Origin of the sequence: Paraburkholderia kirstenboschensis (assembly GCF_904848585.1) — a bacterium.
Lineage (GTDB): Bacteria > Pseudomonadota > Gammaproteobacteria > Burkholderiales > Burkholderiaceae > Paraburkholderia > Paraburkholderia kirstenboschensis.
Map to the genome: position 1 here is coordinate 57,672 of NZ_CAJHCR010000002.1, position 115,343 is coordinate 173,014.

At 63.0% G+C, this 115,343-nt stretch carries 90 protein-coding genes and 1 pseudogene (2 of these 91 cut by a window edge); 43 read left to right on the plus strand and 48 right to left on the minus strand.

Features of this window, described 5'->3' with window-relative positions:
• The 3 genes from JMY24_RS06985 to JMY24_RS06995 all read right to left on the minus strand — a co-directional run.
• Nucleotides 1–2,020, minus strand: the 5' portion of a protein-coding gene (locus tag JMY24_RS06985) for a two-partner secretion domain-containing protein (protein ID WP_201701662.1). The gene continues 1,781 nt to the left of window position 1, outside the view; only the first 2,020 of its 3,801 coding nucleotides appear in the window; it begins with the start codon at nucleotides 2,018–2,020; its stop codon lies off the left edge, out of view.
• A gap of 122 nt (nucleotides 2,021–2,142) precedes the next feature.
• A complete protein-coding gene (locus JMY24_RS06990) occupies nucleotides 2,143–3,819 on the minus strand; it encodes a ShlB/FhaC/HecB family hemolysin secretion/activation protein (RefSeq protein ID WP_201701664.1) in 1,677 nt (558 codons plus the stop codon).
• A gap of 6 nt (nucleotides 3,820–3,825) precedes the next feature.
• The gene (locus tag JMY24_RS06995) at nucleotides 3,826–6,072 is read right to left on the minus strand and encodes a CHAT domain-containing protein (RefSeq protein WP_328809176.1); all 2,247 of its coding nucleotides are present in this window, start codon (nucleotides 6,070–6,072) and stop codon (nucleotides 3,826–3,828) included.
• A gap of 280 nt (nucleotides 6,073–6,352) precedes the next feature.
• Between JMY24_RS06995 and JMY24_RS07000 the strand changes: the two genes are divergently transcribed.
• Nucleotides 6,353–8,311 carry a serine/threonine-protein kinase gene (locus JMY24_RS07000; RefSeq protein WP_128597926.1) on the plus strand — a complete coding sequence of 653 codons (1,959 nt, stop codon included), beginning with the start codon at nucleotides 6,353–6,355 and terminating at the stop codon, nucleotides 8,309–8,311.
• A 248-nt stretch (nucleotides 8,312–8,559) separates the two neighbouring features.
• On the opposite strand, the gene JMY24_RS07005 is transcribed toward JMY24_RS07000, so the two are convergent.
• Nucleotides 8,560–8,865, minus strand: coding sequence for a DUF995 domain-containing protein (locus JMY24_RS07005; protein ID WP_201701666.1), 306 nt, complete (start codon nucleotides 8,863–8,865; stop codon nucleotides 8,560–8,562).
• Nucleotides 8,866–9,886: 1,021 nt separating this feature from the next.
• Between JMY24_RS07005 and JMY24_RS07010 the strand changes: the two genes are divergently transcribed.
• The 6 genes from JMY24_RS07010 (at nucleotide 9,887) to JMY24_RS07035 (ending at nucleotide 14,066) form a co-directional block, all read left to right on the plus strand.
• On the plus strand, nucleotides 9,887–10,324 hold the full coding sequence (locus JMY24_RS07010) for a peptidoglycan-binding domain-containing protein (protein WP_201701668.1): 438 nt from the start codon (nucleotides 9,887–9,889) through the stop codon (nucleotides 10,322–10,324).
• An 18-nt stretch (nucleotides 10,325–10,342) separates the two neighbouring features.
• Entirely contained in the window at nucleotides 10,343–10,966 is a 624-nt protein-coding gene (locus tag JMY24_RS07015; RefSeq protein WP_128597924.1) for a hypothetical protein, read from the plus strand.
• A gap of 688 nt (nucleotides 10,967–11,654) precedes the next feature.
• The gene (locus JMY24_RS07020) at nucleotides 11,655–12,161 is read left to right on the plus strand and encodes a phasin family protein (protein WP_128597923.1); all 507 of its coding nucleotides are present in this window, start codon (nucleotides 11,655–11,657) and stop codon (nucleotides 12,159–12,161) included.
• Nucleotides 12,162–12,260: 99 nt separating this feature from the next.
• Entirely contained in the window at nucleotides 12,261–12,458 is a 198-nt protein-coding gene (locus JMY24_RS07025) for a hypothetical protein (protein WP_128597922.1), read from the plus strand.
• Between the two features lie 160 nt (nucleotides 12,459–12,618).
• Complete coding sequence (locus tag JMY24_RS07030) at nucleotides 12,619–12,846, plus strand: hypothetical protein (RefSeq protein WP_128597921.1); 228 nt, start codon at nucleotides 12,619–12,621, stop codon at nucleotides 12,844–12,846.
• Nucleotides 12,847–13,694: 848 nt separating this feature from the next.
• Complete coding sequence (locus JMY24_RS07035) at nucleotides 13,695–14,066, plus strand: YciI family protein (protein WP_128584278.1); 372 nt, start codon at nucleotides 13,695–13,697, stop codon at nucleotides 14,064–14,066.
• 43 nt (nucleotides 14,067–14,109) lie between these two features.
• Here the strand turns inward: JMY24_RS07035 and JMY24_RS07040 are convergent, their stop codons facing one another.
• Nucleotides 14,110–16,344, minus strand: coding sequence for a SulP family inorganic anion transporter (locus JMY24_RS07040; protein ID WP_128597920.1), 2,235 nt, complete (start codon nucleotides 16,342–16,344; stop codon nucleotides 14,110–14,112).
• A gap of 501 nt (nucleotides 16,345–16,845) precedes the next feature.
• Between JMY24_RS07040 and JMY24_RS07045 the strand changes: the two genes are divergently transcribed.
• A complete protein-coding gene (locus JMY24_RS07045) occupies nucleotides 16,846–20,124 on the plus strand; it encodes an adenylate/guanylate cyclase domain-containing protein (protein WP_201701669.1) in 3,279 nt (1,092 codons plus the stop codon).
• 101 nt (nucleotides 20,125–20,225) lie between these two features.
• Here the strand turns inward: JMY24_RS07045 and JMY24_RS07050 are convergent, their stop codons facing one another.
• From JMY24_RS07050 to JMY24_RS07070, 5 genes are all read right to left on the minus strand, one after another.
• Nucleotides 20,226–20,483 (minus strand): DUF4242 domain-containing protein, encoded by a 258-nt coding sequence (locus JMY24_RS07050; protein ID WP_027798033.1) that lies wholly within the window; start codon nucleotides 20,481–20,483, stop codon nucleotides 20,226–20,228.
• Nucleotides 20,484–20,540: 57 nt separating this feature from the next.
• Nucleotides 20,541–24,164, minus strand: coding sequence for an AAA family ATPase (locus JMY24_RS07055; RefSeq protein ID WP_128597722.1), 3,624 nt, complete (start codon nucleotides 24,162–24,164; stop codon nucleotides 20,541–20,543).
• 199 nt (nucleotides 24,165–24,363) lie between these two features.
• Nucleotides 24,364–24,642, minus strand: coding sequence for a muconolactone Delta-isomerase (gene catC, locus JMY24_RS07060; protein ID WP_128597723.1), 279 nt, complete (start codon nucleotides 24,640–24,642; stop codon nucleotides 24,364–24,366).
• A 74-nt stretch (nucleotides 24,643–24,716) separates the two neighbouring features.
• Nucleotides 24,717–25,844: a muconate/chloromuconate family cycloisomerase gene (locus JMY24_RS07065; RefSeq protein WP_128597724.1), complete on the minus strand. Its 1,128-nt coding sequence runs from the start codon at nucleotides 25,842–25,844 to the stop codon at nucleotides 24,717–24,719.
• 103 nt (nucleotides 25,845–25,947) lie between these two features.
• Complete coding sequence (locus JMY24_RS07070; protein WP_201701671.1) at nucleotides 25,948–26,871, minus strand: LysR family transcriptional regulator; 924 nt, start codon at nucleotides 26,869–26,871, stop codon at nucleotides 25,948–25,950.
• Between the two features lie 176 nt (nucleotides 26,872–27,047).
• On the opposite strand from JMY24_RS07070, the gene catA reads away from it, so the two are divergent.
• The 12 genes from catA to JMY24_RS07125 all read left to right on the plus strand — a co-directional run bounded on the left by catA (nucleotide 27,048) and on the right by JMY24_RS07125 (nucleotide 38,444).
• The gene (catA, locus tag JMY24_RS07075; RefSeq protein ID WP_128597725.1) at nucleotides 27,048–27,983 is read left to right on the plus strand and encodes a catechol 1,2-dioxygenase; all 936 of its coding nucleotides are present in this window, start codon (nucleotides 27,048–27,050) and stop codon (nucleotides 27,981–27,983) included.
• A 106-nt stretch (nucleotides 27,984–28,089) separates the two neighbouring features.
• Nucleotides 28,090–29,448, plus strand: a complete 1,359-nt coding sequence (locus JMY24_RS07080; RefSeq protein ID WP_128597726.1) for a Rieske 2Fe-2S domain-containing protein — start codon at nucleotides 28,090–28,092, stop codon at nucleotides 29,446–29,448.
• Complete coding sequence (gene benB, locus JMY24_RS07085; protein WP_128597727.1) at nucleotides 29,445–29,933, plus strand: benzoate 1,2-dioxygenase small subunit; 489 nt, start codon at nucleotides 29,445–29,447, stop codon at nucleotides 29,931–29,933. The genes JMY24_RS07080 and benB overlap by 4 nt, the downstream gene beginning before the upstream one ends.
• Nucleotides 29,934–29,972: 39 nt before the next feature.
• The gene (gene benC, locus JMY24_RS07090) at nucleotides 29,973–30,995 is read left to right on the plus strand and encodes a benzoate 1,2-dioxygenase electron transfer component BenC (protein WP_128597728.1); all 1,023 of its coding nucleotides are present in this window, start codon (nucleotides 29,973–29,975) and stop codon (nucleotides 30,993–30,995) included.
• The gene (gene benD, locus JMY24_RS07095; protein WP_128597729.1) at nucleotides 30,992–31,768 is read left to right on the plus strand and encodes a benzoate diol dehydrogenase BenD; all 777 of its coding nucleotides are present in this window, start codon (nucleotides 30,992–30,994) and stop codon (nucleotides 31,766–31,768) included. The genes benC and benD overlap by 4 nt, the downstream gene beginning before the upstream one ends.
• A gap of 34 nt (nucleotides 31,769–31,802) precedes the next feature.
• Entirely contained in the window at nucleotides 31,803–32,201 is a 399-nt protein-coding gene (locus tag JMY24_RS07100; RefSeq protein ID WP_128584284.1) for a RidA family protein, read from the plus strand.
• A 387-nt stretch (nucleotides 32,202–32,588) separates the two neighbouring features.
• Nucleotides 32,589–33,083 (plus strand): phasin family protein, encoded by a 495-nt coding sequence (phaP, locus tag JMY24_RS07105; protein WP_128584285.1) that lies wholly within the window; start codon nucleotides 32,589–32,591, stop codon nucleotides 33,081–33,083.
• Nucleotides 33,084–33,241: 158 nt separating this feature from the next.
• Nucleotides 33,242–33,763, plus strand: a complete 522-nt coding sequence (locus JMY24_RS07110; protein ID WP_128597730.1) for a hypothetical protein — start codon at nucleotides 33,242–33,244, stop codon at nucleotides 33,761–33,763.
• Between the two features lie 494 nt (nucleotides 33,764–34,257).
• Entirely contained in the window at nucleotides 34,258–34,479 is a 222-nt protein-coding gene (locus JMY24_RS38290; protein WP_236597343.1) for a hypothetical protein, read from the plus strand.
• 321 nt (nucleotides 34,480–34,800) lie between these two features.
• Nucleotides 34,801–35,571 carry a gamma-glutamyl-gamma-aminobutyrate hydrolase family protein gene (locus tag JMY24_RS07115; RefSeq protein WP_128597731.1) on the plus strand — a complete coding sequence of 257 codons (771 nt, stop codon included), beginning with the start codon at nucleotides 34,801–34,803 and terminating at the stop codon, nucleotides 35,569–35,571.
• A gap of 61 nt (nucleotides 35,572–35,632) precedes the next feature.
• The gene (locus tag JMY24_RS07120) at nucleotides 35,633–36,967 is read left to right on the plus strand and encodes a glutamine synthetase family protein (protein ID WP_201701673.1); all 1,335 of its coding nucleotides are present in this window, start codon (nucleotides 35,633–35,635) and stop codon (nucleotides 36,965–36,967) included.
• Nucleotides 36,968–37,007: 40 nt separating this feature from the next.
• The gene (locus JMY24_RS07125) at nucleotides 37,008–38,444 is read left to right on the plus strand and encodes an aspartate aminotransferase family protein (protein ID WP_201701674.1); all 1,437 of its coding nucleotides are present in this window, start codon (nucleotides 37,008–37,010) and stop codon (nucleotides 38,442–38,444) included.
• A 93-nt stretch (nucleotides 38,445–38,537) separates the two neighbouring features.
• Here JMY24_RS07125 and JMY24_RS07130 read toward each other — a convergent pair.
• Nucleotides 38,538–40,640 (minus strand): annotated as a pseudogene (locus JMY24_RS07130) (Tn3 family transposase); the annotation flags it as partial.
• Between the two features lie 110 nt (nucleotides 40,641–40,750).
• Here JMY24_RS07130 and JMY24_RS07135 point away from each other — a divergent pair.
• The 3 genes from JMY24_RS07135 to JMY24_RS07145 all read left to right on the plus strand — a co-directional run bounded on the left by JMY24_RS07135 (nucleotide 40,751) and on the right by JMY24_RS07145 (nucleotide 43,611).
• Nucleotides 40,751–41,413: a DUF2239 family protein gene (locus JMY24_RS07135; protein WP_128597732.1), complete on the plus strand. Its 663-nt coding sequence runs from the start codon at nucleotides 40,751–40,753 to the stop codon at nucleotides 41,411–41,413.
• 16 nt (nucleotides 41,414–41,429) lie between these two features.
• Nucleotides 41,430–42,761, plus strand: coding sequence for a carotenoid oxygenase family protein (locus tag JMY24_RS07140; protein WP_128597733.1), 1,332 nt, complete (start codon nucleotides 41,430–41,432; stop codon nucleotides 42,759–42,761).
• A gap of 388 nt (nucleotides 42,762–43,149) precedes the next feature.
• On the plus strand, nucleotides 43,150–43,611 hold the full coding sequence (locus JMY24_RS07145) for a tellurite resistance TerB family protein (RefSeq protein WP_128597734.1): 462 nt from the start codon (nucleotides 43,150–43,152) through the stop codon (nucleotides 43,609–43,611).
• Here the strand turns inward: JMY24_RS07145 and JMY24_RS07150 are convergent.
• A complete protein-coding gene (locus JMY24_RS07150; RefSeq protein WP_128597735.1) occupies nucleotides 43,584–44,465 on the minus strand; it encodes a LysR family transcriptional regulator in 882 nt (293 codons plus the stop codon). The two genes, JMY24_RS07145 and JMY24_RS07150, sit on opposite strands and share 28 nt — an antisense overlap.
• A gap of 132 nt (nucleotides 44,466–44,597) precedes the next feature.
• Between JMY24_RS07150 and JMY24_RS07155 the strand changes: the two genes are divergently transcribed.
• The gene (locus tag JMY24_RS07155) at nucleotides 44,598–45,350 is read left to right on the plus strand and encodes a TerC family protein (RefSeq protein ID WP_128597736.1); all 753 of its coding nucleotides are present in this window, start codon (nucleotides 44,598–44,600) and stop codon (nucleotides 45,348–45,350) included.
• Nucleotides 45,351–45,418: 68 nt separating this feature from the next.
• Nucleotides 45,419–45,712 carry a TFIIB-type zinc ribbon-containing protein gene (locus JMY24_RS07160; RefSeq protein WP_128597737.1) on the plus strand — a complete coding sequence of 98 codons (294 nt, stop codon included), beginning with the start codon at nucleotides 45,419–45,421 and terminating at the stop codon, nucleotides 45,710–45,712.
• Between the two features lie 103 nt (nucleotides 45,713–45,815).
• Here the strand turns inward: JMY24_RS07160 and JMY24_RS07165 are convergent, their stop codons facing one another.
• The gene (locus JMY24_RS07165) at nucleotides 45,816–47,213 is read right to left on the minus strand and encodes an MFS transporter (RefSeq protein ID WP_201701676.1); all 1,398 of its coding nucleotides are present in this window, start codon (nucleotides 47,211–47,213) and stop codon (nucleotides 45,816–45,818) included.
• 384 nt (nucleotides 47,214–47,597) lie between these two features.
• Here JMY24_RS07165 and JMY24_RS07170 point away from each other — a divergent pair, with 384 nt between their 5' ends.
• Together JMY24_RS07170 and JMY24_RS07175 are read left to right on the plus strand one after the other, a co-directional pair.
• Entirely contained in the window at nucleotides 47,598–48,551 is a 954-nt protein-coding gene (locus tag JMY24_RS07170; protein ID WP_128597743.1) for a 2-hydroxyacid dehydrogenase, read from the plus strand.
• An 88-nt stretch (nucleotides 48,552–48,639) separates the two neighbouring features.
• Nucleotides 48,640–49,539 (plus strand): LysR family transcriptional regulator, encoded by a 900-nt coding sequence (locus tag JMY24_RS07175; RefSeq protein WP_201701934.1) that lies wholly within the window; start codon nucleotides 48,640–48,642, stop codon nucleotides 49,537–49,539.
• A 122-nt stretch (nucleotides 49,540–49,661) separates the two neighbouring features.
• Here JMY24_RS07175 and JMY24_RS07180 read toward each other — a convergent pair whose 3' ends face one another.
• A complete protein-coding gene (locus JMY24_RS07180; protein WP_128597738.1) occupies nucleotides 49,662–50,453 on the minus strand; it encodes a phytanoyl-CoA dioxygenase family protein in 792 nt (263 codons plus the stop codon).
• Between the two features lie 262 nt (nucleotides 50,454–50,715).
• Here JMY24_RS07180 and JMY24_RS07185 point away from each other — a divergent pair, with 262 nt between their 5' ends.
• Nucleotides 50,716–51,648 carry a LysR family transcriptional regulator gene (locus JMY24_RS07185; RefSeq protein WP_128597739.1) on the plus strand — a complete coding sequence of 311 codons (933 nt, stop codon included), beginning with the start codon at nucleotides 50,716–50,718 and terminating at the stop codon, nucleotides 51,646–51,648.
• A 51-nt stretch (nucleotides 51,649–51,699) separates the two neighbouring features.
• Here JMY24_RS07185 and JMY24_RS07190 read toward each other — a convergent pair whose 3' ends face one another.
• From JMY24_RS07190 to JMY24_RS07240, 11 genes are all read right to left on the minus strand, one after another.
• Nucleotides 51,700–54,690, minus strand: a complete 2,991-nt coding sequence (locus tag JMY24_RS07190) for a winged helix-turn-helix domain-containing protein (RefSeq protein WP_128597740.1) — start codon at nucleotides 54,688–54,690, stop codon at nucleotides 51,700–51,702.
• A gap of 113 nt (nucleotides 54,691–54,803) precedes the next feature.
• On the minus strand, nucleotides 54,804–55,319 hold the full coding sequence (locus JMY24_RS07195) for a DUF3331 domain-containing protein (RefSeq protein WP_201701678.1): 516 nt from the start codon (nucleotides 55,317–55,319) through the stop codon (nucleotides 54,804–54,806).
• A gap of 72 nt (nucleotides 55,320–55,391) precedes the next feature.
• On the minus strand, nucleotides 55,392–56,381 hold the full coding sequence (locus tag JMY24_RS07200; protein WP_128597741.1) for an MBL fold metallo-hydrolase: 990 nt from the start codon (nucleotides 56,379–56,381) through the stop codon (nucleotides 55,392–55,394).
• A gap of 11 nt (nucleotides 56,382–56,392) precedes the next feature.
• Nucleotides 56,393–58,120: an FAD-dependent oxidoreductase gene (locus tag JMY24_RS07205; RefSeq protein ID WP_128597742.1), complete on the minus strand. Its 1,728-nt coding sequence runs from the start codon at nucleotides 58,118–58,120 to the stop codon at nucleotides 56,393–56,395.
• A gap of 82 nt (nucleotides 58,121–58,202) precedes the next feature.
• Nucleotides 58,203–59,588: an alginate export family protein gene (locus JMY24_RS07210; RefSeq protein ID WP_201701936.1), complete on the minus strand. Its 1,386-nt coding sequence runs from the start codon at nucleotides 59,586–59,588 to the stop codon at nucleotides 58,203–58,205.
• A gap of 205 nt (nucleotides 59,589–59,793) precedes the next feature.
• Nucleotides 59,794–60,744, minus strand: a complete 951-nt coding sequence (locus JMY24_RS07215; RefSeq protein ID WP_128597745.1) for a VOC family protein — start codon at nucleotides 60,742–60,744, stop codon at nucleotides 59,794–59,796.
• 38 nt (nucleotides 60,745–60,782) lie between these two features.
• The gene (locus JMY24_RS07220; RefSeq protein ID WP_128597746.1) at nucleotides 60,783–61,061 is read right to left on the minus strand and encodes a DUF1427 family protein; all 279 of its coding nucleotides are present in this window, start codon (nucleotides 61,059–61,061) and stop codon (nucleotides 60,783–60,785) included.
• 23 nt (nucleotides 61,062–61,084) lie between these two features.
• Nucleotides 61,085–61,726, minus strand: a complete 642-nt coding sequence (locus JMY24_RS07225; protein WP_128597747.1) for a phosphohydrolase — start codon at nucleotides 61,724–61,726, stop codon at nucleotides 61,085–61,087.
• Between the two features lie 78 nt (nucleotides 61,727–61,804).
• Nucleotides 61,805–61,948: an alpha/beta fold hydrolase gene (locus JMY24_RS07230; protein ID WP_201701680.1), complete on the minus strand. Its 144-nt coding sequence runs from the start codon at nucleotides 61,946–61,948 to the stop codon at nucleotides 61,805–61,807.
• A gap of 83 nt (nucleotides 61,949–62,031) precedes the next feature.
• Nucleotides 62,032–63,501: a mechanosensitive ion channel family protein gene (locus JMY24_RS07235; protein WP_128597748.1), complete on the minus strand. Its 1,470-nt coding sequence runs from the start codon at nucleotides 63,499–63,501 to the stop codon at nucleotides 62,032–62,034.
• A gap of 64 nt (nucleotides 63,502–63,565) precedes the next feature.
• On the minus strand, nucleotides 63,566–65,437 hold the full coding sequence (locus JMY24_RS07240; RefSeq protein WP_128597749.1) for an amidohydrolase: 1,872 nt from the start codon (nucleotides 65,435–65,437) through the stop codon (nucleotides 63,566–63,568).
• Nucleotides 65,438–65,833: 396 nt separating this feature from the next.
• Between JMY24_RS07240 and JMY24_RS07245 the strand changes: the two genes are divergently transcribed.
• The 4 genes from JMY24_RS07245 (at nucleotide 65,834) to JMY24_RS07260 (ending at nucleotide 72,026) form a co-directional block, all read left to right on the plus strand.
• Nucleotides 65,834–66,352, plus strand: a complete 519-nt coding sequence (locus JMY24_RS07245) for a Dps family protein (RefSeq protein ID WP_128597750.1) — start codon at nucleotides 65,834–65,836, stop codon at nucleotides 66,350–66,352.
• Nucleotides 66,353–66,703: 351 nt separating this feature from the next.
• Nucleotides 66,704–67,525, plus strand: coding sequence for an alpha/beta fold hydrolase (locus tag JMY24_RS07250; RefSeq protein ID WP_128597751.1), 822 nt, complete (start codon nucleotides 66,704–66,706; stop codon nucleotides 67,523–67,525).
• A 441-nt stretch (nucleotides 67,526–67,966) separates the two neighbouring features.
• Complete coding sequence (locus JMY24_RS07255) at nucleotides 67,967–68,881, plus strand: helix-turn-helix transcriptional regulator (protein ID WP_128597752.1); 915 nt, start codon at nucleotides 67,967–67,969, stop codon at nucleotides 68,879–68,881.
• A gap of 175 nt (nucleotides 68,882–69,056) precedes the next feature.
• Complete coding sequence (locus tag JMY24_RS07260) at nucleotides 69,057–72,026, plus strand: ATP-binding protein (RefSeq protein ID WP_201701684.1); 2,970 nt, start codon at nucleotides 69,057–69,059, stop codon at nucleotides 72,024–72,026.
• A 49-nt stretch (nucleotides 72,027–72,075) separates the two neighbouring features.
• Here JMY24_RS07260 and JMY24_RS07265 read toward each other — a convergent pair whose 3' ends face one another.
• From JMY24_RS07265 to JMY24_RS07280, 4 genes are all read right to left on the minus strand, one after another.
• Entirely contained in the window at nucleotides 72,076–73,938 is a 1,863-nt protein-coding gene (locus JMY24_RS07265) for an HAD hydrolase family protein (RefSeq protein ID WP_236597344.1), read from the minus strand.
• Between the two features lie 38 nt (nucleotides 73,939–73,976).
• Nucleotides 73,977–75,032 (minus strand): glycosyltransferase family 4 protein, encoded by a 1,056-nt coding sequence (locus tag JMY24_RS07270; protein ID WP_128598752.1) that lies wholly within the window; start codon nucleotides 75,030–75,032, stop codon nucleotides 73,977–73,979.
• Nucleotides 75,033–75,177: 145 nt separating this feature from the next.
• The gene (locus tag JMY24_RS07275; RefSeq protein ID WP_128591008.1) at nucleotides 75,178–75,444 is read right to left on the minus strand and encodes a hypothetical protein; all 267 of its coding nucleotides are present in this window, start codon (nucleotides 75,442–75,444) and stop codon (nucleotides 75,178–75,180) included.
• A gap of 34 nt (nucleotides 75,445–75,478) precedes the next feature.
• Complete coding sequence (locus tag JMY24_RS07280; RefSeq protein WP_201701686.1) at nucleotides 75,479–75,778, minus strand: DUF2934 domain-containing protein; 300 nt, start codon at nucleotides 75,776–75,778, stop codon at nucleotides 75,479–75,481.
• A gap of 277 nt (nucleotides 75,779–76,055) precedes the next feature.
• Between JMY24_RS07280 and JMY24_RS07285 the strand changes: the two genes are divergently transcribed.
• Nucleotides 76,056–76,781 carry a DeoR/GlpR family DNA-binding transcription regulator gene (locus JMY24_RS07285; RefSeq protein ID WP_128596809.1) on the plus strand — a complete coding sequence of 242 codons (726 nt, stop codon included), beginning with the start codon at nucleotides 76,056–76,058 and terminating at the stop codon, nucleotides 76,779–76,781.
• A gap of 47 nt (nucleotides 76,782–76,828) precedes the next feature.
• Here the strand turns inward: JMY24_RS07285 and JMY24_RS07290 are convergent, their stop codons facing one another.
• From JMY24_RS07290 to deoC, 7 genes are all read right to left on the minus strand, one after another.
• Nucleotides 76,829–77,899, minus strand: a complete 1,071-nt coding sequence (locus tag JMY24_RS07290; RefSeq protein WP_128596810.1) for an ABC transporter permease — start codon at nucleotides 77,897–77,899, stop codon at nucleotides 76,829–76,831.
• A 15-nt stretch (nucleotides 77,900–77,914) separates the two neighbouring features.
• A complete protein-coding gene (locus JMY24_RS07295; protein ID WP_201701687.1) occupies nucleotides 77,915–79,462 on the minus strand; it encodes a sugar ABC transporter ATP-binding protein in 1,548 nt (515 codons plus the stop codon).
• 60 nt (nucleotides 79,463–79,522) lie between these two features.
• Nucleotides 79,523–80,527, minus strand: a complete 1,005-nt coding sequence (locus tag JMY24_RS07300; RefSeq protein ID WP_128589423.1) for an autoinducer 2 ABC transporter substrate-binding protein — start codon at nucleotides 80,525–80,527, stop codon at nucleotides 79,523–79,525.
• Between the two features lie 101 nt (nucleotides 80,528–80,628).
• On the minus strand, nucleotides 80,629–81,702 hold the full coding sequence (locus JMY24_RS07305) for an ABC transporter permease (protein WP_128596811.1): 1,074 nt from the start codon (nucleotides 81,700–81,702) through the stop codon (nucleotides 80,629–80,631).
• Nucleotides 81,703–81,736: 34 nt separating this feature from the next.
• Nucleotides 81,737–82,699, minus strand: a complete 963-nt coding sequence (gene rbsK / locus JMY24_RS07310) for a ribokinase (RefSeq protein ID WP_201701688.1) — start codon at nucleotides 82,697–82,699, stop codon at nucleotides 81,737–81,739.
• Nucleotides 82,700–82,837: 138 nt separating this feature from the next.
• Complete coding sequence (locus tag JMY24_RS07315) at nucleotides 82,838–85,225, minus strand: aldehyde dehydrogenase family protein (RefSeq protein WP_201701689.1); 2,388 nt, start codon at nucleotides 85,223–85,225, stop codon at nucleotides 82,838–82,840.
• A 12-nt stretch (nucleotides 85,226–85,237) separates the two neighbouring features.
• Nucleotides 85,238–86,248 carry a deoxyribose-phosphate aldolase gene (gene deoC / locus JMY24_RS07320; RefSeq protein ID WP_128590645.1) on the minus strand — a complete coding sequence of 337 codons (1,011 nt, stop codon included), beginning with the start codon at nucleotides 86,246–86,248 and terminating at the stop codon, nucleotides 85,238–85,240.
• A gap of 249 nt (nucleotides 86,249–86,497) precedes the next feature.
• Here deoC and JMY24_RS07325 point away from each other — a divergent pair, with 249 nt between their 5' ends.
• From JMY24_RS07325 to JMY24_RS07335, 3 genes are all read left to right on the plus strand, one after another.
• Nucleotides 86,498–88,141, plus strand: coding sequence for a sugar ABC transporter ATP-binding protein (locus tag JMY24_RS07325; RefSeq protein WP_128596813.1), 1,644 nt, complete (start codon nucleotides 86,498–86,500; stop codon nucleotides 88,139–88,141).
• A complete protein-coding gene (locus JMY24_RS07330; protein ID WP_128590641.1) occupies nucleotides 88,138–89,139 on the plus strand; it encodes an ABC transporter permease in 1,002 nt (333 codons plus the stop codon). The genes JMY24_RS07325 and JMY24_RS07330 overlap by 4 nt, the downstream gene beginning before the upstream one ends.
• A 119-nt stretch (nucleotides 89,140–89,258) precedes the next feature.
• Entirely contained in the window at nucleotides 89,259–90,434 is a 1,176-nt protein-coding gene (locus tag JMY24_RS07335; protein WP_128590639.1) for a substrate-binding domain-containing protein, read from the plus strand.
• 121 nt (nucleotides 90,435–90,555) lie between these two features.
• Here the strand turns inward: JMY24_RS07335 and JMY24_RS07340 are convergent, their stop codons facing one another.
• The gene (locus JMY24_RS07340) at nucleotides 90,556–91,266 is read right to left on the minus strand and encodes an NADPH-dependent F420 reductase (RefSeq protein WP_328809177.1); all 711 of its coding nucleotides are present in this window, start codon (nucleotides 91,264–91,266) and stop codon (nucleotides 90,556–90,558) included.
• A gap of 85 nt (nucleotides 91,267–91,351) precedes the next feature.
• Between JMY24_RS07340 and JMY24_RS07345 the strand changes: the two genes are divergently transcribed.
• The 4 genes from JMY24_RS07345 to JMY24_RS07360 all read left to right on the plus strand — a co-directional run bounded on the left by JMY24_RS07345 (nucleotide 91,352) and on the right by JMY24_RS07360 (nucleotide 98,222).
• Nucleotides 91,352–92,251, plus strand: a complete 900-nt coding sequence (locus JMY24_RS07345; protein WP_201701690.1) for a LysR family transcriptional regulator — start codon at nucleotides 91,352–91,354, stop codon at nucleotides 92,249–92,251.
• Nucleotides 92,252–92,665: 414 nt separating this feature from the next.
• Nucleotides 92,666–93,229 carry a DUF2760 domain-containing protein gene (locus JMY24_RS07350; protein ID WP_201701691.1) on the plus strand — a complete coding sequence of 188 codons (564 nt, stop codon included), beginning with the start codon at nucleotides 92,666–92,668 and terminating at the stop codon, nucleotides 93,227–93,229.
• Nucleotides 93,226–95,085 carry an Hsp70 family protein gene (locus JMY24_RS07355; RefSeq protein ID WP_201701692.1) on the plus strand — a complete coding sequence of 620 codons (1,860 nt, stop codon included), beginning with the start codon at nucleotides 93,226–93,228 and terminating at the stop codon, nucleotides 95,083–95,085. Before JMY24_RS07350 ends, JMY24_RS07355 begins: the two co-directional genes overlap by 4 nt.
• Entirely contained in the window at nucleotides 95,082–98,222 is a 3,141-nt protein-coding gene (locus JMY24_RS07360) for an Hsp70 family protein (RefSeq protein WP_201701693.1), read from the plus strand. The genes JMY24_RS07355 and JMY24_RS07360 overlap by 4 nt, the downstream gene beginning before the upstream one ends.
• 6 nt (nucleotides 98,223–98,228) lie before the next feature.
• On the opposite strand, the gene phnX is transcribed toward JMY24_RS07360, so the two are convergent.
• Nucleotides 98,229–99,032, minus strand: a complete 804-nt coding sequence (gene phnX, locus JMY24_RS07365) for a phosphonoacetaldehyde hydrolase (protein WP_128596817.1) — start codon at nucleotides 99,030–99,032, stop codon at nucleotides 98,229–98,231.
• Nucleotides 99,033–99,074: 42 nt separating this feature from the next.
• Nucleotides 99,075–100,328, minus strand: a complete 1,254-nt coding sequence (locus JMY24_RS07370; protein ID WP_128596818.1) for a 2-aminoethylphosphonate--pyruvate transaminase — start codon at nucleotides 100,326–100,328, stop codon at nucleotides 99,075–99,077.
• 133 nt (nucleotides 100,329–100,461) lie between these two features.
• Here JMY24_RS07370 and JMY24_RS07375 point away from each other — a divergent pair, with 133 nt between their 5' ends.
• Complete coding sequence (locus JMY24_RS07375; RefSeq protein WP_128590870.1) at nucleotides 100,462–101,340, plus strand: LysR substrate-binding domain-containing protein; 879 nt, start codon at nucleotides 100,462–100,464, stop codon at nucleotides 101,338–101,340.
• Nucleotides 101,341–101,477: 137 nt separating this feature from the next.
• Here the strand turns inward: JMY24_RS07375 and JMY24_RS07380 are convergent, their stop codons facing one another.
• On the minus strand, nucleotides 101,478–102,224 hold the full coding sequence (locus tag JMY24_RS07380) for a glucose 1-dehydrogenase (RefSeq protein WP_128596819.1): 747 nt from the start codon (nucleotides 102,222–102,224) through the stop codon (nucleotides 101,478–101,480).
• A 555-nt stretch (nucleotides 102,225–102,779) separates the two neighbouring features.
• Between JMY24_RS07380 and JMY24_RS07385 the strand changes: the two genes are divergently transcribed.
• Nucleotides 102,780–104,123, plus strand: coding sequence for a TAXI family TRAP transporter solute-binding subunit (locus JMY24_RS07385; RefSeq protein WP_201701694.1), 1,344 nt, complete (start codon nucleotides 102,780–102,782; stop codon nucleotides 104,121–104,123).
• Nucleotides 104,124–104,162: 39 nt separating this feature from the next.
• Here the strand turns inward: JMY24_RS07385 and JMY24_RS07390 are convergent, their stop codons facing one another.
• The gene (locus JMY24_RS07390; protein WP_201701696.1) at nucleotides 104,163–105,008 is read right to left on the minus strand and encodes a ProQ/FinO family protein; all 846 of its coding nucleotides are present in this window, start codon (nucleotides 105,006–105,008) and stop codon (nucleotides 104,163–104,165) included.
• A gap of 155 nt (nucleotides 105,009–105,163) precedes the next feature.
• On the opposite strand from JMY24_RS07390, the gene JMY24_RS07395 reads away from it, so the two are divergent.
• Nucleotides 105,164–106,075: a LysR family transcriptional regulator gene (locus tag JMY24_RS07395; protein WP_128595159.1), complete on the plus strand. Its 912-nt coding sequence runs from the start codon at nucleotides 105,164–105,166 to the stop codon at nucleotides 106,073–106,075.
• Nucleotides 106,076–106,123: 48 nt separating this feature from the next.
• Here JMY24_RS07395 and JMY24_RS07400 read toward each other — a convergent pair whose 3' ends face one another.
• The 7 genes from JMY24_RS07400 to JMY24_RS07430 form a co-directional block, all read right to left on the minus strand.
• On the minus strand, nucleotides 106,124–107,509 hold the full coding sequence (locus tag JMY24_RS07400; RefSeq protein WP_128595160.1) for an MFS transporter: 1,386 nt from the start codon (nucleotides 107,507–107,509) through the stop codon (nucleotides 106,124–106,126).
• A 78-nt stretch (nucleotides 107,510–107,587) separates the two neighbouring features.
• Nucleotides 107,588–109,336, minus strand: a complete 1,749-nt coding sequence (locus tag JMY24_RS07405; protein ID WP_128595161.1) for a GMC family oxidoreductase — start codon at nucleotides 109,334–109,336, stop codon at nucleotides 107,588–107,590.
• Nucleotides 109,337–109,405: 69 nt separating this feature from the next.
• A complete protein-coding gene (locus tag JMY24_RS07410; RefSeq protein ID WP_128595162.1) occupies nucleotides 109,406–110,212 on the minus strand; it encodes an enoyl-CoA hydratase/isomerase family protein in 807 nt (268 codons plus the stop codon).
• A gap of 5 nt (nucleotides 110,213–110,217) precedes the next feature.
• Nucleotides 110,218–111,810, minus strand: coding sequence for an AMP-binding protein (locus JMY24_RS07415; RefSeq protein ID WP_201701698.1), 1,593 nt, complete (start codon nucleotides 111,808–111,810; stop codon nucleotides 110,218–110,220).
• Nucleotides 111,803–112,324 (minus strand): (2Fe-2S)-binding protein, encoded by a 522-nt coding sequence (locus JMY24_RS07420; RefSeq protein WP_413231236.1) that lies wholly within the window; start codon nucleotides 112,322–112,324, stop codon nucleotides 111,803–111,805. Before JMY24_RS07420 ends, JMY24_RS07415 begins: the two co-directional genes overlap by 8 nt.
• A gap of 44 nt (nucleotides 112,325–112,368) precedes the next feature.
• Nucleotides 112,369–113,190: an FAD binding domain-containing protein gene (locus tag JMY24_RS07425; RefSeq protein WP_128595164.1), complete on the minus strand. Its 822-nt coding sequence runs from the start codon at nucleotides 113,188–113,190 to the stop codon at nucleotides 112,369–112,371.
• Nucleotides 113,187–115,343, minus strand: partial view of a xanthine dehydrogenase family protein molybdopterin-binding subunit gene (locus JMY24_RS07430; RefSeq protein ID WP_128595165.1) — the 3' portion only. The gene runs 909 nt beyond the window's last position; 2,157 of the gene's 3,066 nt are visible here — the last part of the coding sequence; its start codon lies off the right edge, out of view — the gene reads right to left on this strand; the stop codon is at nucleotides 113,187–113,189. The genes JMY24_RS07425 and JMY24_RS07430 overlap by 4 nt, the downstream gene beginning before the upstream one ends.

Below are 115,343 nucleotides of genomic sequence, written 5' to 3' on the forward strand. Positions count from 1 at the left end.
CGGTCAGCAGAACCCCGTATGCGTTGAACCCCGTCGCGCTGCCGAACACGGATACCACGCCCGTGTCCGTGGAAATTTGCGAGGGTTGCCCTTCCGTGCCGGCACTATTTTCGATACGGACGCCGTCAACCGAAGCGCCGGACGAAACCGCTGCCCGGCTCGTTCCGATCAACGTAATGTTCCCGCTCGTTGTCGTAATTGAGGAACCGTCAATTACCGCGGCGGGCCCCTGGTTGGCGGCGGCTGAAATTGAGACGGCCCCATTCAATGTCGTGATGCTGCTGTTGGTGAGATTAACCGGACCGTTGTTGGCAATCGAAAAGTTTCCTCCGCCGGTGGCTACATTCGCGTTGGTCAGACTGACGGTACCGGTGCCGACCGTGGACGCATTGACATTTGCCTCCAGAACCACGTTGAGCGGGCCTGACAACGAGGTGATGTCTTGCCCGGAATCCGTGATGGAACCGAGTGCGCTGAGCGTGAGCGTCGGTGTCGCACTGGCGTTTGCGGCGGTCGCCGTCTTCTGGATTGGCGTCAGGATGAGGATGTCGCCGGGTTGCGCCCCAACGCCTGCTGAGCCGGCCGTCGAAATCGTCACCGAAGTTCCGGCGTTCAGTTCGGTGGTGATCAGCGAGCTGACCACCTCGCTATCCGCGCCCGCGGGTTCGAACATCGTGGGCGTTGTGCTATTGCCGGGCGTCTCGGTCGCGGGAGTGCCGGACGCAGCCTGGACGATATCGATATTCTGCGGGTCGAGCTTCCACGTGCCACCCTTGCCTTTAGGCGCAGAGGCGTCGATCTTCGCCCCAGTGGTGTCCAGATAGTGCCCGGACGTCTCTATCAGTCCGCCGTCGCCGCCCTGCGGGCCGCCGGTCGCAGACAGCATGCCATAGATGCGGCTGACGATATTGCTGAACGCCACCACATTTCCACCATTGCCGTTCGCCAGCGCATCGGCACGAACGTCCGCCGTCGGCGCCATCCAGACACCGTTCGCATTGCGGATGTCGGGGTCCGCGGCGCCTGCGCCGCCACCCAAACGAATCTTGCCACCACCCGCCGCACCGCTCGCGTCGACATGCGCGCCGTCCAGAAGCGCGACGTTGAAGCCCGTGGCATCGATGTGACCGCCCGTCAACCCGGCGCCGCCGGTTGCATCGAGCGTGCCGCTCAACTGCGTCACGCCGCTCCTGCCGCCATCCAGCACGATGTGGCCGTTGCGTTCGGTCAGACTGTGCGCACGTACGATGCCTTGCTGGTTGATCACGGTCCCCGCAAGGGCATCGGCCGACTGCGCGCTCATCACAACCACGCCGCCATCCGCAGCCAGGCTGCCGGTGTTTCCGAGCAACGCGTTCGCGGCGCCCTGATTGATCTTGAGGGTCGTCAAGCCATCGCCAGCGAAGTCGAGCGTGATATCGCTGCCCGCGCCGAGCGCAACGGTGCCGAGCCGCGCGGCCACGGTCCCGGCGTTGCTGACCGTGCCGCCGAGCAACGCAATGGTCCCTCCGGCCTGCGCAGTGAGCGAACCCCGATTGACAACAGCGCCCGGAGACGCTCCTACGAAATGGAAATTGCCGGCAAGGAAATCCGCGTCCCCGATATTCAGCGTCGAGGCGATCATCGACCCAACATTGACCACCGACCCCTGCGCGAAGATCACACCCGAGGGATTCACCAGAAACACCTTGCCGTTCGCCTGCAAGCGCCCGGCGATGACACTCGGGTCGTTGCCGGTCACACGATTGAGTAGCGCTGAACTCGCCGACGGCTGCGCGATCACGACCGATTCTTTCGGGCCGATAGAAAACGAATTCCAGTTGACGATCGCGTTGGGCGTCTTCTGCCCGATGTTCATCTGCCCCCCGCTCGGCGAGGTGACGCTGACCGAACCGGAAACCACCTGAGCGCCGGTCGGATTCGCGAGCAACGATGGCGGGCAGGACGCGGCGAGCAGCAGCGCCACCGCCCCGGCGGTAATCGAGGCACGCCTCCATAGCACACTGCACGGCTTTTTCATGGCAGACCTCCGCGCCGGACGGACCCGGCTACACGCGTTGGAACAAGCCCTTTCCTGTTGCTCCGCTTCGTCCGTCAGCAGCGCTGCCCGGAAAAGAGGAAGTCCGATGGTTCGTCCCGGGCTTAAAACGCCTTGGACAACTGCACGTAAATCCGCGGCACGCGATCGTTATTGGTCGTGTCGGGTCCGGTCGTGCGCCACGCAATCGTGCCTTGCACGGAGAACCCGGCCGGGGCGGCCCAGAATGCGCCGATGCCTACTCCACTGCGCGTGATGCTGTTGGCGCCCTCGGCCGGTCGCGGGTTCGCGTTGTAGCGGCCCGCGCCGAAGTCGAAGAAACCGAGGAGCGTGAGCCGCGACGTCACCGCGTAACGCCCCTCCAAGGTCGCGACGAAGCCCTCGTCGACGAGCGCCTCGGAAGGCGAATATGCGCGCACCGCATGCGGTCCGCCGAGCAGGAAGCGCGACGAGTTGTCCAGCGTCGTCGCAGCATACTGACCGGATACGCCCACGAAAATACTCGCCTTGTCGGTCAGCGCATTGAGCCGGTTGGCAAAGAACGTCACGCGCATTTCCGTGCCGGCTGTATTCCGTCCAAGAGCCGATTGGTCGAGCGCCTGGTCCGCCTCCGACTTGAAGTGGAGCGAGCCGACCAGCAACGCCAGATCGGCACTGTTGAAGCCGCCGCCGAGCAAACCGTCACGGCTCTCGTAACTGAGCCCGACGCTGCCTTCGATCATCGACCTGTGAATGTGCTGGGAAACAAGGCCGATGTTGTCGATCAGGTCGCGGTACTCGATGTTCGCTCGTCCGAGCAGATTGACATTGCGGGCGCGCACGAGCGGATGCGTCACCGTCAGATCGACGACGGTGGCTTCGCCCTGCGCATCGAGCGACGAAAACTCCTTGCCGAGCGCGTAGTTCAGCCGCGCCGCCGCGACGCCGACTCGTGTGCCGTACGGATTGACGGGCGCTTCATAGCCGACGCGTCCGTATGCGGTGTCGAGCCGCTCGCTGCCGAGCAGGCGCAGATCCAGGTTGTCACCAATCATGAATGGCGAGTTCAACCTCGCCAGCGCGCCGAGCCGCCAGGTGCCGCTCGACGGCACGCCGAAGTTGTCGATATCGGCGGCGAAGCTCCAGCGTTTGGCGGGCGCGACGTTGATCGTCAGATCGGCCGTGCCGACCTCGCTGCCGGCCTCGATCGCCGACGACACCACGATGCCCGGTAAATCCGAGAGCAGCAGCATCGTACGTTCGAGGTCGTGCTGCTGGAGCGGCGCGCCGACGGGAATCGCAGCCACTCGCTCACGCAGCAGCGACTCGCGCACCGGCGTGCCCGCCGCCACGTTCAGATTAATGTGCCCGACGCGTCCTTCGAGCACGCTCAGTTGGAGATTGCCGTCGCTGACGTCCTGTGGCGGGATCACCACCTGCGCGAGTACATAGCCGCGCTCGCGATAAATGCGCGTCATGCGCGCGGCAATTGTCTCGATGTCCGCGAAACCAATTGCCGTGCCGATCCGGTCGCGCACCGGCGCGAGCAACTGGTCAGCCAGAATCGTATCGTTGCCGCTGATCGAGATGCTCTTGAGCACGAACGTCGGCCCGGGCGCAGTCACGCCGGGCGGCGCGGAGGGTGGCACGGCCGGCAGTGCGGCCGCTCCACCGGGCGGCGCGGGACGAGTGTCGCGCGGCTGCGTCTGGTTGAGCAGGCTGCCGGCGTTGGGCAAGGTCTGCCCCCACGCCAATGCGCTGGTGCAGGACACAGCGGCGGCAATCAGTCGGATTCGGATCATCGCCATTCAGCGCGCAATCGTCACGCGCCAGCCTCCCATCAGATCGAACGGTGCCCAGAAAAACGGATGCGAGAAACGCGGGTTTTTGAGTACGGTCAATTGCGCGGTTCGCATCGCGTCGATGGCCTCACGCCCTTCGGTCAGTTGTGCGTAGAAAGTGCGCATGGTCAGCGCGCTCGATTCGTCCGCGACCGGCCACATCGACACGATCAGGCTGGTGGCGCCCGCATAGAAGAACGCGCGCGTGAAGCCGAGTATTTCGTCGCCGCGCGCGATCCGGCCAAGCCCGGTTTCACACGCGGACAAGGTCACGAGCGCGACGTCCTTGAGCTCAAGGTTGTAGATGTCCCGCGCGAGCAGCACGTCGGGGCCGTCGGCGGGCTGTCCAGGAGGTGCCAGCAAGATACTCGAATGCAATGGATCGAGCGTGTCCGCCTGGGCGTGTGTCGCGACGTGCAGTACTCGGCCAGCGGGCGCGTTGTCGCGAAAGCTCACGCGTGTCGCCGCGCTATGCAGGAACACCTCGTTGCGCGCGAAGAGCGGCGCGACGCCCTTCACTTCCGCTTCGGCGCCGGGCAATGCGAACGCGGGCGTGATGGTCGGATTGCCGAACGCGACCAGGTTGCTCGCGATCCTCTGCTGTCGTTGCTCGAGTTGCACCGCGATACTCGCCGACGGTTCGAGCGCAATGGCATGACGTTCTATCAGAAAGCCGCTGGCGTCGTGAAACGCCTGAAACGGCAAATAGTGAAGCGCGTCGTGCGGCACGATGATGAGTCGCTCGTTCGGGCGCAGGCCGAGCGGTCCGATCAGCAATGCGTTGAACTTGTCGCCATAGGTCAGCGCGGCCGTACTTCGGCGCACGATGGCATTGCGCAGGTCGGTGACGGCGGCGCTCAGCTCCGCGCGCGAGATCGGCAGCGTGTGTCCGGTCAGGCCGTCGCGACGCACGACCCAGACAACCAGCGATTTTTCGAGGCTATGAAATTCGACAATCGCCTCGTCCGGCTTCAGCGCGCTGCGCGTCGCGGCGAGACTCGGCACCTGACCGTTCAATTGCAGGTTGTCCACACCGGCATCGACGCGGTTGCGCACCACGTCGAGCAACGCGCGCGCGCGGCTGCGTTCGGACAGATTCCAGGCGCTCTCGTAATCGCCGGTTTCGAGCGTCAACGCGATCGCCTGTTCGAACACCGTCTGCGTGTCGCCGAAAAGGCCGGTCTTGAATTCATCGCTGTGAAAGCGCGCGCGGATCTTCTCCGCTTCCCCGACCGCCGTGAGGTATGCCTCGCGGGCCGCGGGTCGATTGCCGAGCGCGAGGTTCGCGCGGCCGATTCCTTCATAGGCCCATAACGCGTCGTAGCCGGCGTCGCTCGATGCGCCGCTTTGCTTTAGCAGCGCTTCAAAGGCGCGTTTCGCGTCATCGGGCTTGCCTTCGGCGAGCAGAAGGTTGCCCTCGATTCGCTGATAGGCCGGCGCGAACTCCGCGGTTGCGGGCGGCCCAGCGGCGTCGAACGTCGTGCGCGCGGTGCTCGTGTCGCCCGCTGCGATCCGGGCGTTGGTCATCGACAGCAGAACCAGTGGCTTATAGCGCGGCGACGCGGTGGCGAGCGCGTCGTTGTATGCGGCGAGCGCCTCCTGCGGATTGCCACGGCGCAACGCGACGTCGCCGAGCACCTTGTTGGCCGGCGCATAGACCTGCTCGGGCGCCTTGGGCGTGGAGGCGAGCGCGTCGCGTGCATAGCGCACTGCGTTGTCGAGGTCGCCCGCGTAGCTGTAGGCGATCGCCAGATCGCGCTTGGAGAGCGCCGCGAGGTCGGCGTTATTGGTCTGGCCTGCGATTACCAGCGCGCGCGCCGCGGCGTTGACGCTGTCGCGGAAGTCACCGCGCTCCGCAGCCGCGACCGACATGCTGCAATAGTCGTAGGCAGGCAATTTGACGCGATCGCGCGACAACAGAAGCCGCCCTTCCGCGGTCAGCGTATTGAGCGTTTCGGCGTCGCGTTCGCGTTCGAGGGCCTGGCGAAAAGCGGGAGATTCGGGCGCGAGCCCAGTGTTGCTGGAACGTTCTGCTACGGGAACGGACACGTCAGCCGCGAGCGCGCCGCCTGCTGCAAGCAGCACGGCCGAACCGAAGGCGAGCGACGCGGCTAGCAGCGTCGCGTCGCAACGCAGGCTCAACGCCGCACGGCGGCACAGCGTCCTGAGGGCAATGCGCACCATCCCGCTCGGCAGACCTTCGCGCGCGTTCACGTCTAACATCCTGCAAGACGGTAAAAGGAAACGGCTGGCGGACGGAATGCGCACACGGCCTGCGGCTGCATGCGAAGTTCGACTACATGGTTGTAAACGATTTGGCCCCACGGATTTTGAAATCCCGGCGTGCGCGCTGAACGAATGGATTCGCCTGCTTGCGCGCCGTTTTTCAAAAATCGTCGCGCTGATCGTCTTAAAGATGCACGCGTCTCACGCGTGGCGGTGACGCTTGCGTGCGCGGTGCTTCGTCATGGAATACTCCAGGGAGCCAAAGCCGATGAGCAGCCCCGACGACAAAACGGTGATCGTGCAGCGGCAGCCCGCGCCAGATGCTCAGCAAGGCGGCGCGGATGCAGCGGATCCGGACCGCACCGTCGTCACCCGGCCACCCACGCCCGCTGGCAATGCACAACACGCACTGCCCGCCGGCACGCGGCTCGGCGAGTTCGAGATCGTGAGCGTGATCGGCGAAGGCGGTTTCGGCATCGTGTACCTCGCCCACGATACGCAGCTCGGGCGAAACGTCGCAATCAAGGAATACATTCCGGCCGCGCTCGCCTCGCGCGTCGGCACAGCCGAAGTGTCGGTCAGGTCGCAGCGTCATGAAGACACCTTCCGCGCGGGACTCAAGAGCTTCATCAATGAGGCGCGACTGCTCGCGCGCTTCGATCACCATTCCCTCGTCAAGGTGTACCGGTTCTGGGAAGCGAACGGCACGGCATACATGGTCATGCCGTACTACGAGGGCATGACGCTGCGCGACGGTTTGCGCCTCATGCCCAAGCCTCCAGACGAAGCATGGCTGTTCGGCCTGCTCACTCCGTTGATAGACGCGCTCGCGGTGCTGCATGCGGCACAGTGCTATCACCGTGACATAGCGCCGGACAACATCATGTTGTTGAAAGGCGGCGGGCGCCCGCTTCTGCTCGACTTCGGCGCGGCGCGGCGCGTGATTGGCGACATGACGCAGGCGCTGACGGTCATTCTGAAGCCAGGCTATGCGCCGATCGAGCAATACGCCGAAGTAGCCGCGCTTAAGCAGGGGCCATGGACCGACGTCTACGCGCTCGCCGCAGTGGTGTATTTTGCGATTCTTGGTAAAACGCCACCGCCTTCGGTCGGCCGCATGATGAGCGACACTTATGTGCCGCTCGCCGATGCGGCGGCGGGCCGGTATTCGGAGCGTTTCCTGCGTGCGATCGACCACGCGCTCGCCGTGCGTCCGGAAAGCCGCCCACAGAGCGTGCATGTGCTCGCGAGAGAGCTGGGTATTTCGATGCCGGATCCCGCCGACATTGCGAGCGGCAGCGATGCATCTGGAGTGGGCGAGGTGCGCGGCTCATCGTCGAGCGCGACGTTGCGCAATCCCTCGAGCGCCGGCGGCGAATCCATGGGCGAACGTAACAGCACACAGCGCCGCCCACAACCGCCGGCAGCCGCCGTGCCGGACGCGAAGAATCGCAACAGAACCGGGTTGATCGCCGGCGCCGCCGTTTGTGTCGTTGCGCTTGCGGCCGTCGGTGCCTGGATGGCAACGCGTTCGTCGGCACCGGTCGCGACGGCACCCCGCTCTGCACCTCCATCTTCACTTACCAGTGCCGAGCCGTCGTCACACTCGGCCCGGATGGCTGCGGTCGCGCCATCCGTGAGCCCATCGCCGCCACCGGTGTCTCAGGCGGCACCAACGCCGCCTCCGGACACACTTGCGGCCTTCACACCCGGCAGCGAATTCGAGCGGATCGCGACGCTGGCTGATCCCGCTATTCATGTCACCGGAACACTGCGCAGCACGACGGCCCGCATCGGCAAGGATCATCTGCAATTCAAGGTGAGCAGCAACCGCGCCGGCTACGTGTATGTGTTCATGGTTGACCCGTCCAATCAGTACTTGATGCTGTTTCCGAACGGACTGGACCGCAACAACTCGATCACGGCCGGGCAGACACTCTCGCTGCCGCGTGCGAGTTGGCCGATGCTGGCGGGCGAGCCGCCAGGCCCCAACCGGTTTCTGGTGCTGGTGTCGCCAGAGCCGCGCGATTTCTCTGTGGCCGGCCTGAAACCCGGAGCCGTGTTCGCCGCCTTTCCGGAGGACGCCCAACGCGAGGCCGCGACGCGGCGCACATCCCAGTACTCGCCGTTTGCGGGCAAGCCGCTCTGTGCAGCGGGCGCGTCAGACTGCCCCAATGAATTCGGCGTGACCAGCTTCACCATCGACGCCGTCAAACCGGCGGGATAAACGCACGCGCAATGTTCGGCGGGACCATATGTTCTGCTCGCGTTGTCTGCTCGCGTTGTCTGCTTGCCTTGCCAGCCTTGTTGGCGGGGAGCGCGAACAACCCGTCCAGGAAACGTCTGTGAAAACGCGCCCGGTATGGGGCCGTCGGCATCAGATGCCGATTGCCTGGTCAGCGATCCGGTGCTTTGCGTGGACGACGCCCCATGACCTTTGTCTCCTAACCGTGGCCCGCCGCCGTGCCGGTTCCGCTAGTGATGAATCGTCAAAGGACGCCAACTGGTTTTGTCTGGCGGCGGTGTCCAGTTCGCATCGGCGATATCGGCGATCGGCTGGTAGTTGCCATTGGCTGTCGGCTCGAGGAAGCGGCACCAGTTTTCGGGGACATCCTCCCAGTCTATGTGCAGGCACAAGCGACCTTCCTCGGTGACGTTCCAGCGGCCGCTCGCGCTGTGCGCGCCGTTGCGGAAGCCCCCGCCGCCCCAGTAGACGGTGAGCGTACCGTCGGGCTTATTGACCCACTGCCTGAGAGCGCCTGCCGTATTGGTTCGTAGCATCGTCGAGCCCGGCAACAACGCCAGCAATTGGTCGCGAGTAAGTCGCGCAGGACGCCCCGCACCTGCCCCGTGCTGATCGTCGGGACCGGCAGAACCCGCCTGCGCTCGCGGACTTGTATTGGCTTGCGTCTGCTGCGGCTCTGATGCCGGCTGCGGTGTGTGCGCTGGTTGCGGCAACGCCGTTGCCGGCCTGGTTGCAGTCGGCTCGATTGCAGTTGGCTGGGACGCAGGTGGTGCGCCCGGGAGAGCCGCCGCGGAGACCGTCGACGCTGCCGTGGGCGCACTGGCCGCTTGCTGTGACCGGCTTGCTGCAGGAACCGCCGTTTCCGAAGCAGCCTTCGGGTGGAGCTTTGCCTTCGCCGCGGCGGCGCGTTGCTCCGCTTTGCGTTTTTTCTCCGACTCTTCAGCGCGCGGCTGGGACGCCTGATCGAGAACAAAATCTACGCGCTGGATGCGGGAGCCGGACTCCCGCATCAAAAGTTGGGCGGACCTCGATGCCGGCAAAACGGCGCCAGGCCGCGTAAATTGAGTTTCCTGCGCCCGCGCGGTATCGAGACAAAGCAGCGCAAGCGCCGCGGGGAAAACCATTGTCCCAATCGGGTGGCACAACGTGGTACCAGTCCACATCGTCGGTCTCAGCTTAGAAGAGACAAAATGTCCGGCTCAAGCTTCCAACAAAATAGTCTATCGGCGCAGCTCTTAGCAATCGGAAGTTTGCCCGACGGACGCCTTCCAGAAGTCCCGCAGTTGATGTGTAGGGCGAGTGATCTGGAAAGGTGAAATCCAGTAGGCACAGGCGCATGCATCCCCCCGAAGCGCGCCCTACAAATGAACTTTGTCATGGTGCGGCGGCGTTGACATAGACAAGCAGCGCCTGACTCACGTTCTACTCCTTTTTGTAGGACGGTTCGATGCCCCGCGCAGATTTCAAAACCACGCGTGCGAATTCGTCTACAGCGACAAGAGGGTCGGAGCTCGTCTTATCAGGACCCCGCCCGTCGTCCAAAGAGCTAGCGGCAAATTGCAAAAGATCCGCCTGAAACGAATTAGCAATCGGGTATGCAAAGGACGGAAAATGCATCTATTTTCACGGCTGTTTCGCAACGATCCGCGGCTTCAGGCGTGCCTCACGTCCGATCCGGCACACATCACGCCCGGTTGCGTCGGGGATTCGGTCGGCAAGATCCAGACGGCGCTTGCCTGTCTGGACGGCGCGCAGATCGTCGCGCTCGAGTTAGAGGCAAAGCGATACGGACCGTCTACCGCCGCGGCCGTGCTTGCTTATAAACAAAAACGCAACATCATCAACCGCGCCTATCAGACCAGAGCCGATAACATCGTCGGCAAGATGACTATCGCCGCCCTGGATAAGGAAATTGCACAGCGCGAGAGAAAGACGCGAATCATGATAGAAAGCGTCTGTTGTCGCTTCGATCAAAAGACCGGCGCGCCGGTCTGAAACTGGAAGGAGAGTCGCGTGGGTACCGCGTGGGACGATCCGGTCAAGAGCAAAAAGCAGTTGACTGTCTTCGCGGGCAGCAGCATAACAGGCGGCAAATGGTCCGGTGTGTTTTCCAACGCGATCAAGGAATTCAACCGACTCTCTACCGCTCACTCGCTCGGAGTCGTGCTGACTCAAACGACTCAGGCACCCGATTCAAACGGCCCGGGCGGGGCGGATGTACAGTTCGAAGCCGGCGCCGGCAGCGTGAATTTCACCGCATTCGGACAGGCATTTTCGGTATCTGTGGACGGTAAAGCTCTCGCAGGGCACACATCGCAGGTCAAGCTTTCCTTCAACGGCGTCGCGCGCATTGCGAAGGCCTTTATCGTAGTGCCGGCCACTCCTGAAATCGGTGATTTGGGCCGACGCGCAGCCGGCGATGGAGTAAAGCTGCTGATTGCGGTCCACGAATTGTTCCATGCCTGCGGGTTATCCTCCAACGATCATAACCCCGACGATCTTTTCAACGGCTTCCCCCAGGCTATCAAAGGAGGGACACCGGCGGAAGACAAAATCGAGGTCAACCATCACAAGCGACTCCCGCCGCTGTTTCTCAGTTCCATAACCATTGGTGCCGTTCAGGCGCTCTGGAAATGAGCGTCGTTTTCCAGGGCATTCTGAGTGCGCGTTCGTTTCGACTAAATATACGGGATACCTAACTATCTGTCTGTGGTCACTCACGGCACGACCGCGCACCGATCCATCAAGCTGCAACTCTCCAATGAAGGTGTCAATGTTGTCCGGTACTTCCCTACTCCATCGCTTGCAGCGGTGACGCGGCCGCCATGCATATCAACCGCGTTCTGGACGACAGACAGCTCGATGCCGAGACCCGATCGCCACCGGCCATTCGGGGATGGCTAGCTGAACGTACGCCTCAAACATACGGCCAAGTTGCGATACCGGGATGCCGATGCTTTTGTCGCTCACGACGATTTGCACCCGCATATCGCGAACTGTTGCGTTGATCGTTGTCTCGGTACTCGTTGTCCGAGCATTTGATTGGATTGTCTAGCCGATTGAAAACTTCCTGGGTCAGCCTTGTTTGTCACCAACTACCAGGACAGGTGCGCCGGGTACGCCGATGACATTCTGATGTCTTCGGAGGTAGGGGATTCCCCTACAGAAGTAGTATGCCAAATATTGCTTACACGACGTTAGAATGATTCCACTTATTGGGAAATGCATCCGCTCAGTCAGGTACAGCCTTGCGGCGCCGGTGATCCGGTGGCGTGCCGGGCCTTTCTCTGCCTGACGGCCATGACGATAATTAAGGAGAGCATGAATGAGCCTTTTCGAACCCGATCAATTCATCGCATCGCAGACCGACAACGCTGTCACCCTCTTCGCCTTGACGAATACGACATTCGAGAGCTTCCAGCGACTGACAGAACTGAATCTGCAAACTATTCATTCGGCACTTGCGACGAGCAAAGCTTACTGGCATGAAGCGCTGTCGGTTAAGACGCCCGAGGAATACCTCACGTGGCAAGCAGGTCTGATGCAGCCCGCAGCCGAACAGGCTCTTTCATACAGCCGCCAGCTATACGACATCGCGTCGAACACCAATGCGGAATTGACGAAGGTTGCCGAGGCTCATTACGAGCATGCGAATCACACTGCACCAACACATGCAGACAACCTTGTGAAGGACGCACCTGCAGGGACAGAAGCCGCGACCACCGTATTGAAATCGCCCTTCCCGACATCCCAAGATGCGAGAGAAACCGTCCGCAAAGCGGCCAAGCAGGCCATCGAAACTGCCAAGGGATCCGGCACGTCGATCAAATAGGTCAATGCAAAGATGTCCAGCCAGTAATCGCGACGCCGGACATCGGTTTCAGCACTCACCCGTCAGTTCGAAGACATACCGCTTCGTGAGGAGGCACGCATGTTGAGTCCGCATGAATTCACCACCTTGATGCTGGTGAACGCTGCACCCGATCAGATCAGACCCGACCGAGAGGAAATTCACACACTGCTGGCACGTCAACTCGTGAACATTGAACTACTGACGACCGGACAGCGGCAACTAAGCATCACCCCACAAGGCCATGCCGTCCTGAAAGCCGTCGGGCGGATGTGTTGAGCAACGTCCGTCGACTTGCGGCCTGTCGTTCGAACGAAGGTTCGAACGAAGGTTCAAACGAAGGTTCAAACGAACGTTCAACGCAAGGATAGAAGAAACGCCTGTAGTGCACCGTCAGCCGGTCCGTAATCGCAGACTGGACGTAACGAAGGAGACTGCAATGGGTGAATCCTGGCTTGGGGTTGTGATCGGTATGTTCGTACTGGTGATTGCGGCAACCGGCGTAATCGCTCACTACCGTCGTGAATATCGCCGTGCAGAGTTACTCAGGAACCTGGATCACCACGACTGGTGCCCCTGGTCTCGTCCCGGCGGTGACGGTCTCCTATGCGACAGCGCGATAAGTCGCGCGCAAAACGGTACGAACCTCACGACCTTCGAACACTGACGAACAATAAATCAGCGAAACATCAAGCGCTTATGTCAACGCAAACGCACGCGGAAAAAGACTTGACTCATATCCAGACGATGATCTCTGAATTGGAGTATCTGGATTGTGGCCACAATACCGCAAAGGCAAATGTCGTAATGCAACCAGACTACTGGCGAACGCGCATTCGCGCGGTGCTTGCACTACCCAACATATCTATCCACATCCAGAAGCAGGGTTCGGAACTTCTGGTGAGACTGGATCGGCTCCACGTAGGCTCGCGGGCTAATGCCAGACGCGCCCGGCAGCAAGCGTAACCGAAACAGCATCCGCCCTGCGATCAACCGCGATGAAATTCGTTCACCGGACGAGTGTGTCGTTTATGTCCCGTTGTCCGGCGCTGAACCCATTCAGCTTTGAGCCATTGCCCAGCATGCGCGAGCGGCCTGTAGAACGATCTTAGCCTTGGTCAGGCTGCGGGGCGCTGAAAAGATCTAAGCGGCGGCTCGATCAACGACATCCAATAGAACGGTCATGCCATGCCGTCGGGTCATGCGCACGATCGCGGGACGGCCAGTCCGCTAGTACCGAGGCCGAACACTACGACCCGATTAGGGGCTCCGAAAGCGACGTATCGCCGTCGCGAGCGGATTCTATGTTTGAATGACGCACAATACATTCGTAAGTCGTCCAGCCGGTTTCGGCGCGGACCGGCCGTGGAATGACAGCTTCCGTGTGCGAGTAACTGACCGTTTCTGAACCCAAAGCGGACAGGCTGGCGAGACCTGCTAAAAACTTTCCTGGAAGATTGTCGATTTTCGATCATCAGCTTCGTCGTCAGGGTATCCCCACCCAAAGGATCTCCCATGAAATACCTCGGCTTGGCCTACTTCACACCCGAAAAATTCGCCGCGATGGCGCCAGGCGACGTCAAGGCATTGGTAAGCCAATGCCCCGCATTGGACGAAAAGATGCGGGCTACCGGCAAGGTTCTGATTTCCGCGTCGCTTGGCGATCTGGACAAATGGACGACGCTCCGCCCGCGCGGTGGCAAGACGCACATCACCGATGGGCCCTACACCGAGTCGAAGGAAGTCGTGGGCGGCCTGTTCGTCATCGAGGCGGATACCCGTGACGAGGCGTTGCGCATCGCCTCCATGCACCCCGCGGCCACGCTGGGCGAAGAAGGCGGATGGGCCGTCGAGCTTATCCCCCTGGATTTCTACCTGGCCCGATGAGGGCTGGGACGCGTGCCTCAAGAATGCGTTGGCGCCGCGCACTCTACCCGCTCGGCACGGAGTGAGCGGCGCGCAAGGCCTCGTCTGCGACAGCCAGACGGGACGCCATGACCTTGACGACATAGCGATGAATTTGCTGCACGGTCACAGGGTCGTCGCGCTCGAGCGCATGCAACGACTCGAGCGTCAAACGCAGCACGCGTGCGGGACCCTCCGCGAGCACGTCCGCACTGCGCGCCTGCTGCGTATACACCGCCATTTCGCCGACGATCGTACCCGGCCCGAACGAGCGCAACCTGAGGTTGCGCCCGTCGGCAAGCGGCAGTGAGACAGTGACACGGCCGCTCTCGACAAAGTACATGGCGTCCCCCGGCTCGCCGCGACGGAACACCGGCTGCCCCGCCCTAAGCTCGCGCACTTCCAGAAGGGCCAGCAGCCTTGTGAGCGCGCATGGCGTGAAATACTGCGCGAGCATCGTGTGGAAATCTTCTTCGGCGCGGGGCAACGCGCGTGAATCCGAGGCGAGAAGCGTATCTTCGATCCATTCCAATCCCGCATCGAGCGTAGAGAACTCGTGGATCCGAAGATTCAGCGTGCCGGTCTTCATGAGTAGATCACGCGAGCGTATCGGCAACCCCGTCAGCACCAGGTCCGCATTAGCCGTTGCGCACATCTGCCAAAGCTTGACGAAGCTAACCGATACCGATGCGTCCATGCCGTTGGTCGACGCGAAATCGAGCACGACAAAGCGAACGGACAAGGGCCCGCGCGTGGCCAGCCGTTGGCGCACGCGCTGCAAGATCGAATTGGCCGTACCAAAGAAAAGAAACCCCTGCAGACATGTTCCGCACACTTGTGCACCGAGTTCGTGAAGGCGTTCGGTGGCCTCGATACTGCGTTCGACAGTCGATGTGCGCGTGCTGCCGTCGAACTCCATACGAACGCAGCTGACGCGGCCGTACAGCAACGCGAACATCACACATGCGGCAACCACTCCGGCCACCACCCCCGTGACGACGCCGTAAAACGCAATCGCTCCCAGAATAAGCGGTACAAGCAGGTACTCATGCCAGTTGAGCTTGCCAAAAGCACCCACCAGCCACTGGATCAACAGACGCACTCCCATGAAGAGCTGCAGCCCGACCAGCACCGGCACCGGGAATAGCGCCACCAGATCCGGTGAGACGGCCAGCACGAACAGGCAAGCAAGGGCGGCGAACACACCGGCCAGACGAGTTGTCGCGCCAGCGCGTGCATTGAGCATCGATCGGTTGAACGACTGGTAGCCGACCATTCCGCCTAACATTCCGCTTGCGATATTGGCGATGCCGGCCGCACGCATCTCGCGGTTCAGATCGATGTCTTCACCCGTGGCTGCGCCTATCGCAGTCGAGTTCATCAGGATCGAAATTGCCGAAATCGACGTAACGACGAGGGTCTCCGGCAAATGCGCACCGATTGCCGCCCAGTCGACCCCGCCGTGCATGAGCGATGCCGGCAAATGCAACTCGGGAATTCGTATGGCGTGCGGCGCCACGCGCGGAAGCAACAATCGCGTGTCGCGGGCGTCGTCGATCGACAGGCCGGCCGCAAAGAGGAGCACGTAAAACAGGGCGACGCCGAGTGCAAGCGTGATGGGCAGTGCTGCAGCGTGTTTCCAGGTGCGCGACAGAAGCGTGGCTGACGCGCACACGAGTAAAGCCGGTGTCCAGACCAGCCAGTTCAGGTGCATCACCAGCGCCAAGGTGTGCCAGTTCAAGGGCTCGCCGGTCACGACCCGAAACGCGCCGGCCAGCAGGAGGTAGCCAGTCCCGGCAAGGAAGCCGCCTACAACCGGGTAAGGCAGGAATTGCAGGGAACGGCCGCGCCTGGACGACCCGAGCGCATACAGAATGACGCCCGTCACCACCGAACACAACGCGATGGCGATCAGCACCGTCAGCAGGATTGTTTGCGGTGTTCCGCCGTCAGCCCGCACGCTGCTTGCGACGCCGGCCGCCACACCGGCAAGAAACGCCGTGGCGTTGCCGTCGGGTCCGGCGATGTTCACGCGCATCGAACTCATCAAGGCGATCACGAGCGCCGTCACTACGCAACTGATGAGAGCGGTGGGCACCCCAAGCCCGGCGTAACGGGCGAGATCCGCGCTAAAGATCATGGTACCGAGGCTCATTGCATAGCAGAGCATGACCAGCATCGACACCATGCCGGCCGTCAGATCTCCGGCCAGGCCCCGAATGCGTAGCCCGGAGCGGAGGCCGGATGAGGAACCTGACATGGCTGGCTTCACAGTATTTCCCCGTGAGAGCGGATGCAATCTTGCCTGGGCTGTGCGGTTCGCGCGGCGCGCCGCGGCTGTGGCGCGTTCGAACATCAACTATCGTTTCGGATGACGAACGACCGCAGATCACGCTCGCCTCTTCGCAGGACAACGTGCCTGGCCCGTCGTGCAGTATCCGTCGTGGCCGCAGCCAGTGTCAAACACACTGCGGCACTGCAGCATCGAGCACGGCGGCACCCGGCGGGCGGCATCTGCCCTCCCCGCGTCGCTCATGCACGGTATCCGTCTCCCTCGCGCTGGACGTACACTGTATTTTGATCGGCAATACCTTCAACGAGCGTATCTGACCATTGCGCCCGTCGCAGCGCGGCAACGGACGAGGCGTCGATTCGTCTGATCCGTGCGTCCAACACGGCCCGGTCCGGGCCAAGCGTTCGATGAACTGTGCGGCAATGAGCGGCGCGGAGTAGATTCGAGAGCATCGGATTGGTGGCGGCGATGGATATCGATCAGTGGCTGCATGCATTGGGACTTGGGCAATATGCACCCGCGTTTGCCGGGAACGACATCGATCTCACGATGCTTGAGCAGCTCGACGACGCGGACCTCAAAGAACTGGGCGTCCTCTCGCTCGGCCACCGCAAGCGCCTACTCGCGGCAATTGCCGATCAGCGCGTCGCCATGGGCGCAGCGCCGCCCGCCGTGGATGCGCCCGCGAGCGAGCGCCGGCAAGTCACCATTCTCTTCGCCGATCTGTGTGGCTTCACAGCGCTGTCGCAAACACTCGATCCTGAAGAGTTGCGCGAGTTGACCGGTCGTTACACCGCGCTTGTCGACGGGATCGTGCTCGGCTACGGCGGTACGATCGACAAGCACATCGGCGATGCCGTGATGGCCATTTTCGGCGCACCGCGCGCGCACGACACCGATCCGCTTCGCGCGGCGCGTGCCGCGCTGGAAATTCATGAGGCACTTAACGGACTAGCCGAGCAAGTGTCGCTTCCGCTGAGGGCGCATGTGGGCATTGCCAGCGGCGAGGTAGTCGCGGGTCCGTTCGAGCGCGCGGACGCACAGGACTACACCGTGCTTGGCGAGTCCGTGAACCTGGCGGCCCGGCTGGTTGCCGCCGCCGGCCCTGGAGAAACACTGCTCTCCGATGGCGCGCATCGCGCACTCGGTCAATGCGTGATAAGCGACGCCGGCGGCGCGATGCGCTTCAAGGGGATCGATTCGCCGGTGCACGTGTGGCGTCTGCGCTGTCTAGCCGGTGAAACAGTCACCGCAAGCCGAAGTGTTTTTGTCGGCCGCAAGGCTGAACTCGAGCAGTTCAAGGGCCTCGCCCGCGCGTGCCTCGAGCAGCGGGCCGGCCACGTCGTCTATGTCCGCGGCGAGGCGGGCATCGGCAAGACGCGGCTCGTCGACGAAATGCGCCGCTTCGTCGAAACGCTGGGCTTTGCCGGCCACCGCGGTCTCGTGCTTGATTTCGGCGTGGGCAAAGGCCAGGATCCCATCCGCGCCATTGTCGGCAGCATGGTGGGCCTCGCGCCGGCGGCCGGCGTCGATGAAAGGCGGGCTGCCGCCGCACGGGTTGCTGCCTCCGGGGCCGTCGGCCCCGAGCAGCTTATGTTTCTCCACGACATCCTCGACCTTACCCAAACCGGTGAAGGCCGCACGCTTTACGATGCGATGGACAGTGCTGCACGCGCGCGCGGCAAGCGCACGGTCGCGGCAGCGATCACGGAGGATGTCTGCCGGCATGGGCCAACCCTGATTGTCGTGGAAGACCTTCATTGGGCCGACCCGCAGGTGCTCGGTTACCTGGCAGCCTTCGCCGCGGCGATCGCGAACGGTCCGGGCCTGCTTGTCATGACTTCGCGCGTGGACGGCGATCCGCTCGACGCGGCATGGCGAGCCGGTTGCCGCGGCACGCCCTTTGCCACGATCGACCTTGGCCCGCTGCGCAGCGAGGAGGCGCTCAATCTTGCCGGCAGCTTTATCGATGCAACCGGGCGTGTCGCGCGTGCCTGCATCGAACGAGCCGGCGGCAATCCGCTGTTCCTCGAACAACTCCTGCGTAACGCCGAGGAAGGCAGCGAGGAAGCCGTCCCCGCAACCATCCAGAGCCTCGTGCTGGCGCGCATGGACCGGCTGACCACGCGCGACCGCGAGGCACTCCAGGCCGGCGCAGTCATCGGACAGCGCTTTGGCCTCGCCTTGCTGCGGCGGCTGATCGATACACCGGACTACGTCTGTCACGGGCTCGTCCGCAACGCGCTCGTCTTGCCGGAAGGCGAAGATTTCCTGTTTGCCCATGCGCTCATCCAGGAGAGCATCTACTCGACGCTGCTGCGGGCACGCCGGCGCGAGTTGCACCGCCTCGCGGCCGACTGGTTTGCAGCGACCGACCCGGTGCTGCGCGCCCAGCATCTCGATCGCGCCGAGGACGAGCGGGCGCCGCTGGCCTACCTCGACGCCGCGCTCACGCAACGCGCGGCCTACTTCACCGAGGCGGCATTCCGGCTAGTCGAGCGAGGTCTGCAAATTGCACAAAAAGATACGGATCGCTACGCGCTGACCTGCTTCAAGGGCGAACTTCAACGAGACCTCGGCGACATTCCAGGGTCGATCGCGACGTACCGTGCGGCCGTGGCCACCGCGCCGAATGAAGCGGATCTCTGTCAGTGCCAACTCGGGCTCGCCGAAGGTCTGCGGGTATGCGAAGGTCTCGCCGAAGCCCTGCCGCTGCTCGACGCCGCGCAGCAAGTGGCGGAGCGTCTGGGCAAGGTGCCCGAACTCGCACGCCTGCATCACTTGCGCGGCAACATCCTGTTTCCGCTTGGCAGGATCGAGGATTGCCGCACCGAGCACGAGCGCGGGCTTGCCTATGCACGGCAGCTCGGCATCCCCGAAGCGGAGGCGCGCGCACTCGGCGGCCTCGCGGATGCCGCCTACGCGCAAGGGCGCATGCGCACCGCCTTCGAACACTTCAGCCGGTGCGTTGCGTTGAGCCGCGAACACGGTTTCGGCCGCATCGAGGTCGCCAATCGTTCGATGGCCGGCTTCAGCAGGATCTTCCTCAACGAGGCATGCGCGGCGCGCGAGGACGTAAGCGCCGCCGCGTACGCTGCGGCGCTGGTCAGCCAGCCTCGTGCGCAGATGCTGTGCGAAACGTTGGGCGTGTTTGCCTGCTACGAAATGGGTGACATGCCGGCTACTCTCGCTCATCTCGAGCGCGAGATGCAGATCATCCGGCAACTGGGCGCTCGCCGCTTCGAAGCACAGAACATGGAAATGCGAGCGCGCGGACTGCTCGACAGCGGGCATCGGCGAGAGGCCGCCGAATTGCTGCGCCAAGCGCTGGCGATTTGCCGCGAGGTGGGAACGCAGTTCAGCGCCCCCAAGGCCGTGAGCGCACTAAGCCGCGCCGTCGAGGACGACGATGAGCGCACACGTCTGCTCGCCGAAGGTGCGGACATGTTGCGGCGCGGCGCGGTTGGGCACAATCACCTGTGGTTCTACCGCGATGCGATCGAAGCGATGTTGTCCGCCGGCGACGCAGCCGGCGCATTGCACTACGCCACTGCGCTCGAAGACTATACGCGCGTCGAGCCGCTGCCTTGGGCGGAACTGTTTGTGAGGCGCGGGCGCGCCCTCGCTCATGCGAAACACGACCATTCTGAAGGAACGCGGCGCGAACTCGAGCGCGTACGCGCGGACCTCGTGGAAGCGGGATACAGCAGCTATCTGCCTGCGATAGACGCTGCGCTCGCCTCGTAGCGCAGGCGTTGCCCGATGCATTCCATCGATTCGACAACGCGGGCGGCGCTCCTGTCGTTGCATCGTCCTCGCGACACAACAGTGCCATTCGCGCCCTGCCCTTAATTGAACATTTCTGGCCGCAAGTCGCTCACCTCGATGATCACATCGGCAGGCAGGTTCGCCCGGCGTGCCGCAGCGCGGATGGCTTCGGCGTTGGGCGCCTCGTACAGGCAATAAGTCTTCTTCTTGTCCGCACTGAGAAACGAAAAGAGCCACTCGACGCCCTCCTCGTCGTTGATCAGTTTCACGGCACTCGCACTTGCGCCGGTGACCTCCAACTGTTCCGCAAAATTTCGTTCAATCATAAAACGTGGCATCGGATCCTCCTTGATTAGCGGCTCTCACCGCTGCGCCTCGCAGCATGCAGCCGTGTACTAGTGTGTGAGCCCTGTGCTTGTCCCAGCGGCACGGATGCGCTCCACGAGGGCAAACATTTTCAGTTCGCTCGCCGCGGTGGCCGCCGCGGCGAGCAGGTCTCGCGCTCGTGCTCTATCTTCGATGCGATTGCGCGCTGCCAGCATGAGGGCGAATTCGTGCCGGCTATGCGCCAGCCAGGGCGGCGCTCGCAAGCGCTCGTCCATGCACAGCGCGTATTCGAAATGCTCTTCGGCGACGGACCAATCGCCAAGAGTGCCGGCGAGCATGCCGAGATGCCGTGCCGCCGATCCGCAGCACAGCGTAAAAACAGGAACGGTGACGACCTGGTCCCGGAACGGCAGGAGACGGGCATAAATCTGTTCGGCGTGGCCGACGTCGTGGAGCCGCGCAGCGACTTCCGCCAGATACGTCAACGTGACGAGCCGCTTGCTGTCTACAGGGATGCTGGATTCCGATTCCGCAAGCCGTTCGAGATTGTCGCGGGCCTGAGCGTCGAAGCCGAGATCGCTGCAGATCAACATGAGCCCGGGCCGCCACGCAGCATCTTCGGAATGCTCGTCGACGAACCGCTTGAAGAGCGGCGCGACCTCGGCGAGCCGGCCTTGTTCGCGGCGTATCGAAAACATCTGCATGCCGTAGACGCCCGTTGCCAGTTTCGCGTCGACGCTCTGCGCCATTTTCAACGACTCTCGCGCCTTGTGCTCCGCCACGGCGAAGTCCCCGACGAGTATGGCCCGCATCGCCTGCGCACCTGTCACACACCATTTGTCGACGAAATGCTGGCCACTGGTGGCAATCTGCCGATATCTTTCCAGGGCGCTCTCGAAGCGTTCCACCGCGCCGATCTCCAGGTAGCCGGCGAGACATCGAGCGCATGCGTGACCTATGGTGTGTGCATCACCGAGATCTTCTGCAATCTGGCTCAATTCCTGTAACACGTTTGCACGCTCCGGGAACTTGTCCGCAGGCAAAGGGCGAGCCCCGATATGCATCATGTCGCAAGCCAATGCGTCGAACAGGCTGGGCAGGTCGTTCAGGCGTCTGGCTAGAGCGACAGCCTCCAGAACCAGTTCGTCGGCTTGTTCACCTGCACCGGTCATGTGAACGGTGCGGACCAGCCGACTCAACAGGCGGCAGCGCTCGACGGACTCCTCGGTGCCGATCAAGCCGAGCGCCTCCTCCAGCAAGGAAAGCGATGCTTTGCCGGAGCCTTCGAGGAACGTCTCGGCGGTGTCGAACCCCAACGCCGCCTGCACAAGAAACGACGGCAAGTTCTGCTCGCGAGCAACTTGCGCGGCCTGCCGGAAGGTCGCTATCGCCTCGCGGCGGGCCAACCGGATCTCCGCTCCGCCTCTTGTCAGCAAGAGAGGCACCAGGTGGGCTGCCCGGTCCTGATTACTGTAGGAACATCGGCTTATCAATTCAAGCCCGCGCTGCGCGTGAGCGATAGCCTCGTCGTAGGCGGCGCCGGCAAGGGCCTGTTCCGCGGCACGCTGCCAGTAGCCGATTGCGCGATCCGGCAGGTCGGCCGCAGCGAAGTTCTGAGCGATCAATTCGGGCTGCCGGTTGACGACTTCCGGATAATGGTCCTCCAGAGCAGTGGCGATCAGCGCATGGTATTGGCGGCGGCGCGCAAGCAACAAAGATTGATAGGCGATCTCCTGGATCAACGCGTGCCGGAACAGATACACGTCTCCCTCCCCCGGTTTAACAGAAGCGGGGACGATGATTTCGGCTTCGATCAGGCGGTCTAGCGTTTCCTGCAGATCGTTCTCCGACCTGGACGCAATCAGGCCAAGCAGCTTCCTGCCGAATTCCCGCCCCACCGTGGCCGCGATCTGGGCGGTTTCCTTCACGGCTGGCTCGAGCCGGTCGAGCCGCGATAGTAGCGAGCCCTGTAGCGTGTCCGGGATCGCAATGGTCTGCGGCGTTCCTTTCAACTCATAGCTTGTTCCGGCATCCTGCAACAATTCGCCCTGGAGGACGGCCTTTGTCAGCTCCTCGACGAAGAGCGGCACGCCGTCCGTTTTGGCGACGATCTGATCGAGTACGACAGGCGGCAGCCGCTTTCCATTGGTGAGCCTTTCGATCATCGCGATGCAATCGCGGCGCGAGAGCCGATCGAGGTTCACCTGTACGAGATGAGGGTAGATCCATCCCGGTTCGAACTCGGGCCGCGCCGTGAGCAGTAGCAACAGCGGGGTCGCCACGAGCCGCTCGAGCACCAGCCGAACGAACTCGAGGGATGACGGATCGATCCAGTGCGCGTCCTCGACGATGACGAGCACCGGCTGAACTTGAGTCGACTTTTCGATGATGGCGACGAGCACGTCGAGCGTGCGGCGTTTGAAGGACGGGGATGAGGCATCGATTGCCGGATGGCGCCCGCCCGCCGGAATCCCGAGCAAGGACGTCAGCACGAGAAGCGTCTCGTCGGCATCCAGCCGGAGTCGTGCAATTGCCGCCTCCAGCCGTTCCAGATCCGACGAGTCGGGCGCGTCGGGGCCGAGGCCAAAGGCGCGCCGCAGCCAGCGTAATACCGGCCAGAAAGGGCTGTTGCAATAGTACGAGGAACAGTGGAGCGAAACGACCGCATGGTTGTCGCCACTGATGCCGTCGCCGAATGCCCGCAGCACGCGAGATTTTCCGATACCCGGCTCGCCGCTCAACACGACGCAGCGCATTTCGCCGTCGACGCTCTGCTTCCAGCGTTGCCGGATCATGTCGAGTTCCGCGGCTCGGCCGACGAGCGGCGTGATGCCGTAGACCGCCCTGACTTCGAAGCGGTCGATCGAATCAGTTTGCGCCAGCACGCGTTGGACTCGAACCGGACCAGTGATCCCTTTCAGTTCTTGCCAACCGAAGTCTTCGAGCAGGAACGATCCTTCGATCAGGCGCTGGGTGGCCGGGCCCACGACGATCGCGTCCGGCGGAGCGACCGACTGCAGCCTTGCGGCGATGATTGGCGCCTCTCCGACGATCGCCTGGTGGTCCCGCGTTGATCCGGCGCCAATCGCGCCGGCGACGACAAGTCCCGTCTCGATCCCGATACGCATCTGCAGGCGTACGCCGTGCTCGACTTCGATGCGATCGTTGGCCTCTCGAAGCGCCGAAACGACAGCGAGAGCGGAAAGTACCGCGCGCACGGCATCGTCTTCGTGCGCATTCGGGTAGCCGAAATAAACGAGCAGGCCGTCACCGATGTAAAGCGCGATGTGACCTTCATGAACTTCGATCACGCTTGCGCAGACTTGATGATAGATCCCTAGCAGGCGTCGCATGTCCTCGGGATCGAAGCGCTCCGCGAGAGCCGTGGAATCGATCAGGTCGACGAACATCACGGTGAGTTGCCGCCTCTCGGCCACAGCGGTTTCGGGCGCGGCCGGCGAAGGCAAGTCTGCTCGTTCCTTCGCGCGGTCGAGCGATCGCGGGTGGGATTCGCTCCGTGCCGCAAGCCCTTTTGCGAGCCGCTTGCGGTCGCCGAGCGTCAGGCCGAGTTCCTTTAAATCGCCCTCGGACAGGTCGCCGAGCACGTCCCAGTCGATCCCTTGCGATACGAACTTCGTGGCGTGCCCACCGAGGCCAATCTGCACCAGCCATGTCGTCAGATCGTCCGTCATCGTTAGAACTCTGCTGTGCCGTCGAGGACTATGATCGGCGTGCTAACGCGACTTGTCCATGCACGTTCTCGCCCATTCCGCACCGCTTAAGTAAGAGGAACGAACATTGCGGCGCCTGGCAATCCTGCGATTAGCGATGCCGGGCTCCTCACAGACCGGCGGGAGCCGACGTTCGAATGCCGTCCTAACGGCGCTTGCTCTATCGTATCGACGACGGGTGACATGCAAGCGCGGTCACCTCGATCGACATGTATGGAAATAGCGGTAAGCCAGAAAGAATCTCGTGCAGTTCGTCGTGCGAGTCGACGTCGAAGATACTGTAGTTCGCATACTGACCAACGACCCGGTGCAACTGCTGCCATTTCCCCTGTCGTTGTAGCTCTTGCGAATATGCCTTTTCACGGGCCTTGATTTCATCGGCTTGAGCAACCGGCATATCCTGCGGCAGGTGTACATCCATTCTTGCGAGATACAGCATTTCTGCTCCTTACGAGACGCTTCTTGAGTTGCTGGGTGATTGCGTCATTTCGACTGTCGAATGACCGGTTGTGCTCAGGCCTTTTTATCCCGGCGGTAGAAAGCGAGCTTCTCTTCATCGATATGGAGTCCGAGCCCTGGCCCTTCAGGAATGTGCAAGTCGAAATCGCGATAATGGGGGCGAGCCGTCACCACGTCATCTTTAAGCAGGAGTGGACCAAAAAGCTCAGTACCCCATGACAGTTGCGGAAGCGCGCCGAATCCATGCGCGGAAGCAATCGAGCCGATGCTGCCTTCGAGCATGGTGCCGCCGTACAGCGCCACGCCGGCGGCGTCCGCGATGGCCGCAGTCCGCATCATTCCGTAGATGCCACCTGACTTCGCAATCTTTAATGCGAAAACGTCAGCGCAGGAGCCACGTACGAGTTCGAGAGCGTCTTCGGGACCGGTTACCCCCTCGTCTGCCATTATTGGCACGATGAAACGAGCAGCTAGTCGGGCAAGTGCGCCGCGTTGTTCGCGAGGCGTGGGTTGTTCGATGAGGTCGATGCCGGCGGCTTCCATCGCGGCAATTCCCAGCGCGGCATCAACTTCATTCCATGCCTGATTCACGTCCACGGTGATTCTGGCGCGGTCGCCGAAGGCCGCCTTGATTTTTGACACGTGAGCTACGTCGTCGCGAACGCTACGCCGTCCAATCTTCAGCTTGAACGTATTGTGCCGACGTTCAGCGAGAAGCATTTCGGCTTCTTCTATGTCGTGATCGGTGTCGCCGCTCGCGAGCGTCCAGAGGACCGGAAGAGTCTTGCGAACGGCTCCGCCGAGCAGCGCCGACATCGGCACGCCAAGACGTTTGCCCTGCGCATCCAGCAGCGCCGTTTCGATACCCGACTTGGCGAACCGATTGCCACGGGCAACCTTGTTCAGCTTGAGCATCGCGTCGTTCACGTTCGTCGCATCCTGTCCGACCAACACCGGGGCCAGGTATGTGTCGATGGTCAGTTTGATGCCTTCGGGACTCTCTTCGCCGTAAGAGAGACCACCGATGGTCGTTGCTTCCCCAATGCCTTCGATGTCGTCGCTCGCGCGAAGGCGGATGATGACCATGGTTTGTTGCTGCATCGTCGCCATGGAAAGCTGATGCGCGCGAATGGTTGGAAGGTCAACTAGGATCGCTTCGACGGAGGTGATTTGCGGGTTCATACCTGAGGGACGAGGTTGGAGAGTTGCTGAAGTATTGCGCGCGCAATCTTCCCCTGTCCAAGACCATCGACGTCTAGTGTCATACCGCCAAGGTATAACCGGCTTACCGCCCCCCGTCTGTGCGGGCGACGGAAGCGACCTGCTCTTCTTCGTACAGTCGATAAATGAGATCGAGCATCTCGCTGATGTCGCGCGACTCGTCCATCGCACGCACACTCATGATGATCGGCGACACCAGAGTCGGGTCGTCCAGTTCCTTATAACTCACGTCGTCTCGCTTAAGGCCATAAACGCTGCTCGGGACGATGGAAATCCCCTCGCCGGCCGCGACTAGCCCCAACGCAATCTGAATTTCCCGGACTTCATAGATTTTTCGCGGCTTCAATCCTCGGTCGTGAAAGGCGGCGAGGACCTGGTCTGCGTAGCTCGGACGCGGCGTTTTCGGGTAGATGATCAGCGTTTCGTTGACAAGGTCTCGCAAGGCTGAAACAGGCTTGGAAATAGAGAGCGGGTGGCCGAGAGGAAACGCGACAATCATCTTCTCTTCTCGCAGAACCACTCGCCGAATGTTCGCATCCTCTAGCCGGATGCGGCCAAAACCGACATCGATCCGTCCGTCCTTGAGCGCCCTGATCTGGTCTGTGGTCGACATCTCGTGAAGGCTGAGCTCGACCGTCGGATTCTCGTCTCGAAAGCGGCGAATTATTTTTGGCAGCAACCCGTATAGGGTCGATGCGACAAAACCGACGGACATGCTGCGCTCGATGTTGCCCACTCGTCGTGTCATCGACTCGAGCTCCGCAGTCTGTGCGAGCAATTGCACTGCGTGGCCGTAAAAGAACTTGCCCGTCTCCGTCAGTTTCAGAGGGCGCGAGTTTCTTTCAAAGAGCTGCACGCCCAAGGTCTCTTCCAGTTGCTGTATCTGCCGACTGAGCGGTGGTTGCGCGATATGAAGGCGCTGCGCGGCCCGCGTGAAGTTCCGCTCTTCGGCAACCGCCACGAAGTACCGGAGGTGTCGCAGCTCCATTCAATACCTCTCAGATATAGCCCAATACTAAATCGGTGTTGGACCGGTCCATTTGCACTCAACTATCCTGCATTCATACCGAGTTTCACAGCCCGATTATACCTTCTGAGCATACTTCAACCGGGTAGAAACAAGGGTTAACCCCATCGAAAAATACAGAGAGTCAGGAGCAGACAATGAACGCCAAAGTGTTCGAAACGAACGAAGTGCAGGCCCTTCTCAAGGCCGCCGCCAATCTTGGTTGCGAGGACGGCAATGCCCGCACCAAGGAGATTACCCATCGCTTGCTGGGCGACCTCTTTAAGGCCATCGACGACCTCGACATCACCCCCGATGAGATTTGGGCAGGTGTGACCTACTTCAATAAACTCGGACAAGACGGCGAAGCCGCGCTTCTGGCTGCTGGCCTCGGTCTGGAAAAGTATCTCGACATCCGGATGGATGCGCAGGACCTGGAGGCAGACATTCATGGCGGCACGCCGCGAACCATTGAAGGGCCGTTGTATGTCGCTGGCGCGCCGGTGCGTGACGGTGTATCGAAAATCGATGTCAATCCTGACGAAGACGCTGACCCGCTCATTATCCATGGCACTGTGACTGGGCTCGACGGCGAGCCCGTGGCGGGCGCAGTGGTCGAATGCTGGCACGCCAACTCGAAGGGCTTCTATTCGCATTTCGACCCGACCGGCGCACAGAGCGAGTTCAACCTTCGCGGCGCGGTGCGAACCGGTGCCGACGGCAAGTATGAATTCCGCACACTCATGCCGGTGGGCTACGGCTGCCCGCCGCACGGCGCCACGCAACAACTGCTGAACATGCTTGCCCGGCACGGTAATCGTCCGGCGCACGTGCACTTCTTCGTTACCAGCGATAAAACGCGCAAGCTGACGACGCAAATCAACATCGAAGGCGACCCGTTGATTTGGGACGACTTCGCCTATGCCACTCGCGAGGAACTCGTTCCTCAAGTCGTCGACAAGACGGGCGGCATTGCCCTGGGTCTCAAAGCCGATGCGTACAAAGAAATCCAGTTCGACATCGCGCTGAGTCCACTGATTAAGGGTAAAGACAACCAGCTCGTCAATCGCCCGCGGGCATCAGCTGCGGCGTAACCGCTCGACACGGCGGCTTTCTGACCGGCTAGCCGCCTGATTCTCGGCATAAATCATTGAGCCGATGCAAGGGCTCGTCCGCGGAGTCCGCATAGGGAGAGCAGACATGTGTGCAACTATCGACAAGGCGTTGAAGCTGGAAGACCTGCTGAGCAACGCCGTGCAGGATGACAAAGAAAACGGTGTTTTCCGTTGCCGTCGCGACATCTTCACCGATGCCGATTTGTACGAACTCGAGATGAAACATATCTTCGAGAGTAACTGGGTTTATCTGGCGCACGAAAGCCAGATTCCTGATAACAACGACTACTACACCACGTGGATTGGTCGCCAGCCGATAGTTGTCACGCGCGACAAAACCGGTGAATTACACGCGGTCATCAATGCCTGCGCGCACAAAGGTGCAATGCTGTGTCGTCGCAAGCACGGCAACAAGAGCAGCTTCACCTGCCCTTTTCACGGATGGACGTTCTCGAACGCCGGCAAGCTCCTGAAAGTAAAGGACGAGAAGACCACCGAATACCCTGTGCAATTCAACAAGCAAGGCTCACACGACCTGAAGAAGGTTGCGCGCTTTCAGAACTACCGGGGTTTCCTGTTCGGCAGCCTGAATGCCGACGTCATGCCGCTCGAGGATTACCTCGGTGAGACGAAGGTCATCATCGACCAGATCGTTGCGCAGGCACCGGACGGCCTGGAAGTACTGCGCGGGAACTCCTCGTATATCTACGACGGCAACTGGAAGATGCAGATGGAGAACGGCTGCGACGGTTATCACGTCAGCACCGTCCACTGGAACTACGCCGCAACGATGGGCCGACGCAAGGACGAAGGCACCAAGGCAGTGGATGCGAATAGCTGGAGCAAGTCGGTCGCCGGGGTGTACGGATTCGAGCACGGTCATATCCTGCTGTGGACCAACACCATGAACCCGGAAGTGAGGCCGGTTTATCGGCATCGCGACGAAATCACAGCGCGCGTCGGCGAAGACAAGGGGAAATTCGTCGTCAACCAGACCCGTAATCTGTGCCTTTATCCCAACGTTTTCCTGATGGACCAGTTCAGCACGCAGATTCGTGTGGTTCGTCCGATTAGCGTCGACAGGACCGAAGTCAGCATCTTCTGCTTCGCCCCCAAGGGTGAGAGTGCCGAAGACCGCGCGACCCGCATTCGCCAATACGAAGATTTCTTCAACGTATCGGGCATGGGGACCAGTGACGACCTCGAAGAATTTCGCGCGTGTCAGGCCGGGTACGCCGGTTCAACGACGATGTGGAACGACCTCTCGCGCGGTGCTCCGCTGTGGATTCACGGACCGGATGAAAACGCGAGAAGCATGGGCTTGAATCCGCTCATCTCTGGAGAACGTAGCGAAGATGAGGGCCTCTTTGTGGTCCAGCACGAATACTGGTTGCAGGTGATGCGCGAAGCCTTGCGAAAAGAACAAGCGGAGGCGACGGTATGAGCTTCGACTATCAAAAACTCTGTCGCGCCCTTTATCAGGAAGCCCGTTTCCTGGATGACCGTCAATGGGACGAGTGGCTCGCCTGCTACACAGAGGACGTCACTTACTGGATGCCGGCGTGGGACGACGATGACACGCTGACGGAGGACCCGCAGAGGCAGATCTCGTTGATGTACTACGCAGACCGGGGTGGCCTCGAAGACCGCGTATTCCGCATCAAGACCGAACGAAGCGGCGCTTCGATGCCAGAACCGCGCACGAGCCACAACGTGACCAATGTGGAAGTGCTGGCTGAGCGTGATGGCGAAGTGGACCTTCGATACAACTTCAACACGCTTATTCACCGCTACAAGATTACGGACCAGTTCTTCGGCACGATGTACGTAACCTTGCGCACGGTCGACGACCGTCTGCTGATTTCCAGCAAGAAGATTGCACTTAAGAACGACTATATCCGACAGGTGCTCGACGTCTATCACGTTTGATGCCACCGGTCGGATAGAGACAAGGAAGTAGGAGACAACATGTCCAGCTACAACATTGCACTGAACTTCGAAGACGGAGTGACCCGCTTCGTCGAATGCAAGGCCGGCGAGAAGGTTCTCGATGCCGCCTTTCGCGCCAGGATCAACTTGCCGATGGACTGCTCTGACGGCGTATGCGGTACCTGCAAATGCCGGGCGGAGAGTGGCAGCTACGATCTGGGCGATGACTACATAGAGGACGCGCTTACCGACGACGAGAAGCAGAGCGGTCTCGTCCTCACATGTCAGATGGTTCCCGAGAGCAATTGTGTCATTGCGGTCCCGGCATCGTCGACGGCCTGCAAGACCGAGCAAAGCAAGTTCGCCGCCACGGTCACAAAGGTCGAGGAGCACAACGACGCGGCCGTCGTGCTCGAGATGGACGTGGACGGCGTCCCGCCCGTCTTCCTTGCCGGTCAGTACGTCAACATCGATGTACCCGGCAGCGGCGAACATCGCTCCTACTCGTTCTCATCGTCGCCCGGCGAATCGAAAATCAGCTTTTTGATCAAGAAGATTCCCGGTGGCGTAATGAGCACCTGGCTCGAATCGGCCCAGCCTGGTAACAAGGTTCAGCTAACCGGACCGATGGGCATCTTCTATTTGCGTCCTGTCAAACGGCCCTTACTGTTCCTCGCAGGCGGCACGGGGCTCGCCCCGTTCCTGTCGATGCTGGAAGTACTGGCCAGTGCGAACTCTCAGCAGACGGTGCACCTCGTCTACGGCGTGACCCGCGACCTCGACCTGGTGTTGGTCGAGGCCATCCAGGCATACACGGAAAAACTTCCCAATTTCACGTTCAGCACCGTTGTGGCTGCGGCCGAATCCAGCCACCCGCGCAAGGGCTGGGTGACCCAGCACATGCCCGCCGAATGTCTGAACGACGGAGATGTCGACGTGTACCTGTGCGGCCCGCCGCCGATGGTGGATGCTGTACGCAAATACTTCGACGAAAACGGTGTAGAGCCAATGAGCTTTCACTACGAGAAATTTACCCCCAACGCAGCACTGGTGGACTCATGAACGCGCAAAGGTTCGAAGGCAAGGTGATGGTAGTCACGGGAGCGGCGCAGGGAATCGGGCGCGGCGTCGCCCTGCGTGCAGCATCGGAGGGTGCGAAAGTGCTGTTGGTGGACCGCGCCGAGTTTGTCTCCGATGTCGCCGCCGAAGCGATTGGTGCCCAGACAGCCGGCTTCGTCGCAGACCTCGAGACGTATGAAGGTGCAGCTTCGACAATGGCTTTCGCGGCGCAAAAGTTTGGCCGGATCGACATCCTCGTCAATGCGGTGGGCGGTGCCATTCGCATGCGGCCTTTCGCGGAATTCGAACCGGCCCAGATCGATGCTGAAATCCGCCGTTCCCTGATGCCGACCCTGTATGCGTGCCATGCGGTTCTCCCTCAGATGCTGATGCAAGGCCGGGGAACCATTGTCAACGTCTCATCGAATGCCACACGAGGTATTCGCCGCGTGCCCTACTCGGCTGCCAAGGGTGGCGTCAATGCGCTAACCCAGTCGCTCGCGATGGAGTACGGCGAACGCAACATCCGCGTGGTCGCTGCTGCCCCGGGCGGGACAGATGCGCCTCCGCGACGCGTGCCTCGCAACGCAGCCGGAGATAACGACCAGGAAAGGGCCTGGATGAGCGAAGCCGTGAAGCAGGTGGCTGAGTCCAACTTCTTCAAGCGCTATGGGACGCTTGAAGAGCAAGTCGCGCCGATTCTCTTTCTTGCATCCGACGAAGCTGGCTACATCACGGGTGCCGTGTTGCCGGTTGCCGGCGGCGACAACGGCTAGAGCCATGAATCCAAATTAGTCTGGAGACGCCGCAATGAAGGAACGCAAAGCCGTCGTGCCGGCCGGAATGGAAGCGGTGTACGAAAGAATTCGCTACGCTCCCGCGGTCAAGGTCGGAAGCACCATATACGTGTCTGGCCAGATTGGTCGCGACGACAAGATGAAACTCGTTGAAGGTCGCGAAGCCCAGACAGTTCAAGCGTTCGAGAACCTGAAGAAAGTACTCGAGTGTGCAGGTGCTTCGCTGAGCGACGTGGTGGACGTCACCACATTTCACACCGATATGCGCGACTTACCATTGTTCATAGAAATACGTGACCGCTATCTCACGACGCACCCTATGCCGGCATGGACGGCCATCGGCGCGCACATGCTCGGGGGCACAGCCGGTTATATCGTTGAAATAAAGGCTGTCGCTGTCCTGCCCGATTAACCGTGGAGCGACCAATTTCCCGAAACACCGAGTCAACGTGTCTGGCGAAAGTAGCCGGCAAGGTAGCCGGCAAGCAACCCGCTATGCTGCTGCAGTACTGCCTGGTCGAGCGGACGACGCGGCAGGATTGGGGATTGTGCCCGACTACGACGAGCCCTTCATCGCAGTCAGCCAGAAGTACAACCACGGAAAAGGCCGACTGCCCGACCAACTCATTGGGGGCGGCACGTTTGCCGTAGCGAACACATCCGCGGCGAAATAGTTTGACTTGCTGACGCCACTCCGTACAATAGGCTTCATGCTGCAGTGCAGCATTTCACCTTTCCGCCATGCTGACGCCTGTCTGGTTCACTCGTGGCCCTGCCGCCTTACCTTTCGGAGTTATGAATGACCACATTTACCCCCCAGCAGTTGATTGCCGCGCAGCAAGCGAACGTTGAAGCCTTTTCTGGCGCGCTCAACAAGGCATTCGCAGGCTTCGAAAAGCTGGTCGCGTTGAACTTGCAGGTCAGTAAGGCGGCTCTAGCCCAAAGCCAGGAAATCGTGATCAAAGCCGTTTCGGCGGGCAATCCGGGCGCTCTGTTCGCATTGCAAGCAGGCCTTTCACAGCCGGTTGCAGAAAACGCGGTGGCGTACGGCCGTAGCGTTCATGAAATCATGACCGAAGTTGGAAGCGACATTTCGGCCGCTGCGACAGCGCAAGGCGAAAAATTGCAGCGCGACACACAAGCGTTTGTCGAAGGCCTTAAAAAGAACGCGCCCGCTGGAAGCGAATCGGCTATAGCTGCGTGGAACTCCGTCTTCTCTGCGACGAACGCGACCTACGAATCGGCCAGCAAGGCTGCGAAGCAGTTCGTCGCTACGGTGTCCACCGTACAGTAAGACCGCGGCCTCTTACCGCACTTGCAGGTCGACAAATGCGAACTTCGGTTCGCATTTGTCCTTCCGGCATTGGTGGGTATATCGGGAAGCACGTTAAGCGACCGCACAAGGCCTTTCCGCAAACAGCATCAAGCTACGATTGATTCAACGGATGCAGCATGGACGACCGATTCGATAGACGAGAACTGTTACTCCATCTTGGCGACATTCTCCACGCTTTGAACTATCTGACCGCCAAGGCCAAACCCGGCATCTCTGTGACGCAAGTCCTGCAGAAAGACGATGCCTTGCAGACCTTCGAGTTCCTCCGCGCATTAGCGCCGCAGATGACGGTTGCAGAGTTCGGCGCAGGGGTCGCCAGTGCGTTCTCCCAATGGCCGAAGGAACTGCTTGAGACGGAGCTAAATAGGGACGCGCTTGCCTCAGCCGTTAAGGACAACCTTTTTCAGGGCAACGTTGACGGCTGGAATGCATACGTCGCTCACATTGGAAAGGATGTGCCCTGGTTTGGAATCGGGCCTTCCGAAGTGAAGGGGGCCGAATTGCCGGAGCCGGTGAGCCGAGCCGCAGGTGAGACGACGACAGCCGAGGCCAGCGCCCACGTTCTGTCAGCCGTCGGAGCTGACGTACATAACGAAAAAAGGGGCTGGCCATGGCCAGAGCCAAGGTTGACGTCCTGAAGCAGGAAACCGGCGCAGTCAGCGCGCAGGTTGGAATCGGTTTTCATGGACCCATGCCGCATCGAGAATATCGATGCCCATGAAATTCCGCATCTTTAGCCATCCTGATCGATTCTCTAAACGGTGCCTGATGTAGTCCCGGGCCACACCGCTCCAACGCTTCTTCGATTCAACGCCGCAGCGACAAACCGCGAATGAATTGAAATACCCATTACGCAACAGTCCTTCTTATTAGCGACCAAGTTGTGGATCGCCTCGGGAAAGCACCGAGCGCATTTTTCCAAAAATCGTTTGACGGCATTATTGGCTCGTATATGCTGGCTTATAGGCGTTCGCCTTCCGCTCATCGTAGAACATCTGCTTATGGTTTTGCGCTGCAGCGAAATCGCTTCACAGCGGTTGCAGGCGATCATCCCAACGTCCTGTTTCTTTAAACGCCCCGTGCGAATGAGCAGGCCGTTCAATACTTTCAACGTTGCCAGTCGAGTGTAATCGTGAGAGTCCGTGGCCCTTTGGTGAGATGGAACCGCAGTCAGGCGAGTTGTCCTCGCGCTGACGGCGCCATCGCCGACGGCAGCAGCGGCAGCCTTGCGTTCCGCCGCTTCGTGTCCGTCTTCACAATCCTTTCGCGTCGTTCGGTTCGACGTCACAACTCTATCTCCGCCCGCGCCTTCATTGCTGTGCGTACGGACGAAGTCGCCTCGCTGTTGCCCTAGCGCCTCCCTCTTTTTCGCCGTTGGGTTCGTCCGTTTGCGCGAGCGCGTTCGCTTGAGCCGCGCGTTTGCGCATGTGCGGTGCTCAATGCCGTCCACGTGTCTCGCACATGTCGGCCCGGCTGTGCATCGCACCGGGCCTTATCGAACGGCCAACCTGATCGTCACGCGCGGCGCGTTCCGTTGACGACGACCGCCTGCCCTGCTCCGGCGGCTTGACGCGTCGCGTCTGGCTGTGGACTGGTGCCGCGCTGACATTTACGGTGCTCATGCTGCGTCGCGCATCTGCTGCGTCCCGCGACTGAACAAACACGTCAATTCGTTATGCGAAACAAAGCTCTAATCGGCATTACTGCCGATCGAACGACGACAGGCGCTCATCCTTCGCACGTGGTCGGTGAGAAATACATTGCTGCAATCGTCGACGGGTCGCAGGCGCTGGCAATGCTGCTGCCTGCGCTGGGCGAGCGTCAGTCCACGGAAGATGTACTGGCCACTGTCGACGGTCTGTTCTTCACCGGCAGTTATTCGAATCTCGAGCCGCACCTTTACGGCGGCGAGCCCAGTGTGTCGGGCACGCTGCACGACGCGGCCCGCGATGCGACGACGCTGCCGCTGCTGCGTGCCGCGATTGCGGCGGGCGTGCCGGTGCTCGCCGTATGCCGTGGCTTGCAGGAAATGAACGTGGTGTTCGGCGGGACGTTGCATCAACGCATTCACGCGATCGCGGGCTTCAGCGACCATCGCGAGAACAAGGCGGAGAGCCTCGACCTGCAATACGCACCGTCTCATACGGTCTCGCTTACGCAAGGTGGCTTGTTGCAGCGGCTTGCGGGCGGTGCAAACGAAGCACGCGTGAACTCCTTGCATGGCCAGGGCATCGAGCAGTTGGGCATGGGTCTCGTGGTCGAAGCCACTGCGCCGGACGGACTGATCGAAGCGGTGAGCGTGAACGGTGCGCGCGCTTTCGCGCTGGGCGTGCAGTGGCACCCGGAGTGGAAGCATGCGAGCGACTCGCTCTCCACCGCGATCTTTCGTGCGTTCGGCGATGCGTGCCGCGAACGCATGCGTGGCAAACACGCGAGCCGGCAGTGACACCCCGCTTGCCGCCGCCAGGCAGGCCTGCGCGAGAGCGCAACAATACAGAGAGAAAATCATGTATGACATCGACGAATTTCTGAAGAAGAATCACGTCACCGAAATCGAAGCGATCATCCCGGACATGGCGGGGATTGCGCGCGGCAAGATCATTCCGCGCAGCAAGTTCGAGTCGGGCGAGTCCATGCGCTTGCCGCAGGCCGTGATGATCCAGACCGTCACCGGAGATTATCCGGACGACGGCACACTAACCGGTGTCACCGACCCGGACATGGTGTGCGTGCCCGACTCCAGCACGATACGGATGATTCCATGGGCCGTCGATCCGACCGCTCAGGTGATTCACGATTGCGTTCACTTCGACGGCACGCCCGTGGCCATCTCGCCCCGCCGCGTGCTGCGCCGTGTGCTCGAACTGTACAAGGCGAAGGGCTGGAAGCCGGTCATTGCACCCGAGCTCGAGTTCTATCTGGTCGATATGAACAAGGACCCCGATCTGCCGTTGCAGCCGCCCATTGGCCGCACGGGGCGCCCAGAGACAGGACGTCAGGCCTACTCGATAGAAGCCGTCAACGAATTCGACCCGCTTTTCGAAGACATCTACGAGTATTGCGAGGTTCAGGAACTGGAAGTCGATACGCTGATTCATGAGGTGGGCGCCGCGCAAATGGAGATCAACTTCATGCATGGCGATCCGCTCAAGCTCGCCGACAGCGTGTTCCTCTTCAAGCGCACGGTACGCGAAGCGGCATTGCGTCACAAGATGTACGCCACTTTCATGGCCAAGCCGATGGAAAGCGAGCCGGGCTCGGCCATGCACATGCATCAAAGCCTCGTCGACGGGGAAACCGGCCACAATCTTTTTACCGGCGCCGACGGCAAGCCCACGTCGCTCTTCACCAGCTACATAGCGGGCTTGCAGAAATACACGCCCGCGTTGATGCCGATTTTTGCGCCGTACATCAACTCGTATCGGCGCCTCTCGCGCTTCATGGCCGCGCCGATCAATGTCGCGTGGGGGTACGACAATCGCACAGTCGGCTTCCGCATTCCGCACTCGGGGCCGGCCGCGCGCCGCATTGAAAACCGTATTCCTGGCGTGGACTGCAACCCGTATCTCGCCATAGCGGCGACGCTCGCGGCTGGCTACCTCGGCATGACACAAAGGCTCGAAGCTACCGAGCCGCTGCTGAGCGACGGATATGAGTTGCCGTACCAACTGCCGCGCAATCTCGAAGAGGGGCTGACATTAATGGGCGCTTGCGAGCCCATTGCAGAAGTACTCGGCGACAAGTTCGTGCAGGCCTACCTTGCATTAAAAGAGACCGAATACGAAGCGTTCTTTCGCGTGATCAGTTCATGGGAACGCCGGCATCTGCTGCTGCACGTTTAAGGCGAACGCGAACGCAGATGTGAGAAAAACTGGAGGCAGTATGAGCTACAGAACGGAAGACATTGCTTACGTGCAACCCGCCGAACCGGCGGCAAGCACACCCACCGCGCAGCAACGCAGCACCGCCGAGTATCGCGCGCTCGATGCCGCGCACCACATTCACCCGTTCTCCGATATGGGCGCGCTCAATCGCAGTGGCAGTCGCGTTATCGTGAAAGCCCACGGCGTGTACTTGTGGGATTCAGAAGGCAGCAAGATCATCGACGGCATGGCGGGCCTGTGGTGCGTCAATGTCGGCTATGGGCGCAAGGAACTCGCCGATGCGGCGTACAGGCAAATGCAGGAATTGCCTTACTACAACACGTTTTTCAAAACCACTCACCCGCCAGTAATCGAGTTATCGGCTTTGCTTGCGGAACTTGCGCCGGAGCCGTTCAATCACTTCTTCTACTGCAATAGCGGGTCGGAAGGCAACGATACGGTGCTGCGTATCGTCCATCGATATTGGGCGACGCTAGGCAAGCACTCGAAGAAGGTCGTGATTTCCCGCAAGAACGGCTACCACGGCTCGACAATCGCAGGCGGCACGCTTGGCGGCATGGAGTATATGCACGAGCAGATGCCGTCGAAAGTCGAGAACATCGTGCATATCGATCAGCCATATTTTTTCGGCGAGGCGAAAAGCGATCAGACACCGGAAGAGTTCGCGCTGGCGCGGGCGCAACAACTCGAAACGAAGATCCTTGAAATAGGCGCGCAAAACGTGGCAGCGTTTATCGGTGAGCCTTTCCAGGGCGCGGGCGGCGTGATCTTTCCGGCGTCAACGTACTGGCCGGAAATTGAGCGTATCTGCCGCAAGTACGACATTCTGCTCGTCGCGGACGAAGTCATTGGCGGCTTCGGCCGCACCGGGGAATGGTTCGCCCATCAACATTTCGGTTTCGAGCCCGATCTCATCACAATGGCGAAAGGGCTCACGAGCGGTTATGTACCGATGGGCGCGGTCGGGCTGAACGACCGGGTCGCCAAAGCCATTGTCGAAAACGGCGAGTTCAATCACGGCCTGACATACTCGGGCCATCCGGTGGCCGCCGCCGTTGCGGTAGCAAATCTGAAGCTGCTGCGCGACGAAAAGATTGTCCAACGCGTCAAGACCGATACGGGACCCTACTTCCAGAAGAAACTGCGCGACACCTTCGCGCACCATCCGATTGTCGTTGAGATTGCGGGTGCCGGACTCGTGGCGGGATTGCAGCTCGCGGAAGAGCCCGCATCGCGCAAACGCTTTGCCAATGGCGGCGATGTGGGCGGCGTTTGCCGGGACTTCTGCTTCAACGGCAATCTGATCATGCGTGCGAGCGGCGACCGTATGCTGCTGTCGCCGCCGCTCGTCATCACCAGACAGGAAATCGACGAACTTGTTTCGAAGGCCAAGAAGGCGATCGACGCGACGGCACAGCAACTCGGCATTTCTTAACGTTAGGTCCTACCGGCATGGGTAAACGCATTGCACGCATGCCGGTAAAGGGGGTTTGAGGTGCAGTGGAACGGAAAACCGGGTTAAGGAATTTCACGAGTCACTGTCTGCGGGATCACGTAAGGGTCGCAACTCACCCTTGGCCACCGCTTCGGGCATCGAGAACGAGTACCGCCCCAGCATGTTGATATGCTCGTGCAACAGTGGCGATAGCCGTGCCACATCGGCATCCTCTACCACGTAGCCTTCCCCCTGCAACTGGTTCAAGGCTGCCTCGATGTAAATCGTGTTCCACAACACGATCATGTTGAGCACGAGGCCGAGTGTGCCCAACTGGTCTTCCTGACCCTCGCGGTAATGCTGGCGCAGTTCGCCGCGCTTGCCGTGAAAAACAGCACGCGCGACGCTATGGCGACCTTCGCCGCGGTTGAGCTGTGTCAACGTGGCTCTGCGTTTCGCTTCGTCATCGATGTAGGTCAGCATGTGCAACGTTTTGTCGATGCGTCCGAATTCAGCGATCGCTTGCGCGAGTCGCGTCGGCCGGTCGCCAACCTGGAGCGTGCGCATAACGCCGGTAGCGGCCACCCGGCCGAGCTTGAGCGAGCCGGCCAGTCGCAGCATGTCATCCCAATGCGGTTCGATCTTCTGCAAACTGAGGTGATGCGCCGAGACTGGATTAAGCAGGCCGTAGTCGGCCTGGGCATCGAACCGCCAGAAACGCGTGCCACCAACATCGGCCAGCCGCGGACTGAAGCGGTAGCCGAGCAGGCGGAACAGTCCGAACACCACGTCGCTGTAGGCGCCGGTGTCCGTCATGATCTGCGTTGGTTGAAGGTCAGTCTGCTGTTCGAGTACTACGGCCAGCAGGATCAGGCTGTCTCGCAACGTACCGGGAACGGTAATATCGTTCAGGCCAGAGAACTGATCCGACAGCAGGTTGTACCAGGTGACGCCGCGCCCGACGCCGAAATATTTCGGGTTTGGGCCGGCGTGCACCGTGCGGACCGGGACCACGAAGCGCATGCCGTCGGCCGACGCCACTTCGCCGCCACCCCACAAATTAGCCAGCACAAGACGACTTTGTGCGGCGACCAGTGTCGCATTCGCCGCCGTCAGCGTGTCGTCTCGCAGGTAGTTCTGATCTACCCAGGACAGCCGGTCACGCTCGAGCTCCGGCACGTCGTTGCGGATCAACCGCTCCAGCCCGGTGTTGCAGGCTTCGGCCATCAGCACTGCACACAGGCTGATGCGCAGGTCGGTCGCGCGCGCGGTGCGTTCCGAGATGTGGGTGAAAGCGTCGGTGAAGCCGGTACGCGAGGCAATTTCCAGAATCAGCTCCGGCAGGTCCACGCGCGGCAGCATGCCGGCCACCTTCTTGCGCAACTCGAGCAGTGAAGCCGGTTCGTCCAGCTTGTCCAGCGGACTGAGCACCAGCTCGTGCTTGTCGCCAGCCATGTCGAAGCGTACTGCCGGGTTGTCGGGCAGCCTGGCTGCCACCGCACGGTAGGTCCGATCCAGTTCGGTTGCCAGGGCGGTCAGCGTCGGCTCGTGGCCGGCCGACAGCCCGAGGGTCCGGCAGATGATCGGGCGGGTAGCCTCCCATTCAGCACCTTCCAGCAGGCCGGCACGTGGATCGGCATAACGCCAGCTCGGCGCTACGAATACGTCACGGCGCTTCAGGGCAATCTGTAGCTCTTCCAGCACGCAGAACGTGTACGCATGGAAGTCAACGGTGCCGTCTTCATTCACAACATGCCGCTGCCAGGATTTGCTGACCACTTCGCGCGGAGCATCGTTACCGGGGTTCTTGCGCGTCATGTTGGCCTGCAGCCATTCGCAGGCGGCGACGATCGGCTTGCCTTCAGCATTCGCGCCGAAACGGATGTGTTCGACCAACGCCGGCAGGTAGCGTCGCACGGACCTGTATTTGGCATCCAGCTCCTGGAAATACACATTGTCGGCCGGCCGGATCAGGGCGTTGACGCCTTCGAGTGCTCGCATGAGCGTGTCACGCGGAATCTTCTCAAACAACGTTGCGCGCAGCTCGGCATCGGGCAACCCGGTATCCAGCAGCATCTGACACGCGTGGGCGAGGGTCGCCGCCGCCTGATCCAGATCCTTGAGGGTGTGCAGCCGTGCCTTCTTGTCGGCCTTGATAGCATCGCCGAACAGCTCGCGCAGGAGCGCTTCCAGCAATCGAAAACCCTGTCAGGTAGCGATTAATACCCGGATATTATTGACACGCTATTTATATCCGGATATAAATAGCGTGTTGCTTCAGCGCCTAGGTCAATACCGTGACAGACATGTTTCCCAGTTCCTACACAGCCTTTAATGGTCATCGACGTATCGCGTCGGGCTCTCCGCATACAGTCGCCTTGGTGGTCAAGCAGGCAATCGAAAGTGGGGCAAGCGACCCTGTCCTGATCTTCGATGACTCCACCGGGCGCTCGGTCGACATTGATACGAGGGGTTCGGATGAGGAGGTGGTCGCTCGCCTGGCACAACCGCCGGCAACCAGCAAGGATGCAGAAGCCGCACTATCCGAACGGCCCGATCAGGCTGCTCCTGCCCACGTCGGCGCAGATGCTCGCGTTGGCGAGCCCCGTGGTCGCGGCCGTCCGAAGCTAGGCGTAGTACCGCGCGAGGTAACCCTTCTGCCGCGCCATTGGGAATGGCTGGCGACGCAACCCGGCGGTGCCTCCGTGGCGCTGCGCAAACTGGTTGAAGAAGCGAGACGCACACGTGGCGAGAAAGACAGATGCCGCCGGGCGCATGAGCGTGCTTACCATTTCATGTCGGCCATGGCCGGAGACATGCCGGGTTTTGAAGAGGCTACGCGCGCGCTCTTTGCGAATGACGAACCACGCTTTCGCGAACTAATTGGCGCGTGGCCCGATGACGTGCGCAACCACACGATCGCGCTCGCCTTCGGGGAGGACTGCAACACCTTCCCGTCAACACTCTGATTCAGACAATACAAACATGACCGCTCTCGACTTAAACACGGGCGCAACAGCACCCGTCACCGATGAAATCGACCTCGTTGATCTACCCGTTGCAGGAACGATCCCACAGGAACTTAACGGTGTATTGGTGCGCAATGGCCCAAACCCATTGCGTGGCCACTTCGAAGGAAACGATGTGTTGTCCTGGTGGCCGGAAGACGCGATGCTGCACGCGATCTCATTTCAGGAGGGGCGTGTGACGAGCTATCGCAACCGCTGGGCTCGCACACAGCGATGGGCGCGTGTGCACGCTCCGGATATCGCACGCTCTCTGCTCGATACGAATCCGAATGTCAACGTCCTCCATCATGCTGGCGAAATATTGGCGCTTGCTGAGGGAGGCGCCCCTCTCGCCATGACAGCTGAACTCGATTTCCTCGGGGCAACCCGTCGTCACATGGGACTGGCAGGAGGAATGACGGCCCATCCCAAAGTCGATCCGCAGACAGGCGAACTGATGGCATTTCGGGCTCACTGGGAAAGGCCGTGGTTGCGGTACGGGGTGACGGATTCGGAAGGAATGCAAAGAGTCGACATTGAAATCGACCTGTCGTCTCCGTCCATGATGCACGACATGGCGATTACCGCTACCTACAGTATCCTGCTTGATCTTAGCGTCACATATGATTTCTCGATGCTAGCCCGCGGTTATCGTATGCCATTGCGCTGGCACGACGATCGAAAATCAAGGCTCGGCGTCATCCCTCGTCACGGCGGCGAAATGCGCTGGTTCGACGTAACGCCCTGCTTCATCCTGCATGTGGTGAATGCCTACGACGCGAATGAATCGACTATTGTCCTGGATGCTGTTCGATACCCTGAGGGCTTCCGACTCGCGCGCAGCGGAGCAGGCTTCGAGGACAGCCCGCTCGGATTCCTATGGCGCTACGTCATTGACCTTGACAAGGGAACCGTGACCGAAAAACAGCTCGATGATGCCGGCATCGAGCTGCCTCGCATCAACGAAGGCAGAACAGGTCGTCCCTATCGGTATCTTTACGCTGCGGAGCAGCCAACAAACACAGAGATTCGCGGTGTTGTTCGCTACGACCTTGAGGGCGGTGCGAAGCAGCGATTTAGGGTTCCAGAAGGTGACCAGAATAGCGAGCCGATATTCGTGCCGCAGCCCACTGCCTCAGATGAAGATGACGGCTGGCTGCTCGTCTGCGTCTATCGCCGTGCAACCGATACCAGTGACCTGGTAATCCTTGACGGCCGGAATATCGCAAGTGATCCGATAGCTACGGTAAGGTTGCCCAGACGAATTCCAGCAGGCTTCCACGGAGCATGGCTCCCAAAAATCGGCTAAGCACGACGAAGAGGTACCGATACGGCGACGTGCGCTAGCCGATGATGCGTGAATCTGGAATGGCGCTGGAAACACTGCATAGGTGACGCGCAGGTCCGCTGTTCGGTCCGGTTTGCGACCATCGTGACCGACCGAGATCAGCCCTCGTCGGTGAGTTCTTTTTGGGAAGCGAATTTTCCGCTACACGCGGCGAGCACTCACGCTTAACCCGGTTTTCCGTTCCACTGCGCCTCAAACCCCTAAAGCACGACCCGCGCCGCGATTGACAACGATGCGAAGCATCGGGTTTTTCGAACCAAAACTTCGCGATTAACAGGTTTATCCGATTCCGGCATTGCCGCAGACTGGCTCACTTCAACACGGACATCGTCTACGAAAGGACCCGATCATGCGAACCTATCCGCGTAACAGCCCCCAGGCAGCAGCACGTATCGTCGCGCTGGCCCTCACTTCTGACGGCCATGTGTGCAGTTCCGAAGAACGCGTGTTGGAGAAACTGAACATCGCGGGCGAACTCGGCCTCGCGCCGGCGCAATTCGCGCACATCGTGCAGACGCTCTGCGAAGATCGCTCGATTGCGCAGATGTCGTCCGCGCCTCCAATGGGCCGCCTGGATGCGGCCATGCTTACGACACTCATTGACGAAATCGACGATCCCGTGTTGCGTCGCAAGATCATTCGTCTATGTGTTGCAGTAACGGTCGCAGACGACTATCTGGCCGACGGCGAGATTGCGTTGCTTGCTGCGGTGTTCAACGCATGGGGACATGACCTGCAACCGGCCTCGCGCCGCGCGGGGTTCACGTCGCCTGCGTTGCGCACTTATGGGCGCGCAGTGGCCACCACCTGAGAAGCCAGCGCGTGATGCTGGCCGCGGCGCGAGCGGATAGCGTGAATCTCTTCGATCACGCCGTCCGCGCGGCCAAGCCAGCGCAAGCCCCGCAGCAGCGACAGATCTTCCGCACCCAGTTCAGCGAGCGGAAATACGCCCAGGCCGCGCGCGGCGAACACCGCCATCAGCGCGCTGTCCTCGAATTCGCCGACGACGCGTGGCCGGATGCCCTGCGAATCGAACCAGCGGTCGATCCGCCCACGCAACGCGGCATGGCGCGTTGGCAGGAGCACTGGCAAGTCGGCAAGGCACTGCGGAAACCCCACGCGCGCCGATTTGCGCGCGATTTCAGCAGGGCCGTACCAGTCCACCGGCGAACCGACGAGCCGCTGGCTCAGCACACGCAGGTCGGAGTTGTGCGGCGCCGGCTGGCAAGCGAGCACGAGATCGAGCCGGTGCAGTGCAAGTTCGGATAACAACTGCGCGTGCTCGCCTTCGTGACACAAGAGCCTGAGCGACGGCGTGCCGAGCACCGGTGCGAGCAGCGCGTGCGCCGCCAGCTTCGACATACCGTCGGACAGGCCGACCGCCAACCGGGCCACGCCCTCTCCGCCCGCCTCGTGCATGTCATCGAGCAACGCCTCACCTAGCTGGAAAATCTGCTCTGCGCGACTAAACGCGGTCTCGCCGGCTTCCGTCATCGCGACGCCTCGGCCAGCGGGTTTGAGCAACTGCCGCCCAATCGACTTTTCAAGTTCACGCACCTGCGCGCTGATCGTCTGGACGGCCATATCGAGCCGCTCAGCCGCGCGCGCGAAGCCGCCCTCTTTCACGACGATCCAGAAATAGTACAAGTGACGGTAGTTGAGCATGTAGGTGGCCCGTAACGATGAACTTCGGAAAAACCGATCTATCGATCAGATTAACACTGGTTTATCCGATTCCCGCGCGCGGCGATCATGATCGCTATTCCACCGTTATTCAATCATAAGCAGACGAACACCATGGACACCCTCCTCACACTCGCTGCCGACCCTGCCGCGTGGGTTGCTCTCCTCACGCTGGTCGTGATGGAGATCGTGCTCGGCATCGACAACCTCATCTTCATCTCGATCCTCAGCAACAAGCTGCCTGAGGCACAGCGCGCGCGCACGCAGCGTCTTGGCATCATGCTCGCGCTAGGGCTGCGACTCGGGCTGCTCGGTACGGTTGCATGGATCGCGCAGTTGACCGCGCCCGCCATCACCGTGCTCGGCCACGCGTTCTCGTGGCGCGATCTGATTCTGCTCGGCGGTGGCCTCTTCCTCGTGTGGAAGGCAACGCGTGAAATGCATCACCACGTGGTTCACGCGGAAGAGGAACGCAGCAGCGCAGGCAGCACCGTTCAATTGACGGTGGCCGGCGCGATCGGCCAGATCCTGGTGCTCGATATCGTGTTTTCAGTAGACAGCATCATCACGGCTGTCGGCATGACGGATCACATGCCGATCATGTTTCTCGCCGTCATCAGCGCCGTCATGGCGATGCTGTTCGCTGCGCGCCCGCTGTCACGCTTCATCGACCGCAATCCGACCATTGTGACGCTCGCGCTGAGCTTTCTACTCGTGATCGGCATGACGCTGATTGCCGAGGGCTTTGGAACGCATGTGCCGAAGGCCTATATCTACGTGGCGATGGCATTCTCCGCGTTCGTCGAGGCGGTGAACATGCTGGTGCGCCGCGCGAAAACGAAACACGCGATGGTTACCGGCGAATGACTGGAATGGGCGGCGTGTCCAGTCGGGCGCCCGGCGTCTTTGTACTTGTACTTTAGAGGAGCGACACCATGAAATGCCCTGCTTGCAAGACGACCGACCTGCTGATGACCGAGCGCCGCTCGATCGAGGTCGACTATTGTCCCAACTGCCGCGGCGTGTGGCTGGACCGTGGCGAGCTCGACAAGCTGATCGCGCAAGACGCCGCAGACACCGACCTGCGCAGTGCGGCGCGGGCGAGCCGCGATGACCACCGGGATCGTGACCGTGCTTACGACACCGACCGCCGGTACGAAGATCATCGCTCGGGTTATCGAACGCACAAGAAGAAGCGCTCGATTTTCGACGTGTTCGATTTCGACTAAGCGTTCACGCCCGTGGGTACATGTATGGCTTCGACGTGGTGGCCGAATCAACGGGCCGCCGCGTATCAACGCATACCACCGCGCACCACCGCTACTCACGCTGCTATTTCGCCTTCCCCTCGGCTACATCGCCGCGCCGCGCGGCAATCGGCTCGATCACGCTGAAGAGCAGCAGCAGGCATAACAGCGCGGTGCCGACCATATAGAGGAACACGCTCGTCCAGCTGTACCTGTCGAGCAGAATGCCGACGACAAGCGGCGCGCATGCGCCACCAATCTGGCCCACGCAGTTCACGATGCCGAAGGCCGCCGGATACGTGGACTTCGTCGCGAGTCCCATCGGATACGCGGAATATCCTGCAAAGCCGATGCCGAGCATCAGGCCCGCGAGTATCAGCGCGACACCGAGATACGCGACGCTGTCGGGCGCGTCGATCAGCAAAAGCATCATCAGCATGGTGCCGAGCGCGCCGAGCATCATCATCGGCTTGCGGCGGCCGCCCAGCAAACGGTCGGAGATCACGCCGCCCAGCATGTTGCCGGCCACCGCGCCAATGAATGGCGCCGATGCGAGAAAGCCCATCTTTACCGAAGTAAAACCCTTGACGGTCACGAGATACGTCGGCATCCACGACATGAAGATATTGCTGATCCCGATCATGCAACCGTAGCCGATTGCGACACCCAGGATATTCCATGAGCCGAACACCTGCCGGATCGTCTCCAGTTGCGCAACACGCCTTGTACGATTGAACGCATCCAGATACGGAATATGCGCGACCTCGTTGCGCCGCGACGCGTGCGCGCCGTGGGCCTGGCGCGGCGTATCGTCGGCGATGTAGCGTTGCTCGGCCTCGGAACAGAAACGGTTTTCGCTCGGCGAGTTCGTCACCGTGAACATCCAGACTATGGCGAGCAGAATGCCTGGCACAGCGAACACATAGAAGATTTCTCGCCACCCCCACAACTGGATCACGACGATGCACACCGACGGTACGATCAACGGACCGAGCTTCGACGCCGCGATCCAGAGTCCCGTCGCCGTGCCCTTCTCTTTCGCGGGAAACCAGCGATTGATCACGTTCGTGCAGCCGATACCCAGCGGGCCTTCCGATAAACCCAGACCCACGCGGTATGCCTGCAACAGGAACACCGACGACGTGGTACCCATGAGGCCCGTAAACACCGACGTGAGAATCATGAAGATCGAAAACAGAAAGCCGGTGGTCTTTTCACTGAGCCGTTTATAAAGCAGGCCGACCGGTATCTGCACGAAGCCGTACGCAAACGAAAAGAGACTCACGATCAGTCCCGCCTGCGTGTTCGTAATGCCGTATTCCTTCTTCAGGTACGGCAAAGCAATGCCGAAATTGGCGCGATCTGCGCAGGCAATCGCCCAGATGCAGAAAATCAGCCCCATCACGATCCATCGGTGGCCGGTGCGCTTCTCCGCGACCGGCTGCGCTTTCGCGCCCGCGACGACACCCTCGGCATTGTTCATACCGGACCCCTCGCGGTGTTGCGTCGGGATGGGAGCGTAAAGGTAATGGGCGTGATACGGCGGCACGTTTTCACGTTTGTCTCCAATGTGCTTGAAACTTATTTTCCCTTCCCTGCTGGGAAGTGGGCGAAGGAATGCTCCTTCTGACGCTTTCGATTCTGGCCGCCGTGCCATACGCCGTCCAATCTTTTCTCGCTATTACTTGATGCCAGGATTGAATCGATAGCGCTCGCCCTTCACGCTTCGATCTGTGGATCAACTGATAGCGTTTTGGGATTGGACGTGGCAACCGAAAAAGCCCATCATCCGCCGACATTGCGACTCGATGCGTGCGCCCACTACGACGCCGCGACGATCGCCAACTACAACAAAGGAGCGCACGGAATGAAACCGAACATTCTGCAACTGAACCCGATTCTGATTCCCGCGATCAACGACACTCTCGCCTCGCTCTATACCGTGCACCGCCTGTTCGAACAGAGCGACAAGGACGCGTATATCCGCGAGCACGGGCAATCGATCAGAGGCGTGATCACCGGCGGCCATACGGGCATCGCAAACGACATGATTCAACTTTTGCCCGCATTGGAAGTGATTGCGGTGAACGGCGTGGGCACCGATGCGGTGGACCTCGAATTCGCGCGTTCGCGCGGCATTCCGGTCACCGCAACGTTCGGCGCCTTGACCGAGGATGTCGCCGACCTCGCCATCGGTTTGATGCTCGCGGTGTGCCGCGAAATCTGCGCAGGCAACCACTTCGTCAAATCGGGCAACTGGCAGAAGAATCCGCATCCGGGCGCATTGCCGTTGTCACACCGTCTGAGCGGCAAACGAGTAGGCATCGTCGGGATGGGTAAAGTCGGTCGCGCGATTGCGCAGCGCGCCACTGCATTCAATTGCCCCATCACGTACACCGACTTGCGCCGCATGGACGATATTGCGTATCCGTTCGTTGCCGATCTGCTGTCGCTCGCGCGCGGTTGCGACTTTCTGGTGCTGGCGGCCGCAGCCGACAAGGCGCAAGGCATCGTGAATGCCGCGGTGCTCGACGCGTTGGGCAAGCACGGCTATCTGATCAACGTGGCGCGCGGCAAGCTGGTGGTGGAAAGCGATCTGGTCGACGCGCTGCGTGGCGGCGTGATTGCAGGCGCGGGGCTCGACGTGTTCGTCGACGAACCGAATGTGCCGCCCGCGCTGTTCGAGATGGACCGTGTCGTGCTGCAGGCGCATCGCGCGAGCGCCACGGTCGAATCGCGCACGGCGATGGGGGAGATGGTGCTCGCAAGTCTCGCGCAGGCACTGGCCGGGCAACGTCCCGAGGGCAGCCTCACGACCTGATACAGAGGCTGTCCGAACATGTCCGGATCGAGCGCGAGCGTGCGCACCTATAATGACCGTCGACTTCCCCATCCATGTCGATACAAGAATGCTCGATCTCGGACAAGTGCGTTGTTTCGTTGCCGCGGCGACAGAACTGAACTTCAGACGCGCGGCCGCGCTGCTGAACATGACGCAGCCGCCGCTGAGCAGGCAGATCCAATTGCTCGAAGACAACCTGGGCGTAATGCTGTTCGAGCGCATTGGCCGCACGGTCAAGCTGACGACAGAAGGCCGCGTCTTTCTCGCGGACGCCACGCGTCTGCTCAATCTCGCGGAGCAGGCCGAAAGCACAGTACGGCGCGCGAGCAAGGGCAAAACCGGCCGCGTGCGTCTTGGCTTCACCGGCGCGGCCGGCTACGAACTGATTCCCGAGTTGCTGGTGGCGGCAGCCGACGTGCTGCCCGAGATCGACGTCGTATTGATCGAACTGGTCTCGGCCGCGCAGATCGAAGCGTTCGCCGCGAACACGATCGATCTCGGCTTTCTCCGGCCGTTGCCATCCAGGCAAAAGCTGGAGTTTCTTCTCGTCGATGAAGAGCCGTTGATCGTCGCGCTGCCGAAGCGGCACATGTTGTGTCAATTCGAGCAGATCGCATTGAAGCAACTCGACGAGCAGCCGTTCATCATGCATTCGCCCACGCAAGGCAAGTACTTTCACGACCGCATCATGGGCATGCTCGCGACTGAAGGCGTCAATCTGAACATTGCGCAGTACATCGATCAGACGCCTACCATTCTGTCTCTCGTGCGCGCGGGGCTGGGCGTCGCAATTTTGCCCGCGTCGGCGCAACGGTTCCATTACGACAACGTGGAATTCCGGTTTATTGCCCAACATTCGATTCAGGCTGAGATGAGCATGGCCTGGCGAGCGGATCAGGACAATCCGGCCGTCATTGCTTTCCGGTTGATGGCGGCGGAGTACTTTGCGCGCAAGGCGCGGGGCTGATTCTTCGGTCCATTCGCCCCACTCAGGGGCAACGCCAACAGACCATCGCGACATCCTGCAAAGTCCAACAGCCCGGCAGCCCCTAACTCCCAACGCATCAAACGAAAGGCAAAAAACAACCGTCAATAAGCAAACTTTCGATAATGCTCGGCACCCGGCGCAGTATCCAGTTCCTCGACCCGCGGCATATATCGCAACAACCGTTTGCCCCGCGCACTCAACCGATCGTAGACAGCCGCAGGTACGTCGATATGCACTTCAGGCCGGAAATACCAGCTTCTGCTGTAACCGATCACCACCATCGGACGCGGCACGTCGGTTTTGTTCGGCGTGCCGCGATGCAGCGCACGCACGTCGCGGATCATCACATCGCCGAGTTTCATTGGAATCGCCTGCAACGGCAAACGCCCTTCGCGCCACGCCTGCAACGCTTCCTCCGAGCGCATACGATGCGTGCCGAGCGTGGTCTCGAACGGACCGTTTTCCAGCGTGACGTCGCATAACGGGAAGTTCACCGCAAGCTGGAACGAAGGCGTTTCCGGCTCGCCGTCGAAAAGCGCTGGCGTGTCACGGTGTACGTCCTGATACGTGGAGCCATTGAGCGGCGTGTCGGTGGCGAGTTGGCACATAACCGGATCGTCGCCGGCCACGCGCTCGACTATCGCGAGCACGTCCGCATCGCAAAAGATCGTCTCGTCGGCAAAGACGCCGGTAAACGGCAGCGTGATGTAGTGCCGGTTTTCACCGCGTACGGCCGTCGCTTTCGATGCAAGCCGCTCGTCGAGCAGCGGTTTGAAAGCCTCGGCCCATGCGCTGAGCTTCTCCGCCGGAAAATGGTTTCTCAATACCACCATTCCGTCGCGTTCGAAGGCCGCGGCGAACTCGTCAAGCTGTTCTTCTGAATAGCGTCCCACTTTTGTCTCCGTGATTTTTTGTGCGGACTTCAAATGTACCGCGTCGTCGACGCGCTGTCTCGAGCGTTAAAAAAATCGCCCTGCGAACGTGCCGGCGAAGAGGTCCCGGACATACGTCCGCCGCCATGCAAGCTTCGCTGTCGCCAAACGGTCGCATCACGTGACGGGATAAGAAACGCAGCGACGAGGCCTCGCGATCGCGATGAAATCCAGTATGCTGGGTGCTTCCGCCTTCCGGCCCAGATGAATTTCGCTCTTCGCCATGAACCTTTCCTTTGAAGTTCTCCAGGTACTCGACGCCGTCGATCGAACCGGCACTTTTGCAAGCGCCGCCGAAACGCTGCATAAGGTGCCTTCGTCGCTTACGTATCTGGTACAGAAGCTCGAACTCGATCTTGGCGTCAAGCTGTTCGACCGCAGCGGCCGGCGCGCCACCCTCACGCATGCGGGGCGCGTGGTCGTCGAGGAAGGCCGCCGTCTGCTGGCGGCGGCGGAAGACCTGGAATGCAAGGCAAAGCGCATTGAGCAAGGTTGGGAGTCGGACGTCTACGTGGCCGTCGACGAAATCATCCCGTTCGCGATGCTGTGGGACCACGTCGACGAGTTTTACGGCCTTAAGCTCGACACGCGCCTGCATCTGTCCAAAGAAGTGCTGGGCGGTTCGTGGGATGCGCTGCTCACACGCCGCGCCGATCTGATTGTCGGCGCCGCGGGCGATCCCCCGCCGATCCCGAATCTCGTCGCCAAGCCCATCGGCTCGCTGCGGCACGTGTTCGTGGTGGCGCCGCAGCACCCGCTTGCGTCGTTGCCCGGACCGCTGACGCTGGATGTAGTCGCACGTCATCGCGCGGTGGCGATTGGCGATACATCGCGTAATCTCGCGCCGCGCACCATTGCGCTTGCGAGTAATCAGGAAGTGCTGACCGTGCCCACGATCGAAACGAAGCTCGCCGCGCAATTGCGCGGGCTCGCAGCGGGCACGATTCCCGAGTGCCTCGCCATCGACGCGCTCAGGCGCGGCGAACTCGTCAGAAAAGAAGTGCTCGGCATGCGTGACGTCACGCACTTTTATCTGGCGTGGCGCGACGACGAGACGGGTAAAGCACTGCGCTGGTGGGTCGAGCGGCTGGATCAGCCGGACCTGATCGACAAAGCCGTGCAACAGCAGATGCTGCAGACGCAGGTGAATGCGTGACATGGCGAAAGCCCCATGCAACGCAGCGCAATCCAATGGCTCAACGCAAAGCTAGCGGCCTTCGCTGACTTTCTGCCGCGTACGCTTCGGCAGACGCGGGCTCACATCGCCCTGCCTATCCGCGCACGGCGGGACAACCCGGGCCGCAACTCTCGCGGCATCGAGCAATCGCTGCGCAGCTTTGAAGTCCTCGAGATCACGCCCTTGGCTCAGCCTCGCGCACGCGGACTCGACAAGGCGCACCGCATCGGCAGCACGCCCTTGCGCACACCACAACTGGCCGAGACTCGTCGCGGCGCGCAATTGCAATGACCGGCAACCTTGCGCGAGCGACTCCTCCATCGCGGCGGTCAGGCACGCCTGCGCATCCGTGACGACATCGCCAACTGGCAGCGAGCCCGCGGCTCCGAGCAAAAGCAGCTCTCCGTGCGCGCGCCGCAGTTCGACCACATACCAGTGATCGCCGCTTTCGTCGCACTGTGCCAATGCTCGCGTCACCGCCGCGATTGCCTCGTCGCGCCGCCCCGCGCGGCCCAACGCAAGACCGTACTGCGCGACGAGCATCGCGCGTTGAGCACCGTATTCCAGTGCGTCGAGTTCGTCCAGGGCGGCGCGAAACGCATTCAGCCGCTCGGGGCTCACGTCGTCGAGCGAGCGCAGATACTCGTCGAAACAACGGCCGCACGCCTGCGATACACCGAGACCCGTACGAGCCGACACATCGCGCAGCAACGCAATTGCCTCAGCCGCGCGCCCGCGTTTGCCCGACAGCAGCGCAAGCGGAATCTCCGCTTCGACCAGCACATAGCAGGTGACGATCGCCTGGTCCTGCGCACAGGCGCTCGCGACGCAGGCTTCGGACAAATCGAGCGCCTCGTCCCGCGAGCCCTGGAACCACAGCAGACGCGCAAGCGTGGCGCGCCCCACCACGCCCTGATCGATCGACTGCCCGAGCGGCAAGCCGTGCTGCAGCGTGTCCGTATGCCGAAGAAACCGTTCGAGCGACACACGCGCCTGTTGCTGATCGCCCGCATAGTGCGACGCAATGCCGAGGAGGCGCGAAGCAAGAATGTCGTTGCTTGCGTCGCCCGTCTGCGCCGCGAGCGACGCGAATCGATGCGCGAACGCAAGTGCATTACGCGCCGCGCCTGAAGACTGGCTCGCGTTCCACATACCCCACAACGCGCGCGCTTCGAATGCGTGGTCGCCGAGCGCGATCGCCAGCGCGAGGACCTCGGCCCAGAGCGCGAGCGTTTCGCGATTCGGTCCATTGACATAAACGAGCGCCGCACCGAGCGCGGCGAGCAGTTGCATGCGAACTCGCAGATGCCGCGTTGAGCCCGAACCGCCATGCGTTTGCGCAACGCTGTCGAGCGCGCGCCGCGCCCACGCGCAGCATTCGTCCACGAGTGACAGCTCGTACAGCAGTGCGACCACTTTGACCGCGAGCTTTTCTCCGAGCGCGTCGTCGCCCTTCGACGAAAGCGCCCAGCCGAGCGCCGCGCGCAGATCGTCGAGCCATTCGCGCATGCGCGAATGCCAACGGTCGGCGTCGGCCTCCGCGGAGCGCGCTTCGGCCGACATGTAGCGCTCCAGCAAGCCCGTGAAATAGCGCGCGTGATTGAGCGTGACCGCGCGCCGCTCGCCGTTGTCGTCGAGCTTTTGCAGTGCGTAGGCGCGGGTGGTTTCGAGCAGCCGGTAGCTCGCCCGGCCGCGCTCCACGTTGGCGACGACCAGCGACTTTTCGACGAGACCCGACAGCGCCGCGATCACCTCTGGTTCCTGCAAGCCGATGTCCGTCACGACGCTGATGGCCGCGTCCATCGAAAAGCTGTTGACGAAAATGCCGAGCCTGCGCAGCGTTGCGCGCTCCGCGTCGTCGAGCAGGCCGTGGCTCCAGTCGAGTGTGGCCTTCAACGTCTGATGCCGCGGCAGCGCCGTACGATTGCCGCCCGTGAGCATGTTGAAGCGGTCGTCGAGATGATCCGCCAACGTTTCTATGCCAAGTATCGCCGCGCGGGCCGCCGCCAGTTCGATTGCGAGCGGTATGCCGTCCAGCCGGCGGCATACCGTGCCGGTCAGGTGGATGCTTCGCTCGTCGGACGATAAGCGTGCGTCCATCGCGCGGGCGCGCGACATGAACAGCTGCACGGCGCTGCACTGAAGCACGTGCTGACCTTGATCGTCGTGCGCGGGAACCTCGAGCGAGGCGACCCAATACAAATGCTCTTCGGCGACGCGCAGCGGCTCGCGGCTCGTTGCGAGAACACGTACGCCAGGGCCCGCATTGAGCAGCGCCTCGGCGAGTTCCGCAGCCGGCCCAAGCACATGCTCGCAGTTGTCGAGTACGCACAACACGCGCCGTTCGCCCCACTCCCGGCTGACCCGCGTAAGCGTGAGCGGGCCGCTCGCCTTGTTCACGCCGACGCTCGCGGCGAACATCGCCAGTACGCTGTTTGCATCCGACGTGGACGCGAGCGAGACCAGATAGACGCCGTCCGGATAATGATCGAGCAGACCGCGCGCGACTTCGACCGCGAGGCGCGTTTTGCCGATGCCGCCCGCGCCGAGAAGCGTGACATGCCGCGCCAATGCGAGCGTGCACGCGACATCGCGCAACGCGCCGTCACGGCCGATCAGCGGCGAAAAACTCGCGGGCAGATTGTGCGGCACCTGAGCCGCGGAACGAACCTGCCGCTCATCGTCCACGCGGGGATCGTGTTGATCGACGCCGTTGACGGGCGGCAGCGGCGACTGCCTTGCGACGAGCCTGTAGCCCCTTCCCGACACGGTCTGAATGAGTCCGCGGCTTTCGCCGAGCGCCTTGCGCAGCGCGGACATATGAACCTGAAGATTGTTCTCTTCAACGATGGTGTCGGGCCACACCTCTTTCAACATGTCGTTCTTCGATACGAGCTCGCCCTTCGCGGCGATCAGCACGGCCAGCATGTCGAACGCACGGCTGCCGATGCGCACGGGTTGTCCGTCGAGAAGCAGTTCCCGACTGGCAAGGTCCACTTGAAGAGGGCCGATGCGAATCATGAGGCGGTATCCAGGACGCAACCGGTGGAGAAGCGGCCGGGCAATAGCCGCCCGGCAATGAGTCCCCGAAGTCTAGACTAACCGCAACTTCGCATGCGCGGAAAAAACTGAAGCTATCGTTCAAAATTTTTGTATTGAACCAGCGGATGCTGCAGGTCGACGACCGACGCGAGAATCATCGCGGCCGCGTTGACCGGGACCGCACTGCGCACCCTCGGTTTGTAGATGAGATCATTACGGCGAATCGTCGCCCCGCTCACCGCGCAGCGTCCCTTCAGTCTGGCGCGGCAGCTGATCCACACCTGGTCCGCGTAACGGCATAGCGTGGCGTCCTGCCAGAGGACCGCGATCGACGTCTCCGACAGACGCTCGATCACCTCGACCTGCCGGTGCCGCGACGGTCCATTGGCGGCCTCGCGCGTGAGCGGCGCCGCAAGATAGGCTTCGCCTTCCGCTTCGCCGCGATAGCCGGCAAGAAGCCGCTTGATCACGTGGCTCCATACCGGCGCGAGGCTCTCGTCGTGCGTGGCCGCGTGATCGTCGTGCGCTGTGCGGCAAGCGTCATGATGCACGCCCGCTTCGTGCCTCGCTGCATTCGTGCATTGCCTGGCGGGGGATTCGATGTGCATCGTGATTCTCCTCGAGTGTTGGCGCGGCGCCCGTGACAGAAATTGCTGGCAGCGACGCCCGGCTACGCTTCTTCACTGACCAGGCGCCGCTTCGTAATTGACCGGCACCCAGTCGTACGTGTTGCCGTTCTTCCTGATGTGTCCGAGGCCCGGAAACGCGATATGCGCGGCGCCGATCAGATAACGCTCGCTCGCAGCGAGTTCGAGCGCGGTGCGGCGCGAACGTTGAGCCGCGGCGGCATCGGTGTCGTATTCGACCGATGCCGTCGGGTTCTGCAACTGGATCGCCGCCACGTGCACGATGTCGCCCCACACGAGCAGATGATTCGCGCCGCTCTGTACCAGATAGCCAGTGTGACCAGGCGTGTGCCCAGGCAGCGCGACGGCGCGAATGCCTGGGTCGAGCTCGACATCGCCCTTGAAAGGCTCGAAGCGGCCCGACGCGATATACGGAGCGACGCTCGCACTAGCGGCGTCGAAGAAAGTGCTGAGAAAGGCCGGCGCTTTGGACTTGTTAGCCGGGTTCAACCAGTAGTCGGCTTCGGTCTGGCTCACGCGCACGACAGCATTGGGAAAAGCCATCGCGCCGCTCGCGACGATGCCGCCCACATGGTCCTTATGCAGATGCGTGAGCAGCACCTCGTCGATCTGTTCGGGCCGATAGCCGGCCGCACGCAGATTGGCGAGCAGCTTGCCGCAACAATCGCCGTACAACACGCCCGCGCCGGAGTCGATGAGGATCAGCTTCGAGCCCGTGTTGATCAGAAACGCGTTGATCGAGCCTTGCACCGGCGCCTGCAGGAAATCGCGATCCAGGTCGCGCGCGATCTCCACCTTCGGAACATCTTCGATCACGGTGTCGATCGGAAACGGATGCGTGCCGTCAAGCAGCGCGGTCACTTCGAAGCTGCCGAGCATGATCCGGTAAAAGCCTGGGCCCTGAGTCTTGACCTGAGGCGCTGCGCCAAACGCCACGCCGCTCCACAGGCTCGTGACGACGCTCAATAGAAGCAGGCAGCAGGCCGCCGCATGCAGGGTTGCGCCACGTTGAATCGACTTCATCATCTGCTCCGTCAGGGGTTGGCCGCGACCTTCGTCAACTGGCTCAGGTACGCATGAATTTGCGCGACGACCGCCGCGCCGTCGCCGACCGCGGCGGCTACGCGTTTCGCGGAATCCGAGCGCACGTCGCCGACTGCGAACATGCCCGGCACGCTGGTTTCGAGTGGATAGTGCGCACTGGCCGCCGACGTGCCCTGCCCGCTTCTCGCCACGCCGGTCACGAGAAAGCCGCGGTTGTCGAGCTCGACGCCGCTCGCCGCGAGCCAATCCGTTTTCGGCTCCGCGCCGATAAAGAGAAAGAGATGCCGCGAGGCCAGCACTTCCTCTTCGCCGCTCGCTTCGTGACGCACGCGAAGATGTGTGAGGCCTGCTTCGTCGCCTTCGAGCGCGCGCAGCGTACAGCCCGTGCACAACGAGACATTCGGCAGCGAGCCGATGCGGTCGATCAGATACTTCGACATGCTCGCGTTGAGGTCCTGGCCGCGAATCAGCATGCGGATGCTGCGCGCGAAATTCGCGAGAAACACCACGGCCTGGCCCGCCGAGTTGCCTCCGCCCATCAGCACGATGTCCTGGCCTTTGACGAGCTTCGCTTCGATCGTCGACGCCCAGTAATACGTGCCGCGCCCCTCGAAACGTTCGAAGCCGGGCACTGTCGGCTTGCGGTATGCGGCGCCGCTTGCCACCACCACCGTGCGCGCGCTGATGCGCTGGCCGTCGACGAGCGTCAGCACGAACATGTCCTCTTGCCGCGTTACTTCGGTGACCTTGCCTGGAATCGCGAGATGCGCGCCGAACTTCAGCGCCTGCTGGAACGCGCGCGCGGCGAGCGCCTGCCCGGAGATGCCGGTTGGAAAGCCCAGATAGTTTTCGATGCGCGAGCTCGCGCCAGCCTGGCCGCCGGGCGCGCGCTGATCGAACACGGCCACCGAGAGTCCCTCGGTGGCCGCATAGACCGAGGCCGCCAGTCCGGCCGGACCCGCCCCGACAATCGCGACGTCGTACCTGTGCGACTGCTGGAAGGTCGGCACGAGTCCGAGGCACGACGCGAGCTGCGCCTCGTCCGGCGCGCGCAACACATGTCCGTTCGGGCAGAACACCAGCGGAAAGTCGCCGGGGCCGGTGGTCATGCCGCCGAGCAAGGTCACGGCTTCGGGATCGGAGCGCGCGTCGATCACGGTCGCCGGATACGCATTGCGACGCAGGAAGCCTTGCAGGCCTACGAGGCGTGCGTCGTCGCCATTACCGACGATGATCGGCCCGAGCCCCTGCTCGATCAGTCCGAGCCGGCGCAGAATCAGCGCGCGCATGATGTGCTCGCCGAGTTGCGCATCCGCGACGATCAGCGCTCGCAAACGCTCGGGCTCGATCACCAGCGTCTCGACATCGGTCAGCGCGAGGCCGTCGATCAGCGCGGGCTTGCCGGAAAGCTGCGCCATCTCCGCCATGAAATGACCGTCGTCGTGCTCGGTCACGAGCGTCGAGCGGCCGAAGCTGTCGCGTGAAAAGATCCGCACGCGGCCATGCAGCAACACGAAGAGCCCGAGCGCGATCTGCCCGGTCTCGAAGATCAGCTCGCCTGCCTTGAAGTTCATCGGGCGTGCGAAGCGGCGCACGCTTTCAATCTCCGCAGGCGACAGACGCGGGAACATCTGATGTTGCCGGTATTCGAGCGACGAATACGGAAACTCCAGTTCGGACGGTTGCGCCACATCGGGCGATAAACCGGAAGTGCTCATAACGATGACCTTTGTTTTCGCAGCGGCCTCAACCGATTCGATATCAGCCGCTACCCATCCCTACCGACCCGCTACCAACCTGCTACCACCCGAACTTCAGTTCCGCGCCGACATAGTCGGCATTGCGCGCACCCAGTTCGCGCAGCGACGGTCCCACCTGGAAATGCACGGCCTCGAGCGCCGCCGCGAGATTCGCAGTGACGGCCCAGTCGGCGCGCACTTGGGTATAGAAGCCGGTCCAGCGCGAGCCGTGTCCCGCCGTGCCCGGCACGACCGCCGAGCCTTGCTGATAGACAGCGTCGGCGGTGGTCTCGCGCCATTGCAGGCCGACGCCAGCGAGCAGCGAGAGCTTGCTCGTCGGCTTGATGATCAGTGACGGCTTCACGTGAATCAGGTTCGTATAGCCGGTGTAACCCGCAAGCGCGAAGTAGTAGCCGTTCGGAAAGAGCGGATTGAAGGTGCCGACGCGGCCGTCGCCAGGATGGGTGTCGCCCGAAGCCGCATCCACCTGGATACCGATGCGCGGCGTCCACGGCGTCGACGCGAACGTGTAGCCCGCGAGCGAGCCGACTGCCCACGCGCCGATCGTCTTTGTGCCGACATGCCCCGACTGATACATCGTCTCGATGTCCCAGTCGACGTGATTGAGCGTGCCGGCATAGCGTGCGTCGAACACATCGCGGTGTTCGTCGCCGGTCGCGTCGAGAAAACGCGCGTTGCTGCGGTTGTAGCGCGAGTAATACGCGGACACGTCGCCGGGACCGACGGCTTTGCGCTCCACGCGCACGCCGCTGAACGTCAGATGCCGGTTCGACACGTCGTCGAAATCGCTGTTGTCGCGGTACTGCACCGGCTGCGTCGCGTACGCGATCCAGCGCCATAGACCCGTCTCGTAGTCGGCCCAGATCGCGTCGAACGCCTGGCGCACATTCGGGCCGTCGCGCACGGAAATGAAACGCTGCAAGTCGAACGCCATCTCCTGACGGCCGAGCCGAAACTTCACGACGCCCGGGCCGAGCGGCTCGACGATAGCCACAAAAGCCTGGCGCAAGTCGAGCGGATTCTTGTCGACCGGCGTGACGTTGTCCTTGCCGTACGGGTGGGCATCCTCGAACTGCGTGAAGATCTGCACGTGAGGACCGAGGTGTACGTCCGCATGCACTTCGAGGCGTTGCAGCAGATACGTATCGTCGTGCCCCGCGCCGAGACCGAAGAGCGGCGCGTCGTTTATTTCGAGCCGCTCGCGCAGCACGACGCCGAGCGACACGTACGCATCGGGATTGCCGAAGAGCGGAATGTACTTGAGCGAGTCGAACGGGCGCCTGGGCACGCAAGGATTCGCGAGCGCCGACCAGTTTTCCTGCCAGCGGTTGAACATCACCGCCGGGCGCGCGCACGAGGTGCCTGCTGCCGGAGCGCTCACCGAAGTGGTGTCGTCGGCGCTGCCGAGCGCGGTGTCGGCGGCCATTGCCGGCAGTGCTGCGGTAAGGCCCGCGGCCGCGAGCCCGGCGGTCAGACTGGCCTTGAAGCTCGCTGCGGGCCCCTTGCCGAGCAGCCACGCGCGCAGCGCAGCGCCCCGCCCCGGCCGCGCCGCTCGCGCCGACGGATGCGGCCGGAGCGGCCGGAGCGGCCGACTGGGACCCACTGCCAGCAGCGCCTTGATTGCGCGCGCTTTACCGGCCATCGTGCACTTCGGCGATATATCCGCCCGGGAATTCGAGCACCGCCGTCTTGCCCGATGCGCTGTCGTACGGCGCATAAACCACCTTTGCACCGGCCGCCTCCGCGCGTTGCAGCGTCTGTGCAAGATCGTCGACAGCATAGCCGGTCGTTTCGCGGCCGAACGGGAACGGCAGCTTGCCGTCGGTGACGAACACCACCATGCGGCCAAAGCCGGAAGCGATGCGAATCTCGCGGATCGTTTCGCCCGGGCGGCCGATCACGCCGGCGTCGGCGCGCGGGTTGTCCGAGACGATCTTGCCGTGCGAAAAGTGCAGCCAGCGGCGCACGAAGTTGTTCGCCTCGTAACGCGACACATACACGCGGTTATCCGGCACGCTCTGCAGCGGCGCATAGTTCGGCGCCTTCGTGTGCCAGTAGAGCTGCATCGTCAGACCGCCCGGCCACTGGATGATCGCGTCCTTTCCGATGGGGTCGTCGAAGCTGTCCACCAGCACATCCGCGCCCGCCGCGCGCGCGGCCTTCACCGCCTGATCGATGTTCGTGACCAGATAACCCGTCCGCTCATTGCCGAACGGATACGGAACCGGCGTTTCGAAGCCGAACACCGACAGCATGCCGACCGGCGTCTGCACATATTGCGACGCGGTCTTGCTAGGCGTCGGCGTGACGGTGAACACCGCGCGCGGCGACGCCTTGCCGCCGAACGTCGCGATAAAGCTGCTGACGAACGCATCCAGATCCGCGGACGCCACGTACACGTGCGTCGTGTCGTATTGCGGACCGACCGACACATCCGGCTGGCGCGCGGCGAGCGCGGTATTTGCGCTTGCGACTTCGGGCGGCCCGGCATCGGCGTAAGCGGATGTGAGCGGCGCGAAGCCGATCAGCAACGCGGCGGAAACTGCCGCGAGAGGACGAAAACGCTGAAGCAAATGGAACATGTGATTTACCTGATGATGTTGGAACAATTCGAGTGCAATCAACCGCCCTGTTTCGAGGCGCCGGGCGCGCCCGCCTTCTGCGATGACCCGTCAGGCATCGGCGCCGGAACCGGCAATGTCGACGATGGCGATGCTGCCTCCACCGCCGCGCTCTGTGCGAAGAACTGAGCCTTCACCACGGGTATCGCGTGTTCGCCGAGCACCATGCCGAGCAGGCCGGCGAGCGCGATCAGCGGCGGCGCCGGCGACTGCACCTTGAGCAGCCAGTAGAGGAGTCCGACGCCGAAGCCGACTCCCAATGAAATGATGTAGCCCATGCCAATCTCCTATCGAGGCCGGATCAGTTCGGCCAATCCGAACCGAGCACCAGCCCGCAAAAATTCAGACGCCGGTAATTCGGATCCCATCGGTCGAGCACGTCGGCGTTGACCGTGCCGAACGTCGTTTGCGGACGATGCTCCATGCCGCGCGCGTACTCCTCGAGAATCCGCTTCTTGAAACCCACTTCGCGCGGACACGCCTGCACGATTTCGTCACGCTCCTCTACCGCGTATTCGTCATAGCGCGCACCGCGCACGTCCATCTGCACGCCCGCGGCGAGCAACGCGACGAGCGGCGCGAGATGCTCGGGAATGCCCGGCGTCGTATGCAATGCAATCGCTATCCACACTTCGTCGATCGCGCTTGCCGCCGCCCGGTGCTCGCGCATGAAATCGCGCGCGGCATTCGCGCTGTCCACTTCGTAGCGGCACGACGAACGCCGATGCGCGCTATTCAGGCCAACGTTATGAAACATCGCGCCCACGTAAAGCAGTTCCATGTCGAAAACCATGTTCTGGCGATAGCCAGTCAGCGCACCGAACAGAAAGGCGCGCTGCGCGTGATGGAACATCAGCGCAGACTCGGTCGCGCGGATCCGCTCGGTTGCCCCACGGGCCATCGCACTGTCGGGCATGTCGATGCCCGCAATGGTTTTCTTCATGTCACCTCCTCCATATGCCGCACCGTCGGCGATGCGCGCGGGCCTCGTTGCCAGAGAGCCCTCGTTTGCGCACGACGCCTACGAACGCGCGAATTCCAGCAGGTCCTGATTGAGCCGGTCTTTGTGCGTGAAGTAGACGGCATGCGGCGCGCCTTCGTAGACGACCAGCTTCGCGCCGCTCACGAGCGCCGCCGCTCTGAACGGGCCGCCGTCCGATCCCATCCAGCGTAACGATTGCCGTCGATAAAAGCTTTGGCGCCACCTTAAAAAGCCTTAAGCGAAAGCCGCATTCCAATGGGCCGCCCTCACAGTGCAAGCTCATGGAAGCGCCGCACGCCGTCGCGGATCCATTGCAGCAGACCGCCGCTGCCTTCGCCGGCGGTGGCCGATGTCGCAAGCAGCATCTTTTCGCTTTCGTGATGGACGGAGAGCAACCGGCACATTTCACGCGCGACTTCGGGGCGCCGCGCGAGGATCGGGGTAAGCGCGCTTTTGTCGAGCCGGAACACCGTGGCGCGCGTGAGAGCGCGCACGACCACACCGGTTCTCACGCCGGCGAGTATTCCCGACTGCCCAACCGAGTCGCCCGGCGCGAGCCTGCGCAATTCGGCCTCGCCGCCGTCTTTCGGCACGACGACCTTCGCAACGCCGCGCGCGAGAATGTGCAACTCATGGCCGCCCTCGTCGGCGGCGGTATAGATGGTGTCGTCGGCATCGAACTCGTGCAGCGTCAGTTGGCCGGCGAGCTCGCCGATCTCCGCGTCGTCGAGCGTCTGGAAGATCAGCACGTTGCGCAGGAGCCGCTGCTTTTCGTCAGTGGGCTCGCCCGTGGGCTCCGCTACCGACAATGGCCGCAACACCACGCCGCGCGAGAGCAGATGCCGGTGCGCGAGGTCGTACAGGTCGTTGCGCACGCCGATCTTCTTGTTCCATGCGTCGACGTAGCAGACGATCTCGTACTCGATCGCGTCGTTGGTGGCGCGCTTCACACTCACGAGCGGCTTCGGCTCGGCGAGCACCTCGGGCGAACTGGCGGCGGCGTGCATCAGCGCCTGCAAAACGGTCGCCGGACGAATCGACGGTTTCACCGGCAGCAGCACGCTCACGCCATGCGTATGCATCGGCTGGTTCGCGTTGACGATATTCGTGCGTGCCGCCGCGCTGTTCGGAATCACGACGATGTTGCCCTGCCCGTTCAGCAGGCTCGTCGCGCGCCAGTTGCTTTCCACCACCTTCCCTTCCACTTCGCCGATGGTGATCCAGTCGCCGATGCGAAACGGCTGTGTCGCATTCAACACCACGCCGGAGAACACGTCGTTCAGCGTGCTCTGGATCGCAAGGCCCAGCACCACAGCAACCGCGCCTGAGGTGGCGAGCAGTCCGCGCACGGGCAGCTGCAACACAAACGCAATCGCGCCGACCGCGGCGGCCAGAAACACGAGAGCACCCAGTACGTCCTGGAAGAGGCGCTCCTTGTGCCAGGTCTCGGGCAGCACCATGCGATCGAGCACGACGGTAACGAGCCGCGCACCCTGCAGCCACCAGATCACTTCGAGCATTTGCGCGAGCAGATGGCGCACGGGCTCCGCGCTCCACGGCGCCTCGCGCAGCGGATTCATGCCGTGGGTGAAGAGCACGTAGCTCGACAGGCCAAACATGATCACGCGCAACGCGAGCCGCGCGCTCGCGTTGCGGCGGCCCATGAAGCGCCACGCGAGGAAGTCGAGAACCAGAATGCCGAGCCCATAGAGCACGCCATCGGTCAGAGTCGGCATGTTGGTTCCCGCTTACGACGAAGCACGATGAAGGTCGGAGCAACGTGGAGCAGCGCGCCGCGCGTCAGAACGCGAAGCAGCTGCAGCCGAGCGCGCCCCAGAACCCGTTGGAATCGCTGACGGGCACGTTCTTGCGCCATGCCCAGCCATGCGCATGCGCATGCACGCCGCAAAGATTCACGCAGCCGTCCACGCAGGCAACGGCGGTCGGCTTATAGCGGCTGTAGCCGCCGAACTCTGCAACTGGCGACCACGACGGACTCACCGGCAGATCGGGCGGCGCGAGCGGCGCGAACTCGTCGGCCGCATAGACGACCTTGCCGCCTACCACCGTCATCACCGATTCGAGGTATTTGATGCTGGTTTCCTCGACGCTGAAGTAGTCGTCGCTCAGCACGGCGAAGTCGGCGAACTGGCCCGGCATGAGCGCGCCCTTGCGGTCGTCCTCGTTCGAGAACCAGGCGCTGCCGACCGTGTAGCGGCGCAGCGCTTCCATGCGATCGAGCTTGTTCGCGCTCGAATACATTGCCGTGCCGCCCACCGTCTTGCCCGACACCATCCAGTACAGCGACACGAACGGATTGAAACTGGCGACGCGCGTGGCGTCCGTGCCCGCGCCGACCGGCAGGCCCGCGTCGAGCATCTTGCGGATCGGCGGCGTGTGCTTGACGGCCTCTTCGCCGTATTGCTGGATGAAGTACTCGCCCTGATAAGCCATCCGGTGCTGGATCGCGATACCGCCGCCCAGCGCGCGCACCCGCTCGATGTTCTTCTGCGTGATGGTCTCGCAATGGTCGAAGAACCAGCGCAGGCCGTCGAACGGAATGTCGGCGTTCACGCGCTCGAACACGTTCAGGAAGCGCTCGATCGACTCGTTGTAGGTGGCATGCAGGCGGAACGGCCACCGATTCGCGACGAGCAGCCGCACCACCGCCTCGAGTTCGACTTCGAGCGTGTCGGGCAAATCGGGCCGCGGTTCCAGGAAGTCTTCGAAGTCCGCAGCGGAAAAGACCAGCATCTCACCCGCGCCGTTCACGCGCAGGAAGTCGTCGCCTTCGCCAGGCTTTGTCATCTTCACCCACTTCGCGAAGTCTTCGATTTCCTTCTTTGCGTTCTGCGTGAAAAGGTTATAGGCGATTCGCACGGTCAACTCATTGTGCTTCGCCATCTCCATGATGACGGCGTAGTCGTCCGGATAGGCCTGATAGCCGCCGCCCGCGTCGATCGCGCTCGTCACGCCGAGCCGGTTCAACTCGCGCATGAAGTGGCGCGTGGAATTGCGTTGATCTTCCAGCGCGAGCCTCGGGCCTTTGGCAAGCGTCGCGTAAAGCAGGCCGGCGTTGGGCCGCGCGATCAGCATGCCGGTCGGATTGCCGCGCTTGTCGCGCTGGATCTCGCCGCCCGGCGGATTGGGCGTCTCTTTCGTGTAGCCGACCGCACGCAGCGCCGCCGCATTCAGAAGCGCGCTGTCGTACAGATGCAGGATGAACACCGGCGTATCCGGCGCGATCGCGTTGATCTCTTCGAGCGTCGGTCCGCGCCGCTCGGCGAACTGGAATTCGTTCCATCCGCCCACCACGCGAACCCACTGCGGCGCGGGCGTACGGGCCACCTGCTTGCGCAACATGTCGAGCGCGTCCGCGAGCGACGGCACGCCGTCCCAGCGCAACTCCATGTTGAAGTTCAGACCGCCGCGAATGATGTGCAGGTGCGAGTCGTTCAAACCGGGAATGACCGTGCGGCCTTTCAGGTCGACGTGGCGAGTGGCGTCGTTCACGTGACGCATCACGGCATCGCGCGAGCCTGCGGCGACAACGCGGCCGTTCGCGACGGCGAGCGAATCGGCGAACGAGCGCTTCTCGTCCTGCGTCGCGATCTTGCCGTTGAAGAATACGACCTCGGCCGGGGTGAATCCGGGTGACAGGTCTTTGGACATGACGGGCTCCGTGTGAGAAAGGACAGGCAGGCTGATGAGATGTGCCGCGCTCACCTCGATGGCGAGTCGAACTGGGAGGCAGTCTATCGGCGGCGCTTTGCCAGGTCCTTGTCGAAGCCCTTAATAGTGCTTAATGCGAGTTCTTAATGTCGGTTCCTACAGCGGGTTCTCAAAGCGAGTTCCCGATGCGGGTGCTCAAGGCGAATCCCCGAAGTAACTTTTTGCGGGAACTGTCCGCGAAAACCATCGCGGCGAGTGTGCGCACGCGCCTCAGAAGTTTTCATTATTTTTGCAGGACTTTATGCATCCGCTCTTCCTACACTGACTGGGCGCTCAATGGGCATATGAACGGGCACGCTCGCAGAGCCACTCACCACCCTCGATCAAGGACTCGCCATGAAAGACGAAAAGCAGGCAGCGGCGCATCGCGCGGCACCGCTCAAGACGCCGACCCGCCTTACCGAAGACGCGACGCGCGACATCGCCGCTGCATTGACCACCCTGCTCGCCGATGTATTCGCGCTGTATCTGAAGACGAAGAACTTCCACTGGCATATGTCCGGGCCGTACTTCCGCGACTATCACCTGCTGCTCGACGACCAGGCGAACCAGATCTACGCGACGACCGATCCGATCGCGGAGCGCGCCCGCAAGATCGGCGGAAAAACGCTGCGCTCTGCCGGCCACATCACGAAGCTGCAACGTATCGCCGACAACGACGCCGAGTTCGTCACGCCAGGCGACATGCTCGCGGAACTGCGCGAGGACAACCTGGCGCTCGCCGACTATATGCGCGAAACGCATTCGCTGTGCGACGAATACGGCGACGTCGCGAGTGCGAGCCTGCTCGAAAACTGGATCGACGAAGCGGAGCAGCGCGTGTGGTTCCTGTTCGAGTCGGGGCGCCACGACTGATAGCGCGCAAGCCGCCTTACGACGCGCCATTCCCAGCACGCGTTCGGTCACCCGTCTTAACAACAATTAAGCAATCTGAAGTACGGGGGATATTCGCGCCCGTAGGATTCGAAACCCTGCGATGCCGCGTCACGAATCGCCGGCACGCACATCACAACGTCACAGGCACGGAGAAAAAATTTGGCCAACTCATCCGCAATTCCATCGGCGAACCGGCGCCAGCTGCTCGCAGCGGGCGCAGGCGCGGCCGTTGCCGCTATCGCAGCGCCGGGCGTCGCGCTAGCGGCAACGGCCGGCGGCAGCAGCCATGCGGGCAATTCTTCTCACTCAAAGCACGGAGAGCGACACACCATGAACACGGTCACGACCAAAGACGGCACGCGCATTTTCTTCAAGGACTGGGGTTCTGGTAAGCCGGTTGTCTTTTCGCACGGCTGGCCGCTCGATGCGGACGCATGGGACGCGCAGATGCTGTTCCTCGTGCAGAAAGGCTACCGTGTGATCGCTCACGACCGTCGCGGCCATGGCCGCTCGGACCAGCCGTCGCACGGCAACGACATGGACACCTACGCGGACGATCTGGCCGCCGTGATCGAGGCGCTCGACCTGAAGGAAGCCACGCTCGTCGGCCATTCGACAGGCGGTGGCGAGGTCGCTCACTATATCGGCCGCCACGGCACTTCGCGCGTCGCCAAGGCCGTGCTGATCGGCGCCGTGCCGCCGCTCATGGTCAAGACCGAAGCCAATCCGAACGGCTTGCCGATGTCCGTGTTCGACGGCATTCGCGCGAACGTGGCGGCAAACCGCTCGCAGTTCTACAAAGACCTGGCGGTGCCGTTCTACGGCTTCAATCGGCCGAACGCGAAAGTTTCGCAAGGCACGATCGACGAATTCTGGCGCGAAGGCATGCTCGGTTCGATCAAAGGCCAGTATGAGTGCATCAAGCAGTTCTCCGAGGTCGACTACACGGCGGACCTGAAGAAGATCGACGTGCCCACGCTGATCCTTCACGGCGACGACGACCAGATCGTGCCGATCGACGACTCGGCCCGCCTGTCGGCCAAGCTCGTGAAGAATGCGACGCTGAAGGTCTATGCCGGCGCGCCGCACGGCATGTGCACCACGCAAGCCGACAAGGTCAACGCGGATCTGCTCGAATTCCTGCAGAGCTAAAACCAGCCGGGAGCGCGCTGCATTACAGCTGCGCCGCTTCCGCTTTCCCCTGCGCTTTTCCTTTCTTTCGACGCATTGCGCCGCTGCGCCAACGCTGATGCAATCCGCTTCAAATTGCGAAGCCGATTTAATAGAAGCGCAATGTATACATGAATTACCGCGAGTGGATTTTGTCCGCGAAAATCCATTACGGCGATATGTCGGTCAACAACAAATCACATTGTTTCGAGCGTGGGCCATGTGGGCTAACCGGGCAAAGCGCCATGGGCCGGGACTCGCGCAATTCATATGATGTTTCATGCTTATTATTTGAGCGCACGATAAATAGCGGGTTTCCCAACTCCGGGAAAACCCGGCATAATGACAAATAACTTACATCTAATAAATTCGAGTAAATGACTACCGGCAGTTGAGGCGCTGCAACGACCCGAGGTGACGAACATGTTCAACGATCTTCATGCATCCGCCGCCACGGCCGCGCGTCCCAAAGACTCCCTCGGGTGTCTGTCGAGTCAACTGCGCCAGGACCTCGAACTCGACACCGGCGAGTTCAAGTTTTATCGCAAATGCACGCTGGGCAGCGACACGAGCCCCGTCGCAATGGACGGCTCGGGCCGCGGTTTTCTGATTGGCGTATCGCTGCAAACAGGACACCGCCGGCGCATCTACTCGCAACATCGCTGGGTCACGCACGAGTTCGAGCGCGACAGCGTCTACGTCCGCGATTTCGCCGACGACTACCGCGCCGAACTGCTAGGCGGCTTCGACTTCGTGCTGATCGAACTGTCGCGCAATTTTGTCAGCGACGCCTGCCATGAGCGCGGCGGCAGCGGCCTCGCGCGCATCGCAACGGTTGCGGGCCGCAAAGACCCGGTGCTCGGTCATCTGGCGCAAGTGCTCGCGCTCACGCTCAATGCGCAAAGCGGGGCAAGTCCGCTCTTCATCGAACAACTCGGCGTGACCATCGGCACGCATCTGCTCGATCGCTATGGCGAGGCCGCGCGTCGGTCGGACCGCAACAACCGGGGCCTGTCCGCGCTGCAGGAAGCCCGCGCCAAAGAGATGCTGCTCGCCCGATCTCAGGGCAATGTGTCCATTGAAGAGATCGCCGGTGCGTGCAACCTGTCGCGCAGCTACTTCATTCGCGCGTTTCGCGAGACTACGCGGCGCACGCCGCATCAATGGCTGCTGGAGCGGCGTATCGAACAGGCTCGCGAACTTTTGAAACACTCGAATCATTCGCTTTCGGAGATCGCCATGGCTTGCGGCTTCTCCGATCAGAGCCATTTCACGCGCACGTTTTCGCAACTCGTCGGCATGCCGCCAGGACATTGGCGTCGTGAGGCTCGCCTATAGGCAGATAAAAAATCTGGCAGCGCACACTCTTCACGGTGCGCCGCCCACGCAAATGGACTTTCGTACAAAGCATCGCACTAACCGACAAGACGCGAAGGATTTGACGCGGTAATTTCCACTTGTCGTACTGCAGGTTCTTCTCACCAAGCTCGTTGTCCCGGAAGTTGAAAACGACATGATTGAACTAGGCCGCTTTCAAATAGATCTGGAACTGCGCACCTTATGGCGTGACGGTGAACGTGTGCCGCTCGGCTCGCGCGCCTTCGAAATTCTTGCGATGGTCGTCAAGGCCGGCGGACGTCTCGTCACGAAAGACGAGTTGATGGACGCCGTATGGCCGGAAACCATCGTCGAAGAAAATAATATTCAGGTTCATTTGTCCGCGCTGCGCAAGATTCTCGGCGCGGACCGCGATCTGATCCTGACCGTGCCTGGCCGCGGCTACCAACTCGTGCATCGGCACCGTGCCGCGAGCGCCGCGAGCGCCGTGAAGCCGCCGATGCCTGCGCCGGCGGCCGGTCGCCCTCTTCCGCCTCCGCGCACGCCACTCGTGGGGCGCGACACGGCCGTCGCTCAAATCCGCTCCATGCTCGAACACACGCGCGTGCTGACGCTGGCCGGCGCCGGCGGCATCGGCAAGACGAGCCTCGCTATTGAAGCCGCCCGTCATGCCGCCGCGGATTTTGCGGAGCCCGTGTGGTTCGTGGAACTGGCCACGCTCGGCACGCGCGACGAAGTGCTGGCCGCCACCGCGCAAGGCTGCGGGTTGCCAGTCGAACACGCGACGCCGAGCCTCGCGCAAATCGCCTCGGTGCTGGCGGACCAGCGCCGTCTGCTCGTGCTCGACAACGCCGAACACGTGATCGCGCACGTCGCTGAAATGGTCGAGGCATTGGTCGCTGCCAACGCGAACCTGCGGGTGCTCGTAACGAGCCGCGAGCCGCTGCGCATCATGGCCGAAGCGATTTTGCGGGTCGAGCCGCTCGACGTGCCGCAGCCTGGCTGCCCTGACGCGCAGATTCTGCAGCAATCGGCCGTCAGTCTGTTTTTGCTGCGCGCCAACTCGTTGCAGCGTGAAGTCGCCGCGGATAGTGCAGAGCTGCGGCTCGTCGGCGAGATATGCCGGCGTCTGGACGGCATTCCGCTTGCGCTCGAACTGGCGGCGGCGCGCGTGGTGACGCTCGGCGTGGTCGGCGTGCATCAACGGCTCGACGACCGCATGTCGATACTCGCGGGCGGCTATCGTACTGCGTTGCCGCGCCACCAGACCTTGCGCGCGACGTTCGACTGGAGTTTCGCGCTGCTCGATTCGGATTCGCAAGCGCTCTTCAGACGAAGCGCGGTGTTCGGCGGCGTCTTCAGCTTTGAAGCGATGTGCGCGGTGGCATGCGATGCGTCGCTGACCGTGGCCGATGCGATCAGCGCGATCAGCGAACTGCTTGCCAAGTCGCTCGTGAACGTGGAGTTCGACGGCCCCGTGGCGCGCTACCGTCTGTTGGAATCGACACGCGCGTATGCGCTCGAAAAGCTGCAGGCCGAAGGCGAGCGGCAGGACATGGCCTTGCGCCACGCACGCTATCTGTCGCAATGTTTCATGGCACACACGGCGCAAACGGCACAAACGGCACAATCGGCACAATCGGCCCAAACGGTGCGTGGCAACGCGGACAGCGTCGCGGCGTTCAAGCACACGCTCGACGACGCACGCAACGCAGACGACTGGGCCTTCTCCGCCGACGGCGATGTGCAACTGGGCATCGAGCTCGCATCGAATCTTACGGGCGCGTTGCTCGACAGTGGAATGATCGCGGAATGCTGTGAGCGCGCAAGCCGCGCGGTCCATGCATTGGACACGCTGCCCGCCGGCAGCGTCGATGCGCCTGGCGAAATGCGCGTACGCGCGGCGTTGGCTTCGGCGCTGCCGCACGTGCGCGGCTCCGTCTCGACGTCCGAGCGATTGTGGCGCAGCGTCCTCACGCTCGCGACCGAACACGGCGATGCTGGATTTCAGGCGCGCTCGCTGTGGGGCTTGTGGACCACCATGATTTCGAGCGGCAACATCCACGAGTCCATGCAGTTCGCGAAGCGCTTGCGTCAGCTTGCACAGCATTGCGCCAACCCGTGGCAGGAGACGCTCGCCGACCAGATTGCCGCGATTTCGCTGCATTGCCTCGGCCGCCATGCCGAGGCCAAAGCAGAACTGCTGCGCACGCGCGACCGCTTTGCGGAACTCGAATACAGCGGGCAGCGCGACAACACGATCGCCGTTCATCCGCTTGTCTACTGCAATGGCACGCTCGCGCGCATTGCGTGGCTCGAGGGACATTGTGGCGAGGCGATGAAGCTCGTCGATACGCTCGTCGGTCTCGTGCGGCCCGACATGATGGAGCCGTTGCTCACGCACACGCTCGGCGCCTCGGCCGCGCCGCTCGCGCTGATGTGCGGCGACCTCAAGCGCGGCGCGGTGTATCTGGAGATCATGCGCTCGCAGGCGGCGCTGCATGGCCTCGACGTCTGGCGCGACTACTGCAACTGCCTATGCGCGTATCGCGACATTCTCGGCGGCGACGAGCAGCGAGGCGTCGCGCTCCTGGAGACCTCGCTCAACGCGCTGATCGAGCGTGGTTTCCGGCGCCTGATCACGCTGTTCATCACCGCCTATGCCGAGGCGCTCGTGGCCGCCGGACGAATCGACGAAGCGTCGCGCCGGCTCACCGACACGTTGCAGTTTTGCGAGGCCAACGGCGAGATGATGTTCGCGCCAGAACTGTGGCGCGTGCTCGGAGTCGCCGCGTACGCGCAGCGCAAGCTCGCCGACGCCGAAGCCTGCTTCGTCAAGGCAATCGACATGGCGCGTTCGCAGGGCGCGAGAATGTGGGAACTGCGCGCGTCGCTGGCACTGGCCGGCTTGCGGCAGGAAGACGGTCGCGCTGCTGAAGCGCTGCAAATGCTCGAACGCATGGCGCTGTATTTCGATGCGCCGTCGAACGCGACCGATGTGCAGACGCTGTTCGATACGCTCGCAACGATGCGCGGACCGAAACGCGAGAGCGCCGCGCCGACGGTCGCGGTGAATTCGGCGCCAACCGATTCGCGCAAGCGTGGCGCGCGCAAGGCGGGCGGGAGCCTCGCACGCGTCGACTAGCTGATGCGTGCCACATGCCGGTTTATTACGGTATCCGTAACATCCGCCATTACGCCCCGCTATTCTTCTGAACTGGTGCGTCGGCCGCCGATGCGTCGGTCGCCGATACGTCGGCCGCCGAATCGTCGGGCGCCGATGCGTCACGCTTCGGGGTCAGCACGGCCGGCATCGACGGATTTTCTGGCTGCGTATAGCGTTCCTGAACCGCAGCCTTGATTTGCGCGAGGCTCCCCGCTGCATCGAGCGAAGTGTCCTGCTCGATCTGCCGTGCTTGCGCCGCGAGATCCGGGTCGCCCATTTCCTTTTCGAACCACCGCGAATAGTCGCCCTGCTCGCGGTGATACTGCCAGGTGGCGGCGTCGACGCCCTCCGCAATCTCCACGAACAGCACCAGGTTATGCGCGCGCAGATTCAGTGCACGCTCGGGTCCGCGGAAATAGAAACTGCGCTCGGGAATCAGCAGCCCTTCCGCATATTTTCTCCGATGCCTGAGCCGGTGCTTGCTGCCCGGTTCGAGCCGGATCACACCCTCGGGCGCCGGCTCGGTGAGACGCCATAACAGCGCCTCGCCGGGTTGCAGCTGCGTTTGCCCCAGCATATCGTCGACGTTCGGCATAGGGCGGTCCGTGGCTTTCGCGAGTTCCTGCACGGCCTTGCCCGCGCTCGGACCCATCGCGAGCATCAGATTCACCTGGCGCAGGAACGCGCCGTCGAGTTGCTGCGGAGAAACCGTGATCGCAAGCGCGGTCTCCAGCGTCTGCGGAATGGTCTGGCTCGCACCCGCCCATCCAGCCGGAAACAGATGATGCGCCTCGTCGAACACGAGCCAATGCGGCCGCCCGGTGCGCACGCGCAACTGCTGCACTTCGAGCAGCAACGACGCGCAGAACGCGGGCCGCTCGGGCAGCGGCACGCGCAGCAGATTGACGGCCACCGCCGCGCGCGGCGGGCGCAGCAGCAATTGCACGACTTCCTCGATCTGCGGGGCGGTGTGCGCATCGCCTACCACGATCGTATCCTCGTCGTTCTGATAGTCGCCTTCCGGATCGATGATGCACAACTGCTGGTGCATGCCCGCCAAGCGTTCCAGGAGACCCGCGCACGCGGTCGACTTGCCGCATCCCGATTCGCCCGCGAGCAGCGCTACCGTGCCGTGCGCCGCGCAATACCGATCCGCGGGCTCCTCGCCGTCGCGCGAATGTCCGACCAGAACGCGGCTGCGCGGCGTCACGCTTGCCCGTTCGCGCAGGTCGTCCTTCACGAGCGCGTCGATAAGCTCGGCGACACCAGCGCCCGCCGCGTGGCTCGTGATCATATCGGCGTGCGCCTTCAAGGCCGGCAACGCATTGGCAACCGCGACGGAAAACCCGCACGCGTCGAGCAGCGCATGATCGTTCTCGGCGTCGCCTACGCCTGCCACGTTGAAAGCCGACAACGCCAGTTCGCTCAGCGCCTCCTGCAAGCCGCTTGCTTTCGATATGCCCGGCGAGACGATCATGACCGCTTCGCCGTTAAAGATGATCTGCAACCCGAGGCCAAGGTCGCGAATCGCGGCAAGCGCGATCTGCTCGGCGGGCTTCATCGTCGCGACGAGCGTTTCGCTGACGCTGAAATGACACAGGCCGCGGCGCTTCAATTCCTCGACGAAAGCGGGCGGCGGCGGCGGAGCGAGGAGACGCCGCGTGCCCGTCGACGGCGTATACAACACGCCGCCGTTTTCCGCGACGACCCGCGAGAACAGGTCGAGCCGCGGGCAGACGGCGAGCAGGTCGTCCATCTCCCGGCCGCTCACGAGAATCGCCTGGCGGCCCGAGGCGCGCAGGCGTTCGAGCGCGTCCCACGTTGCGTCGGCGACGCGTCCGTCGGATGCGAGGGTGTTGTCGTAGTCGGTCGCAATGGCAAGAAATCGCATGGAAGGCGCTCCGTGATCCTGTTTCGTTTCCGCTTGCTTCAGTCGGCCTGCGCCGATTGCGCGTCGCAAGTGCCGTGCAGCATCGCTTCGTAAATGCGCGAATACTGATCGACCATTCGCTCGACGGAGAAGCGGCGCTCGAATGCCGCCCGGCAAGCAGCGCGGTCGATGGTGTCGATTTTCGCGAGCGCGGCCACCGCTTCGTCGACGGAATCGACGAGGAAACCGGTCACGCCGTGCTCGACGATTTCCGGCGCGGCGCCGTTGTTGAACGCGATCACGGGTGTGCCGCACGCAAGCGCTTCGATCATCACGAGGCCGAAGGGCTCGGGCCAGTCGATTGGGAACAGTAAGGCGCGTGCCTGCCCGAGAAAATCGTTTTTGCGCGCGTCGTCGACTTCGCCGCAATACTCGACGTGCGGCAACTCGAAGAGGCTCGCGATTTCCTGCTTGAAATACTCGCGGTCACTGTTGGCGATTTTTGCGGCGATGCGCAACGGCAGGCCCGCGCGCCGCGCAATTTCTATTGCGCGGTCGGGCCGTTTGGCGGGCGAGATGCGACCGAGAAACGCCACATAATCGCTCGGCTCTTCATGAAAGCGCAGCAGATCGACCGGCAAGCCGTGATGGACCGTCGCGCGCCAGTCGAGCCACGGAAGCGGCGCACGCTGCGCATCGGAAATCGACACCAGCGGCATATCGGCAAACTGACGGTACAGCGCGCTTAAGCCCGGTATGTCGAGTCGCCAGTGCAAGGTGGTCAGCGAAGCGCATGGCAGCCGCCGCGCGAACGGAAAGCTCGTGTAGTCGGTGTGAAAATGCACAAGGTCGAATTTATCCGCGCGCCGCACCACTTCTTCCAGCATCGCGAAGTGAAAAGCCTGCGGGTCGGCCGTATCTTCGATCAGGCGAATCGCAAAGTCGCTGCCCGAGACGAGCCGCGCTCGCGTTTGGGAATCGCCGGTTGCAAAGAGCGTGACGTCGTGGCCCAGCGAGACGAGGCCATCCACCAGCCATGCCACCACTCTTTCGACGCCGCCGTAAGCGACAGGCGGCACTCTTTCAAACAGCGGTGAAACCTGGGCGATGCGCATGCGCTGCTCCGCTCGACGAACCGATGCCTAGCGAGCCGCATGGTGCATGCCCGGCGAAGTCACGCGTGACCCGCCGCGCTTTTCGCCGATGGAAAAATGTACCTGTCGGCGATGAAATTTAAACGTTATGGACGGTGACGCGGAGCTAGGCGATCGGGCCGCTGTAGCCGTCGGTGGGCGACGCGGGCTCGACTCGCTCGACATGCTCGTCGATCCAGTCCGTCGCCCGCTCGCGCGCGAACTCGATCGCCTCATGTTCGTCGACGAAATCGCGATGAAACTCCATGTCATGCGTATCGTCGCTCGAACTCACCGCGCCTTGCGTCACCTCGATCCTCGCGTGCGCGACAATCGCGCCGTCGTCGACGCCTGCCGTGAGATGAACGATGCAGCCTCCATATTCGAAGTCCATGATGTCTTCTCCCGCGTGTAGTGGTTATGCCGCGCTAGCTGCGCTTCGCGCCGCCGTTGCCGCGCGACCTGGCGGCGGTGCGGGGCTGCGCTGCTTCCGCTGCCTCCGCGCTCTCGTCGTCGATTGCTTCCGCCGCGCGTCGCCCCTTCCCCGACTGGTCCGCAGCCGCCGGCGGCTCGGCGTCGCCCGCGTCGCCTTCTGCTTCGATCTGTGCCTGCGCGCGCAGCCAGTAATCGTCGGGCCGTCCTTCGGGCGAGCCGTCGCTTTCCCATAGCTCATACGCGCGCTTGCGAATTCGATCCTCTACTGTCGGTTCGACCGGTGAGCCTGCCATTGCAATCTCCATACGTGTCGTGAGTGGAAAGCACGCGCGCAATGCGGCGGCTGCGCCGGTGAGGCAGCAAAGCCCGTTCCCATGCAGTACACGTCGAGGCTCGACAGCGCAAGTCGCGGATGCTCACGAATTCAGGCAAAAACTCGCGGTCACTCGCGCGTTTGCGCGCTCGCCGTAGCATCGGCCAGTTGTTATAATTCTTTCAGCAGTTCTGATTCAAATATAACGCCGCTCACACAGCCCACGCAGCCCACGCAGCCCACGCGCCAGGACTCCCATGCCGAAACCCGACCGTCTTCGTGCTCTCGCCGATGCATTGACGAGGCAAAACGTGATGCGCCTGCGCGACGCCGCGGCTTTGCTGGGTGTGTCCGAAATGACGGTGCGCCGCGACATCGCGGCCAACTCGGATCGCTTCACGTATCTGGGCGGCTATATCGTCAGCGCGACCGACGTGCCGAACAACGCCGGCTATTCGCTCGAACAGGAAAAGGACCACTTCGCGCAGGCCAAGGCGGAGGCGTCGTCAATCGCCGCGGGGCTTATCGGCGACAACGAAACGCTTTTTATCGATTGCGGCACGACGCTCACCACGCTCGCGCGGCTCATTCCGCCTGAGCGGCATGTCACGGTGGTGTGCTATTCGCTGAATGTGGCCGAGATTTTGCGGCGCAAGCCGAATGTGCGAATGATCCTGCTTGGCGGCGTATACGTGCCTTCGTCGGATTCGTTCGCGGGCGAGGAAAGCCTGGAGATGCTGCGCCGCATGGGCATCAACAAGGCGTTTATTTCAGCGGGCGGCGTCGACCCCGCACGCGGCGTCACGTGCTGGAATTTTCACGAAGTGGCGCTGAAGCAGGCCGCAATGGCGAGCGCCGTCGAACGGCACCTCGTGGTGGACATGAGCAAGTTCGGCGTCGTCAAGGCCGTGCGCTTCTCGCAGGTCGACGACTTCGATTCGATCATCACCGAGCGCGGCCAGGAGCACCGCAAGCGCAGATAGCGCACATGCTTCAGTCTCTTCATGCGCCCGCGCCCGGCTCAAGACGCTCAGCGCTTGCGTTGCAGCGCGAAGAGCGTCCCGGCAAGCAGAATAAACGCGCCGATAATCACCTTTTGCCAGGTGCTCGGCACGCCGACGAGTATCAGCACGCTCTTGATGAGCGTGACCAGCACCACCCCTAGCAGCGTTCCCACCACCGTACCCGTGCCGCCCGTAATGCGGGCGCCACCGAGAATCACGGCGGCGATCACGTCGAGTTCGGAGCCGACCAGATCGAACGGATTCGCGAGGCGGTTGTTCGACACGTGCAGAATGCCCGCGATGCCCGCCAGCATGCCCGTATAGCCAAACACGAACAGATGGATCGCGCGCAGGTTGTAGCCGAGGCGCTCCGCAATCGCAAGCGAGCCGCCCATCGCATAGACGCCGCGGCCCATCATCGTGCGATTCAGCAGCCACCACGTGACGACCGCGGCCGCGACCAGCGCGAGGACCGACACGGGCAACACCGCGCGCAAGCCGTCCGCGGTGTGATAGAAAAACAGCGGAATGCGTCCGAAACGATCCATGCTGTGCGGAATGTTCATGAAGAACGTCGTGCCGATGAACGTCAGCAACAGCCCGCGATACAGATATTGCGTGCCGATCGTGACGATCAGCGAAGGCGCTTTCAGCCGGTGCACGAGCAGCCCGTTCACCACTCCGAGCACGACGCCGCCGAGCGCGCCGGTGACGAGGATCAGCGCGAACGGCGCGTCCGGCCACCACGCGAACACGGCTTTCGTGATGCCGTACATGGTCAGCGCGGCAATTGCGGTGAACGACACGTCGATGCCGCCCGACGCGAGCACGACGAGCGTGCCGAGCGCGAACAGCGACATCGTGGTCGCCGAATGCAGCAGGTCGAACAGCGTTGCGAACTGGAAGAATCGAGGATTGATTGCGCCGACGATCAGGCACGTCACCACGATCAGCGCAACGGTAAACCACTCGGGGTTGCGCGCGAGCCTCGTGCGCAACCCTGGCGGTTCGACGCTCGGCGCGACTTTGACGACGGTGGGAGTGGTCATGGTCTGCTTCTTGGGCGAGTCGATGCGCGACTGGATGCGCGAGTTCATGGCGGTTGACGTCCTCTATGCCGCTTCGGAAAGCAGCGCGTGATACAGATCGGCTTCGCTCAGTTCGTCGGCGCGATATTCGGCGGCCACGCGTCCCTTCTTCATCATCAGAATGCGGTCGCAGTTCTGAAGAAGCTCGGGCAAGTCGTCGCTGATCAGAATGATGCCTATACCGCGTTGCGACAGCCGCTGCATGATCCGGTAGATGATGTCCTTGGAGCCCACGTCCACGCCCACGGTCGGTCCGTGCAGAATCAGCACACGCGGGTCGATGGCGAGCCAGCGGCCGATCAGCACGCGTTGCTGGTTGCCGCCCGACAGTGACTGCACCGGTTTGTCGACGCCAGGCGTTGCGATCTGCAAATCCTTCACGGTCTGTTCGGCGAGCGCTTGAGCACGCGTGCGGTCGATCTGGCCGAAGCGGTCGCGCAGGCTCGAAATCATCGCGGTGATCACATTGTCGCGAATCGGTTTGTCGAGAAAAAGGCCCTCGTTCAAGCGGTCTTCTGGCACATAGCCGATCCGATGGCGCTTCGCGTCGGAAGGCGTGCGCAGCGCGATGTGCTGCCCGTCGAGCAGCACATCGCCCGACTGCGCCGGCGCAACGCCCGCCAGCGCGCGCGCAAGTTCGTTGCGCCCGGAATCGAGCAGCCCGGTAACGCCGAGAATCTCGCCGCCGTGCAGTTTGAACGAGACGTCGCTGAACTGGCCCGCGCGCGTGAAGCCGCGCACGTCGAGCACGATGTCCTGCGCATGAGCGCTCTCGCGGTAACGTTCGTTCGACAGATGGCGGCCCGTCATCAGTTCGCTGATCTGCGCCTTGGTGAACTCAGCAATGGGTCCCTGCGCCATTTTCTGTCCGTCGCGCAGCACGATCACCTCGCCGCCGATCGCGTAGCACTCGTCGAGCTTGTGACTCACGAACAGCACCGTCACGCCTTGCGCGCGAAGGTTCGCGAGCACTGCGATCAGATTGTCGACTTCTTTTTGCGTAAGCGACGTAGTGGGCTCGTCCATGATGACGAACTTCGCCTCGCTCGCAATCGCGCGGGCAATGGCCACGAGCTGGCGCGTCGCAAGCGGCAATTGCTCGATCAGCGTTGATTGAAACTCGCTGTTGCCTGGCAGGCCGACGGCTTCGAGCGCGCGCGCTGCGGTGGCGGCGAGCACGCGGCGATCGAATGTGCGCGCGAGCCGCCCCTCGTGTGTCGCAAGCTCCGACGTGAGCGCGACGTTTTCGGCGACGCTCATGTTGGGCAGCAGCGAGAGGTCCTGATATACGGTTTCGATGCCGGCGGCGAGCGCCTCGAGCGCGGAGAGCCGCGCGTGCGGCACGCCCTCGATAAGCAGTTGCCCCTCGTCCGGCGGTTGCGCGCCGGAAATGATCTTGATCAGCGTGCTCTTGCCGCAGCCGTTTTCGCCGAGCAGGTGATAGATCTGCCCGCGCTGGAACGAGAGGCTCACACCACGCAATGCATGCACGCCGGTAAAGCGCTTATGCACGCCGACCACTTCCAGGAAAGGTTGCGGCAACGGCGCGGAAGATACGTCTTGTTGATTCATGATGATCGGTCGCGGTGTCGAGGCGCGCCCACCGGACGCGCCTCGAAGTGAACAACGGAATCAGAACGGATACTGCTTGTAGTTCGACTTGTCGACGTTCACCCAGCCCTGGCCGCGCACGATGATGCCCTTGCCCGGACCCTTCGCGACCGTCACCTTCGTGTAGCCGGGAATGCCGAGATCCGCGCCGTTCTCCACTGCCTTGCCGTCCACCAGCATCTTCGCGACCTTGTTCATCGCGATGCCGGCGAGCTTGGGATCCCAGAACGCAATGCCGTTGATCGCGCCGCTTTCGAGGAACTTGCCGGCCTCGGTCGGCAGACCTGTACCGTACACGCAGATTTTGCCCTGCATGCCCGCTTCCTCGACGGCACGGCCGATGCCGATCACGTCCAGCGACGACGAGCCCTGGAAGCCTTTCAGATCCGGATGTTTGCGCAGTACTTCCTTCGCGACTTCATAAGCGCGCTCGCCGTCGTTGTTGGTTTCGAGTTTCGGCTCGACCAGATTCATCTTCGCGTATTTGGCCTTCGCGTTGCCGATGCCGCCGTCGGCCCATTGGACCTGCGAGCGGCTGCCGAGCGAGCCGACCAGCACGGCCCATTTGCCCTCGTTGTGCATGCACGAAGCAAGGCGTTCGTTCAGACCGGCGCCATAAGCGGTATTGTCGAAGGCCTCGATGTCGACCATCGTGTTCTTCGCGTTGTCCGCTTCATGCGTGACCACCTTGATGCCGCGATCCATCGCCTTCTTCAGCGCCGGTTCGAGCGTCGGCGGATCGTAGGGCACCACGGCGATCGCGTTCACTTTCTTCGCGATCAGGTCTTCGATGATCTTTAGTTGCTGCGCCGCGTCCGCCCGGCCGGGTCCCGTCTGGTACGCGGTCACGCCTGGGTTGTCCTTCGCGAACTCCTTGACGCCTTCGTCCATCCGGTTGAACCAGTTGATACCCGTCACCTTGACGACCGTGACAATCGTCTCGTTGGTCGCGGCCTGCGCCGCGGCGATCACGCCCACCGTAAGAGCGGCTGCTGCGAGCGCGGCGCCCAGTCGAGTCAATTTCATGCAAAGTCTCCTTTATCGTTCGATGTCGCCCGTGCTGGCCGTGTCAGCCGTCGCGAACAGGCAGGGCAACCTGTCCGCCTTTACCGAAAACCCGCTATGCGCTAACGCCTGGGCGTCGCCCCCGCACTGCCGGAAGCCGGCCTCTGCGTGGGCTGGGCGGAACCTCCTCCGCCGCCGAAACCGAAGATCGCCCGTACGCGTTCACCGCCCGCAAACGCCAGCGAGAGCAGCAGCAGAAAGCCCCACGCGCAGTCGCCGAAAAACTGCGACACGCCCAGCAGATTGAAGAGGCTCGACAGAAACTGCAGCACCGTCGCTGCGAAAAACACGCAGATGATGCGGCCATGCCCGCCTGCGGGATTCACGCCGCCCATCACCGCGATCAGGATCGCGATCAGCAGATAGGAGTTGCCGTAGTCCCATTTCGCGCTGGATGTATGCGTCGCGCTGATCAGGCCGGCGAGCGAAGCCAGCACGCCGCACATCGCGTAAGTGGTGATCAGCATGCGCGCGCGCGGAATGCCCGCGTAGAACGCGGCCTTCGGATTCGTGCCCATCAGATAGAGACGCAGGCCGAATGGGCTGCGCTTGAGCAGCCATCCCAGCACGATCACCGCAGCAAGAAAGATGCAGAACGCAATCGGCACCTGCAACACGGTGCCGTTGCCGATATCCGACAAGGGCTCGACATAATCGACATGCACCGACGCGCCGTTGCTGATCACGACCGCGAAGCCGGTAAACAGCAACTGCGTGCCGAGCGTGCAAAGAATCGGTGTGAGCCTGAGGCGCGCGATCACCACGCCGTTGAGCAGGCCGCCGAGCAGCCCCATGATGAGTACGATCGCGCAGAAGAGCGACGTGTACAGCACCGGCGAATCGTCGCCGTTGACAAAGCGCGGCACGAGCATCGCGGCGACCATGCCCGACAGGTTCGCGAGCCCGACACCGGACAGGTCGATGCCGCCGTTGCCCGACACCATCGACAGCATGATGCCGAGCGCGAGCAAGCCGAGTTCCGGCAGTTGGCCGCCCATCGACTGAAGATTGTCGATATCGACGAACTGGCCGCGCGAGAGCCACGTCGCGACCAGCACGACGAGCACGTTGACGATCAGCAGAAAATTAAGTTGCCGGTCGGCAAACAGTTTTCCCGCAGCAAACGAAGACTTCATGGCGCTGACGATCTCCCTGACACTGCACGAATGATTACGAAGCCTGCGCTGTCTGACCCGACTCGCTCAGTACACGGTTCACTTCGGCGAGCGTCGGCATTGAAGGCGCCGTGCCCGCGCGCGTGACGGATATGCCTGCGAGCGCGCAGCCGAAACGCATGGCGGAAATCGCATCCTCGCCGCGCGCGAGTGCGGCCGCGAAGCCGCCTGTGAAGCCGTCGCCCGCGCCGGCGGTTTCGACCACCGCGCCGCAGCGAAACGCGGGCAACCATATCGATTGGCTCGCGTCATGCAGCAATGCGCCGCCCTCGCCGAGCGTCACGATCACGGTGCCGACGCCTTTCGCGAGCAGTACGTCGGCTGCACGCCGCGCGTCGTCCACGTTCGCGATCGGCACGCCCGTCAGCGCGGAAGCTTCGGTTTCGTTCGGCGTGATGTAGTCGCACAACGGGAAGATGTCGTCGTCGAGCGGCAATGCGGGCGCAGGATTGAACACCGTCGTGACGCCATGCTTGCGCGCCACTTCCAGTCCGCGCCGCGCGGCCGGCAGCGGCTGTTCAAGTTGCGTGACGAAGACGCGCGAGCCCGCTATATCGGCTTCAATAGCGTCGACGTCGGCCGCGCTCAGCGTCCCCGCCGCGCCCGCTGCAACGATGATTGCGTTCATGCCGGTGGTGTCGTCGACGAAGATATGCGCGGCGCCCGTGGAGACGCCTTCGACAACCGAGGCGCGCGCCGTGATGCCTTCGCGCTCCCATGTTGCTTGTGCAATGGAGCCGAATGCGTCGTTGCCGATGCGCGTGCAGAACACGACCTCAGCGCCCGCGCGTGCCGCGGCGACCGCCTGGTTCGAGCCCTTGCCGCCTGGCCCCATCGCAAACGCGGAGCCCGCAATGGTCTCGCCGACGAGCGGCATGCGCGCCGCGCGAAACGTTAGATCGGTCACGTAGATGCCGAGAATGACGACGCGTCCGCTCTGTTGTGGCTGCGAGCTCATGAGCGCAGCCCTCCTCGCGAGGTGTTCATCGCAGCGCGATGCGGCGCGTGCCGCACCACGTGGTCCGTCAACAGCAGGTAAAAAGTGTTCAGCACGTTGTCTCCTCCATTTTCTGGTTGGCGTGCATATGCTGCGCGGTCAGTCTCCGTACGGTATCCAGATGTTCTTCACCTGCACGGCCTGACGCAGGAACGCCACGCCCTCGCTCGCACGGTCGAACCAGTCGAACTGGCGGCCGTAGTCGGTGAAGGTGCGCTTCAGGTTGCCGACCGACTCACGCTCGATCAGCGTCGCATCCGCCGCGCTGCCGAAGGACCATACCGCGTCCACGTCGTCGTGCCGGGCGAGCGCCGGCAGCAGCGCTTCCCGTTTGCCCGTGACGATGTTCACTACGCCGCCGGGCACGTCGGACGTCTCGACGACCTGATAAAAGTCCGTCACCGCGAGCGGACACACCTCGCCCGGCAGCACCACCACGCGATTGCCCATTGCCAGCGCCGGCGCCACGAGCGAAACGAAAGCAAGCAACGGCGCCTCGTCCGGACAGGCGATGCCGATCACGCCGAGCGGCTCGTGCATGGCCAGCGCGACACCTCGCAGCGGCGGCGTATGCACCGCGCCATCGAATTTGTCGGCCCACGCCGCGTAGGTGAACAGACGCGTGACCGACGCTTGCACCTCCGCGTGCGCCGCGGCATCCGTCGCCCCGTTTCGCACGGCCAGTTGATGCGCGAATTCATCCGCACGCACCGCCAGATTCTCTGCAAGATAGAACAGCACCTGCGCACGGTTATGCGTGCTCGCCTGCGACCACTTTTGCGCCGCTCGCGCCGCTTGCACCGCGTTGCGAATGTCCTTGCGATTGCCTTCGCCCACTTCGCCGACCGGCGTTCCATCCGGCGCATGAACCGGCAACGAATAGCCGCTGTCCGGACGCACCTGCTTGCCGCCGATAAAGAGCTTGGCCGTGCGGTCGATCAACGCAAGGTTCGACACCTGACGATCGTCGCTCGCGTTCATCGCCGCGCTAACCGGCTGGCGCTTCGGAAGATTGAGCCACGCACGCGGTTTCAGATATTCGTGAATGCCCTCACGTCCGCCCTCGCGTCCATAGCCCGATTCGCGATAGCCGCCGAAACCGACCGCCGCGTCGAACAGGTTCGTCGCGTTGACCCACACGACACCCGACGCAAGCCGCGGCGCGACGTCGAGCGCGCGGCCGATCGTCTCGCTCCACACGCTCGCCGCGAGTCCATAGCGTGAATTGTTCGCGAGCGCGATGGCCTCGTCGGGCGTGCGAAAGCTCATCGTAACGAGCACCGGGCCGAAGATCTCTTCCTGTGCGAGTGTCGATGCCGGCGCAACGTTAGTGACGAGCGTCGGCGGATAAAAGCAGCCGTTGGCGGGCAACGCGGTATCCGATGCCTGCCAGATCGCGCAGCCCTCGCGCCGCCCGGTTTCGACGAGCGAGCGAATCCGCTCCAGTTGCACCGGATCGACGATCGCGCCCATGTCGATGCTCTTGTCGAGCGACGGCCCCACACGCAGCGTCTCCATGCGGCGCTTGAGCTTTGCGATGAAGCGCGCCTCGATGCCTTCCTGCACCAGCAAGCGGGAGCCCGCGCAGCAGACTTGCCCCTGGTTGAACCAGATGGCGTCGACAACGCCCTCGACCGCGCCGTCCAGGTCTGCGTCGTCGAATACGATGAACGGCGACTTGCCGCCGAGTTCGAGCGTCAGCGATTTGCCCGAGCCCGCCGTGACCGAGCGGATCAGCTTGCCAACCTCGGTCGAACCGGTGAACGCAATCTTGTCGACTTGCGGATGCTCGACCAACGCGGCACCCGTCGAGCCGTCGCCGGTGACGACATTCAGCACGCCTGCTGGCAGACCGGCCCGATGCGCGAGTTCAGCGAACAACAGCGCGGTCAGCGGCGTGTATTCGGCCGGCTTCAACACGACGCAGTTGCCTGTTGCGATAGCGGGTGCGATCTTCCATGCGAGCATCAGCAGCGGAAAATTCCACGGCACGATCTGGCCGATCACGCCAAGCGGCGCATGGTCCGCGAACTCGCTGTCCTGCAACTGCGCCCAGCCCGCGTGATGCAGGAAGTGACGCGCGACGAGCGGCACGTCGAGGTCGCGCGTCTCGCGTATCGGCTTGCCGTTATCGAGCGCTTCTAGCACCGCAAAGAGCCGGCTATGCCGCTGCACCATACGAGCGAGCGCATACAGATGCCGCGCGCGCCCCGTGCCGCCCAGCGCGAGCCAGCCCTGCTGCGCCGCGCGCGCGGCGGCTACCGCGGCGTCGATATCGGCCGCGTCGCCTTGTGCAATATCGGCGAGTCGCTCGCCGCTTGCGGGCGCATGCGAGACGAACTGCGCGCCGCTCGCCGGCGCATGCCACGCGCCGCCAATGAAATGCCCGAAGCGCGCGTCATGTTGCGCGAGCCATTGGCGCGCGGGCTGATCGTCCTCGGGTGCGGGACCGTAATCCATCGAAGAAAAATACTCCGCTACGCTCATGGTTGGTCTGCTTCAGGCTACGGGGTGACGGTTGAAAGCGGAATAACGGCCGCTCACGTGATGTTCGAGTTGCCGTTCGATGTCGGCGAGCAGGCTCGACGCGCCGATGCGAAAGAGCTCCGGTTCGAGCCACGCACGGCCGAGTTCTTCCTTCATCAGAATCTGATAGGACAGCACCGACTTCGCGGTCGACACGCCGCCCGCAGGCTTGAAACCGATCGGCACGCCGGTGCGCTCGTGGTATTCGCGGATCATGCGCACCATGACGAGCGACACGTCGAGCGTCGCGTTCACGCCCTCCTTGCCGGTGGATGTCTTGATGAAGTCGGCGCCGGCCATCATGCAGACCATCGACGCGCGAGCGATGTTCGATAGCGTGCGAATGTCGCCGGTCGCGAGAATGGCCTTCAGGTGCGCGGGGCCGCAGGCCGCGCGAAATTCACGCACTTCGTCGTAAAGCGCCTGCCAGTTGCCGGTGAGAACATGTTCACGCGTGACGACGATGTCGATCTCCGCCGCGCCGTCCGCAACCGACGCCTCGATCTCCTTCAGCTTCAGCGGATGCGGAATCAGTCCGGCCGGAAAGCCGGTCGACACCGCCGCGACTGGAATGCCGCTGCCTTTTAGTGCATCTACGGCCGCGCCGACAAAGCGGTGGTACACGCACACCGCGCCGGTCGTGATGCGCTGCGGCGTCATGCCGAGGGCTTCGAGAAGGTCCGCGCGAACGGGCTGGCGCGCTTTCGCACATAGGCGCCGCACACGGCCTTCGGTGTCGTCGCCGCTGAGTGTCGTGAGGTCGATGCAGGTGACGGCCTTGAGCAGCCAGGCCGCCTGCGCCTCTTTCTTGACGGTGCGGCGCGTGGCGAGCGTCGCCGTGCGGCGCTCGACCGCCGACTGGTTGATGCGCAGACCGTCGAGCCATGACGCGTCGAACGGCATGCCCGGGTTGCGCACCGGATGAACGAGCGGCCCGCCGCGCAATGCGACGACCGATGACGACGACGAGAAAGGATCAGGCATGAGACGTCCGGGATTTTGATGCACGGCACAACGGCTGGCCGGCGAATGACTCGTGGCTATCCTACCTCGCATGACAGGATTATCACAAGCCCTACGCGTGAATCATCACATTTTGACAGTCTTGCATAGCATGCAGCCGCAAATGTTATTGACGCACCAAATCCATGATGCGAAGATCACAACACAGGTAGTGCGCATCGCGGCAGACACAAATAGAAATTCGTTGCGCCGACGCAGGAGACAAGCCAGATGAGTGAACCGGTCGCGCTCGCTTCATCGCCCCGCACGCCATTGATCCGCGTTGCCGGCGTCACCAAGCGGTTTGGCGGCGTACAGGCACTGCGCCGCGTCGATCTCGAAGTCCTGCCCGGAGAAGTCCACGCACTGCTGGGCGAAAACGGAGCGGGCAAATCCACGTTGATCAAGATCCTCAGCGGCGTCCATGCGTACGACGAGGGCGTCATTGAGATCGGCGGGGAGCGGGTCGTGTTCGACTCGCCTGCGCAATCGCGTGAGGCCGGAGTGGCGGTCGTCTATCAGGACCTGAGCCTCGTTGAATCGCTGTCGGTCGGCGCAAATCTCATGCTCGGGCGCGAGCCTCGCACCCGCCTGGGATTCGTCAAAAATCGCCAGTTGATGGCCACGGTAAGCGCATTTCTCACGTCACACGGCATTCCGCTCGATCCGCGCACGCCGGTCGGCGCCCTGCCCTTTGCGTACCGGCAGATGACCGAAATCTGCAAAGCCTTGATGGGCGACGTGCGCGTGCTGATTCTGGATGAGCCCACCTCTGCGCTGAGCGGCGGTGAGGAACAGATTCTGTTCGACGCGATTCGCACGGTCACGGCGCGCGGCGTCGGCGTGATCTACGTCACACATCGGCTGAATGAAGTGTTCCGTATCGCGCAGCGTGTCACGGTGTTTCGCGACGGCGCAAATGCCGGCATGTTTTCGGTCGCGGAAACGGACATGAAGCGCCTCGTCGCGGCAATCGTCGGGCCGAAGCATGCCGCTTTGCAGGCAAAAGCAAACGCCGTCGAAGGCACCGGTGGGCCGGCCGACACGGCTACGTCTCTACCTGCTTCAGCGGCGGCGAGTGCTTCGAGTACATCTGCGCTGAACATGTCCTGCGTTTGCAACGACCGTCTGCACGACGTCGATCTGAACGTCGAACAAGGTGAGATACACGGCCTCGCGGGTCTGATCGGCAGCGGACGCACCGAGATCCTGCAAACCATCTTTGGGCTTCGCGCAGTCGAGAGCGGCACCATTGCGATCGGCGGCAAAGCGCGTTCCCAGTTGAAGCCCGCCGACGCGATCAAGCTCGGCGTCGCCCTCGTACCCGAGGACCGTCATCTGGAAGGTCTGGTTCTCGATCATTCGATCGAACGCAATCTCACCTTGCCACGCCTGCCTCAGTTTTCCCGCTGGGGTTGGTTGCGCAGCCAGGCCGCGGTATCGCAGGCAAAGACCGCGATGCAGGAGTTGTCCGTCAAGGCGCCAGGCGCTTCGACGCCGGTCAGGTTCCTGTCCGGCGGCAATCAGCAGAAAGTGGTGTTCGCCAAATGGAACCATCCGCGGCCGAGGCTCCTTCTTCTCGACGAACCGACGGTCGGTGTCGACGTCGGCGCGAGAGAGGAAATCTACGGCGTGATACATCAGGCCGCGCGGGACGGCACGGGCGTGCTCGTCGTGTCGTCGGATCTCGATGAACTGCTGCGCTTGTGCAACCGCATTTCGATCGTCGCAGACGGACGTATTGTTAACACCGTGGCGCGCGCTTCGCTAGCGAATGCCGAGGCGCTGCATCACCTGCTGCAACTTTCCCGTTCATCCATCGAGTCTCGCGAAGGGACTCCCCACGGGGCTCACCACGGGGCTCAAGCAACATGAACGACTCCGCTTCGCCGCTGACGGCTGAACGGCAGGCCGCGTCGGCGCCGCGCAGCCGCGCGCGACGTATCGCGCAACTGCTGCTGCAAGGCGACCGGCCGTATGCGCTTTATATCGCCTTCGCGGTGTTGCTGGTGGTATTCAGCTTCGCCTCGCCGTGGTTTCTCTCGGTCGACAACTTTCTGAACATCGGCCGGCAGACCGCGCTGGTGTCGATCATCGCCATCGGCATGACGTTCGTGATCATCGCGCGGCAGATCGACTTGTCGGTCGGGTCGTCGCTCGCGTTATCCGGCATGTCCGCCGCGCTCGCGATGGCGTATATCGGCGATCACTGGCTGATCGGTGCGGTGGCCGGCATCGGCACGGGCGCGCTGGTCGGCGCGATCAACGGACTCGTGACCACGCGGCTCAATATTCCCTCCTTTCTCGTGACGCTGGGTTCGTTAAGCGCCGCGCGCGGACTCGCACTGCTCGTCACGACCACCAAGCCGGTCATCATCACCAACGACTCGTTCATCGCGATCTTCGGCGAAGGCGACATTGCGGGCGTGCCGGTGCCCATCATCTGGACGGTGCTCGCCGTCATCGCCGGCATTCTGCTGCTGCATTACAGCGTGTTCGGCCGGCAGGTGTACGCGGCCGGTGGCAATCCGACGGCCGCGCGCTACTCGGGCATCGACATCCGCCGCGTGACTACCCTCGCGTTCATTCTCACCGGCGTGCTGGCCGGACTTGCCGCGCTGGTGCTGTCCGCCCGCTCGCATGCGGCGCGGCCCGACGTCGTGCAAGGACTCGAGCTCGACGTGATCGCCTCCGTCACGCTCGGCGGATGCAGCCTGTTCGGCGGGCGCGGTTTCGTGCTCGGCACGCTGCTCGGCAGTCTCATCATCGGCACGCTGAACAACGGGCTCGTGCTGCTTGGCGTGAGTTCGTCGCTGCAGCTCGTCATCAAGGGAATCATCATCGTTGCAGCAGTCGCATTTACGAAGAAGTGACGAGGCACGCCGATCACTCGTGAAACGCGGACCCCGGCGCGAACCGCGCGTGAGGTTCCCCGACCGGCAGGAGACTTAATCCCGACTCAATACAGACGTAAAGACCAACGGAGGAGAACATGAAACATTGTCATGGCTCGACAACCCGGGCGGCACGTGGCGTGAGTTCGTCAGTGGCGTCCGTCGTGGCTGTCAGCGCCGCACTGGCCGCCGCACTGGCTTGCGCCAGCGCCGGCGCGCAATGCGTGAGCAGCCTGCAGGCGGGATCGATCGGACCGAAGTCGATTGTCGGCCAGGGACCGAACGGCGAGAAAGCCGCTTCGGTCGACGCCGTCCAGCTCACCGCCGCCGAGGCCGCCAAAGTGAAAGCGGGCAAATTCAAGGTCGGCATTTCGATGCAGACCATGAACCTCGACTGGTCGCAATTGCAGGTGCAAGGCATTACCGACACGCTGAAGAAATACGACGTCGACGTGATCGGCACTGCGTCGGCCGAGTACCAGGTCGACAAGCAGATCGCGGATATCGAGAACACGATCCAGCGTCATCCCGACGGCATCATCTCGATTCCGGTCGACGGCACAGCGACCGCTGCGACATACAAGAAGGTCTCCGCCGCCGGCATCAAGCTCGTGTTCATGGACAACGTGCCGACCGGGCTGAAGCATCCTGAGCAATACGCGTCGATGATTTCCGCCGATAGCGAAGGCAACGGCCAGATCGCAGCCAAAGTGCTCGCCTCGTGCGTGCCGCAGGGCGCGACCATCGGGCTCGTCAATTTCGGCGTCGACTACTTCAGCACGAAGGAGCGCACGAAGGCAGTCAACGAATGGATGAAGAAGAACCGTCCGGACATCAAGATCAAGCAGGTCGACTTCACGGACCCGTCGAAGGTCGGACAGATTGCAGGCGACTTCCTGACCGGGAACCCCGACGTCAAGGGACTCTTCGCCGTGTGGGATCAACCGGCGCTCGACACGTTGACTTCGATGCGCGCGCAAGGCGTGAACATTCCCGTCACCACCGTCGATCTGGGTCTTCAGTCGGCAATCGAGATCGCCAAGGGCGGACCGCTCAAGGCGACCGGCTCGCAGCGTCCGTACGATCAGGGCGTGGCCGAAGCAATGGCGATGATGAAAGCGCTGATCGGACAGACGCCGCCTGCATGGATCGGCGTGCAGTCTTTGCCCGTGGTTCAATCGACGGTGCTCGAAGCCTACAAGACGGTGTTCAAGAAAGACCCGCCGCCGCAGCTCGCGGATGCGTGCAAGAAAGCTAAGCCGGCCTGCGGATAAGCTTGCGGTCAGCGCGTCACATGGTCGCCCGCGAGGTTGGGCGATCATGTGCAGGAGCGTGCGGAACGGGCCGCGCCTTCACCACTGCAGACATGGCCTGGCTGATTCGTTTAACGGAACATCAATGCCGCCACGACCCATGCGGCAATTCCACATCTCGCTGAGCGGCCGCGAGGCCCGCGACCATGCCCGCCCGGTCATGCGCGATGCAGTACACCGGTTTCGCGCGTTCGAAGCGCCAGCTGTCCGCGAGCGGGCCCGCATCGACGGGATCAAAGCCGAACTGATCCATCAACTCGCTCACGACGCGTTTAGCCTGCTCGTCTTCGGCGGCTAGCGGCAACGCGCGGCGATTCGGTGTGCCGGGCGCCGCGCCGGCCGTTTCGAGGTCTTTCGCGAGAATCGCATTGAACGCCTTCACCACTCTCGCGCCGGGCAGCGCGGCGGCGAGCAGCTGGCTCGTCGTCGTAACACCGTTCTCCAGTGCTTCGATCGGACCGTCGCGGTCCGGATAGTGATTGCAGGTATCGATGACGATCTTGCCGTCGAGCGCCGCAACCGGCAGCCGATCGATCTGCCCGAACGGCACGGACACCACGACGACGTCGCCGAACTTCGCCGCTTCCTGTGCGGTGCCCGTCGCGCAGCCGAGCGCCGCCGCCGTGCTGATCAAGGTGTTCGGATCGCGCGAGTTGGCGATCATCACTTCGTGGCCGTGACGCTGTGCGACGGTCGCCAGCGCGCGGCCGAGAAAGCCCGCGCCGAGAATGCCTATCTTCATGTTCCACACTCCATGCATGTCTGAGAATCGCTCCGGTGAACACCCGCTCATCGGTGACAGGCACTATGATTCAAAACTCATGCGTGATAAATGCGCAAATAATGGCGAGTGTCGAAATCAACAGTGGGGAATGTGCATGGATCGGCTCACCAGCATGGCTGTGTTCGTCAAAACCGCCGAGAGCGGCTCGTTCGCGGCAGCGGCGCTCGCGTTCGGCATCTCGTCGCAGATGGCCGGCAAGCACGTCGGCATGCTGGAGGAGCGCGTCGGCGCCCGACTGCTGAATCGCACGACGCGCCGCCAGAGCCTCACCGAGATCGGCCAGATTTTTTACGAACGCTGCAAGGCGCTGCTCGCGGATGCGCAAGCGGCGGAGTCGGTTGCGCAGGAATTGTCGGCCTCGCCGCGCGGACGCCTGCGGATCACCGCGCCCGTCACGTTCGGCGCCTGCTGCCTCGCGCCAATGATCACCCGTTATCTGGAAGCGCATCCCGATGTGCGGGTCGAGTTGACGCTGACCGACCGCTTCGTCGATCTGATCGACGAGGCTTATGAGGCCGCGATCCGGCTGGGCGCGCTGTCCGATTCGACGCTGATCGCGCGGCCGTTGATGCCGTACCGGCTGGTCGCGTGCGCGTCGCCGGCTTATCTCGCGAGGCGCGGCGAGCCGGCCGCGCCGCAGGCGCTGGCCGCGCACGAGTGCCTCGCGTTCGCCTTCACGAGCATGCCGGCCGCAACTGAATGGCGTTTTATCGACGACGCCGAGGGTGAGCACGTCGTGCCGGTTGCAGGCCGTTTCGAGGCCAACGACGTAAAAGCGCTGGTCGCGGCCGCGCTCGACGGCGCGGGGATCGTGCTCGCGCCGGAAGTTGCCGTGCGGAACGACCTTGCGGCGGGACGTCTGGTGCGCCTTCTGAACGGCTATGAAGCGCCCCCGCGGCCCATGCACCTTGTGTTTCCGGCGAGCCGCGTCACGCCGAAGCTGCGCGCGTTCATCGACCAGGTGGTTGCGGAGTTTGGGCCGTCTGGCGCTTGAGGACCTGAAGCGCGCAAGAACCCACTGCGGCCACCGCGGCGCAATGGGCTGGCGGTGGCCTTTCACCCGGCCTCATATCGAATGGACGGAATGCGCGCCCGCAAGAAGCCCTGAATATGCGAGCAAAAATCGGCCTTCAGTGCAGTCGCCAGCCGGCGCTCCAACGCTCCCCGGAAAGCCGCCAATCTCGCTGCATTGCCCGCGAGAATCCTCGGCTTTGCCCGCGTTAGGCGCCGCACAAGGCAAAATACGGGTTTTGCGCGCGCGAAGCGCGGCGGGACGGGAAGCGATTGCGCACCGGCCGCCGCCGCGCCGCGCGCCTTCAAAACATTGCGCGACGGCGGCCATGCAGGCCCGTCGCGTGTGGCGCACTCAGGACAGCTCGTCCTCTAACAGAGCATCTCAGGAGCATTTATGACTGATTCGAACCCGTCTTTCCTCGGCAGGATTTCACTGGCCGTCAGCGCGTTTTTCCGCATTCTCGGCGACGGCGAATTCGCCGCCGGCGTGCTGCGCGTGCGTGACGGCGGCACGGCTGCCCAGACACGGACGCAGGCGCCCGCGCCCGCTCCCCAGCCCGCGCCCTCGCTGAAAGAAGCCAACCCCGACGCCGCGCTGCAACTACTCGGCCTGCTGCAACGCGACGCGCGCTTCATCGACTTCGTCGAGGAAGACATCAAGCGTTTCAGCGACGCCGATATCGGCGCCGCCGCACGCCTCGTCCACGAAGGTTGCCGCGCGACGCTGCGCGAGCACTTCACGATCCGCCCGGTGCGCGACGAAGCCGAAGGCAGCCGCGTCACGCTTCAGGAAGGTTTCGACGCAAGCGCGATTCGGCTGACCGGCAACGTCGTCGGCAAGGCGCCGTTTAGCGGCAACATCAGCCATCGCGGCTGGCGCGTCGAAGAAGTGCGTCTGCCGAAGCTCGCGGAAAGCCACAACGCGAAGGTCATCGCGCCGGCCGAGGTGGAGCTATGAGCGGCGCGCGCTATTCCATCGGCATCGACCTGGGCACGACGCACTGCGCGCTCTCCTATGTCGACACGAGTGCAAGCGACGGTGAGAAGACCACGCTGACGGTGTTGCCGATCGCCCAGCTGACCGGACCCGGCGCGATTGCCGACTTGGACCTGCTGCCCTCGTTCCTGTATCTGCCGCACCCGGACGAACTGACTCCCGGCGACCTGCACCTGCCGTGGACCGGCGAGCGCCAGTTCGCCGTCGGCGAATTCGCGCGCAGCCGTGGCGCGGCCACGCCGATCCGGCTCGTGTCGAGCGCGAAAAGCTGGCTGTGCCACCCGGGCGTCGATCGCCGCGCGGCGATTCTGCCCAACGATGCGCCGCCCGAAGTGGCACGCGTGTCGCCGCTCGAAAGCTCGGTGCGGTATCTGACGCATTTGCGCGAAGCCTGGGACCATCTGCACCCCGACGCGCCGTTTCGCGAGCAGGACATCACGGTAACGATTCCCGCATCGTTCGACCCGGCCGCGCGCGAATTGACCGCCGAAGCCGCCGAAGCCGCCGGCTACGGCCGCATGACGCTGCTAGAGGAACCGCAGGCCGCGCTGTATAGCTGGATTCAGAAAAGCGGCGGCCAGTGGCGCAAGCAGGTCAAGATCGGCGACATCATTCTGGTGGTCGATGTGGGCGGCGGCACCACCGACCTGTCGCTGATCGCCGTCATCGAGCGCGACGGCAATCTCGAACTGCATCGCGTGGCGGTCGGCGAACACATTCTGCTGGGCGGCGACAACATGGACCTCGCGCTTGCGCACGTGGTCGCGCGCAAACTCGCGGCTCAAGGCACTCAGGCCGACGCGTGGCAGTTGCGCGCCCTCACCTATGCATGCCGCGCGGCCAAGGAAACGCTGCTGAGCGACCCGGCTACGGACACCGTACCGCTCGTCGTGCCGAGCCGCGGCTCGAAGCTGATCGGCGGATCGATCCGCACCGAACTCACGCGCGCGGAGTTGACGCAGACCATCCTCGACGGCTTCTTCCCGCAGGTGGACAGCGCCGCGCGTCCGGTGAGCCGCGCGCGTGCCGGTCTCACGCAACTCGGTTTGCCGTATGCGCAGGACGCCGGCATTACGCGGCACCTGGCGGCGTTCCTCGGCCGTCAGGTCGGCGCGCTCGCCGAACTCGAAGGTCTGCGCGACACGGCATCCCACGACGCCGCGCAAAGCGCGAGCTTCCTGCATCCCACGGCGGTGCTGTTCAACGGCGGCGTGTTCAAGTCGGCGCTGCTCGTCGAGCGCATCATGGGCACGCTCAATGGCTGGCTCGCGGCTGAAGGCGCAGAGCCGGCGCGGCTGCTCGAAGGCGCCGATCTCGATCTGGCCGTCGCGCGGGGCGCGGCCTACTACGGCTACGTGCGACGCGGCCAGGGCGTGCGGATTCGCGGCGGCACCGCCCGGGCTTACTACATTGCGATCGAGTCGGCGATGCCCGCCGTGCCCGGACTCGAGCCGCCGATCCAGGCGCTGTGCGTGGCACCCTTCGGCATGGAGGAAGGCACCGAGGCGGAACTCCCCGCGCAGGAGTTCGGGCTCGTCGTCGGCGAGCCGGTGCACTTCCGGTTCTTTGGATCGTCGGTGCGTCGTCAGGATCAGGTTGGAACGCTGCTCGATTTCTGGGGGCCCGACGAGTTGCAGGAACTCGAGGAGATTCAGGCCACGCTGCCAGCCGCGGGCCGCACAGCCGGTGAAGTGGTGCCGGTCAAGCTGCACGCGCGCGTGACGGAAGCTGGCACGCTCGAACTCGAAGCCGTGCCGCGCGGCACCGACGAGCGCTGGAAGGTCGAGTTCGACGTGCGCGGCAACGCGAATGCATGATTGAAATGAAGCGGTACAGCGTCGGCATCGATCTCGGCACGAGCAACACGGTGCTGGCTTATGCAGAAGCCGGGTCCGATGAGATTCGCGTGTTCGAGATCGAACAGCTTGTGAGTCCCGGCGAGGTCGCCGCCCGTGCGCTGCTGCCGTCGGTGCGGTACCACCCCGCGCGAGGCGAGTTGAGCGCGGGCGATCTGCAATTGCCGTGGAGCGACGGGGAGTCGGTTTCATCGCGAGATGTGGAGCAGCGCGCGGGGCAAACGTCGAGCCAACGTGCCGCTCACGGCGATCTGCAAGACGCGGGTCAACGCGCAGCCCCAGACGCAAGTCAACGCGCGAATAACACCGTCATGTTCGCGAACGATGGCCCCGATGCGCAGCCCGTCGTGATCGGGCGGCTCGCGCGGCTGCTCGGAGCCCAGGTTCCGGGGCGGCTCGTAACGAGCGCGAAAAGCTGGCTCTCGCATGCATCCGTCGACCGCGTTGCGCCAATTCTGCCTTGGGGCGCCGCCGACGACGTCCACAAGGTCTCACCGGTCGAAGCCAGCGCGAGCTACCTGGCGCACGTGCGCGCGGCGTGGAATCAACGCTTTCCCGACGCGCCGCTCGAACGCCAGGACGTGGTGCTCACGGTGCCGGCCTCGTTCGACGAAGGCGCCCGCGCGCTGACCGTGCAAGCGGCGCGTATGGCGGGCCTGCCCGCGCTGCGGCTGCTCGAAGAACCGCAAGCGGCGTTTTACGACTGGCTGTTCCATCATCGCGAACGGCTCAGGGCGGAACTCGCGCAGACGCGCCTCGTATTGATTTGCGACGTGGGCGGCGGCACCACCGATCTCACGCTGATCGAAGTCGGCATGGCGGACGGCGAACCGCAACTCACGCGTATCGGGGTGGGCAACCATCTGATGCTCGGCGGCGACAACATGGACCTTGCGCTCGCGCATCTGGTCGAAGCGCGCCTCGCCGGCGGCGGCGAACGCACGCGTTTGTCGGCGGCGAGCCTTTCGCAACTCGTCGAGCGTTGCCGCGGCGCGAAGGAGCTACTACTGGGGCCGCAGGCGCCCGACTCGGCGTCGATCACGCTGCTTGGCGCGGGCTCGAAGCTCGTCGGCGGCGCGCGCACGGCTCAGATCACGCGCGATGAAGTGGAGCGCGTGATCGTCGACGGATTCTTTCCGGTGGTTGGGCCGTACGAACGGCCGGGGCGGCCGCGCGGCGCGATCGTCGAGTTCGGTTTGCCCTATGCGACCGATGCCGCGGTCACGCGCCATATCGCCGCTTTTCTGAACCGCTTCGAGGCGCAGTCGCGCAAGGCGTTGGGATCGGTTCAGAGCGATGTTGAGGGCCGGCTTGAGGATGGTGGCGTTAGTGCTCGCGGCAATGCGGGCGCGGGAATCGGTAGTGGTGATGCTGGCGTTGGCGCGGACGTCGGGCACGCCGCTAGTCCCAACGATGTTTCCGGCGTCGAACCTGCATCAAATGCCAGCGGGCAACCACCGCTCCCCGTGCCGGACACCCTGCTGCTCAACGGCGGCGTGTTCCGCGCGCACGCATTGACGCAGCGCCTCGCGAGCACGCTAGGCATGTGGCGCGGCGAGCCGCTTAACGTGCTGCACAACGACAATCCCGACGTCGCCGTCGCGCGCGGCGCGGTCGCCTATAGCCTTGCGCGGGCGGGCGGCGCGCCGAAAATCGGTGGCGGCTCGCCGCGCAGCTACTTTCTCGTACTCGACGAACCCGCCGGCGGCAAACGGGACTCACGACCCGAGGAATCACAGCCCGAGGAATCACAGCCCGCCCAACGCGGTATCTGCCTGCTGCCGCGCGGCACCGAAGAAGGACACGAAATCCTGATCGCCGAGCGCACGTTCGCGCTGCGGCTCGGACATCCGGTGCGCTTTCACCTCGTGTCGTCGAGCGCGGACACGGTATATGCGCCCGGCGAACTCGCCGATCTTTCGAGCGGCGACTTCGTTCGCCTGCCGCCCATCGCGACGATCGTGCAGCCGCGCGGCGCCGGCAGCGCGCGCGAGACCGCAGTGCGGATCGCCACGTCGCTCACCGAGGTCGGCACGCTCGAAGTGCACTGCATCGACCGCGACAATCCTGCCGAGCGCTGGCTGCTCGAATTCCAGCTGCGCCGCGACGACGCGCAGGTGAACCTCGCCGGCGATCCCGCGCAGGCGCGGCATCCGCGGCTCGACGAAGCCATCGAGCAGATCGATCGCTGCTTCGGTTCGCGCTCGCAAAACGTCGATAAGAAGGAAGTGAAACGCCTGCGCTCGCAACTCGAACAGTTGCTGGGCCCGCGGGAAAGCTGGAACAGCGCGCTGCTGCGTGAACTGTTCGGCGCCCTTTGGGAACGCGCGCGCAGGCGCCGCCGCTCGGCGGATCACGAGCGGCTGTGGCTCAATCTCGCCGGCTATTGCGTACGCCCAGGCTTTGGCTATCCACTCGACGAATGGCGCGTCGAGCAACTGTGGTCGCTATTCGACGACGGTATTCAGTACGTCCAGGAAAGCCAGGTCTGGTCCGAATGGTGGACGCTCTGGCGCCGCGCCGCGGGCGGCCTCGACGACGGCGCGCAACTGCGCGTGCTCGATGCGATGCACTATCTGCAGACGGCCGCGCAATCGCGTCACAAGCTGCCGTTTGACGTGTCGAAAACCGGCACCGCCGATATGGTTCGCCTGAGCGCGTCGCTCGAACGCATTCCTGTCGCGCGCAAGATCGAACTCGGCGAATCGGTGCTCGCGCGTTTGCAGAAACCTTCAGAGAATCATCAAGGCTGGTGGGCGGTTGGGCGCATCGGCGCGCGCCGGCCGTTTTACGGCAGCGCGCACAGCGTCGTGCCGGCCGACGTCGCGAGTCAGTGGCTCGACGCAATTCTCGCGCTCGACTGGAAGAAGGTGGACCCGGCCGCCTTTGCCGCGGCTCAGATTGCGCGGATGACGGGCGACCGCTCGCGCGATCTGCCCGATGAGATGCGCCATGCCGTGCTGCGCAGACTCGAAGCGGCGAGCGCGCCGCGCGCGTGGATCACGATGGTCGCTGAAAACGTCGAACTGGACAACGCCGACGAAGGCCGGGTATTCGGCGAGTCGTTGCCGGCGGGGCTGAAACTGATCTCGGACTAACGGCGCTCAGGGCCGCTCGCCTCGCGCCAGCCGCGCGTCGATATCTTGAACAACCGGCATCAGATCCGCGACGCTGTCGATCACATAATGCGCGCCCGCGGCCCGCAATCGTTCGACCGCCGCGTCCCGGCGCCGCGCGTAGTCATCGGGCGCGAGCGCCTTCACATCGTCTTCGGCCATGCCGAACGCGTTGCCGCTCACGGCCACGCCAACGGCCCACGTGCCGCCGTTGATTCCTTCCTCGATGCCGACCTCGGTATCGTCGACCTTGATCGCCTCTTTCGCGCGCCACACGCCGAGTTCGGGCAGCGTCTTATAGATCATGTAGGGCGACGGCCGCCCTTCCCGCGTGTCGCCCGTGCAGACGATGCTGTCCGGCGAGAAGCCCTGCGCCGCCGCGCCCGGCACGATCTCCGCCATGATCTCGCGTGTGTAGCCGGTCGTCGTGCCGATGCGAATGTCGTCGCGGCGCAATGCGCTCGCCACTTCGGCGACGCCCGGAATCACCGAGCTATAGCTCGCGGCTACCGCAATGTTTTTCGGCACGAACACGTTGTACACCGCGTCGATGTCCGCTTCGCGAGGCGCATGCCCGTACTTGTCGGCCCACGCACGCGAGATGCGCGGCAGCGCCATCAGCGCCGCAATGTGCGGCCGCTTGGCCATGCCCATCGGTCCGCGCGCTTCGTCGATCGTGATGGATACGCCGAACTGCTCGAACGTTTCGACGAACGCGCCCATCGGCGCAAGCGAACCATAGTCGACCACCGTGCCGGCCCAGTCGAAGATCACTGCTTTAACGTGTTTCATTGACTTCCGTTTCGTGTTGCCGCGTTGTTGCGACTATGTTGTTCAGGCGGCCTCGGCGAGCACCTTGCGCTCTTCGATGGCAGCCGCAGGGGGCGCGGCGTGATTGACGCCCATCGTTCGCAGCGAGCTTGCGCACGCTTTGACGACGCGGCGCATCACATGCTCGTCCACCTGGCCGATACAGCCGATCCGAAAGCTGTCCACCACGGTCAGCTTGCCCGGATAGATGATGAAACCCTGTTGCTTCATCAATTCATAGAACCGCTCGAAGCCGAACGACGGATGCGCCGGCGAGAAAAACGTCACGATGATCGGCGAGCGCCAGCGAGCGTTCAAAAGCGGCTCGAAGCCGAGTTCATGCATACCCGCGACGAGCACGTCGCGATTGTTCGCATAACGCGCGAGACGCGCCGGCTGCCCGCCTTCCAGTTCGTGCAGACGCAGCGCCTCGATAAACGCGGCCACAGTATGGGTCGGCGGCGTGAAGCGCCACTGGCCGGTGCGGTTCATCACGTCCCACTGATCGTGCACATCGAGCGCGAGCGAATGGCTGCGTCCGCGCGCATCCTCGAGCGCGCTCTTGCGCGCGATCACGAAACCGAAGCCCGGCACGCCCTCGATACATTTGTTCGCCGACGACACAAACGCCTCGCACGCAATCTCGCGCACGTCGAGCGGCACGGCGCCGAATGCGCTCATCGAGTCGATCAGCAGCTTGCGGCCTTTGGCGGCCGTGACCGCGGCGATTTCTTCGATTGGATTGAGAATGCCCGAGCTCGTTTCGCAGTGCACGGCGACGACATGCGTGATGCCCGCGTCCGCGTCGAGCATGCGTTCGACTTCCGCTGCGCGCGGCGGCAAATAATCGCCCTTGTCGAGCACGGTGTGCGCGCGGCCGAGGTAACGCAGCGTGGTCGCAATGCGCTTGCCGTATGCGCCGTTGGCCAGCACGAGCGCGTGGCCGTCGCGCGGAATCAGGCTGCCCAGCATGGCTTCGACGCAATAACTGCCGCTGCCTTGCAACGGCACGCAATCGTATTCGCCGGCTTCGTTCCCCGCGATTTCGAGCAGGCGGCCGCGCAAGTGAGCGGTCATCGCGCGGAAATCGCCGTCCCACGAGCCCCAGTCGCGCAGCATCGCCTGCTTCGTCGACAAAGCGGTGGTCAACGGGCCGGGCGTCAGCAGATACGGTTCCCCTTTTGCCGGTTCGTCCATCGCGGATTTGTCCCGTGACGGCGGCGCGCCTGTGGCGCTTGCTTGCGCTTTCGCCGGGGCACTGCCAGTCGCGCTTTCCATGCCGAATCTCCAGTCTTGCTCGTTTGGATAGCGCCTACAGTACCGAAACGCCACGCATCGGTAAAATCGATATAATCGATGCCCATATCGCAAATACTTATAGCTGGCCCATTCCACTGCGACGGAGGCTTACGTGCAATACGCGCAATTGCGGGCGTTTCATGCGGTCGCCGAACACGGCGGATTTTCGCGGGCGGCACAGGCGCTGTCGCTTTCGCAGCCGGCGGTGTCGGATCACGTGCGCAGGCTCGAGCAGGATTACGGCGTGAAACTGTTCGAGCGCGGACCGCGCGGCGTGGAAACCACCGAACTCGGGCTGCGCCTGTTCAGCGTGACGCGGCACATGCTCAGCTGCGAGCGCGACGCGCGGCAACTGCTCGAATCGGCAGGCGGGCTGGAGTCAGGCTCGCTGTCGCTTGCTGCAGACGCACCGGATCTCGCGGTCGCGCTAATCAGCGCGTTTCGCAAGCTGCATCCGGGCATTGTGGTGACGCTGTCAATCGCCAACGCGGCGGACTGCATGCAGCGGGTGCTGTCGAGCGCGGTGGACGCGGCCATTACCGCCGCGCCGCAGGTGCATAGCCGGCTCGAATCGCGCGTGTTGCGGCGCGATCCGCTGGTCGCCATGGTGCCGGTGCGCTATCCGGTCGCGAAGAAACGCAAGCTGAGCTATCGCGAGCTCGTGCAGCAGCCGATGATTTTTCGCGAGCCGCAATCGGTCACGCAGCAGCTGCTGGAGATCGAACTGGTGCGCGAGTCGCTGCAAGTGGAGCCGGTCATGTACGTGGACGGCCGCGAGGCGCTCGAAGAAGCAGTGGCCCAGGGCATGGGCGTTGGTGTGATTGCCCGCGCGGAATTCAACCAGTCGCGGCGTATCAGAATGATCCCACTCGACGATTGCCAGGTGCGGATGATCGAATCGCTCACCCGGCTCGCGGAGCGGCCGGGGTCGAACCTGCTCGATGCGTTGTTTGCTGTTCAGTTGCCGGGCATCGAGGCAATGAGTGTGTGACAACAGGCAAGCGGCGCTTTTTCGCGGCCTTCTGCGCCGCTTGCCTTCGTGCTGCTTCTCTTCAATCTGTGCGAGGCATTGAAACCGGCGTGCGAATCAACCGGCGCGGTCAGGGTCAATGCGCACGCACAGTTCTCTTAACGCGCTCCGCCGCTTGCGATCAGGCTTTCGCCGGTGAGCCAGCGTGCTTCGTCGGAGGCGAGGAACGTAACGACGTCGGCGATATCGTCCGGCTGACCGATGCGGCCAAGCGGCGTCGTGCTCACCGCCCACGTTTCGAAGTCAGAACCGATAATGCCCGCGCTATGCGTGCCTTCGGTCGCGACCATGCCCGGGTTCACCGAGTTCACGCGAATCTTGCGCGGCGCGAGTTCTTTCGCAAGCACGCCCGTGATGCCGTCCACCGCGCCCTTCGTCGCCGTATAGACCGCGCTGCCCGGCGGCGTGATGCGGCTGACAACCGAGCTCACGTTGACGATGCTGCCGCCTTCGCCCAGATGCTTGACCGCTGCCTGCGTGACCAGCAGCAGGCCTAGCACGTTCACATTGAAGTGCTTATGGAAATGCTCTTCGGTGATCTCTTCGATCGGCGAGAATCCGTACACGCCGGAGTTATTGACGAGAATATCGAGGCGGCCATACGTCTCCACCGCCGCATCGACGATGCCTTTCGCATCCGCGGCTTTCGACACGTCGCCTGCCACGGCTACCGCTTTGCCGCCGGCGGCGGTGATGGCGGCGACCACGTCGTCGGCGCCGGCCTTGCTCGACGCGTAGTTCACTACCACCGACGCGCCTTGCGCGGCCAAGCCCTTCGCGATCGCCGCGCCGATACCTTTCGATGCACCCGTTACAACTGCAACCTTGCCTGCGAGCTTGCTCATGATCGTGTGTCCTTGAGTTGGGTTAGCGCCTGCGTGCTGCCGCGACGATTCGCGGCATTCACGCTGTTTCAGCAAAACTGCTGCGGCGCTGGCACTGGACACAATGTAAGCACGGCGGCCATGCGGATAAAGCGGCTCGCAGCGAAAAGATACGTCGGGGCAGCCGAACAATCGGCAAGCGGACTGAAAGGGGATGGTTTGCCGGCTTGCCGACCTGCTCGTTCGCCGGCCTGGCGGCGCAGCTTCAGCGCTTGCGCCCGAGCAGAATATGCGTAGCGATGCTCAGGAGCACTGCCAACGCACCTAAAGTATCCAATGCAGCAGACAACACGATCGTCTCCTTGCTAGCGTGGCCACTGCTTGAGGAACGATTGGCTACCTGATCGATTAAAGTACTTTTGTGAAAATCCGGCAACTGTGCGCGCTAGACGAGACGGCTTAGCCGCCTGCGTTCCGCATCGGGTCGCGCCTCGTCGTCAATAGAGCAAACTGCCGACGACAACTCTGCCTGTCACGGTGGACAATGCCCTATCCCGGCAATCGCACGGAATGCTTATGAAAGCGCAGCGTCCGCGTCGTCCTCCGCAGTTTCCTCGCGATTCTTCGCACGCCGAGTGGCGCGATCACACGCTGCCTTATATCGTCGTGGCCGCGGTGATCCTGCTCGTGGTCTCGCTGATCGTATGGCTCGTCGATCCCGCTCCGCCGAAAACCATCACGCTCAGCGCCGGCCCGCACGACAGTTCGTTTGTCATCGCCGCCGATCAATACAGAAAAATCCTCGCGCGAAACGGCGTCACGCTGAAGGTGCTCGAGTCCGACGGCTCCGTGCAGAACCTGCAGCGCCTGCTCGACCCGAAGCAGCATGTCGACCTCGCGCTCGTGCAAGGCGGCGTTGCGGACGGGCTCGATACGTCGTCGCTGATGTCGCTTGGCAGCGTCTTCTATGTCCCCGTGGTGGTGTTTTATCGCGGCACCGGCGTGACGCAGTTGTCGCAACTCGAAGGCAAGCGGATCGCGGTGGGCCGCGAAGGCAGCGGCACGCGGCTGCTCGCGCTCAAGCTGCTCGATGCAAACGGCATCGTGCCCGGCGGCGAGACGACGCTGATGCCGAGCGACGGCCTGCAAGCGGCCACGCAACTCGTGAAGGGCGACGTGGACGCGGCAATCCTGAGCGGCGATTCCGCCACGCGCGGGCTGATGCTGCGCCTGCTTCGCGTGCCGGGCATTTCGGTGATTAACTTCGACGAAGCGAGCGCTTATACGCGGCTCTTTCCGTATCTGGATCAGATCGATCTGCCGCCAGGCGTGCTCGATCTGCGGCACAAAATTCCGCCTGAGACCGTGCATCTGATCAGCCCGACGGTCGAACTGGTGGCGCGAACCAATCTGCATCCGGCAATCTCCGATCTGCTGATCGAAGCGGCGCAGGAAGTGCACGGCATGCCGGGCCTGTTACAGCGCGCGGGCCAATTCCCAAGCCCGATCGCGCGCGAGTATCAGATCAGCGAAGACGCTCAACGCTACTACCGCACGGGCAAGAGCTTTCTGTACCGGACGCTGCCGTTCTGGCTCGCGAGCATCGGCGACCGCACGCTAGTGTTGCTGTTGCCGGTGGCCGTACTGCTCTTTCCCGCCATGCGGCTGATCCCGGCGCTGTACGCGTGGCGCGTGCGCTCGCGCATCTACCGCTATTACGGTTCGCTGATTGCGATCGAACGCGGCGCGCTCGCGCAGACGACCGACGAAGAGCGCAAGCGGCTCTTCGCGGAACTTGATCAGATCGAGGAATCGCTGAATCGGCTGCGCATGCCGCTCGCCTATGCGGACACATTCTATGTATTGCGCGAACACGTCGGCTTCGTGCGCGGCAGGCTTGCGGCTGCGGCATATGAGTGAGCGGCCACCGTGAGTTTCAGGTGGCCGACCTCTACTTCATTAGGCTTCAGGATCGGTAGGAGTAGTAGCTGAGACGTTGGCGGATTGCGCAGCGACTTTGTCGTCAGACGGCGCATCCGCGCGAGCCGCTTGCTCCTCCGTCTGGGCGCCTGGCGGTGAAGCTTCGAGCGAAGCTTCCTGCGGCGCTTCATGAACGGGCGCCGCGGCACTCGCGGAATTTGCAGCAGGCGTATCTTTCTGCGAATCGGCCGACGCAGCCGCCGCCTTCGCGCTCTTCGCAGCGCGATGGGCCTGCAAACGTTGCGCGCCCGCGGCTTCCTGCGCCGTGACCTTGCCGGCCTCCGCGCCCGTCAGATCCACGCGGGCCGCGCCTTCGACGAGAGACTTCCAGTAGCGGCTGCCGCGGCACCAGGTCTTGATCGCGTCACGCAGTTCGGCTTCGCTCAGCGACAGGTCTTTCGCGTGCACCACGAGGTCTTCGAAGATGCCGACCTTCAGCGGCAGCTTCGGCGCCGGGTTCTTCGGGAACGCATTGGGGAAACGCTTTTGCAGACGCCCGATGGACTTCACCACCGGATCGACCGGTTTGGCATCTGCCGCGGGCGCCGCTGCGGGCCTCGCCGCGCCACCACCACGGCGCTGGTGCGACGGCTTGCCGGCAGGCCGCCGGTCCGCCTTCGCGCCGGGCGCAGTGCCGGGATTCGCGGGATTCGCAGGCTTTGCGGGCTTCGCACCAGGCTTGCCGTCATTCCTGACATCGCGCCTTGCGTCGGACCTGCCCTCGGCCTTGGCGCCGGACCGGGCATCGGCCTTCGCGGCAGGCGCAGCCTGGGCGCGTGCCGCGGCCAGTTGCTTCTTCAGTTCAGCAAGTTGTTCGAAACCCATAGCGCACAACCAATCGAGAAAGACGAGATTGTAGCAGCGCTCGGTAAGACCTTCGTGACGGCGTTGCAACGCCGTCCGAGCCGCCGCCGCGAGGTTTGCGCCAGCTTGCGATTACACTCGACATTTCAGGCATTTCCAGCTGGCACTCGCGCTTAATGGACCTCAGGCAAATTCAGTACTTCATCGCACTTTTCGAGGACGGCTCGGTCACGCGAGCGGCCAAGCGGCTCAATATCGTGCAGCCGGCGCTCAGCATGCAGATTTCGAAGCTGGAAGCCGAACTGCATCAGAAGCTGTTCGAACGCGGGCCGCACGGCATGACGCCGACCGACGCCGCGCGCCAGATGTATCGCCTCTACACGCCGATCATGCGCGACATCGAGCGCGCGCGCGAGCAGTTGAGCCGGCGCGATGCGATCGTCACTGGCCGCGTCGCGCTCGGCATGGTGTCGTCGGAGGCGGAAAGCGTGCTGCCGGAATCGCTGGCAAGATTTAACGCGATGTTCCCGCAAGTCGAGGTATCGGTCGCGGACGGCTTCAGCGCGCAACTGATCGACGCGGTCGAAGCAGGCCGGCTCGACGCGTCCGTCATCAACAAGCCGCGTGGGCGCCTGACACTGGACGTCGTGCCGCTGCTCGACGAAGAGATGGTGCTCGTGACGAGCGCCGCGCTCGGTCCGCAACTCCCGCCGACACTCGAGCTTGCCGCGCTCGCCGACGTGGAACTGGTGCTGCCCACGCGGCGCAACGGCCTGCGCGGCGTGCTCGACGCCGCGCTCCTCGCAGCGAATGTGGTGATCAAGCCTAAGTTCGAGATCGACCTGCTGAACACGATCGTACAGTTCGTCGAACAAAGCAGCGTGGCGACGATCCTGCCGCGCGTCGTCGTGCAGCGCAAGGTCGATCAAGGCGTGCTGTTCGTGCGTGCAATCGCGTCGCCGCCAATCGTGCGGCACATTATCCTCGTGAGTCATCCGAAGCGCCCGCTCGGTCCAGCCGCGCTGGCGCTCATCGACATCATCACCGAAGAGATTCGCAGGGTGACGACCGGCACGGCGCTCGCGTGAGCGCCGTGCGTCTTCGCGGCAAGCGAAAGTTGTCGCGCTGCCGGCTCTTTATACCGGTTCCCGAACCCCGCCCTGATCGAGCTTGCCGAGCGTTTCGGGCACGATGAACGCGCCGATCAGGAAGATCACGCTGATCGCGCCGACAAAGATCGCGAGCGTCAGCGGCAACTGGCTCGCGTCTTTTGCGACGAGCGAGACCGCCGTCGGCATCATCCCGCCGATAGCGAAGCCGATATTCCACGACAATCCCGTGCCGGTCGCGCGAATCGCGGTCGGAAAGCGTTCGTTCAGGAAGATCAGAATCGGCGCGTAACCGGCGCTGCCGAGCGCGCTGAGAATCACCGCATAGACGCCGACCATCGTGATGCTGGATGCGCCCGGCAACAGCAGGAACAGCGCGGGCAACGCGAAGAGACGAATCAGCCCGAGCCACACGAACGCCGACTTGCGGCCGATGAAGGTGCTCAGATGCCCAGCGGCAACCGATGCAATCAGCACCGCCACGCTGCACAGCATCAGGATCGCCGCGGCCGCGCCGTTCGGCGCGTGGCTCACCACTTTCAGGAAAGTCGGCAGATAACCCGACGTGAGGTAATAACCGCTGCCGCCGCCTACCGTCAGCAGCAGATTGACGAAGAGGATCGAGCGGTAGTCGCGCGAAAACAGCGTACGCACCGGCGAGCGCACCACTTCGACTGGCGCCTTCACCCCCGACGTGGATGCAGCCGCGGCCTTGGCGGCTTTTTCGGCCGCGAGCTTTTTCCACAGCGGCGATTCTTCGAGGCTGCTGAAGACAAACAAACCGAGCACCGAACTGACGATGCCGGTAAAGAACATGCAGCGCCAGCCCCAGACGTCGAAGAGCTGGCCGGGGAACAGCGTGGACATCGCGAGATACGTGAGCGACGCGAGCAACGCGCCGAGCCCCGCTCCGCCGCCGCCGATCAGACCCGACACCGCGCCGCGATATTTCGGTGCGACGGATTCGGTGCCGATCGTGTGAGTCGACGCCACCACGCCGCCGACGAACACGCCCTGCACGAGACGCAGCACAAGAAAGATGATCGGCGCGGCAAGGCCGACCTGTGCGACGGTCGGCAGTGCGCCGAATGCGGCTGTGGAAAGGCCTACGCCGACCACGGCAATGATCATCGCGCCCTTGCGTCCGTGGCGGTCCGCATACGAGCCGAACCATGCCGAACCGAGCGGGCGCATCAGCAAGGTCACCGCAAACGACGCGTAAACCGCGGCGAGCGAAAGCATCGCGTGATCGGACGGAAAGAAGAGCCGCCCGACCACTGGCGCGACGAACAGCAGAACGAACAGGTCGAACAGATCCAGTGCCCAACCCAGGCACGAGGCGAATACTGCACCCATCACTTGCCGCTGATCCATCGCGGGCAAGGCGGCGCTATTTTGCGCTGCTAAGGACATCGTCATCTCCTTGACTGTCTGCGGGCGTCTCTCGATCGTCCGCAATTTGGCGCACGTTCTTTCGCGTGCTTTGGTGTGTTAAGAAACCTTCGGGAATGCGTGGCGATAACCGGCGCCGTACGCAACGCCCGCATGACCGTGCAAGCGCCGCGCGAGTATTGCGTCGGCGATCTTCTCGGCCATCATGATGGTCGGGATGTTCGTATTCGCAGACGGCAGTCGCGGCATCAACGACGCGTCAACGACGCGCAGGCCCTGTGCGCCGCGCACGCTGCCCGCCGTATCGGTGACGGCCGCCGGGTCGTTAGCGTCGCCCATGCGGCAGGTGCCGCTCGCGTGCCAGACGCCGAACACGTTCGCGCGAATGAATTCCTCGAGCGCGGCCTGATCGGCGAGCAGATCCCCGAGCCGCTGACCACGCGTGAAGAAGCGCTCGATCAACATGCGCCGCAGCGGCGCGGGTCCGTCGAGCAAACGGCCGAGCAGCGACGTCAGCAGCGCATTGCCCTTGCCTACGCGGCTCAGCGCTTTTACGCGCGCTGAAAACGCAGCGGGAAAGAAGTCGCGGGAGTTCTCGCCGAAACCCGAGCCCGCGACGATTTGCGTGAGCATCCGCACGCCGCGGACAAGCCGTGCGATATCGCGCGGGTCGTCGAGCAGATTCAGATCGACGCGCGGCGGCGCGGCGGGATCGGCGGAAACGAGTTGCACGCGGCCACGCGAGTGAGGACGGTTGCACCAGAGAAAAAAGAGGCCCAGCCGGTTGCCGAGTTCATGCCAGGCGGCACGCGTCGCACTCGACAGATACAGGTCCGACGCTTCGCCGCCCGCGATGCCCGAACTCAGGCGCGCGGCCATCATGCTCGCGCGTCGCCGCGACAACGGCATGCGCAAGCGCGGCTCGAGAAAATGACAGAACGTGAGCGACGGATGATCCTGCAGATTACGTCCCACGCCCGGCAGATCGATCACGCAGTCGATGCCGAGCGCATTCAGCTCCGCCTTGGCTCCGATGCCCGCGCGCATCAACATCGCGGGCGACTGCAGCGCGCCCGCGCACAGCACGACTTCGTTCGCGTTGAAACGAACCCGCTCGCCGTCGCGTGCGAACGCGACCACACCGCGCGCCACGCGCCCTTCCATCACGATGCGCTCCACTCGCAGATCGGCATGGATATGCAGATTGGCGCGCTTGCGCGTGGACTCGTCGAGATACGCGATTGCCGTGGACACGCGGCGGTCGTCGAGATTCGAGAATGCTGCGGGAAAGAAGCCGTCGCCGAATTGCGCATTCTGGTCGTGCAGCGGCGCGATACCGTTCTTGCGCATGCCGGCGGCGAACGCGTTGCAAAACGGCGGCCATTCGGCGGGCATGATCCGCCTGATCGGCACCGGTCCTTCTTTGCCGTGCAACTCGCCGTCCGGAAAATCGACGTCGCGTTCGAGCTTGCGAAAATACGGCAGCACGTCTTCCCAGCCCCAGCCGCTCGCGCCGTTCGCCGCCCACCCGTCGTAGTCGCGCGGCAAACCGCGATTGGCCGACTGCACATTGATGCTGGAGCCGCCGCCCATCACGCGACCCTGTTCATACACGCGCGGCGCAGAATCGCGCGTTGCTCGCGCCATCAGTTCAGGCCAGATATACGTATCGCCGCAAAACACCGGCATCGGATAACTGTCGAGAATCTCCGAGGGCACGCGGCCCGGCGGCGTGTCCGCGCCGGCTTCGATCAGCGCGACACGCAGCGACGGCACCGCGGAGAGGCGCTGCGCTAGCACGCACCCCGCCGATCCGCCACCGACGATCACGTAATCGAAGTGTTCCATCTGCGTGTCTCCTGAATCGTTTTATGTGCTACGGCGACGCGGGCCGCTCAAGTGCCGCTTGACCGTCACTCAAGTGCCGCGAAACACCGGCTTGCGCTTGCCATGAAACGCCTCCACGCCTTCGCGGAAATCGTCGGACGTGCGCAAGCGGCTATAACAATGTCCTTCCAGTTCGATTGCGATCGACAGCGGCGCGTCCTCGGTATCGTTGAGCAGCTTCTTCGCGGTTCGCTGCGCGAGCGGCGAGAACGCACGCAGTTCGTCGACGAGCGCGTCGGTGGCCGCTTCCAGTTGCGCGTCGGCCACGCACTCGACCGCGATGCCCCACTCGTATGCCTGTTTGCCCGGAATGCGGCGCGAACGCATCACAATGTCCTTGGTGCGGCCGACGCCGACCATCTGCTGCAAGCGGGCCGAGCCGCCCGAGCCTGGAATCTGTCCGAGCTTCTGTTCGGGCAGCGCATAGAAAGTGGTGTCGGTTGCTATCCGGAAGTCGCATGCGAGCGACAACTCGAAGCCCACGCCGAAGCAGAAGCCGCGATTGGCGGCGATCACAGGCTTCGAGCAGCGGGCCGGCGCGGCGATATTCCACGCGAGCTTCGACACATGTTCCGGCGACGCTTCCAGGAAGCCCTTGATGTCGCCGCCGCTCGAAAAATGCTCGCCCTTCGCGCGCACCACGATCACGCGCACGCGCTCGTCTTCGTCGAGTGCCTCGAAGGCTGCGCGCAACTGATCGCGCGCATGCATCGAAATTACGTTGAACGGCGGCCGGTGCAGAACGATGTCGGCGCGCTCGCGTTCGGCGTCGATCTCGATCGAAAAGCCGTCGAGGTCTTGCAGCAGGCTCTGGCCGCGGTGGGTCAGCTCGGTCATGAGATTCACTCCTTGTTGATTTCAGTTTGCTTCTGAATGGTTTCGTTGCCGCTCTCGCAGCCGCTCTCGTCTTTCAGGTATTCACCCGCGGACAGCTTGCGGCGCAAAATCTTGCCGACCGGCGACTTCGGTATGTCGTCGACGAACACGTATTCGCGCGGACGCTTGAAGTTGACGAGGTCGGAGGTGCGGCAGTACGCATCGAGCGTTTCGGCGTCGACGTATTCACGCCGTTTGATGAAGGCCACCACGCGCTGGCCCCAGCGTTCATCCTTCACGCCGGCCACCGCGACGTCGTCCACGGCCGGATGCAGCGAGAGCACCGACTCGATATCGACCGGGGAAATGTTCTCGCCGCCGCTGATGATCATGTCGTCGACGCGGCCGGACACGTACAGATCGCCATCGCTGTCGATAAAGCCGGTGTCGCCCGTGAAGTACCAGCCGTTGCGCAACGATTTCGCGTTCGCATCCGGCCGGTTCCAGTAGCCTTCGAACGCTTCGTCGCCCAGCAGGTCCACGATGATCTGGCCTTCTTCGCCGACGTCCGCGAAATCGTCAGGCGTGCCGGCGTCGAGCTTCACTACCCGCAGACGTGTGTTGATGCCCGCGCGCCCCGCGCTGCCCGGCTTCTTTGTCGCGTCCTGGTCGATACTGAATGTGTAGACCTCCGACGAGCCGTAGTGATTGACGAACAGTTCCGGTTCGAACGCCGCCGAGAGCCGCTTGAGCAAACCATCGTTCATCGGCGCGCCGGCAAAGCCGAGCTTGGTCACCGTGGAAGTATCCGTCGACGCAAACGCAGGGTCGCCAAGCAGATCGTGATAAAGCGTCGGCACGAGATACAGACACGTGACCTTGTGCCGCGCAATGGCTTCGAGCGCGAAACCCGCATTCCAGCGGCGCGCGCAAACGAACGTGCCGTCCACGAGCGCCATGGCGAGAAGCGAGCGCACGCCCATCGTGTGATAAAGCGGCATCACGCCGAGCGTGCATTCGCCATGACGGTAGAGGTTCTGAGCGACATGCGCGAGCGCGGCCGCGCGTTCTTGCCGGTGACGCCGCGGCACGCCCTTCGCCTTGCCTGTCGTACCCGACGTGTAGAGGATCAGCGAATAATCGTCCGCGTTGGCATGCGCATCCGCGTCGGAATTCGCACGGCCGGCACCCTCTGTGAGCAAGCTGTCGAAGCCCGCGCTGCGCCCAGGCGCAAGGTCGAGTCCGATGCGCGGCACGCGTTGTGCCGCGGGACTTTGCATCACCGCCTCGGCGCATACCGGCTCGTAGACGATTGCCTTCGCGCCCGCGTCGATCACGCAGTAATCGAGCTCTTCGGGTTTTGCGCGCCAGTTCAACGGCACGATCACGATGCCCGCAAACTGACACGCCCAGTGCAGCGTCGCCATCTCCCAGCGGTTTTGCAGCACCGCAAGCAAGCGGTCGCCGTGCGCGAGGCCGAGCCCACGCAGACCGTCGGCCACATTCACGATGATGCGGTGCCACTCTGCATACGTGAGCGCAAGCTCGCCGTCGACGAGCGCCAACGCGTTGGGGCTGCGCTCCACGCTTTGCAAAAAAGTACGCCCGAGGTCAAGCATGGCTCGCCTCCAGTGCTTCGCCCGTCTCATTGCGATGCCGGCGGCGCGCGGCCACATCGAGCACGGCCGCAACGATCGGCGTATAGCCCGTACAGCGGCACAAGTGGCCGGACAGCATCTCGCGCACCTGCGCTTCGCTAGGATCGGGCACGCGTTGCAGATAGTCGGCGCACGACATCAGGATGCCCGCCGTGCAGAAGCCGCATTGCAATGCGTGATGGCGTTGAAACGCCTCCTGCAGATCCCCGAGCACCATCTCCGGCGCCAGGCCTTCGACAGTGTCGATGCGCTGCCCTTGCGCCTGCACGGCCAGCATCAGACAGGAACGCGCGGCAACGCCGCCCACCTGAACGGTGCATGCACCGCACACGCCGTGCTCGCAGCCCACGTGCGTGCCCGTCGCGCCCAGTTCATGACGGATGAAATCCGACAGCAGTTCGCGCGGTTCGCAATAAGCGCTGCGTTCGCGGCCGTTGAACGTCAGCGTCACGCACTGACGTTCGTCACGTCGCACGACTTGCGGCGGCCCTTCGGCCGTTTTTCCATTGGATGTATTGCTCACTTTGCCTCCTCGATCACGCGCCATCCGAGTTGCCGGACCAGATGCCGGCGATAGCTCGCACTGATATGCGCGTTGTCCTGCGCGCCCAGCTTCCAGCTCAAATCGTTCAACGCCCCGCGCAAATCGTCGCCGGACAGATGCGGCCATTGTTCGACCACCGGCCGGTCCGCCACGCCGCCCACGGCGAGACGGATCGCATCGTCGGTGACCACCGCGGCGCACGCGACAATCGCGAAATCGCCATGACGTGCCGAGAATTCCGCGAAGCCATAACGCTCGCCTTCACGCTTTAGCGGGAAACGCACGGCTTCGACGAGTTCGTCGGGCTCGCGGGCGGTCATCAACATGCCCTGAAAAAACGCGTCAGCGGGCAGCACGCGTGGCTTCTTTTTCGAGCGCAGCATCACGTCGCCGCCGAGCGCGCTCAGCACGAGCGGCAGTTCGGCGCTCGGATCGGCATGCGCGATCGAGCCGCACACGGTGCCGCGGTTGCGAATCTGAAAGTGCGAGATGTGCGGAAAAGCCATCGCGAGCAACGGCACTTCATCGCGCAGCGACGCGCGCCATTCGACGCTGCCTTGCGTCGCTGCCGCGCCCACTGTCAACGAACCGGCCTTGCGGTCGACGCGCACCGCCTCCAGTTCGCCGGTGCGCGAAATGTCGATCAGCATCCGCGGTTGCGCGAGCCGCATGTTCAGCACGGCCATCAGCGATTGGCCGCCGGCGAGCACGCGTGCGTCTTCGCCGTGTTCCGCCAGTGCGTCGAGCGCATGCTGCGCGGTCATCGCGCGCAGGTAATCGAACGGCGCGGGTTTCATCGGTGTCTCCTGAAGCGGGCCAACAAGCGCGACAGCCACGAACCGCCGCCCTCACCGGAACTGTGGGCCGACGCGTCGAGCGGCTTGCCCGCGGCCTGGCGTCCCAACGATTCGAACAGTTGACGCAACACGACTTTTGCCGCGCCTTCCAGCATGCGCGCGCCGACCGCCGCGACTTTGCCCGAGACCTGCGCCTCGTAGTCGTACGAAAGACGCGTGCCGTTCGCGATCGGCGTCAGTTCGACAAGACCGCTGCCGCGCGCGCTGCCGAGCGACGAAATGCCCGCGCCTGCAAGGCGCAAACGGTGCGGTGCGTCGATCTCCGACAGACCGATCTTCGCTTCGAACCGCGCCTTGATCATGCCGACGCCCACCGTCACGTCCGCGCGATACTGATTCGGACCTTCGGTTTCAAGCGCGTGGCAGCCGGGAATCACCTTCGCGAGCGCGTTCGGATCGAGCAGCACGGCAAACACGGCTTCGGGCGTCGCGGGCAGATCCACACTGCCTTGCGCGGTCAGCGCCTTGCCGCCGCCGGACATCGCCGGGTTCTTCGGCGCGGGCGCTTCGCGCAACTCGGGGCGCGAGGGCTCGGGGTCGTCTATGCCGATCAGCCCCATTACTTTCGACGGCGTGAGCGGCAAACGGATGTCGTCGACGCCGAGCGCATCGGCCACCGCATTCGCGATGCAAGGCGGCGTGCTCATGTTGTTGCCCTCGCCGAGTCCCTTCGCGCCGAGCGGCGTGAACGGCGACGGTGTTTCCAGATGCACGATCACCGGATCAGGCACCTCGCACGCGGTCGGCATCAGATAGTCGGCAAGCGTGCCCGACTGGAAGCTGCCGTCCGCGCCGTAGCGGAACTCTTCCATCAGCGCCGCGCCGAGTCCTTGCGCGAACGCGCCGCGAATCTGGCCGTCGGCGAGCGCGGGATTGAGCAACGTGCCGGCGTCGTGCGCGGTCACATAACGGTCGATGCGCACGCGGCCCGTTGCGCGATCCACTTCGACACCGCACATGTCGAACACAAAACCATAGGCAGCAGAAGTATTGACGCGGTCGTTCTCATCGGGCGCCGCCATGTTCGGCGGATTCCAGAACACCGTCTCGCGCAAACCGGGCTCCTCGCCTTCGGGCAGCAGCGCGGGCGCCCAATGCGGCGCATTCGCGGCGACCCGGCCGAACGGTTGCGCGCGATCCTCCGCGCCTTGCGCGAAGATGCGACCGCCTTCGAAGCAGACATCTTGCGGCGCACAGTTGAGCTGCTTCGACACGATGCGCGCGATCTTTTCGCGCACGCGCACGGCGGCAAGATGCACGGTGCCTGCGACCGCGCCCGCAAAGCGGCTCGAATAATTGCCCGCCGCGACCGACCAGGCGTCCTTGTGCGTATCGAACTCGACGTTGACGGCCACCTCGTGCGGCGAGATGCCGAGCACGTCGGCCACCACCTGCGCGCATACCGTCATGTGGCCCTGGCCCGCAGGCGTCGATGCAATCGTGACGACCACGCCGCCGAGCAGATCCACACTGACCGTCGCGCTTGCGATCGCGCCGCTTTTCGGACCGGCCTTGCGGCGCGCCTCGGCGGGCATCGCGGTCGTGATGTAGCCCATGTTCGACACCGACGGCTCGACGATCGCCGAGAAGCCGATGCCATACAAGCGCCCTTCGTTACGTGCGGCCTCACGACGCGCACGCAGTTCGTCGTAGCCGCCTTCGTCGAGCGCGCAGCGCAACGCTTCCTGATAGTTGCCGGAATCGAGCAGCGCGCCTGCCGCAGCGCGATACGGGAACGCATCGGCGCGCACGAAGTTGCGGCGATACACGTCGAGCACGTCGAGCCCGAGTTCGATCGCGATGCGCTGTACCAGCCGTTCAAGCGCGAAGTACACCTGCGGTCCGCCGAAGCCTCGCACGAGTCCGGTGGGCGTCTTGCTGGTCAGCACGACGCGGTTGCGCACGAGCAGATTGTCGATCGCGTAGGCACCCGTGAGACACCCATGCATGCGATAGAACGTTGCGGGTTCCGGCGCGCGCAAGTATGCGCCGGTGTCTTCAAGCTGATCGTAGGAAAGCGCGGTGATGCGGCCGTCGTTTTCGACCGCCGCTTCGATCGTGGAAAGGCGCGCTGTCGCGGACGTCGCCGCACT

Bases quoted from the DNA above. Each gene is read 5' to 3' on its own strand.
- JMY24_RS07000 (WP_128597926.1), top strand. From the start codon at position 6,353: ATGAGCAGCCCCGACGACAAAACGGTGATCGTGCAGCGGCAGCCCGCG.
- benB (WP_128597727.1), top strand. From the start codon at position 29,445: ATGAGCTTCGACTATCAAAAACTCTGTCGCGCCCTTTATCAGGAAGCC.
- JMY24_RS07190 (WP_128597740.1), bottom strand. From the start codon at position 54,690: ATGATTCGCATCGGCCCTCTTCAAGTGGACCTTGCCAGTCGGGAACTG.
- JMY24_RS07175 (WP_201701934.1), top strand. From the start codon at position 48,640: ATGCTCGATCTCGGACAAGTGCGTTGTTTCGTTGCCGCGGCGACAGAA.
- JMY24_RS07315 (WP_201701689.1), bottom strand. From the start codon at position 85,225: ATGAGCGTAGCGGAGTATTTTTCTTCGATGGATTACGGTCCCGCACCC.
- JMY24_RS07080 (WP_128597726.1), top strand. From the start codon at position 28,090: ATGTGTGCAACTATCGACAAGGCGTTGAAGCTGGAAGACCTGCTGAGC.
- JMY24_RS07210 (WP_201701936.1), bottom strand. From the start codon at position 59,588: ATGGCCGCCGACACCGCGCTCGGCAGCGCCGACGACACCACTTCGGTG.
- JMY24_RS07205 (WP_128597742.1), bottom strand. From the start codon at position 58,120: ATGAGCACTTCCGGTTTATCGCCCGATGTGGCGCAACCGTCCGAACTG.
- JMY24_RS07115 (WP_128597731.1), top strand. From the start codon at position 34,801: ATGCGAAACAAAGCTCTAATCGGCATTACTGCCGATCGAACGACGACA.
- JMY24_RS07280 (WP_201701686.1), bottom strand. From the start codon at position 75,778: ATGGCAGGCTCACCGGTCGAACCGACAGTAGAGGATCGAATTCGCAAG.
- JMY24_RS07070 (WP_201701671.1), bottom strand. From the start codon at position 26,871: ATGGAGCTGCGACACCTCCGGTACTTCGTGGCGGTTGCCGAAGAGCGG.
- catC (WP_128597723.1), bottom strand. From the start codon at position 24,642: ATGCTGTATCTCGCAAGAATGGATGTACACCTGCCGCAGGATATGCCG.
- catA (WP_128597725.1), top strand. From the start codon at position 27,048: ATGAACGCCAAAGTGTTCGAAACGAACGAAGTGCAGGCCCTTCTCAAG.
- JMY24_RS07135 (WP_128597732.1), top strand. From the start codon at position 40,751: ATGTTTCCCAGTTCCTACACAGCCTTTAATGGTCATCGACGTATCGCG.
- JMY24_RS07425 (WP_128595164.1), bottom strand. From the start codon at position 113,190: ATGAAACCCGCGCCGTTCGATTACCTGCGCGCGATGACCGCGCAGCAT.
- JMY24_RS07415 (WP_201701698.1), bottom strand. From the start codon at position 111,810: ATGCTTGACCTCGGGCGTACTTTTTTGCAAAGCGTGGAGCGCAGCCCC.
- JMY24_RS07400 (WP_128595160.1), bottom strand. From the start codon at position 107,509: ATGTCCTTAGCAGCGCAAAATAGCGCCGCCTTGCCCGCGATGGATCAG.
- benD (WP_128597729.1), top strand. From the start codon at position 30,992: ATGAACGCGCAAAGGTTCGAAGGCAAGGTGATGGTAGTCACGGGAGCG.
- JMY24_RS06990 (WP_201701664.1), bottom strand. From the start codon at position 3,819: ATGATCCGAATCCGACTGATTGCCGCCGCTGTGTCCTGCACCAGCGCA.
- JMY24_RS07290 (WP_128596810.1), bottom strand. From the start codon at position 77,899: ATGAACTCGCGCATCCAGTCGCGCATCGACTCGCCCAAGAAGCAGACC.
- phaP (WP_128584285.1), top strand. From the start codon at position 32,589: ATGACCACATTTACCCCCCAGCAGTTGATTGCCGCGCAGCAAGCGAAC.
- JMY24_RS07220 (WP_128597746.1), bottom strand. From the start codon at position 61,061: ATGGGCTACATCATTTCATTGGGAGTCGGCTTCGGCGTCGGACTCCTC.
- JMY24_RS07150 (WP_128597735.1), bottom strand. From the start codon at position 44,465: ATGCTCAACTACCGTCACTTGTACTATTTCTGGATCGTCGTGAAAGAG.
- JMY24_RS07165 (WP_201701676.1), bottom strand. From the start codon at position 47,213: ATGAACAATGCCGAGGGTGTCGTCGCGGGCGCGAAAGCGCAGCCGGTC.
- JMY24_RS07240 (WP_128597749.1), bottom strand. From the start codon at position 65,437: ATGTCCAAAGACCTGTCACCCGGATTCACCCCGGCCGAGGTCGTATTC.
- JMY24_RS07195 (WP_201701678.1), bottom strand. From the start codon at position 55,319: ATGCACATCGAATCCCCCGCCAGGCAATGCACGAATGCAGCGAGGCAC.
- JMY24_RS07355 (WP_201701692.1), top strand. From the start codon at position 93,226: ATGAGCGGCGCGCGCTATTCCATCGGCATCGACCTGGGCACGACGCAC.
- benC (WP_128597728.1), top strand. From the start codon at position 29,973: ATGTCCAGCTACAACATTGCACTGAACTTCGAAGACGGAGTGACCCGC.
- JMY24_RS07155 (WP_128597736.1), top strand. From the start codon at position 44,598: ATGGACACCCTCCTCACACTCGCTGCCGACCCTGCCGCGTGGGTTGCT.
- rbsK (WP_201701688.1), bottom strand. From the start codon at position 82,699: ATGAGCTCGCAGCCACAACAGAGCGGACGCGTCGTCATTCTCGGCATC.
- JMY24_RS07200 (WP_128597741.1), bottom strand. From the start codon at position 56,381: ATGAAGTCGATTCAACGTGGCGCAACCCTGCATGCGGCGGCCTGCTGC.
- JMY24_RS07065 (WP_128597724.1), bottom strand. From the start codon at position 25,844: ATGAACCCGCAAATCACCTCCGTCGAAGCGATCCTAGTTGACCTTCCA.
- JMY24_RS07235 (WP_128597748.1), bottom strand. From the start codon at position 63,501: ATGCCGACTCTGACCGATGGCGTGCTCTATGGGCTCGGCATTCTGGTT.
- JMY24_RS07110 (WP_128597730.1), top strand. From the start codon at position 33,242: ATGGACGACCGATTCGATAGACGAGAACTGTTACTCCATCTTGGCGAC.
- JMY24_RS07270 (WP_128598752.1), bottom strand. From the start codon at position 75,032: ATGCGCATCGCCCAGGTTTCACCGCTGTTTGAAAGAGTGCCGCCTGTC.
- JMY24_RS07300 (WP_128589423.1), bottom strand. From the start codon at position 80,527: ATGAAATTGACTCGACTGGGCGCCGCGCTCGCAGCAGCCGCTCTTACG.
- JMY24_RS07035 (WP_128584278.1), top strand. From the start codon at position 13,695: ATGAAATACCTCGGCTTGGCCTACTTCACACCCGAAAAATTCGCCGCG.
- JMY24_RS07350 (WP_201701691.1), top strand. From the start codon at position 92,666: ATGACTGATTCGAACCCGTCTTTCCTCGGCAGGATTTCACTGGCCGTC.
- deoC (WP_128590645.1), bottom strand. From the start codon at position 86,248: ATGCCTGATCCTTTCTCGTCGTCGTCATCGGTCGTCGCATTGCGCGGC.
- JMY24_RS07040 (WP_128597920.1), bottom strand. From the start codon at position 16,344: ATGTCAGGTTCCTCATCCGGCCTCCGCTCCGGGCTACGCATTCGGGGC.
- JMY24_RS07020 (WP_128597923.1), top strand. From the start codon at position 11,655: ATGAGCCTTTTCGAACCCGATCAATTCATCGCATCGCAGACCGACAAC.
- JMY24_RS07055 (WP_128597722.1), bottom strand. From the start codon at position 24,164: ATGACGGACGATCTGACGACATGGCTGGTGCAGATTGGCCTCGGTGGG.
- phnX (WP_128596817.1), bottom strand. From the start codon at position 99,032: ATGAAACACGTTAAAGCAGTGATCTTCGACTGGGCCGGCACGGTGGTC.
- JMY24_RS07385 (WP_201701694.1), top strand. From the start codon at position 102,780: ATGAAAGCGCAGCGTCCGCGTCGTCCTCCGCAGTTTCCTCGCGATTCT.
- JMY24_RS07390 (WP_201701696.1), bottom strand. From the start codon at position 105,008: ATGGGTTTCGAACAACTTGCTGAACTGAAGAAGCAACTGGCCGCGGCA.
- JMY24_RS07265 (WP_236597344.1), bottom strand. From the start codon at position 73,938: ATGCGATTTCTTGCCATTGCGACCGACTACGACAACACCCTCGCATCC.
- JMY24_RS07100 (WP_128584284.1), top strand. From the start codon at position 31,803: ATGAAGGAACGCAAAGCCGTCGTGCCGGCCGGAATGGAAGCGGTGTAC.
- JMY24_RS07405 (WP_128595161.1), bottom strand. From the start codon at position 109,336: ATGGAACACTTCGATTACGTGATCGTCGGTGGCGGATCGGCGGGGTGC.
- JMY24_RS07285 (WP_128596809.1), top strand. From the start codon at position 76,056: ATGCCGAAACCCGACCGTCTTCGTGCTCTCGCCGATGCATTGACGAGG.
- JMY24_RS07245 (WP_128597750.1), top strand. From the start codon at position 65,834: ATGAAAGACGAAAAGCAGGCAGCGGCGCATCGCGCGGCACCGCTCAAG.
- JMY24_RS07050 (WP_027798033.1), bottom strand. From the start codon at position 20,483: ATGCCACGTTTTATGATTGAACGAAATTTTGCGGAACAGTTGGAGGTC.
- JMY24_RS07410 (WP_128595162.1), bottom strand. From the start codon at position 110,212: ATGACCGAGCTGACCCACCGCGGCCAGAGCCTGCTGCAAGACCTCGAC.
- JMY24_RS07370 (WP_128596818.1), bottom strand. From the start codon at position 100,328: ATGGAAAGCGCGACTGGCAGTGCCCCGGCGAAAGCGCAAGCAAGCGCC.
- JMY24_RS07125 (WP_201701674.1), top strand. From the start codon at position 37,008: ATGAGCTACAGAACGGAAGACATTGCTTACGTGCAACCCGCCGAACCG.
- JMY24_RS07170 (WP_128597743.1), top strand. From the start codon at position 47,598: ATGAAACCGAACATTCTGCAACTGAACCCGATTCTGATTCCCGCGATC.
- JMY24_RS07335 (WP_128590639.1), top strand. From the start codon at position 89,259: ATGAAACATTGTCATGGCTCGACAACCCGGGCGGCACGTGGCGTGAGT.
- JMY24_RS07330 (WP_128590641.1), top strand. From the start codon at position 88,138: ATGAACGACTCCGCTTCGCCGCTGACGGCTGAACGGCAGGCCGCGTCG.
- JMY24_RS07345 (WP_201701690.1), top strand. From the start codon at position 91,352: ATGGATCGGCTCACCAGCATGGCTGTGTTCGTCAAAACCGCCGAGAGC.
- JMY24_RS07160 (WP_128597737.1), top strand. From the start codon at position 45,419: ATGAAATGCCCTGCTTGCAAGACGACCGACCTGCTGATGACCGAGCGC.
- JMY24_RS07225 (WP_128597747.1), bottom strand. From the start codon at position 61,726: ATGAAGAAAACCATTGCGGGCATCGACATGCCCGACAGTGCGATGGCC.
- JMY24_RS07185 (WP_128597739.1), top strand. From the start codon at position 50,716: ATGAACCTTTCCTTTGAAGTTCTCCAGGTACTCGACGCCGTCGATCGA.
- JMY24_RS07255 (WP_128597752.1), top strand. From the start codon at position 67,967: ATGTTCAACGATCTTCATGCATCCGCCGCCACGGCCGCGCGTCCCAAA.
- JMY24_RS07295 (WP_201701687.1), bottom strand. From the start codon at position 79,462: ATGAATCAACAAGACGTATCTTCCGCGCCGTTGCCGCAACCTTTCCTG.
- JMY24_RS07340 (WP_328809177.1), bottom strand. From the start codon at position 91,266: ATGAGCGGGTGTTCACCGGAGCGATTCTCAGACATGCATGGAGTGTGG.
- JMY24_RS07325 (WP_128596813.1), top strand. From the start codon at position 86,498: ATGAGTGAACCGGTCGCGCTCGCTTCATCGCCCCGCACGCCATTGATC.
- JMY24_RS07045 (WP_201701669.1), top strand. From the start codon at position 16,846: ATGGATATCGATCAGTGGCTGCATGCATTGGGACTTGGGCAATATGCA.
- JMY24_RS07395 (WP_128595159.1), top strand. From the start codon at position 105,164: ATGGACCTCAGGCAAATTCAGTACTTCATCGCACTTTTCGAGGACGGC.
- JMY24_RS07360 (WP_201701693.1), top strand. From the start codon at position 95,082: ATGATTGAAATGAAGCGGTACAGCGTCGGCATCGATCTCGGCACGAGC.
- JMY24_RS07030 (WP_128597921.1), top strand. From the start codon at position 12,619: ATGGGTGAATCCTGGCTTGGGGTTGTGATCGGTATGTTCGTACTGGTG.
- JMY24_RS07120 (WP_201701673.1), top strand. From the start codon at position 35,633: ATGTATGACATCGACGAATTTCTGAAGAAGAATCACGTCACCGAAATC.
- JMY24_RS07250 (WP_128597751.1), top strand. From the start codon at position 66,704: ATGAACACGGTCACGACCAAAGACGGCACGCGCATTTTCTTCAAGGAC.
- JMY24_RS07275 (WP_128591008.1), bottom strand. From the start codon at position 75,444: ATGGACTTCGAATATGGAGGCTGCATCGTTCATCTCACGGCAGGCGTC.
- JMY24_RS07230 (WP_201701680.1), bottom strand. From the start codon at position 61,948: ATGGGATCGGACGGCGGCCCGTTCAGAGCGGCGGCGCTCGTGAGCGGC.
- JMY24_RS07380 (WP_128596819.1), bottom strand. From the start codon at position 102,224: ATGAGCAAGCTCGCAGGCAAGGTTGCAGTTGTAACGGGTGCATCGAAA.
- JMY24_RS07005 (WP_201701666.1), bottom strand. From the start codon at position 8,865: ATGCTACGAACCAATACGGCAGGCGCTCTCAGGCAGTGGGTCAATAAG.
- JMY24_RS07145 (WP_128597734.1), top strand. From the start codon at position 43,150: ATGCGAACCTATCCGCGTAACAGCCCCCAGGCAGCAGCACGTATCGTC.
- JMY24_RS07025 (WP_128597922.1), top strand. From the start codon at position 12,261: ATGTTGAGTCCGCATGAATTCACCACCTTGATGCTGGTGAACGCTGCA.
- JMY24_RS07215 (WP_128597745.1), bottom strand. From the start codon at position 60,744: ATGTTCCATTTGCTTCAGCGTTTTCGTCCTCTCGCGGCAGTTTCCGCC.
- JMY24_RS07260 (WP_201701684.1), top strand. From the start codon at position 69,057: ATGATTGAACTAGGCCGCTTTCAAATAGATCTGGAACTGCGCACCTTA.
- JMY24_RS07305 (WP_128596811.1), bottom strand. From the start codon at position 81,702: ATGAAGTCTTCGTTTGCTGCGGGAAAACTGTTTGCCGACCGGCAACTT.
- JMY24_RS07140 (WP_128597733.1), top strand. From the start codon at position 41,430: ATGACCGCTCTCGACTTAAACACGGGCGCAACAGCACCCGTCACCGAT.